The following is a 115343-nucleotide window of genomic DNA, read 5'->3' as shown; positions in this document are numbered from 1 at the left end:
TATTGAACAAGGGAAACGCTTAGTCACAAGCAGTATTCCTGTTGGCATTGTTTCTGGCATTACGGGCATTTACAGAGAGCTTGTAACTGTAACAGGTGATGCCAATCATGCGGGGACGACTGTCATGGCCGGACGTAAGGATGCACTCGCCGCTGCGGCGGAAGTGGTTGTAGCTGTCGAACAGGCGGCCGCGGAAATGCAGGCAGAAGAAGTAGTCGCAACAGTTGGCACACTTGACGTGCGCCCGAACGCCGCCAATATTATCCCTGGCCAAGTGGAAATGGTTGTCGAAATTCGTGGCAAAACAAGCGCAGAAATCGATGCTGTCCGCCATGCATTAAACAGCCAAATTGCAGAACTCGCAAGGAGACGTGGCGTTTCGATAAAGCAAGAAACGTTTTTATCGCAACGGCCTGTGCCAATGGACAAATTACTAATCGATACATTGGCGGAGCAAGCCGATTCACTTGGCTACAAGACGCTGACACTCGGGAGCATGGCTGGACATGATGCAGCCCATATGGCGGCAGTGACAAGAAGTGGCATGTTGTTTGTGCCTAGCATTGGCGGCAAAAGCCATTGCCCTGAAGAAGCAAGTGCACTCTGTGACATTGAGGCAGCTGCGAATGTGTTGTTCCATGCGCTGCTGAAACTTGACCAAAACCTTGACCAGAAAGGGACGGATACCAGATGAGGACGCTTTATTCAGCTGATTTGATATATACAGATGGCGCGTTTCAACAAAGCTATGCGATGTGTGTAAACAACGGGGAAATTGAAGCCATTGGCCCGCAAGAAAACATGTCACGCTTATATAGCCATGTGCCTCTTGTGGCCATGGATGGCAAAGCGATTGTGCCTGGCACAGTGAATGCCCATAACCATTCTTTCCAAAGCTTGCTAAGAGGCATTGCCGCCGATCAGCCGTTTTTAGAGTGGCGCGACAAGGCACTGTACCGGTACACGCCTTTCTTGGATGAGGATGCAATTTATACAGGGGCCCTCTTTGCTTTTGGTGAAATGTTGAAGTACGGCGCGACGACAGTCAGTGACTTTTTCTACGTCCATCGTGGAGGCGTGGAAACCGATGAAGCGGTGATCCAAGCAGCGAAAGATGTCGGGATACGCCTTGTTTTTGCACGGACAATGTATGATTGGGCTGGGGCGCCAGAAGCATACCAAGAATCAGTCGACGAAGCTGTTGCACGGACACGGAAATTGGCGGCCAAATACGAGAGTGATCCGATGGTGTCGATCCAGCCAGCCCCTCATAGCCCACATGCTGCCTCGCCAGAAATGATCAAGGCTGGCCACCGTCTTGCCCAAGAGCTAGGCACGCCGTTCCATATCCATGTAGCAGAAGAGCCGTTTGAAGTCGACGAAACGTTGAATGCATATGGCTTGCGGCCCGTTCATTATTTGGACTCATTAGGCGTCGTTGATGAAAGCATGATTGCGATCCACCTTGTCTGGCTTGACGATTCGGAAGTAACTCTGCTTGGCAACAAAGGGGCGGGATTGGCCTATTGCCCATCAAGCAACATGTTTCTTTCAGATGGCGTGACGCGCATTCCCGATCTCCAGCAAGCGGGCGTGCGCATTGGCCTCGGTTCAGATGGAGCTTGCAGCAATAACCGCATTAGCGTGTTTGAAGAAATGCGGATGTGCTCATTGCTGCAAAAAGTCACGCGTCTGGACGGCACATGCATCACTGGGAAGCAAGTATTTGAAATGGGCACACAAACAGGAGCTGCTTTGCTAAAGCTGCAAACTGGTGAATTGAAAAAAGGCTTCCGCGCGGATTTTATTGCACTCGATTTGAATGACTTCTCTTTATCGCCACGAACCGATTTGTTGGCAAATCTCGTGTATGCGATGCAGCCAACAGCGATTGCCGACGTATTTGTGGACGGCAAGCATGTAGTGGCGAACAAACAGCTCGTCACGCAATCTGAAAAAGCAATTGTCGAGAAAGTGGGACGTCTCCATCAAACATGGGCTCATGCCCTAGCTGCCCAGTAAGGGGGCGCCATGGAGCCCTTTAAGCAACAGCCACGATTAGAGGCTAAGCAAGGAAACGGTTCTTCCCCTCGAGCGCTGATCCGTTTCTTGCTTTATAGCAGCATTGGCGCGTTTATGTTTTTCGTGCCCGTGCCAATCAACGGTACATCTTCCATTATGCTTGACCATATCGTGACCGCAATGAGGCAGGCTTTCCCTGCAATTGTGCCGTATTATGCGTTGCTTGTGATTTTTCTTGGCGCGCTTTATCCGTTTTACAAGGGGACATGGCGGCAGACAAAGACCGATTTGCTTTTGGCTGTTTTTAAACTTGCTGGTTTAGCAATTACTGTCATGGTGCTATTCGGCATCGGCCCGCAATGGATGTTGGCAGAGGACATGGGCCCATTTCTTTTTGATCGCCTTGTTGTCGCTGTAGGTCTTCTTGTCCCAATTGGGGCTGTATTTTTGGCCATGTTAACAGGATATGGTTTGCTTGAGCTTGCCGGTGTATGGATGCAGCCCATTATGAGGAAAGGTTGGAACCTGCCAGGGCGTTCTGCGATTGATGTTGTTGCTTCGTTTGTCGGCAGTTATTCACTTGGATTGCTGATTACGAACAGGCTTTTTCGCGAGGGGCGCTATTCGGTAAAAGAAGCAACGATCATTGCCACTGGCTTTTCCACCGTTTCCGTTACTTTTATGGTGGTCGTTGCCAATACACTCGATTTAATGGCGAACTGGAACGTGTATTTTTGGTCTTGTTTAGTCGTTACATTTACAGTGACGGCGGTAACGGCTAGAGTCTGGCCATTAAAACAAACAACGGAAAGCTATTATAACGGGATGACAGGCAAGCCTGAAGCAGAGCAGCAAGGGCGCCGACTCCAACGTGGCTGGGCGCAGGCGATGGCACAAGCGCAAGGGAGCCTGAGCCTATCTGCCAATATTTGCGCAAACGTCCGTGATGGGTTCCGCATGACGATGAACATTTTGCCATCGATTATGTCCATTGGCCTTTTCGGGTTAGCGCTGGCTAAGTATACGCCTCTGTTTGCGTGGCTTGGAGTGTTATTTTTCCCAGTAACAGCACTCGTCCAATTGCCTGATCCTGCCTTTGCTGCAAGTGCTGCTGCAACTTCCATTGCTGAAATGTTTTTGCCAGCAGCTATTGCTGCCGACGCTGATCTCATCACCCGTTTTACGATTGGAGTTGTTTGTGTGTCTTCCGTGCTGTTTTTTTCCGCGGTCATTCCGACGATCTTGGCGACCGACATTCCTGTCAGTGTGCCGAAATTGCTTGTCATTTGGTTTGAACGGGTTGTGTTAAGCATCTTGTTGGCTGCGCCAATTGCTCATTTGTTTTTATAAGGAGTAAAAACTGGCGCACATGTCAAAACCCCTCTTCCAGTGCAACGAGTTGGAGAGAGGGGTTTTTCCTGTTAAGTGAAATAGCGGGCTTCCACAATTTGTGGCTCATATTTTTTAAAGGTCCGGTCAAGAAAGTTTAACACACGTTCCTCGTACTCAGCTTTGTAATGAAAATAGCTTCTTATATGGCCGCCTTTTTCAGGTAGCCAAAGCTCACTGCCAGCGGCGTGACTGTGTATCGCTTCTGACTCTGTGTAAGGAATGGCTCCATCTTTGCGGCTATGGATTAAAAACAAGCCTTTTTCTTGATTGTACTGGGTTGCTGCATAAATGGGCCTTACGTCTTCTAAGTTAAACGTTGGGACAATTGCTTCAACTGCCCGGGCTGTTCCTGCCGCAAGGGACTTCGGCAGCCCGGTCCAATAGTGGAAACTGTTTTTAGCGTATTCGTTTAGATCGGAAAATGGACTGTCGGCAACCACTGCTTTGACTTCATCGGCTTCTGCTCCTGCCATGATAGAAGTGGCCGCACCCATCGACCAACCTACCAAGGCAATGTTTTCAATCCCTTGTTGATCATGTACATAGCGGATCGCGCTAAGCAAATCGCTTTTTTCGTTTCCGCCAAATGTTGTAGGTGCTTTTTCAGACATGCCAGAATTGCGGAAGTCAAACATGAAAACATGATAGCCAGCTTCATGCATGGCCGCCGCCAATTCAAGACTGGAAAACGGCATTTCGGTACGGTTGTAGCCATAACCATGTGAAAATATAACCGCTTTTTCATTTTGAAAAAGCGATTGCTGGTCGGAAGGAATCCACCAGCCACTTAACGATATATTGTCAACGATGTTTGAGAATGAGACATCTTCATAGTCAAGGCCCACGTTATTTGGGTTTGTATGAAGCAAGCGGATCGTTGGGTTCGTTACTTTATAGCCAATAAATACAGTTAATGCAGCAAGGAGAACCACAATAGCCATAAGGGTGGTCAAAACAATCAAAAGCCATTTCTTAAAGCTGAATGTGTTTCCCATCACATCAACTCCTTCATAACAAGGTCCGGATCATAAGTTTGAAAATTTAGATACTTTTATTTAGTATATGAAAAAAATGAATCATTGTGTGTACAGTCAAGCAATTGCAGTTAATAAAGAACGAGGACGAGCTATTCTTATCATAACAAACGAGCATGTACTTGAATCGTTGTTCTTATCTTTTATTATATGAATAAATTGTTGCGAACGCAAGAGATTTGTCTGGTTTTCTCTCATAATAACACACATTTATACATAATGTCGAAAAGGCTCGTCTCTTTTACTACCTCTGCACGCAAATAGGCTACAGATTGAATCATCTACTTTTTTTCTAAATCAATGTTTAGGAAACTTTGCGTAAGAACTTGGGGAGCGAAGCCAAATAGAAGGAAACATAGAGGACGCGCCTAGCAGGAATTGAACCTGCAACCCTCAGCTTAGGAGGCTGATGCTCTATCCGATTGAGCTATAGGCGCATAAAAAGTTCCGACTTGATTAGATTATCGCAACAAAGCGTGAGAAGCAAGCCCTTGACGGGAAAATTTTTGCCAAAAACGTTGCGAATGATAAAATAATTGAAAGAAGCCTATTTCACGAGAAAACAACCTAAATCGGCTCCCAGTTTTCGCAACGTTTGCTGAAAGGAAACTGACGAAAATACGAGTAAATGGCAATGACGCGAATGTGATTCATACGTCCTGTTGTAAGTCAAAAAAAGAGGAGGCACTTATGGACCAACAAAAAATCGACGCCCTTTTTACGGTAGCAAGCAAGTTAAAAGCAAATCAGATTGCTTTTTCATTAGGGGGGAGCGGTCTGCTGTATGCATTAGGGTTGACGGAAACGGTAAACGATTGGGACATTATGACAAACGCTAACAAGAACGCTGTGACGCAAGCCCTTTTCCCAATAAAAGCGTTCGAAACAGGACAAACGGGTGACCATTTATTTACGAGTAGTTATAAGCTATTTGTCGAAAAAAACGGCCAAGAAGTTGAAATCATCGGCGGTTTTGCGCTTCGCTCAGAAGCAGGCATTTGCCACATTCCTGCGGATGCTGCTTTTCATTGGCAAGGCATACCAGTAGGAAGCCCTGAAGCTTGGCTTGTTGCCTACGTCTTAATGGGACGAGAGAAAAAGGCAGCGATGCTCGAGTCGTACTTGCAAATGCATGGGGCAAATCCGGCTATGCTTGAACGGTTAAAGCAACAACCGCTTGGCGATAAGCTCAAAGCAATAAAGTGGTTTGCTTAATGTTGCTAGACTGTTCCGAAAATGGAAATCACTCTATGCAAAAAGTGAAAACATTGGGCGTGAGGGTTTCAGTAATAAATTCCCTTTTTTGCGAGACAATCCGATATAATAATAAATAAGAGGAGGGGAGAGTGTGAATGCAGTACGCAATAGTGAAATCGGCAAAAAAGTCGCCCAGTTGTACCGTTGTATTGTCAAACGCCAAGTTCAACAAGCAGCCATCTTAAAAGAAGAGCTTGATGTGTGCTTCAAAGAACTGCTTCGCGATGACAAAATGGTTGCGTATTACAATCTCGTTTGTTTTCGCTATCAAATGATGCTTGAACAGTTGCAAGAACCCCATCAGCTAGAGGCACTCGTCAATTGTTTGCAGTCGGATTTTTTGTTGAATTATTACTATTATTTCTTCAGTGGCCAATATGCCTTCTACAAAGAACGGTTTACGGAAGCTGTCGATTTATATGAACAAGCGGAAAAAGAATTAGCGCATATTCAAGACGAAATGGAGCATGGAGAATTTTATAACCGTGCGGGCGTTTGTTATTATAAAATTGACCGATTTGACCGGGCTATGCCTTATTTAGACAAGGCAAGACGCTTTTTCGCCCTTGATCCAATGTACGTGGAAAAGGAATTGCAGGCGGAAATGATACTCGGCAACCTCTTATCGGAAACGGGCCAATACGAGAAGGCAGAAGCGCATTTTTTAAATTTGCTAGAACGGGCTGCAGGCCTTGAGGAAACGGAAGCGCTCATTTTACGCTCTCTTGGACAAAACGCTGTTCGCAATCATCATTTTTATAAAGCAGAAACGTATTATCAGCAAGCGTTGGCTCATTCAGGCCATCGCACTAGTCGCTATTCGACAAAAACGAAAGCAGAACTGGCAAATGCGTTATTTAGGCAACAGCCGCCAAATGTAGAAAAGGGGAGCAAGTTGTTAAAGGAAGCTTTAAGGGCAAGTGGAGGCGGTTTATCGACAAACTCACTAAAACGCTTTTCGGGCGAGGAGAGATTTCGAATACGAATAGGACAGGCGTGGTCGTTCCAGAGTATTTGGGCGGGGTAAACGACCCGCATGCAAGCATTAGGCACAGTCTGCTGCGGGCAAGTTTGGCTGCATTTTTTAATTGGAGTGATAAAAACGATGATGTTGGAAGACAAGCTTTATGGTTCAATGGAAGTTGAGCCGGTACTACGCGATTTAGTGAACAGCAGGCCGCTTCAGCGATTAAAAGGTGTCCATCAGGCTGGAGCGGCTTATCTTGTTTGTCCGGAGTGGAATGTAACTCGCTATGAGCACTCGATTGGAGTCATGTTGTTAATACGCCGATTAGGAGGTTCGTTAAAAGAGCAGGCCGCTGGCTTGCTACATGATGTTTCTCACACAGCTTTTTCCCATGTATCTGACTATGTGTTTAAGAATGAAAAGGAAGATTATCATGAACAACTGTTTCATAAACGAATTGCCGAATCGGACATTCCTGCCATTTTGAAAAAGCACCAAGTCGATGTAAACGAGATTATCAATGAGATCGAGAAATGGCCGTTGCTTGAACAGCCTGCTCCACATTTATGTGCGGACCGAATCGACTATACATTGCGGGATTTATATGCTTATCGATTTATTTCCCTTCAGGAAGCCCATCGTTTCTTAGAACAGCTTATTGTAAGAAAAGGGAAAATGGTTGTTCAATCGTTGGCTGCGGCAGAATGGTTTATCGAAGCCTACTATAAAGAAACAATCGAATTTTTCATGGAACCGCGAAATGTGTATGCCAACTGGAAAATCTCCGAGGCATTGCGATTAGCCCTTGAGCGCGGCGCAATAAACGAATCGGATCTATTAGCTGAGGATGAAGAACTCGTAAAAAAACTGAACGAAAGTGGGGATGAACAGGTCCGGCGCCTTCTGGCCGAGATTTATTCTGGCGTGTGTGTAAAGGAAGCAACAGGCGCATACGATCATTACCATAAAAACAAAGTCCGTATCGTTGACCCGTTGATAGATGTAGGTGGCGCGTTCGTGCCTGTGTCAAAATGCTCTAGAAAAGCGGCTGACCTAATCAGCAAAGCGAGAGAGAAGGCAGAAAAAGGCATTTATTTGAAAGTCATGCATAATTAATTCGTGGCACACCTGTATACTTGAAGGGTGAATATACGAACTAGAAAGTAGGAATATACGATGAAGACAGAAGACTTTTATTGTGAAGAAGTGTTAAGTGGCAAAACAGCAGTGAAAAAAGTAATGGAAACAGAAAATGTCCTTGCTTACCACCATACAAATCCTTATTACCCTGTACATATTGTCGCGATCCCCAAAAAGCATATTCCCTCATTATTGTCGTTAGAGGAAGAAGACGATGCCCTTTTGCTTGAACTGTTTTCTGTTATCAAAACAGTCGCTGCACAAGTTAAGGCTGAGCATGGCGCCTGCCGTGTGTTGACAAACCTTGGCACCTACCAAGATTCTAAACACTTGCATTGGCATATTGCATTTGGCAAGCCACTTAAATGAGTAATAGACAAGTCAGAAAACGCTAGAGAAGGAGATCTGTCTATGGTCATACAAACACTAGGAAGCAAGAGCATTTCATTAAAAGAAGCACATGAGTTTGATTGGCTTTCAGAACTAGGGGATATCTTTGCTGTTTTTGACCAACAAGACTCTGGAAATGTAAGTTTTGGGGTAGCGGATGGGGACAAGAAGTGGTTTGTCAAATATGCAGGTGCTAAGACGCTTTACTATGAGGGGGATATTCAACAGGCAGTTGAGCGTATAAAAGAAGCGGTTGCTGTTTATGAACATCTTGCTCATCCAAACTTGGTTACATTGCATAACCATTTCGCCACTAATGGGGGCTATGCCCTTGTGTTTCCTTGGGCAGAGGGCGAATGTTTGCATGCCCATTGGTTGTTTCCGCCGCCTGCCAAGTATACCGATCCAAACTCGCCGACCTATAAGCATAAACGGTTGCCTGTAGCGAAGCGGTTAGATACGCTTGATCGTATTTATTCCTTTCACGAACACGTCGAACGTAACGGTTACGTCGCGATTGACTTTTATGATGGCAGCATTTTGTATGACTTTTCAACAGGGGTAACGACGATATGCGACATCGATTTGTATCGGAAAAAACCTTATGTCAATACAATGGGAAGAATGTGGGGGTCAAAGCGATTTATGGCCCCGGAAGAATTCCAACTTGGCGCAGCGATTGATGCACAGACGAATGTCTACACAATGGGGGCCGTTGCTTTTGCTTTGTTAGGGAATGAAAACAAGCGGACGGAGGAAAACTGGGACGCTAGCAACGCTTTATTCGAAGTGGCAAAACAGGCAACAGCAGCAGAGCGAGAAGCGCGTTTTCCGACTGTTGCTGCTTTCGTTGCAGCATGGCAAGAGGCAAAAAAACGTTAAAGAGACAAAGGCGCAAACCACATCAACAGCGCTTAAATGAAAAATCTAGTATGTATCGAGGCATCGTTTGTCCAAACTAGGAATACACGTAAAACAAAAAGAGTTTTAGGAGGTTCCTAGATGGACAAGCGTGTGGTGCTAAGTGTTGCTGCTGCTTTGCTGCTTATTGGACAGCCAGCAGGCGATCAAAAGAAAGCAGAAACAAAAAAAGAGCAGCCAGCGATAACAGAAGTAGTCGATCAAAATGAAGAACCCCATTTGCACTATAAAATCCAGGAAGAGGGCATTTCTTATTCGGAGAGCACACTCATCTACGATCAACAACCGATTGCCCGCGTGTGGATGAAAGTGAATGGCGAAGCGGACAATTACAAGCAACAAGTCGCCGTCGCACAAGCGCTTCATGACGAATTGGAAGAGGCTTACCCAGGTTTAAGCAGAGGGGTTTTGGCTGATGTTGCTCAGGCAGCAACAGCGGATCCAAACTCAGTGTCTGTCTATGTAGGCGGGCAGGAAAATGGCAAGGAAGAAATAGACATGGCGATTGTCCTCGTTCAGGAAATGGCAGAAAAGCTTAAGATCAAACAAGTCCAGGAACGGAGCGGAAGAGTCGTCGATTTCGATTAGCGGGGAGGGGTTATGATCATTACGACAACGGCGTTTGTGGATCGTTTGGAAGAGGCCGAGACGAACATGCTCAGTTCACGCTTGAAAGCAATAGAAACGATAGACGGCAATTCGCTCGGAGTAGCGATTGAAACATTTGGACAGGCATACGCGTTTTCTGCAAAGCGTATGCCAGGACCCGCGTTTAATACAGTCCGAGGCTTGCACGAGGAAGAGGAAAGACAAATTGGCGAAATCATTTCGTTTTATGAAAAGAAAGAACTAGAACCACAAATTCAATTAGTGCCTGGCGCCGCTGGGAGCAAAGTGATGCAAGCTCTGTGGCGACAGGGCTTTTGCCAAACCGGTTTTCATTCTGTTCTTGCAGGACGTTGTAGCAGACAAGTAGAGGAGAGGCACGAAAGGATAGCGATTCGAACGCTAAAACTGGAAGACTATTATCTTTATGGCCATATTTATACAGAAAGTTTCGGTATGCCTGCTTTTTTTAAGGAAAGTGTAGCGACAAACAACGCCGTGTTGCATGAAGAACGAAATTGGACATTTTATTTGGCTGAAGTCGAGGAAGAACCAGTAGGGGTTGCCGCTTTATTCACTAGTGGCACCATTGCTGTACTTGCTGCTTGCGCCGTGCTTGCTCGATTTCGAACGCAAGGTGTACAGCAAGCGCTCATTGCTAGGCGACAGGCAGACGCCACAGCTGCTGGATGTACATACATTTGTGGCCAAGCCGGATTTGCGACAACAAGTCAGCGCAATATGGAGCGCTCAGGCTTGCAAACCATTTATACGAAAGCGCTTTGGCAGCGTGTTTCATAAGAGCTGTGCCGTAATGGGCAGCTCTTTTTTGCGCAGTGGCAGTGCATAAATATTCCTTTTCGTTAATTTACATAAATTTGTGCTTGCTTTTTAAGAGGAAGGGGACTAAACTGTTGCTAACTAATATTCGTTAGGTGAATGGCGATGACAAAAGAAAAAATCAAACAAGCGGCATTGGTTGCGTTTGCCAAAGGCGGCTACGAGGGAATGAGCCTGGCGGAAGTCGCCAGTGCAGTTGGGATCAAAACACCTTCGATTTACGCGTTTTTTAAAAGCAAGCAAGACTTGTTTATGACCATTTATCACGAACTGCTTGATGAGCATGCCGCTCAATTAGTTCAGCAAACTAATGTGATGGAGATCGAAGGAAGTGAACAGCGGCTTCGCAAAGTGGTGGAAGCCATGCTTGATTATCATCTCCGAGAGCAAACAAAAACGGAATTTTTAACACGTGTCAATTTGTTTCCTCCTGATTTTCTTAAGGATGAGATGCGCAGCCGGTTTGCTGCTAATGAACAACAGATCCGTTCCTCTTTAGTTGCTATTTTTTCGGAAGGGATTAAACAAGGGGATATTCAGAGCGAACCGTTGCATGAGCTGGTCGATTCTTTTCTTTGCTTATTGGATGGATTGTTTTTACAAACGTTTTACTATAACAAAGAAACGTTGGAAACCTCCTTTTTTCATGCGTGGAAATTTTATTGGCAAGGCATATCTAATCGTACGGCCAATTGTTAACAAGGAAGTGAGCGAGAGATGGAAGAAGCATATAAAACAATCAATGACTTTGAAAGGGAGCCTGTGCCAAAAGAAGTGCGAAAAGGCTGGCTGCCGATGGCGACTGTTTGGTTTGCCATCGGCATTGATTTATCAGGCATGTTGTTAGGCGCACAACTTGGAGCGGGGATCCCATTTGTTGAGGCGTTGCTGGCAGTTGCCGTCGGCTCTCTTTTTCTTGGCGTGCTAGGCGCAATTTGTGCCAATATTGGCGCTGCAACCGGCCTGTCCACAACGATGATTTCCAATTTTGTTTTTGGCGCGGCTGGAGCAAAAGTGATTTCAGTCGTTATATCAATTTCGATGATCGGATGGTTCGGCGTCCAAGCTGGATTTTTTGCCGAAAATACGGTATCTGTTGTTGAACATTTAACAGGCTGGGCTCTGCCCCTTCCGGTAGTTGCCTTTGTTGGCGGACTACTAATGATGACGACCGCATTTGCGTTTAGATGGTTCGAAAAGCTAACAAATTGGACAAGCCCGCTGCTTGTTGTCTTAATTTTAGCAGCGTTGGTATTAGCATTTACGCAAAGAGATGCTAGCGCCGTGTTGGCACCAGTAGAAGCGAAGTTTTCATTCGGAGTCGCTGTTTCTTTAGTGGTAGGCATTTATGTACTTGGCACGATTCTTTCTCCTGATATTTCTAGATGGGCAAAATCAAAGAAAGATGCGATGATTGCTGCTTTCTTAGGCTTTTTCTTTGGAAATAGCTTTATGGTCGTTATTGCCGTGCTGTTGTCGAAATTGTTAAACACAGAAGATTTGGCCCAAGTATTTATCCTGCTTGGTTTAAGTTTACCAGCGTTAATTGTCCTTACTTTTTCCCAGTGGACGACGAATACAAATAATCTCTATTCTGCTTCTTTAAGCATGTCGGTGCTAATTCCAAAAGCAAAGCGTCCCGTGTTGACGCTTGTAATGGGAATAGCCGCTTCGGCATTAGCGTTTATAGGCATATTTGACCACTTTATTACGTTTTTATCATTGATGACGATGTTGATCGCTCCAGTTGGAGGAGTGTATGCTGCTGAATATTATGTTGTCGACAAACAGAAATTCTCGTTTCAAGCCCTTCACAGCCGTAAGCTGATCGGCCGTTCGCTGGCCGTATGGCTAGTCACGTCATTGTTTTGTTGGCTGACAACGCCGGCGCCAGATGGGTTGGGCCTGCTCGTTTTCACAACCATTCCAGCACTTGATGGCTTTATCGTCGCATTTGTTTTGCAAGCGCTAATTGGAAAAGCTGTGTTCGCACGCAAGAACAGATAAACAGGAAAAGGAGAACAAAGTATGAGATGGCTAACGGAAGAATCGATTGAACATATCGCCTTGGGGGCGGCCGTTCTAGGTACTGGAGGAGGGGGAGATCCATACCTAGGTAAATTGATGGCGCTTGAGGCGATCAAAACATATGGACCGATTAAGTTGCTGTCGATTGAAGAATTGGCAGACGATGCCTTAATTGTGCCTCTATCGATGATGGGTTCACCGACGATAGGCGTTGAAAAAATTCCTTCGATTGAAGAATTGGTGGCTCCACTTGAAAAAATCGAGGAGACGCTTGGCCAAAAAGCAGCTGCCTTGATGCCAATTGAGGTCGGAGGCGTCAATTCACTTGTGCCTGTACTAGCTGCTGCGGCAAAAGGCTTGCCTCTTGTGGACGCAGACGCAATGGGGCGTGCTTTTCCAGAGAGTCAAATGGTCACTTTTTACTTGGATGGCCATTCGGCTGATCCGACCGTGTTAGCTGATGAAAAAGGCAATACGGTTGTGATTACGCCAAAGGACGGCCACTGGGGCGAAAAGCTTGCCCGGGCCATCACTGTGCAAATGGGTGGGTCTAGTACGGTGTGCGACTATGCACTTCCTGGTTCTGTTGTAAAAAAGAGCGCCATTCCAGGCACGTTGACAAAATCAGAAGAAATAGGGCGGCTGTTGCTTCATAAAAGCGGAGATGGCACACATCCGATTAAACGGCTGCTTGCCGTCCTTAACGGCTACGAGCTGTTAACTGGCAAACTTACTGATATCCAGCGCACACTAACGGGCGGTTTTACTCGGGGAATTTGTGAAGTCGAAGGGATCCATGACGATGCAGGACGGATGGTTACACTCCATTTTCAAAATGAACAATTGTTAGCGACAGAAGGGGAAAAACCACTGGCCATTACGCCTGATTTGATAGCGATCCTTGATGTTGAAACGGGGCAGCCCATTACGACTGAAGGATTGCGCTACGGCATGCGGGTGACGGTCATTGCATTTCCGTGCGACCCGAAATGGCGTACAAAGAAAGGTATTGAAACGGCAGGACCTCGTTATTTTGGCTATCCTGTGGAGTATGAGCCTGTAGAAAAGTTGCAGGAAGGTGGAGGCAAATGAGCTATCGGATTGGAATTGATGTAGGCGGCACAAACACAGATGCCGTCCTACTTGATCACACATTGCACGTAATAGCGAAAGCAAAACAGCCAACTACCGAGGATGTCATGACTGGTATTTGGAAAGTGTTAACTGCCATTCTAGAGGAATCAGCTATATCGCCTGGCGAAATTGGCTATGCAATGCTTGGCACTACCCATTGCACAAATGCCATTGTTGAGCGGAAACAGCTAAATAAAGTTGGCATCATTCGCCTTTGTAAACCGGCAGCAACGGCTGTGCCCCCTTTAGCGGCTTGGCCTGATGACTTAAAAGCGGCAGTGGGCGAGCACCACTATTTAGTAGCTGGCGGGTATGAGTACGATGGCGCGTTGATTTCAGAACTAGACGAAAATGAAATCCGTTCTGCACTGGAGGATATGAAAGAAAACGTTAAATCCATTGCGGTTACAGGCATATTTTCGCCAGCCCGAGCCGAGCAAGAACTGAAAGTAGCGCGCCTTGCCCATGATATCATGCCTGACGTGCCGATTTCGCTGTCCCATCAAATTGGCAGCATTGGTTTGTTGGAACGGGAGAATGCAACGATTTTAAATGCAGCACTGCAAACGACGATACGTACCGTCGTTTCCGGGTTCCGTGAAGCACTTAGCAAACTTGGCATCCCTGCGCAAATCTTTATTGGCCAAAATGACGGCACATTAATGGAAGCCGATTATGCAATCCGTTACCCGATTTTGACAATTGGCTGCGGGCCAACGAATTCGATTCGCGGGGCCTCGTTTTTGTCTGGTTTAAAAGACGCCCTTGTTCTAGACATCGGTGGAACGACTTCTGATATCGGTGTTCTATCAAATGGATTTCCGCGCCAGTCAGCCATTGCCGTTGATGTCGGCGGCATCCGCACCAACTTCCGCATGCCGGACATTCTCTCAGTTGGCTTAGGAGGCGGAACAATTATCCGTACAGACGAACAGGGCGCAATCACGGTTGGCCCTGATTCAGTCGGTTATCGTTTATTGCAAGAAGCGCGCTCTTTTGGAGGCGAGACATTGACAGCAACGGATGTGGTGTTAGCTGTGACAGACAAAACGATTGCTGGCGCTGATACAAGCGATTTAGACAGCGACGCCTGTCAACAGGCGTACAAACAAATAATCGAAAAGCTTGAGGTTGCGATTGACCAAATGAAAACGTCAAAAGAGCCTGTTCCTGTCATTTTAACAGGCGGTGGCAGCATTCTAGTCAACAGTCGATTAACGGGGGCTTCAGAAGTAATAAAGCCAGACCATCATGATGTCGCAAATGCAATTGGGGCTGCATTGGGGACTATTTCCGGCGAAGCGGAAAACATCTATGCGTTGGAAGGGCGGACGTATGAAGATGCAGTCGAAGAAGCAAAACAAAATGCAATTGGGAATGCGGTCGAGGCAGGAGCGGTTCCGGACACAGTCAAAATTGTCTCTGTTGAGGACGTCCCACTTGCATACATGCCAGGAAACTCCGTTTTTATTAAAGTAAAGGCAGTCGGAGAGCTGGATACAAAATAAAGCCCACTTGGTCACTAGCGAACGAAGCGAAATTCACATTAAACCGGTATATGAGCCAGTGCCATCGTGCACTGGCTCATGCCGCCTACTTGTCGTTATTGTTTCTCGTCATCTTGTTTTTCCAATCGGTCTAGTTTGGCCAACACTTGATCCAGTTTTTTGTCGATATCTTCAATTTCTGGGCCAAAGCCTTGGCGCATTTCAAGTTCTCGTAAACGAGAGCGGCTCTCAAGATAGTTGGTAATGACTGGTACCAAAATTGCGGCAAGGGGGATGAGTATCCACCATGGAATTGTCATTGTTTCGCCTCCTCATAAAACACAGTTGACTTAGTTACGGGTGGTAGCTAGTAAAAGATTCGGTTACTTGATAAAATAGGAAAAATTGTGCTACATCCATGAGGAGGCCATTATGGGGGAACAGGAAAAAAAGCAAACAGTTAAATCAACGGCTGATTGGGTGAGGGACCAATTATTAACAGAGTCAACGGGCCATGATTGGTACCATATTGAGCGCGTCACAGAAATGGCTAAAGCGATTGCCGCAGAAGAGGGCGCTGACCTGTTTGTGGTAGAAATGGCAGCACTGCTTCATGATTTAGCAGACGACAAACTTGTGGCGAGTGAAGAGGAAGGCATACAGGAAATCAATAACTGGCTTGTAGATAGGTCAGTGGAAAAAGCCGATTCAGCTCATATTATTGAAATCATTGAGACGATTTCTTTTAGCAAAGGCAAGCCGTTGCGTACGTTAGAAGCAAAAGTCGTCCAAGATGCAGACCGCCTTGATGCGATTGGTGCAATCGGCATTGCCCGCACGTTCCAATATGCAGGCGCAAAAGGGCATGTTCTATATGATCCAAAAGCAAACGTGCGGACAGAGATGACGAAAGCCGAATATCGGAGTGGACAGGGATCAGCCATTCACCATTTTTATGAAAAACTGCTTTTGTTGAAAGACCGAATGAATACACATACAGGTAAGAAATTGGCTGAATCACGGCATGCGTTTATGGAACAGTTTTTAAAACGCTTTTATGCAGAATGGGATGGAAACGGCTAAGAAAGGTCTTTTCAGCAACGTGTATTTATGTTAGTGTGTTTGTACTAGGAGAGATGCTGCATGTTTTCCGTTATCGCTAATCAAAACAAACAACATCATATGAATTAGCCTTGCTAGTTGATTTTTAAAAAATCATACATAGGAAGGCTATTTTGCATAACCGCATGGATTCGTTTTGAAAGGTGGATCCCATGCGGTTTTTTTGTTTTAAAAAAAGGAGGCAAATTAAATGAAGAAATGGGATTATCAAAATGTACGTGGCACACAGGATTATTTGCCTGAAGATGAAAGTGTCCGTGTTTGGCTGCGCAGAGAGCTGGAAGAAGTGTTTCAGCAGTATGGATGCAAGCCAATGGAAACGCCAATGATCAATTACACCGACTTGCTTGCTTCAAAATACGGCGGAGGGGCAGAAATTAAAAAAGAAATGTATACGTTGACAGATCGCGGCAAACGAGCATTGGCGCTCCGCTATGATTTAACAATTCCGTTTGCAAAAGTGATGGCGATGAATCCGGACATTCGCAAGCCGTTTAAACGCTATGAGATCGGCAAAGTGTTTCGAGATGGCCCGATTAAAGCAGGGCGTTTCCGTGAGTTTACCCAGTGCGATGTTGACGTAGCTGGTGTCGATTCTCCATTGGCAGAAGCAGAACTATTAGAGATGGCGACCGAAGTGTTCCGGCGGATCGGGCTAAACATGACCATCCAGTACAATAATCGCAAGCTGTTGACAGGGATGTTGGACATTTGCGGAGTTAGCAAAGATCAACATAGTGCTGTTATATTGATACTTGATAAACGAGAAAAAATCGGTGATAAACAAGTGGTAAACGAATTAAAGGAAATGGGCGTTGACGGGAAAGCGATTAGCAAAATTGCACAATGGTTAAAGCAAATGAGCCAAAGTGGAATTGTCGATTTTGCCACCGACCATCCCACTACACCGATAATGGCTGAAGGGATAGCAGAGCTGCAAGAATTAGAAGAAGCGCTTCGCTACTTAAACATTGATAGCCAATGTACGTTTAATCCTTTTTTAGCTAGAGGCCTTGAAATTTATACAGGCACTGTATATGAATTGTTTTTGACAGAGGGGGCGATCCAATCAAGTGTGGGCAGCGGCGGCCGTTATGACCAAGCGATCAGCGGTTTAACTGGCGAGGAACAGCCTATACCGACAGTCGGGATCTCGTTTGGCATTGATGTCATTTACACAGCTTTAAAGATGGAGGGGCGTATTAACCAAAAGCCGTTACTCGATTACTACGTTATTCCATTGCAGAAACAAAAAGAAGCGCTTGCTGTCGCTTCTTCATTGCGGAAACAAGGCTTTCGTGTAGACGTAGAGTTCAAAAACAAAAAACTTACTAAAGCGCTGGATAGAGCAAACAAAGAAAAGATTCCATTTGTGATTCTTATTGGAGAAGAGGAAGTGGCTTCGGGCCATTATAAGCTTAAAAACATGGAGACTGGCGCCGAACAACACGTTCCTTTCTCTTTTTAGAAACACTGGTTGCCGCTGCTTTTGTTCGACAACGCAATAAAAATCTTTGCTGGGGGATTGGCATCGGTGCTCGGCTTTACCCGGTCCCTTTCCCTTCTTTTGATCCCTTCCTGTTGCTTTGCTGTCTGTTCGTCTGCTCCCGTTCCTTTAAATAATCAGAGCGTTCACCATAATAGAGTAAATCGAAAATGGCACGCCCATTGGTCGGTTGCCCATCAGGCAAATAAACAGGGATCACATCGAAAAAGACAAAATAGAAAATGTAGAATAAAAATGTTTGGAAAAACATATTGTTTGGCAAAACCTCAGCAGCAATAAAGGCATTGATTGAAAAGCCAACTATCATACATGTCAGGATTGGCGACGCATACATAAAGCCATGCCAAAAACGTCTGTTTGTTTTTAGTTCGTCGTACTCCATCCAACTGTACATGAAAAAATAGCGGCGAACTTCAATCGTAGACAAGGAAAAAAGTTTAGGGCCGTTACCAATGACTAGTTTTTTCTTGGTAGCGCCAAGGAGAATGGCTACGAGGTAATAGCCTGATTCACGAATAATGGTCGCCAGAGGCAAAATGATCAGCACCGACATCAAAAGTTGCAGGAAGTCGGACAAGCCAAACATAGACAGTCCTCCTTTCATATAGATCCATACCCGTTTTCATTCAGATTGAACGTCCGACTTTCGCTAATTGAAAAAAACGCGGTGAACACACTTGGCGTTCACCGCGTTTGATCTTGTCTTTATTTTCTGAAGAGGCGAAGGATAAGACTAACAATCGCCACTAATATGATAGCGCCTAATAACGCTGGCAAAATCGCAAAGTTGCCAAGCGTAGGGCCCCAACTACCAAAAATGGCAGCTCCGATATTTGCGCCAATAAAGCCGGCAATAATGTTGCCGATAATACCGAATGGTATGTCTCTTCCTGTAATGGCTCCAGCTGCCCAGCCAATTAAACCACCGACAATTAAGTTCCAAATAATACTCATGCGATTCACTCCAATCATTAGCAGTACGGTTTTAGTATTCCCGGCTTTTTAAAAATAAAACCTATGCTATCATGAAAAGAAGCAAGGCTGGGCGGCATCGATAAAAAATGGACGACAACGAGGAAACATATATGGTAGTTGGAAACGCTTTCTCAAAAAGGCGAGACACGTCAGGGCTATCGTTTAGTCGCGTTGTGAAAGATAAACGGTGCAGAGGAAGGCGATAAAGCTGTCTTGCCTGCCACCATTGTGAAAACGCGTATACGATAACATGTTCAAGTGATGAATTCATGGGCAAAACTGGGAGGAATAAGGCATCTCTTTCTTTTCCTCTTTCGCCATCATTTCTTGGAGCAATATGCTTTCTTGTGCGGTTAATTCGCGGCATAAGCGTTTTTCAAAATCCTGTTTTAAGGCGAGAAAACGTGCTGCTAAATCTTCAGACATAATGGAACCCCTTTTCTCATAGCCGTGTTCCTCTCCTATTTTACCATTAACAAAGTGTTAAGACAATTAGTGAACGAAAGCTTTTAAGAAAGAGAAGGGTCTGATAAGGAGGACATGATGGCCAAACTAACCAAAAAAGCAAAAGCGGCCATACGGGCAAAATCAATCGAAACACTGTTTCAGTGTCCATATTGTCAATTAGACATGCATGTCGAGCATGAGGCAAGTTTCATTTGTAAGCAAAAACATACATTTGACTTTGCAAAGCAAGGGCACCTCTATTTGCTGACTGGACAAAAAAGAAAACCAAGCCAATATAACACATCCCTTTTTGAGGCGCGCCAACAAATCATTATGGAAAGCGGGCTGTTTGACCGTTTCCATGCCAAGATGAGGAAACTCCTGGCGGGAACGACGGGCACTGTCGTCGATCTTGGCTGTGGGGAGGGCTCTCATTTAAAGTCGATTGTCAACGAGGAGGCAACGGTAGCGATTGGGCTTGACATTGCGAAAGAAGGGATTGTACAAGCAGCAAAATCGTATGAAGGAATTCTTTGGCTTGTAGGCGATTTGGCGTATAGCCCTTTTAAAGCACACTCGATGGATGTAATTTTAACGATCCTGTCTCCTTCTAACTACAAGGAATACAAACGCCTGCTTGCGCCTGGAGGTAATGTGGTTAAAGTTGTACCACAAAGAGGGTATTTGCAGGAGTTACGGACATTTTTTTATGCAGGCCAGGAAAAAGAAACGTATTCAAACGAAGAGATGATTTCTTTGTTCAAACAGCATTTTCGTGAAACGACTATTAAGACGATCACATATTCTGCAATGATTAAAAAAAGTGATTTGCCTGCTTTATTGAAGATGACGCCTCTTACCTGGAAAGCACAGAATGAAAGAAAAATAGCCTTTCTTGACCAAGATGTGATGGACGTAACCATTGATTTTGCTGTTTTGATCGGCAAGGAGCCGAGGATACATTAAAGAGCTTGTTTTTTTATGGATGTCAGTGGAAGTGCCAGAGCTGTTGTTTTGGTGATGCATAGAAGAGGAGGAACCATGCAAATTCGTGCTGCTTGTAAAAACGATATAGAAGGAATCGCCAAAGTCCATGTAGACAGTTGGCAAGAAACGTATAATGGCATCATTCCAGATCAGTTCTTAGAAAGCCTTACGTACGAATCAAGGGAAAAAGGATGGAAAGAGCTTGTTGCCGATCCAAGGCAAGAAATTTTAGTGGTGGAAAATAACGAGGGTAAGATCGTTGGTTTTGTTAGTGGCGCGATACAGGAAGACAAACGCCCTCTTGTCGGGGAATTGAAGGCGATTTATTTGTTGAAAAAAGACTGCGGGAAAGGGATTGGTCGGCAGTTCGTTAGGATGCTTTTCAGCCGATTGAAGGCAAAAGGCTGTGAAACGATATATGTGGAAGTCCTTGCCGAAAATGATGCTTGCCGTTTTTATGAAAAACTCAACGCGAAATGGCATGCAACGACTTCGATTGCCATTGCCGGCAAACTTCTGCGCTTATATGTGTATAAATGGGAGAGCGTCGATTTGGAAATTTAGTGCCTTTTTTTATGGAGTGTTCATGCATATGCAACTAACCTGAAGCTGGCCAGATGATTGATGGCCAGCTTTTGGCGTTAAAGAAGGGAGTAAGAAATGAGAAAATGGAGCACAGCTGTCTCTTTTCCTAGATTGATGTAAGCATGAGGGCGGTCGCCTTTGAAATGGATCGAGTCATAGGCTGACAAATGGTGGCTTTCCCCCTCGACTTCAATCGTCAGTTGTCCAGCCATAACCGTTACCGTTTCGACTACGCCAAGGCGGTGCGCTTCTGATTCATAGCGACATTGAGGCTGCAAATAACCACGATAGCATTCCATCAGCCCTTGTGAGCGAAACAATGGCTCAACGATGAACTCGTCATCTGAGCTTGAGAGTTTCATCGCCTTGTTGGCCCGAGCGATAGCCACATCAGCTTCAAATGAGAGCAAGGCAGTAATCGGAATATGAAGACCGTTGGCGATTTTCCAAATGACAGATAGAGTCGGGTTGCCTTCCCCTTGTTCAATTTTTAGCAATGTCAGTTTGCTGACACCAATTTGTTGGGCAAGTGCCTCGATGCTCATTCCTTTGCTTGTCCGCAATTGCCGTAGGTTTTTCCCAATTTGTTTGCCGGCTTCTTGATTTTTGGAAAGCTCTTCTTTCTCCAATTGGATCACTCCTTTCTCAAACATGTAATAGATAACGAATGAATAATATGGTATATTATAATATACCATATTGTAATTTTAAATATACATGGGGGTGTGACAATGGTTGGCCGAAAACAAATAACGCAAGCAGCGATCACCGAAGCGTTTCCTCTTGCGCTTGCAATTGCTGCGTATGGCATTTCTTATGGAGTGCTTGCTACACAAGGTGGGTTTACATTCGGGCAAACAGTGACGATGTCGATGTTTGTTTTTTCCGGATCGGCGCAACTTGTAACAGCTGGTATGATGGCAGGCGGCGCAAGTGCGATCAGCATACTAGCTGCAGTGTTGCTATTAAATTTGCGCAATTTGTTATATGGCGCTGCCTTAGCCAACACGGTATCATTAGCAGGAAAATGGCGCTTTGCCCTTGCTTTTGGTGTGTCAGACGAACCGTTTGTGCTTGCAAGCGCCAGGGAACAAAAACATGGGCCGGACCCTTTTTATTTTGCGATCGTGTTTGTTTGCTTTTACTTGTCTTGGGTATTTGCTTCTTTGGCTGGCGCACTTCTCGGCGCCCAAGTCGATCCACTCACCTGGGGGCTCGATTTCGTTTTTCCTGTAACGTTTACAGCATTGCTTGTCCCTTCGTTAAAGGGCCGTCCAGCGATGGCCACAGCTCTTGCGGCGATTGGCATTTGCCTGCTGTTCCACTATTCTGGCTTCCGCGAAGAACTAATCGTGATTGCGGCGGGCATGCTCGCTCCCCTCGCAGGGCTAATGGCTGGGGGGAGGAAGAGCGATGGACAATAACTGGCCGTTAATTATAGGAATCGCTGTCATTACTTATCTGTCTCGCATTGCTGGCATCGAACTGATGGCCAAGCGTCCGTTGCCGCCAAAATTACAAACGTTTTTTCGTTATGTCCCTATTGCGATGATGGCAGCGTTAATTGCCAACCAAATCGTTTCCTCAGAAGCCGGACGGATGAGCCTGTCTTATCCAATGCTATTTGGTTGTATTGCTTGTGCCGTTGTTCTTCAATTGAGGAAGCGCTTTTTGCTTGCAGTCGTGGCTGGCGTCCTAGTCGGGATGGCTGCCCGTTATCTGCTACATCATTTATAGCATCCAAATTTTGCTTTTGCAAAGCATTAGGTAAGCGCCATCGCTTCAGGCACTGGAGGCTTCATAACGGATGCTTTATTCCTTTTTAAAAAAGGACAACATTTGACGGCAATAATTGAAAGCGTTATCATCGTGGTGCAACTTTCTTATTATTTACCAAAAAGGAGTGGACGCCATGCAGAGAATAGTCATGCTGCTAGGAATGGCTTTACTGATTGCTCTAGGAGGATGCAGTCAGGAGACAGACCAGGCGGTGGATAAGCCTTCAGAAGAAATCACTGTCTGGGCTTGGAATTTAGAAGCGGAATATTTAAAAGATATCGTCCCAGCTTTTGAAGAAAAGTATCCTGATATTAAGGTAAATGTGTTAAAGTTGAGCGCTGACCAAGTTTACCAACGGCTGACGACAGGGCTGGCTGCAGGAATAGAAAGCCAATTGCCTGACTTGGTCCAGGTCGAAAACCAGCGCATTGATTTGTATATGGACCGGTTTCGTGAAAGTTTTGTCGATTTATCAGAAATGGGCTTTGATGAACATCGCGATAAATTTGTTGAAGGAAAAATCGCGCCATTAATGAACGAGGATGGCGGCGTCATGGCGTTTCCCCGGGATATAGGACCGATGGCTGTCTTTTATCGCGCTGATTTGTTTGAAGAAGCAGGCATTGACCCAGCCGACATAAAAACATGGAATGATTACGTAGAAGCGGGCGTGACCATGCATGAACAAACTGGGACGCTGATGACAGGCATCCAGCTTAACCACGACACGTCGTTTTACCGTGCGATGCTCCAGCAGCATGAACTGTTCTATTTTGACTTAGAAGGCAATGTTGCTGCCAATACCGAGGCGGCGCACCGCTCAATGGAAATGCTCAAAAAAATGGACGACGCAGGCATTTTGCTTCATGCTGCTACAGCAGAAGAAATTAACGCAGCCATTAAAAACGACGCGGTCGCTTCGGTCATAAGCGGTTCTTGGCAAAAGGGAATCATTGAGGATCAAATGCCTGAGCAAGAAGGGTTATGGCGGGTCATGAAAATGCCTGCTTTTGTAGAAGATGGTTTGACCGCTGCTAATGACGGTGGTTCCAACTTGGCGATCACATCGGTATCAAGCAACAAAGAGGCGGCCTATTTATTTGGCGAATTTGCTTCTGTCGATGTCGAAAATCAGCTTTATGGCGCAATGGAATACGGAGCTTATCCTGCCTTAATAGATGCGATTGAGCGGCCTGAACTGGATGAGGGCATCCCGTTTTACGGTGGGCAAAAAATCTTTTCGATTTTTGCGGAAGAGGCGGTTGATTTGCCTGTTGTCAATTTTACAAGCGACTTTTTACGTGCCAGGGAAACGTATAACGATGCGATCGGGCGTGTCGTCCTCCAAGATGTGCCTGTTGAGGAAGCGCTTGAGACAGCAGCCAACAGGCTTGAAGCCAGCACAGGACGGGGGGCTAGCAATGAGTAATCCAGCATTGTCAAAAGGAACAAAGCACATAAAAGGGAAAAAGGCATCAACAGGACTAGCGCCTTATGTTTTCATTGCGCCCGCTGCGATTTTGTTTATCATCTTTACCGGCTACCCGGTTATTTACTCGTTTGTGCTCAGTTTTACGGTAAACGAGAACGGCGTTAACACGTTTGCTGGTCTTAGCAATTACATTCGCTTGTTCCAAGATAGTTTGTTTTATGAAGCGCTTTTTAATACGTTTATTATTTTGCTTGTACAAGTGCCTGTAATGATTTGTATGGCCGTTATACTGGCGAACGTGCTCCACAGTGGTATCCGCCGTTTTAAAGGGCCTCTCCGCGTAGCGTTTTTTACGCCGACAGTCACATCGTTAGTAGCGACAGCGGTTATTTTTCTGCTGATTTTAAACCAAGACTTCGGCATCATCAACTATGTGCTAACAAGTGTTGGTATAGAGCGGATCCCTTGGCTAAACGATCCGTTTTGGGCCAAAGTATCTGTCATTCTTACAATTCTTTGGCGGTGGACCGGTTATAATATGGTAATTATTCTTGCTGGGCTGCAAGTCATTCCGAAAGACCTGTATGAAGCCGCCGAAATAGATGGGGCAAGCACCATAAAAAAGTTTTTCTCGATTACCGTTCCCCAATTGAAACCGGTGCTTTTGTTTGCTTTTGTCATGTCGACGATCGGAACATTCCAACTGTTTGATGAAGTGTTTATTTTGACTGGAGGCGGTCCGATAAACGCAACGATGACGGTGACGATGTATTTATACGAAAATGGCTTTGAGTACTTTGACTTTGGCTATGCATCAGCAATTGCCTACGTCATTGTCATTATTATTGCCTTCTTGTCCTTCATCCAGTTTAAAGTGGCAGGTGATCGTGAATGAAATGGATCGGAAAACTAGGCAAATATGTAGTGCTGGCAGCTGGCTTGTTTATTACGCTTGGACCATTCTACTGGATGGTTGTAGGAGCGACCAATTCATCTGGGGCATTGCTATCCGTGCCACCGAACGTGATACCAGGGACACATTTGCTAGAAAATGCTCGCAATCTCTTAAACAACATCGATATTTTCCGAGCCTTGTGGAACTCGATTTTCATAACGGTCACATTTACAGTTATCGCTGGGCTGTTTAGTGCAGCGGCAGGGTATGCATTTGCCAAATATGAATTTAAAGGCAAGAATGCTATATTTTCGATGTTTCTTGTATCAATGATGATTCCGTATCAAGCATTGATCATCCCGCAATTCGAGCTGTTTGCGCGAATGGGTATCCTTAATTCCTATAGCGCCATCATCCTGCCCCAGCTTGCCTATCCGTTTGCGATCTTTTTAATGCGGCAAAGCATGAAGTCGATCCCTGATTCGGTACTGGAATCGGCACGAATCGACGGGTGCGGCGAGTACCGGATGTTTTTCCAAATCGCGTTGCCGACGATGTTGCCTGCCATTGGCGCTGTAGGTATTTTCTTGTTCACCCATCAATGGAACAACTTTCTGTGGCCTTTAGTCGTCATTGTCACTGAAGATATGTATACGCTACCAATCGTCTTGTCGATTTTAGGCGGACAAGACAACTTGGATTATGGCCAACTTATGCTCGCCGCTACTATTTCTGTTTTGCCAATTTTTATCATGTTCTTGTTTTTGCAACGGTACTTCATTGCAGGAATATCAAGTGGGGCTGTAAAAGAGTAACTTATAGAAGCAAGCGGGTATTCGGGGAACGGGTGCCCGCTTTTTTGAAGCGCTTTGCCGAAAAAGTCGATGGTGTATTCACGGAACGAACGTTCTATTTATGATATGCTGAACAGAACATAAGGAGATGGTAGCCAAAATGTCGAATTTAGTACAAGGCCCGTAGGAGCTTAATTCCCAGCTACGCAAAAAGGAGTGAGCAAAATGCCAATGAAGTTAAAAGCGCCGACTTTGCCGGTGCAGTTTGAGGAAAGTGACTTTGCAACACAACTTGAAGAAGAAGAACCGTTTTTAATGAATAGGGCCTTTAATGGGGAAGAAAAGGCTGCTTTGCACGTAGAGAAACTAACCGTTTCGAAATCGATCGTTAAGCAAAGCAAATTTTTACATAGTGCTTTCCCAAAAGCCGATTTTACAGATGTTGTGTTCGAACGGTGTGATTTTTCCAATTGTACGTTTCATGGGGCAATTTTTCATCGTGTCCAATTTATAGGCTGCAAATTGACTGGGACAGCCTTTTCTGAAGCGAATCTTGGCCATGTGGCGTTTCAAGATTGCTTAGTAAATTTAACCGATTTTGTTGAAGCCCGTTTAAAACATGTCGCTTTTCGCCAGTGTTCCCTGGAAGCTGCCAACTTTTCCGATTGCCTGTTAAAGCCAGTCGAACTGAATGAATGCAATATTGACGACATTCATTTTGGGCAAACACTGTTAGATGGGTTGGACATAAGTACGTGTACATACAACCGCATTCAAACGTCTCTGGCGCAACTGGATGGCCTTACCATCTCAAAAGCGCAAGCAGTTGGATTTGCGAAATTGCTTGGCTTAAAAATCAAAGACGAGTAGGTGGGAGAAATGCTCAGAAAAAGGAGCACAGCGCAAAAAAACGCCTAATTGGCTCTTTAGTTTGCTTACAATCACTGGTACACTAAAAAGGTCAAATGAATTTTAATGTTGGAGGGGTAGAATGGGGAAACGTATCCTTTTGTTTATCGGGACAAATATCTTGGTCTTGACGACAATTATGGTCGTTTGGACGTTGGTTACATCGTTTACAGGCATAGACGGTTCGTTTGTAAGCAGCAGTGGCGCAATTCAATTTGTTCCGATCCTAATCTTTAGTCTCATTGTCGGGTTCTCAGGCTCGTTTATTTCGCTAGCGATGTCGCGCTGGATTGCGAAAAAAATGATGAAAGTCCAGGTGCTTGATCCAGATGGGCCGCTCAATGCTGAACAGAAAGCGATTGTTGAAAAAGTGCACCGTTTGTCGAGGGCGGCAGGGCTGACACATATGCCGGAAGTCGGGATTTACCAATCGGCGGAAGTCAATGCTTTTGCAACAGGCCCATCTAAAAAACGTTCTCTTGTCGCCGTATCCACTGGCTTGTTAGACGTGATGGATGACGATGCAGTCGAAGGGGTCATCGCCCATGAAGTCGCCCACGTCGCCAATGGAGATATGGTGACGATGACGTTGCTGCAAGGGATTGTGAACACATTTGTTGTCTTTTTGTCCCGTGTTTTAGCGATCGTTGTCTCACGGTTTGTGAAGCCTGAACTTCAGTTTATTGTGCAATTCCTGGCCATTATTATATTGCAAATCTTGTTCTCTATCCTTGGCAGCCTTGTTGTCAACGCATACTCACGTTATCGTGAATATCACGCAGACAGAGGCGGCGCTGATTTGGCTGGGAAAGATAAAATGGTTCATGCCTTACATGCGCTAAAAAATTATGTGGACCGAGCGAAAGCCAATGACCACACAGATGATACAGCTGTACAGACGATGAAAATTAGTGGCGGTAACTCCATGCTAAAACTATTTTCAACACACCCTGATTTAAATGACCGAATCGCCCGTCTACAAGAGCGGTAGGTGAATAAAGCCCATTTGGGCTTTTTTATTTATCGGTAATCGATTATCGTATACAATTACCTAATATTAACCATAAACCGGATGACAGGATGAAAACCGATAGAAACCTCTCCTCATTCAAAACTTGTCTAAACCCCCTTTATATAGAAAAGCGTATAAAAATAATATGCGTTAACGATTGACGTTTACGTTGCGTAATGCTTTATAGTAGCAGTTGAAGGAGGTGCAAAAAAGGTGGATATGAAAAAACGATTAAACCTATGGTTTGAGGAGAAAGAGGTCGGCAACCGTTGAGGAGATCAACCTGTCAACAAAATGAAGTCTAAATTAGAGAGCATGACTAAAGATGAACATAAATTTTTATCTGAAAAGTGAGAAAAAACTTTCAATAAACTTGGGACTCCTTCGTAAATCTCCCAAGTCTAAAGAAGGACAAGCAACCATTCAAGAATGGCATGACTTTTTAAATGAAACCCTGATGCCTTTTGTGGATTGGGTCAACTCTATATGAACGATTTCACCAAAAACATTGATCAATATAGTTATCGATTAGCTCATTTTATGAGCGAGCAATGAACGTCTATTTAGATAATCAAAAATAACAAAGGTGGTAGCAATGAAAATAGTCATTGAAAATACAATCGAGCAATATGAAAAGTTGTTCTCTATGAAGGAAGAAAAAGAAAACTACTTTCGATACTCCATGATGGCGCCTTTCGAAAAAATGTGGAATGCCATTAATGTTCCTTTAAAAGCCAATCAACCAAATGGATATGACGTAATCATGGCTACAAAAATGCTTGGGTATCTTGATATAACGGAAACCGAAATGGGAAAGGGCGCGTTAGAGCAATTAAGGGAGGTTCAAGCTCTTCAAACGGCATATGATACCTTGAATCACTGTGTAGAGTTTATACAGGAGAATAAGTTAAAAATAACTACTGACGAATTGAAATTTGGAATGTATATAGCTGATCCGAAAAAGCTCGAATTACAAAAAGGTTATTGTGGCTTTGGGGGAATTCCAGGATTTATTCAAGTCTCAATTTTCCCTAGCTCCTATAATGTTCCTAAAATCCCTGCTGTGATTGCCCATGAATTTCATCATAATCTCCGTTTTTCTTATTTTGATTGGGATCATGGGAACGTTACAGTTGGAGATTACCTAATTATAGAGGGGTTAGCAGAGTCATTTGCAAAAGAGCTTTATGGAAAAGACCTTTTAGGTCCTTGGGTTACTTCTTTTGATAAAGAGGACTTAGAATACTCAACTGAAATAATAAAAGATGCATTAACTGTTAAAGGATTTGCAGAGGTCAGCAGTTATATGTTTGGCGACACCATTGCAAAAGAACAGGGGTATCAACCTGTTGGGTTATCACCATTTGCGGGATATGCAGTAGGATACCAAGCAGTACAGTCCTTCATGAAAGCCAATAATGTGGGGATAGGAGAAGCTACCTTACTAAGTGCAGAGGAAATACTAAACAATTGTGGACTGTTTTCCTAACTATGAATGGTTTAACAGCAATTCCTAAATTCTTATTGGAAAATAATTGATACCATAAAGGAAATGAAATAATGACTCCCAATATGCTCAACCTACCAAGTTTTAAGCTTGATAAATATGATGATATGAATATTTACTTCCTGGCCTATTGGGATACTTTTAACAATGTTAATAGGACGCATTTGTCTGGTGATGTCGACGACAACGATGACACACTGCACTGGGGAGTCCGTTGATTGTTATTGTCGCCGACACAGCAGTATACGGGTACTAGCCATCGATAACGCTGTTCGCAATCGCTTCTGCCACTGTTTGTCGATAATTGGCATCCGCAAGTTGGCTCGCGTCGTCAGCATTCGACACAAAACCTGTTTCCACTAGAATAGCTGGCATGGTTGTATGGCTAATGACATAAAAGCTTTCCTCAAAAATGCCACGGTCGGTTCGATCTGTGTGTTCAACTAATTGGTTTTGGACATTAGCGGCCATATGCTTGCCTGCTGCACTTCCCGGGAAATAATAAGTTTCGACACCATTTGCAGCTGGGTTAGAGAACCCATTTGCATGTATGCTAATAAACTGGTCAGCTCCCCAAGCGTTTGCCATTGCTGTTCTCTCTTCTAAGCTGACAAATACATCTTCGTCTCGTGTCATCAATACGGAAAAGCCAGCATTTTCTAAAATGTCACGTGTTCGTTTGCCGATATCCAATACAATTTCTTTTTCCATTAAGCCGTTCGCTACAGCTCCGCTATCTTTCCCCCCGTGCCCAGGGTCCAACACAATCCGTTCATTGTTTAACGGGACACTGTCATGTTTGGTGCTGCTCCGGTCGACAGGTTCTCCATCGTGATTGGTAATATAATGAAGGCTGATATAACCACTGCCGTCGACTAGCTCGCCCCAACCATCACCGTTGTCGGTATACGCCACTTGTTCGCCAGGTGTCAGCGATCCGACAACTTCGTGGCTCGTGCTCGGTCCGCTACGGACATTTAAAGAAGTTTGTGTATCGACTTCTCCTGTTTTTGCTGCTATGGCATGCACATCTTCAGAAATCACAACTGAAGAAAGCGCGAATACGATAAAAAAGAAAAGACAAAGTGTCATTTGATTGCATTTCATAAAAAATACCTCCTGTCTAAGTCACCCTGCCTTAGCAGTCTAGCCATCTAGCAGAAAAAATAAACAGATTCATAGAAAGAAAGCGCAGGAAGTTGGCTAAAAATACGCTTTTTATGGGTAAAACAGCGCGTATCGGGCAGAATGAAAAAATAAAGGAAAGGGAAGAGTGCCCATGGAACCATCATTGCGAATGATTACATTGCCTGTCTGCAACTTAAAACGGGCACTAAGTTTTTATGAAAAGGCATTGCCGTTTCAACCAGTAAAAAAGACAATTCAGCCAGATACTACGCATGTGGCGCTCAAAGTAAAAGATGGCCTAGGCCTTGTCCTCATGCTTAGATCGGAAGTTTCCCGAATTTACGGCATAACCGAAAAAGCGAACAATAGCACGATTTTAACGATGGCCTGCGAGTCAGATGAAGAAGTCGATGCTGCTTTTGCCAATGTAGCCGCAACCTCTGCACACTTCATTCACCCGCTCCAGCGCGATGAATGGTCTTACTCATTTGTTTTTTCAGATCCAGACGGAAACTTATGGGAAGTGATTCATATAGAGCACCTTTAGCCCGCTAAGCAAGCGGGCTTTTTTTGTGGAGTGAAGAAAAAAAACACGGCCAATGGCCGTGTATAATAATTAGTCAAGAAAGCGGAGTAGATCGCCAAGTAAAATTTCATCAGAGAGCGACAACTGCTCTCGGACAATTTCTTTATCTTTGGCACAGTATGTTTCCTCTACAGGCTGTTCAGTTTTACGGTCATAACAAGTATGGTCTGCATACAAATACTCCTCAGACACAAATCGGCCATCGCGAAAGATAATCGGCACGTCGCTAGGGCGGGTGAACAAGTCGTAGCTAAACGTTAAGTTTTCATTGGCAGAAAGGCCTAAGAGTTGAAGCAGTGTCGCATGAATATCGATTTGTCCACCTTCGGTTTCAATCGTTTGTCCAGTTTGCCCAGGAATATGGATAATGAGTGGTACTTTTTGCAAGTCCAAATGAGTTAGTGTGTTTTCTTCTTGGTCAAGCAATGTGTGAACGCCGCTTTCATATTGGCGGGAAATCCCGTAATGGTCGCCGTATAACAAGAAGATGGTATCTTCATAATGGCCTTCTTTTTTGAGATCGGCAAAAAATTGCTCAATCGCTTCATCTTGATAGCGAATGGTCGTCACATAGCGATTGACGACATCGACTCCTGTATCAGCAGGATCAATTGATTGGTCCTCTTGTTCAAGCAAGAACGGGAAATGGTTCGTCAAAGGGATAAATTTAGCCATATATGGCGATTCCAACGTGTTAAGATGGTCAATCGATTGGGCAAAAAAGGGTTTGTCTTTCAGCCCATAGTTGACACTCAACTCATCTGTTACCTCATAATCGTCTTTTGAGAAAAACTCGTCATATCCTAGCATTTCATACATCGCTTCACGGTTCCAAAAAGTCGCGTCATTGGCGTGGAAAGCGGCCGATGTATACCCTTGTTCTTTCAAGATCTGAGGAAGGGAGCGAAATGTATTTTCATAACGGCGCACAAAGGCCGAGCCACTGGAAAGCGGGTAAAAGCCGGTATCGAGCATAAACTCCATATCCGATGACTTGCCTTGTGCGGTTTGGTCATAAATGTTTGGAAAATAAAAGCTCTCTTCAATCAATTGGTTTAAGAACGGCGTCAGTTCTTCGCCATTTACCGTTTGCCCGATAACGAAATTTTGCGTGGACTCAAGGCTAATCATTACGATATTTTTTCCTTGGGCGAGCCCAAAAACATCCACGTCAGGAGAAGGTTTTTCCTGCATTTCCGCTTTTATGTCAGAAGCGGTTGCTTCGTTGGCCCACGATTCTTTCAGCGGCGCACTAATGCCTTGAGCGAGATTGACCAATTGATAATTATAAAGGCCAAGAGACGCGACAAGTTCATCTCTAGCGTAGTCGGTCTTAAGCAAATACGGATTTTGAATATGGCTGACACCTAGTGCCACCACGAGCGCCACCAAACCTGACCAGGCAAATCCTTTTCCGCGTGGGCGCTCGATTGAGCGTCGTTCTATTTTGGCACTAATGGTGAACCAAGCAACGACAAATAAGTCGATGAGCAATAACAAATCATAAGGTGAAACGAGCTCGGCTGTACTGGATCCGAGTCCACCCACATTGCTGAATTGCAGGAAGACGGACACGGTCAGAAAATCAATGTAAAACCGGTAGTATAAAAGCGTCCCAAACAACAACGCTGTGCATAAGAGATAAACAAGCAAAAACACGAGCGGGCGAACATGCTTGCTAAAGTAAAAACTAAAGCCAAGCAAGAGCATAAGCGAACCGAGAGGGCCGATCAGCAACAAAAAGACGTCGACGCCATTTTGGATAGGCAACGAAAAAGCCGTTGCCGACACAATCACGGTTTTCAACCAAAGTGCAACAACACCTAAAGGAATAAGATGTTTTGCTAAAAAATGTTTAAGTTCATTCATAACTGCGGACCGCCTGTTCTTGTTTCATTTTTGCATAAATAGTAGCAATGGTTTGAACTGCTTTTTTGGCAAGGCGAGCGTCGATATGGCCCATTAATGCTAGCTGGAACCAATTGCGTTCAAGTAAATAGGCGCTTTCATAACTGACATGAATGCCGTGTTGTTTGAGACGGTCGCCAAATGCCCTTGCAGACAAGTGGCCAGAAAGATCAACTGTAATGATAGCAGGAGAAAAAGACTCGCCGCGCACTACTGTAAAGCCATTCGCTTCTAGTATAGCCAATATGGACTCACATAAAGAAACATATGGCGGAGCCGGATGGTTTAGTGCTTCATTTAATGCATACAAGCCATTTGAACAATGGGTAAACGGTACACTTTCTGCTTGTTCATATGTGCCAATGTCAAGGTAGGCAGGCAACGAATCATTGGCGAAAGCTGGCTCGTCATGGAAGACAAGGGCAAGTCCGGGATAAGCTGCCAATCCTTTGCCGCTGACTGAACTAGCAAGCCAGACGCCAGATAAGTCAACTGGAACAGAGCCGATGCTGCTGCATGCGTCAAGGCATAAACGAACGCCATGTTTGCCGCAAATCTCTTTAAGGCGGTCAAGAGCATAAAGGCGGCCCGTCGACGTTTCACAATGGACAGTCCAAAGCCAGCCAATCTCAGAATCGGCCTCTAGCCATTTCTCAATGTTTTCGTAAGGTACCGGGCCAGTTTGGGAATGGGCCAATTGGTCAAATGATAATCCCCACCGCTCTGCTTGTTTGACTAACCGCTCGCCAAATTCACCGCTTGTGAGAATGACACCTTTTTGATGTAGCGTTGACAGTTGAGCTGCTACCATCTCATTGGCAAGTGTCCCTGTCCCGACCGCAAGTTCCACATAACGGCCATTTGTTAGCTGGAGCAACTTTTCTTTCGTTTGTGCCATCGCGTGATGGAATTCTTCGGCCCGGTGGGATACAGGAGCCTTTGCCCAAGCCTCTTGCACGGCTTGCAGTTGTGTGACGGGCCCCGGCAAAAACAACTGCTGGATAGGCGCTTGCTGCCGTTCCATTAACTTTTGAAACGCTTTGGTTGAAGCTTTAAAATTTTCTTCTGTTAAATACATCGGTTGGTAACGGGCTTCCCCAGACCCGACAATGGGTCCAAACGGCACAAAGCCAATCCGTTTATAAAGCTTTAATTGCCGTGTTGTTCCTGAGATAAGGGCCATCGTATATCCTTGTTTTAGACAATAAGAAACGAGTTGCTCGCAGAGGCGGTAAAAAACAACCCCTTTGCGGTATGCTTGTTTAATGGAAAGCAGCCTAATTTCGCATAGCTTTTCATCGCTGTTTATGTAAGAGTCAAGGTTCTCTAATTTACTGTCTAACGAAAATGGGCGCGTGTCGCGAACGGAAATCATGCCGATAATTTCTTGGCCGCGCTTGGCAATTATATATATGTTTTCGTCATTAAAGCGGTCAATGAGCCTCTTATCTGTATTTGGGCGATGCTGTGGGATCTCTTCGACAAATGTGTCGTAATTTAACGTATGAATTTGATCGAATTCTTCATCTAAATCAGCAATCTTGTATGTAATGGCAGATGTGTCCATCTCAATGCCCCTTTCTGTGAGCAACTAGCACAATCATGAGCAAAAGCGCAAACAAGCCAGCAAGGCTGTATGCAGTTTGGCAAAGCAATGTGAGTGGGATTGTACAAATGGCAATGAAGCCCGCCTCCGTAAACGATCGTTTGCAAGCGCGCAAAACAGCAAGTGCTAGGCCGCATACGACTAAAGCAAGGGGGGCAAGCACAAGCGCAGCCGCCAAATAAACGACGACTCCTTTTCCACCTGAGCGCTGCAACTGCAGCGGCCAAATATGGCCAATGAGTATGGCCAAAGCCATTGCACCAATAACGATCTCAGAAACGTCTAGCCATATTTGCCCTATGGCCAATGGAATGATTGTTTTGAACGCATCGATGACGACTGTGCCGATAAACGCTTTTTTTCCAAAAATACGTCCAGCATTTCGAGCCCCAGCGTTCGTGCTCCCCAAAGTGCGAATATCTTGTTTGTATTTCATATGTCCGATATAGTAAGCCCCGTTTATACAGCCACATGCATAAGATACGGCAACGAGTAGGAAAAATGACATGGAATCGCCCTTTTATAGAGAAGATAGTAATTTTTACCGTTTTATCATATCACACTCTATGAAAAGGATTAAGAACCTTTCTAAAAGATAGAAGGATTTTCAGAAGCAGAAAAGGAAGATGGTCCCCTTGCAAAAAGTTTCAAAAGAAATACCCAACGACGAAAATGGGTCCTTAATGGTTTGAAAGAATAGACAACCAATTAGCTCAACGGATATGTTACACTTGAGCAAAGGAGGGAGCTTTTAATGCTATACTTAAGCGTAAGACTGAAATGAACCTAACCCTAAATGATCACATTTGTTGACAACATCAATTAAGATCATTTAGGAGGACATGAATATGATGGAAACGATCAAACAAGTAGCGAAAGAAACGGCAAAAGCGGAAACGTTTGCTGGCACGTATTATGTAGTGACTCCAGAAGGTATCGTCACAGACAGTTTTGGCTTTGCCAACCGAGCCGAACGAATCCCAAACCAAACAAATACACGCTATGGCATTGCATCAGGCACAAAGTTGCTAACGGCGATGGCGATTTGCCAACTAGTGGACTCAGGAAAGTTATCGTTGCATGCGAAATTGGCTGATTGTTTAGAAATCGATTTTTTAGCGATAGACCCTGAAATAACGGTGCACCAGCTGTTAACTCATACTTCTGGCATTGCGGATTATTTTGATGAAGAGGTCATGGACGACTATGAGGAGCTTTGGCAGCAAACGGCTGTTTACCAGATGAGGAAGGGGAAAGACTTTTTGCCGCTTTTCCAACAACAAGAAATGAAAGAGAAGCCAGGAACGACATTCCGGTACAACAATTCTGGCTACATTGTTCTTGGCCTTGTCGTTGAACAGGCAAGCGGGCTTTCCTTTAGCGACTATGTGGAAAGGGCGATTTTTCAAAAAGCAGGCATGCCAAGATCCGGTTTTTTCGAAATGGATGCTTTGCCAGAAGGCGCTGCGCTTGGTTACATTGACGAAGAAAATGGCAAATGGCGCACAAATGTCTTTTCTGTTCCAGCTAAAGGAGGCGCCGACGGGGGCGCTTTTGTGACAGCACCAGAAATGGCGAGGCTGTGGCAAGAGTTAAGCGCAGGCAAGCTAATGTCTAAGGAAATGGTCGCGTCGCTATTAGCGCCCCATGTACAAGTCGAAGATGATCTTTTTTACGGCTATGGCGGATACATGAAGGGCGAAGCTGGCCGCGTATACAAACATATCTTTATGGGCTATGATCCAGGAGTCAATTTCCGAATGGCTTGTTACCCTGAAACAGGGCATGTACTCGTTGTATGTTCGAACAACTCTGACGGTGCATTCGAACTGCAAACGGCGATTGAAACCGCGCTCTTCACATAAGAGCCAATGAGGTTCTCTCCGTGTTCAGGCATTGTTTGAAAGCGACAAAAAACCAACGGCTGAAGCTCGCTTGCAATATGCAACAAACATAGATTTTCGAAAGAAACCCCTTCCCCCTAAATAGGGGGAGGGTTTCTTAGGTGTGGGAGGAAGAAAGATGAAACAGGTACAAGTATGGCATTATGAAGCATTCAGTAGACACAAAGGGAAAGGAAATCCAGCTGGCGTTGTTTTTGAAGGAGATGCGTTAGCAGAAAGAAACATGCAAGAAATTGCTAAGAAAGTTGGCTTTAACGAGACAGCTTTTGTTCTTCACTCTGATGTGGCAGATTTACGCTTGCGCTATTTCACGCCAGGACATGAAATGGATTTGTGCGGCCACGGTACGGTTGCCGCATTGCAAGCACTCGTCGAGGCGGGAACGATTGATAAGCAAACAAAACTTACGCTCGAAACAAAAGCGGGCATTTTGAACATTGAGCTGGAAACTAAGGAAGGGCAGTTAATCATTGCAATGGAACAGGCTGCCCCTCAATTTGAACGCTTCAATGGCTCAGCTGCTAAACTGGCGGAAGCACTTGGCTTGTCTTCATCTGATTTGGACGACCAACTGCCGATTATGTATGGCAGCACAGGCACTTGGACGCTTCTTGTGCCGATAAAAAGCATTCACGCTTTTTCGCAAATGAAGCCACAAAACCGTGAATTTCCAGCAATTTTAACAGAAAAGCCCCGTTGTTCAGTCCACCCCTTCTGCGTGGAAACGATAGACCCAGACGCCGATCTCCATGGCCGCCATTTTTCATCCCCATATTCAGGCACGATCGAAGACCCAGTCACGGGGACGGCATCTGGTGTAATGGGCGCTTACGCCACAATGTATATTGACAGCGGCAAACAAGAGTGGCTTGTCGAACAAGGGCAAGAAATCGGCAAAGATGGACGCGTTCTTGTCGTGGTTCAGACGGACAACAACGGCAAGCCTCATGTCTCGATTAAAGGAGAAGGCGTTTATGTCGGCAGCTTAATGGTGGAAATAGGCGAATAGCGCTAAACAAGGGAACTTCGCTCTATTCAACTAACGTTCTCGCTGACACTACCACGTTTTCTGCCCATCCTTTCATCTCGGCAGCGCTTGATCAAGCGACAGTCGTCCAAACCATTGGTGGCGGTGGCTGGAAATGAAGCGGTACGCTGCCGTTCCAACGATCTCTACCAAGGAAAAGGAAAGCAACGGAGTGAGCCAGGATAGTGCAGGCAGGCGGGAGAGGATTTGGCGTATAGCTTGGAAACCAATCCAGACTTGGCCTTCTTTTGACAGGACATAGATTTCGTCATACATGTCTACATAGCGTGCTGCTTTTTGTCGTGTTGTTTCGCTTACGGACTGGACAGGGAACCAGCGAAGTTCCCTGTTCCAGTCTAGTTTCATAACGACTTTTTTCATGGCTCGGCACAACGGGCATTGGGCGTCATAAAAGACAATATCGGTTTTCATGTCCACTCACCTCAACAACCGTATTGCCGAAAACTGTCCAAGTTAAACACATTAGACGGGTTGCGCGCTTTTTAAGAAAACACGGCGCCCTTCTGTGGCCGATTGCAGCGCAGCTTCATTGATTTGCGTTAAACGGAGCATATCCTCTCGTGTAATATGCGGCTTTTTGCCATCTTTGATTTCCGCAACCCATTGGACGATGGCGCTTGGTCCCGGCTCTGGTAGTGTAGGCGTTTGCCAAGATCCGTCGCCAAGTTGGCTGGAACGGATGCGGACTGAGCGGTCTTCAACGAGCAAACTGCCTTCTGTGCCATGCAACTCAAGCAAAAATGGGCTGGAACTGCCAATAAAGCCGGCTTCGATAATACCGCTTGCGCCAGAATCATAGCGGACGATGACTGAGGCATGGTCATCGACTTCACGCCCGGTGAACGAAACCATTTCGCACATGACAGACGCTGCTTCGCCAGCAAGGCGGTTTGTTAAATAAATCGGATGGGCGCCTAAGTCGATTAAGGCGCCGCCTCCGCATTGGTTTTTGTCATAGAAGTGAGGAGGCAGCCACCCGTCTGGATGCGTGTCTGTTGGCAAAGCGCCGCCATGTTCAAGCCGGCAACGGATCGATGTCAATTGGCCAAGCCAGCCGTTGTCAAGTGCTTGTTGCGCATAAATGTAAGACGGGTCATTTAAACGAGGCAATGACAGCATTAACGAGACATTGTTTTTATCTACAGCTTCAAAGATAGCAATACAGTCTTCCTCTGTAAGCGCTAACACTTTTTCAGAAAAAATATGCTTTTTTGCAGCGGCACAAGCAAGAATTACCTCTTTGTGCATGGAAGTAGGCGTGTCGACAATCACCCCGTCGATTTGATCTTGGGCAAGCAATTCATTTAAATCTTCGAAAAAATCAACCTCTAACTCCTTCGCCCACTGTTTACCCCGTTCTCGTTCTTCATCCCAGACAGCAACGACAGACAAATTAGGGTTCTCCAGTGCTTGGCTGGCATAATCATTGGCATGAACATGCCAGCGGCTTAATAATGCAACTTGAATCATTGTACTCCTCCTCAGCAGTTATTAAAGTCCATACTAGAGAGTGAGTGAATGGCTGTCAAGACAAAAAAGTTTCATTTTTATCAAACACGCTTTGTTGGAGACGTTTTTTAAAGCGTAAAGGTGAGAGATGCTTAGCTTGTTTAAAATGCTGGATAAAATAGCTTGTGCTCGAATAGCCGACGCTCACAGCTACCTCTGTAATGCTTAAATCGGTCGTCGTTAACAGCTTCTCCGCTTCTGTGATTCGAATGTAGTTTAGCAATTCAGTGAACGAACGCCCGGTAATGCTTTTGATTTTTCGAGAAAAATAGCTGTAGCTTAAATTGCAAGTAGCTGCTGCTTGTTTTGCTGTCAACGCTGTAGCGTAGTGGCTTTCTAACAACTGGAACACTTGCCGCATGAGCTGAAAATCGCTATCATTGATCGATTCCGTCCCAACAGAAATGCCTGATTGGCGCCAATGGCGTAAAACCGCTAAAAAAATCGTGCAGATGTGAATCCGGATCGCAAAGTCATAGCCGTAATCTTTGTGTGAAAATTCGTCATTGATTTTTGCAATCGTTGCTGGAATGACAGTGCTCGCCATTTCCCCGCTTTTTAGCAGTGTTTGTGGGCTAGACTTTGACATCGTAAAAGGAAACACGTACTTAGATTCAAAAATGGAGCGAGATGTAGAATACAAGACTTCGGGATCCAATTTAATTACAAGGTACTCGACCTTTTCGCCGCTCTCTCCCCATATTGCATGGACTTCGTTAGAGTTGATTATCACTAAGTCGCCTTTCTCCATCAGGAACGGTTGCCCGCTCACGAAAACACGGGCGCGCCCTGAAAACGAATAGAGCAGTTCAATTGCGTCATGGAAATGGGGACTAGCAATCCGTCGGTTTGGTTCGCTTGTTTGCATATGGCAGTGGATCGGCTCCCGAATGTCATTTCCACTTGGCAATTGTTCTTTGTAAGCATCTAATTGCGTGAACATGCTATCTCTCCTTATGTCAAACATTTAATATAATTGAATAGTTCTAGTATATAATCAATTGAGGGGAACATGGTACGATTTTTTCGAAAGAATTCAGAAAACGGTAAAGGTGGTGTGCGAACATGGCTCGAATTGGCTTGCAATTGTATTCCGTTAAAGAACGGTGTGCGGCTGATTTTTTTGGCACATTAGACGAAGTCGCGAGGTCAGGGTATGAAGGCGTTGAATTTGCCGGATATTTTGGCAAAAGCAGCAAGGAGTTAAAAAAGAGGTTAGCAGATAACCAACTCGTGGCGGCGGGGAGCCATATATCGATCGAACAACTAACAGGTCAGTTGGATGAAGTGATTGCTTATGCAAGCGAAATTGAAAGCCCTTACATTATTTGCCCTGGCTTGCCTGAGTCTTATCGGGACAGCGCCGATGCTTATAAACGTACAGGGGAGCTGTTGACGAAAATCGGCGAAAAGGCAGCAGCGGCCAATATTGCGTTCGGCTATCACAACCATGACATCGAACTTACCCAATTTGAAGGCGAATACGGACTTGATCTGTTATTTGCCGCTGCGGACCCGCGTTATCTGTTTATGGAGCTTGATACGTTTTGGTTGGAAGCAACGGGGCAGAAGTCGATTGACTGGATTCACCGTTACAAAGACCGGATTAAAATTTTGCATATGAAAGATATGAACAACCTACAGGAATTGCGCAATGTCGAAGTCGGCAGCGGCATCATGGATTTCCACGGGATTCATGCAGCCGCAAAGCAACACGGTGTTGACTGGTACACGGTTGAACAAGAGCAGTTTGATAAAGATGAGTTTGACTCGATTAAAGAAAGCGCCCAATTTTTGCATTCATTACGATAAAAGGAGCGATTGAAATGGAAGAGCGGACAGTAAGAATTGGCATTATAGGCTGCGGAGGCATTGCCAATGGCAAACAAATGCCGAGTTTGGCTAAAGTGAAAGGCGTTGAAATGGTGGCGTTTTGTGACATTGTTAAAGAAAGGGCAGAGAAAGCGGCGGAAACGTACGGCAGCGAAGGCGCGAATGTGTATACCGATTACACCGAGCTGTTGAAGGATTCATCGATTGAAGTCATCCATGTGTGTACCCCGAATAAGTCCCATGCGCCGATTAGCATTGCAGCGATGGAAGCAGGCAAGCATGTGCTGTGCGAGAAGCCAATGGCGAAAACGGCTGCTGAAGCACGGCAAATGGTGGAGACAGCAAAGCGCACAGGCAAAAAGCTGACAATCGGCTATGACAACCGTTACCGCAATGACTCCCTTTATTTAAAGGAGCTTGTGGAACAAGGCGAGCTAGGCGACATTTACTTTGCGAAAGCACATGCCGTGCGGCGCCGTGCGGTACCGACTTGGGGCGTTTTTTTAAACGAGGAGGAACAAGGGGGCGGCCCGTTAATTGACATCGGTACCCATGCCCTTGATTTGACGTTATGGACGATGAATAACTACAACGTTAAAAGTGTTGTCGGCAATGTTTACTACAAGCTGTCGAATACAGAAAATGCGGCCAATGCTTTTGGCCCGTGGGATCCAAAAGAGTTTACCGTTGAAGATTCGGCATTTGCCTTTATTACGATGGAAAATGGCGCAACGATTACATTAGAGGCAAGCTGGGCCCTCAATACGCTTGATGTCGATGAAGCGAAAACGACGTTGTGTGGCACGAAAGCAGGCGCAGATATGCGTGACGGCTTGCGGATTAACGGTGAAAAATTAAGCCGCCTATACGTAACGAAGCCTGACTTAAACGCTGGCGGAGTCGCCTATTATGAAGGCGGGGCGGAAAGCCAAGCAGACAAGGAAGCGCGCCTTTGGATTGAGGCGATTCGCAACGGCACGGAGCCACTCGTGAAAGCGGAACAAGCGCTTGTTGTCAGTGAAATTTTGGAAGCGATTTATCAATCAGCGAAAACAGGCAAAACCATTTATTTTGATGAGGCCAATGTACCTGCGACGACCAATTAATGGAGGTGCCAATCATGTCTATTCGTTTTCGTTCCTTGAAATGGGTCGGTCTTTTGGCGGCAGTCGCGACTGTTCAAACGGCATGCAGCAGCACAGACACGGGTACAGAAGAGCTTGAGGAAGAAGTGATTACCGTCGAAGGACGGACGACGGTCACTTATTGGCACAATTATACTGGAAAAGGACTGGAAGCCATCGAACAGGTGGCTTCTGACTTTAATGAAAGCCAGGACGACATTTTTGTGCAACCGATTTATAGCGCCTCTTCTGAAGGAGACGACCAGCGGCTTTTGACAGCAATTGCTGGCGGCAATCCACCTGATCTTGCCCATTTCGACCGTTTCAAAGTCGCTCAATATGCGGCAGAGAATTCCCTTGAACCGCTGACGCCTTTTATTGAAGCCGATCACTACGATATGGGGATTTATTATGACTATGCTGTTGAAGAATCGACTTACGAGGGCGACATTTATGCCATGCCGCTCACAACCGATTCAAGGCTGCTTTTTTACAATAAAGACCGCTTTATGGAAGTGGGGCTAGATCCTGATCATCCGCCATCAACGATTGATGAATTAGAAGAGGCGATTGAAAAGCTTTCAACGATTGAAGATGGGCGCGTCCAGGAGCTTGGTATGGTGCCATGGACGGCGCAAGGGTGGTTTTACACGTGGGCGTGGGCATTCGGCGGCGATTTTTACGAACCTGAGACAGGCGAGTTGACGATCAATCATCCGAAAAATGTCGAAGCGCTGGAATGGCTCGTTTCAATTGCCGACAAGTATGACGCAGCGACAGTCACAAGTTTTGACACGGCCCAAGGAAGCAATGAGATGGACCCCTTTATTCAAGAAATTTATAGCATGAAAGTCGATGGCCCGTTCTCGATCTCTACCATTAATCAATACAATCCTGATTTAAATTACGGGGTGACCCCTGTCCCTACGCCAACAGGCGACAATTTTGCGACCTGGTCAGGAGGGATGTCGCTGATCATTCCGAAAGGAGCCAAACACGCTGAAGAGGCGTGGGAATTTATGAAATATTTCGGCAGCGAACAAGGACAGCGTACGTTCAACGAAATGGATCACCAAATGTCGGTGATTGATACGGTCAATGAAGAACTGTATGGCGATGATCCGATTATGAAAGAATTTATTGATATTTTGCCGGATTCGAATTCGCGGCCTCCGATTGCAAGCGGGCAATTGCTATGGAACGAGCTCGACAGGGCAGTGGAGTATGCGATCCACGGCAGAGATGAGCCCCAGGCGTTGCTTGACAAAGTCGCTAAAAAAGTGGCCGAAGAGGAAAATTAGGAGGGTGGAAGATGGCAAAATTGGAAACGGGAAAGGCACCGAGCGTACGGGTAAGCCGCAAGCGTTCGAATGAAAGTTTAGCTGGTTGGCTGTTTGCGTTGCCTTGGATCATTGGGCTTTTGCTTTTTTTCGCATACCCTTTGATTTCTTCAATATATTACAGTTTTACGGATTACAGCATTTTGCAAAGCGGCAAATTTATTGGCTTGGCTAATTACCGCGAGTTGTTTCAAGACGAGTTGTTTTGGATTTCGATTTACAATACCATTTATTTTGCTGTTCTATTCGTGCCCCTGAGCATTATTTTTGGCGTAGCTTTGGCGATGGTGCTGAATATGCGGGTGCGTGGCATGGCTGTGTACCGGACGATTTTCTTTTTGCCGACTCTTGTTCCACATGTTGCATTGGCAATCTTATGGATTTGGCTGTTAAATCCACAATTCGGGTTGGTCAACGCTGTTCTAGACTGGTTCGGCATACAAGGGCCGCCTTGGCTTGGCAGCACATTTTGGTCAAAACCGGCATTGATCTTGATGTCGCTCTGGGGGATTGGACAAGCGGTTATCATTTACTTGGCTGGCCTAAGCGATATTTCGCAAGAGTACTATGAAGCAGCGGAAGTGGATGGCGCAAGCTTTCTGCAAAAGACGTTTTATATTACGCTGCCGTTGTTGACGCCTGTAATTTTCTTCAATTTGGTGATGGGCTTTATCGGCGCTTTCCAGCAATTTACACTGCCTTATACGATGACACAAGGTTCTGGAAGCCCTGCTGATTCATTGACATTTTACGTCATGTATTTGTATGACAACGCGTTTAGTTATTTCCGGATGGGCTATGCATCGGCAATGGCATGGATTTTATTTGTCATCATTATGGCATTGACGGCCATCGTTTTTTGGAGTTCAAAACGATGGGTCCATTACCAAGGCGATTAGGAGGTGCCGCATGAACACATTGGCAAAAAAACGATTAAAAAGCATCTACGCTCATACCATTTTAATTCTTGCATCGATTTTGTTTTTAGTTCCGTTTGTGTGGATGGTGTCTACTTCTTTTAAGCCGATTACGCAAGTCTTTACGTTTCCGCCAGAATTTTTGCCGCAGCCTTTCCAATGGGAGAATTATATTGAAGCAACGAAGTATATTCCGTTTTGGACATACACATGGAACACTGCCGTTATTACAGGACTTAGCACACTCGGAGTCGTTCTTTCCTGCCCGCTTGTAGCCTATAGTTTTGCAAAGCTCCGGTGGCGTGGCCGCAATACGTTGTTTGCGATTACGATTGGCGTCATGATGATTCCGACACAGGTGACGATGATTCCGCTTTTCTTGCTTTTTAACCAGTTAGGTTGGGTGGGAACAAACTTGCCATTGATTGTGCCAGCTTTTTTCGGTATCCCTTTTTCGATTTTTCTGTTGCGGCAATTTTTTAAAGGCCTTCCTGACACATTACGGGAAGCTGCAAAAATTGATGGGGCCAGCGAATGGCGCATTTATTGGCAAATCATGTTTCCATTAGCCAAGCCTGCTGTGTTAGCAGTCGCGCTGTTCCAATTTATGGCGGCGTGGACTGATTTTCTTGGACCGCTTATTTACTTGACTGATGAAGCGGCCTATACATTGTCGCTCGGGCTCCAGCAATTCCAAAACCAACAAGGTTCTCAGTGGCATATGATGATGGCCGTTTCGACGCTGATGACGTTGCCGATTATCGTGTTATTCTTCTTTATGCAAAAAACGTTTATTCGCGGGATCACGTTTACAGGCATCAAAGGCTAAACCACAATGAGGGAAAAACAAAACGCGGTTTTACACAACGAAGAACAAGCGCGTGTGGCTAGAATCGCCTATAGTAGAAGCATAGGGGGCGATACGGGTGAACGAAAAACTTGCAGTAACGGTATTTACTGTTCGTGAACAGTTAAAAACAGTCGGCATTGGCCCAGTTTTTAAAGAGCTTGCACAAATGGGCTATAAAGGGCTGCAATTGTCAGGGTTGCCAGCAGGCTATGACCAAGATGAAGTCGCTTACCATTTAAAGGCTAACAATGTGGTTGCTGCCGGAATGCATGTGCCGTTTGCTCGCTTGACGAATGAGCTTGACCTTGTACTGAAAGAGGCACAGAAATACGGGACAAACGCTTTGTTCTGCCCATATTTGCCTGAAGAGCTGCGGACGGAGGAAGGGTACCGGGCCGTTAAGGAAGGACTAAATAACGTGGCGCAACAGGCACCTGATTTTCAAATCGGTTTCCATAACCATGCTTTCGAGTTTGAGACAACGATCGATGGGCAAGATGCGCTTAGCTATTTGCTTGAACCGAGCCAAGATAACCGCATTCTAGCTGAAATTGACGTCTACTGGGTTAAAAAAGGCGGCCGCGATCCATATACATTTATTCAGACGTACAGCGGGCGAATGCCAATGATCCACTTGAAGGATATGACGAAAGATGAGGAAGAGACATTTGCCGAAGTCGGAGAAGGGTCGATTCCCTTTTTGCCGATCTTGCAATGGGGCGAACAAAATGGAGTAGAGTGGTATGTTGTCGAACAAGATGTATGCAAAAGGGACCCGATGGACAGCTTGCGCATAAGCCTCGCCAACTTACAGCAATTGGCGGCACAGCTTTAACGACGAGTGTATTCTGGCTAAGCCAATGCTTAGCCAGACATGCTTTGGCGCTTGTATTGAGCAGGCGTGATGCCTGTGAATTGTTTAAACACTTTTGTAAAATGGGATGGATAATGAAAGCCAACTTGGTAGCAAATATCAGTAATGCTGGCGTCGCTTACGAGAAGTTCAATTTTCGCTTGGTTGACTCGCCGCTGATACAAATATTTAAAAATCGTTACGCCTGTCATTTCTTTGAACACTTTCGACAGATGGTATTTGCTAACGTGAAGTGCCTCTTCTATCGTTTCAAGGCCGAGATGTTCATGATAATGGCTTTCGATAAAGGAGACGACCGCTTGGACGGTCTTTTCTTTTTGGCTCATTTCCCCCTTAGGGAGCTCGTTCTGTGACGTGCCCCAATAGGAGCAAAGATAAAGAAGCAGATCCATAAAAGCTAACTGGAAGCGGGGCGCAGCCATAGGGCCGCCCCGCTTTTGGCTATCATGTAACTGGGCTAGATGCTGTTCCAATTGCTGGCGGCTGCCCCCAGTAAAAGAGAGGCGCACTGGCTTCACTTGGGCGAATGGCAAAAGGGCGTGGTCGTCACCCAATGCTTGAAACACCTCCTGAAAAAAACGGTGGTCAAAGTGAATCGTTGAGCGGACATAAGGATGGCCGTGATACAGCTTTGGGCAATGAAGTGTCAAGCCATTCATTAAAATGATATCGCCAGGGGCAAGGGAAAAAATTTGATCGCCAATTAAGTACGTGCATTTGCCTTCATGAAAATAAAAGATTTCTGCTTGTTCGTGAGAGTGAAAGGAAAGCGTCCGTTCATTTTTATGGTCTTCTTTGTAGTTGAAATTCAATGTTGGCGTTTGCACAAGTGCGCCGCTCATGTTGTTTGCTCCGATGGCATCATACGCTCAGCTTGTGCTTGGGCGCGTAAGCACAGCTCCGCTGCTTTAAAAGCATGGGCTTGCGTCATCGCGTGTTCCGTCCGGTTTAGGCAATCCAAAATCAATTCGCCAAAAAACGGAAACCCGACTTTCCCCGATAAAGCAAAATGCTGTTCACCATCTTTGTTAACCAGATAGAGATGGTCGCCACCATTGTCACGAGCGACATCGACATACTTGCGCAGTTCGATTGTCCCCTCTGTCCCTGTAATAAACGTCCGCCCATCTCCCCATGTGCTTAACCCGTCTGGCGTGTGCCAATCTACTTTAAAAAAGTGCGTCGCGCCATTGTCACCGACGAGCGTCGCATCGCCGTAATCCTCAAGTTCAGGGTAATCAGGATTGGCATAATTGGCGACTTTGCTGTGAAGCACCGTCGCGTCGCGGGCCCCGGAAAAATACAGGAATTGCTCGATCTGATGGCTGCCGATGTCGCAAAGAATGCCGCCATACTTCTCTTTTTGGAAAAACCATTTTGGACGGCTTGGGGCGTTAAGCCGATGCGGTCCAAACCCGGTTACTTGCAAAACGCGGCCAATCGCTCCTTGCTGGATTAAATCGCCTGCAAATACTGCCGATTCGACATGCAAGCGCTCGCTGTAATAAACCATGTATTTTTGTTTAGTCCGCTCAACGGTTGCTTTTGCCTGTTCAAGCTGCTCAAGCGATGTAAACGGCGTTTTGTCTGTAAAATAGTCTTTACCGCTTTCCATTACTTGAATGCCAAGGGCGGCCCGCTCAGATGGGATCGCTGCCGCGGCAACTAAAGCGATTGTTTCATCGCTAAGAATATCGGCAACGCTACCAGCCACTTGCACATTTGGATAGGTGTCAACAAAAGCAGCGACTTTTTTAGGATCAGGGTCGTACACAGACACAAGCGTTGCCCCCGCCTCAAGCAAGCCATTGCACATACCGTATATATGTCCATGGTCAAGCCCGATTGCAGAAAAGCGAAATTCGTCTTTATTGACGACTTTGTTTGGTTTTCCTTTTGGCGCATAATTCATCCCATTTTGCTTGTTCATCGTTTTCCTCCTCAGTAGCTTTTTCGTACATCCAACGTTTGATTGGTTGTGACCGTTTTTCCTGGAGAGTTGCGGATTCGTTCGTTTAAGTTTTGCTCATAAAGGGCTTCATTTAATGGGAGTTCGACCCAATTGTCGATCCACGTTGATAAATGCATGGCATTGGATAACGTCAGGCCTTGAATGCCTTCCTCGCCTGGGGCGATTAGTGGAACGCCATGTAAAATCGCATCGACAAAATTTTGGGTAATGCCTTGGTGCCCCGTTTCGGCGCCAGCGACAGGGATATCAATTTTCCAATGTTCTGGAGCGCCAAAACCACCTTTATAGGATGCATTAAACACGGGCTCTGGCGTCCGCAACTGCCAAAAAGACAGCGTTTCGCCTTCAATAACCGCTTTTCCTTTTGTGCCAGTCACTTCAAGGCGGTTGGTCCCTGGAGCTTCTGCTGTTGTCGTAATAAACACACCGGTCGCACCGCTTTCGTACTCCATATAAGCGGTCACTTCATCCTCCACTTCAATATCGCGGTATTTTCCAAATGAGCAAAAAGCACGGATTCGGTTAGGTTCCATGCCAATCAGCCAGCCCCATAAATCTAATTGGTGTGGGCACTGGTTGATGAGGACGCCGCCGCCCTCGCCTGGCCAGGTGGCGCGCCAACTGCTTGAGTCATAATAGCTTTGGGAGCGGTACCAATCGGTAATGATCCAGTTCATTCGCCGAATCGTCCCTAGTTCGCCCGATTGGATCAAATCTTTAAGCTTTAGATAAATCGGCTTTGTCCGTTGATTGTACATTAAAGAATACACACGTCCGCTTTTTTGAGCCGCTTCATTCATTTCTCGTACTTGGCGCGTGTATACGCCGGCAGGCTTCTCGCACAGGACGTGCAGGCCTGCGGCAAAGGCTTGCTCAGCAAGGCGTGAGTGGCTGTAGTGTGGCGTGGCAATCAGGACGGCATCAACGACATTGGCGTGAAAGAAATCGCTTTCATTTGTAAATACAGGCACGTTGTCGCCAAAATGTTGTTGCACGGCACTGGCTCGCTCTCCATCTTCTTCCAATAATGCGCCAAGACATGCGCCTTTTATGCTTCCCTCTACTAAGTAAGCAGCGTGGGCGCTACCCATATTGCCAACGCCAATCACACCGATCCGCACTTGATCCATTAAACCCTCTCCTTTTGTTTGCGCTTACAAACAGTGTAGTCTTCATGGGTAGGTTTAGCTGATCTATTGTTGGGGATTTTCGATTCTTACTTATACGTGGTTGTTGTCTGTATTCATAGACAAGCGGTATTGGTGCGGCGTTGCATTGGTTTTGCGCTTGAACATTTGGATGAAATACGAGACATTCGTTAAACCGATACGCTGGCTAATTTCGTCGATAGGCAAGCTCGTCGTTTGCAAAAGGTGGCACGCTTCTTTCATGCGCCGCGCTGTTAAATAGTCGGTAATGCTACTTCCCGTCTCACGGCGAAACACTTTAGAAACATACGACTTGGACAAATACAAGTCCTGTGCCAGTAGCGACAGATTAAATGGTTCCGTTAAATGGTCTTCAATCCAGCCCATAATCCGTTCGGCGTAATGAATGTGGCGGAGCTTCTTTGTAGGAGGCCGTCCCTTTAGCTGATGCTGCATGTAACTGAGCAGTTGAATCAAGAGCAACTCTTCCCGTTCAGCCCGTTCGTTGATCGAAGCTGCTTCAGCCATTTTGTCATGCATGTCGCATAAAGAGCGAATGTAAAAGTAGTCTTCAGAAAAATCAATAAACGGATCTTGGTTGTAGCCGTTTTTCAATTGACGGAAAAATTGGGCCATCGCCGGATAAGCTGTTAGGCGCTTTTCGGCATGCAATGGATCGAAATGTAGCGTTGCCCGTTCATATGGAGCAGCCGAAGCAGGCGCAACATGGTGCAATTGAAAGGGCTGGAAGAAAAAAAGCATGCCTTTTTTGATTGGCGACATTTGCTGGTTCACAACGACGCTGCCGGCTCCGTCAAATACAATGAGCAATTCACAACCTTGGTGCCAATGGTAATAGCCATTGTAATCAGTCGGATAAAACAGCTTCTTATGATGCCAATCAAGCGCTTCGGAGCTTTGGGGACATTGCTGGAACAACGGCTTTTTTGTCATCGCTGCCGCACTCCTTTTGTGCAACAAAACAATATTTCTTTCCATTGTATCATGATTTTTTCATTGGTGGAAGCGCTATCATGTGTATCAAAAGGAGGGAGTCAAATGGAAACAGTACAACACATCATCGCCATCGATGAATTGGAACAACGCATCACAAGGATGGCCAAGCAAATGGAGAATCGTTCACCACATGCATCAGATAGCAGCGGGCGGTACGACGATATGCCTGTTAGCTGGTGGACTTCTGGCTTTTACCCTGGTTTGCTTTGGCTGATGCATGATGTGACAGGCAATGCTTTCTTTAAAAATCAAGCAGAAGGTTGGTCACGGAAAATCGAGGAAGCATTCCAAGAACATCCAATCATCTTGCACCACGATGTGGGCTTTCAATTTTTATTGACGGCGGTGATGGAGTACGAACAGACGGGAAGCGAAGACGGGCTCCGAATCGGCTTGAAGGCAGCAAATTATTTGGCAGGGCGGTTCAATCCAATTGGCGGTTTTATTAAAGCGTGGAATGGTGACGACAAAAAAGGCTGGGCCATTATTGACTGCATGATGAACATTTCTTTGCTTTATTGGGCCAGCCGCGTCACCAATGATCCGAGCTACGGACAGATCGCCTCAGCACACGCTAATACAACGTTGCAATGGGGCGTCCGCGACGATGGCAGCACAAGCCATATCCTTTCTTTTAACTCCCATACAGGGGAATTTATCGAGTCCATTGGCGGCCAAGGATACGGACCTGACTCAGCATGGAGCCGGGGGAACGCCTGGGCGTTGTATGGCTTTGCCAACGCCTGTCGCCACACAGGGAAGCGCGCCTATTTGCATGCAGCTAAACGAATTGCCCACTTTTTTCTTGCAGCACTGCCAGAAGACAATGTGCCGTACTGGGATTTTCGCTGTGGCGGGGAAGAAGAGGAGCCACGTGACAGTTCCGCCGCAGCCATCGCCGCTTCTGGCTTACTTGAAATCGAAGCACAAGTGCCACAGCGAGAAAAACGAATGTACCGGCGGGCGGCAGAAAAGATATTGCAATCGCTGAGCACCCACTATTTGGCGAGTGACGAGAGCGAGGCGATCTTGACGAAGGCAACAGGTAATGCCCCACAAGGCCGCGACATAAACGTCTCTCTCATTTATGGTGATTATTTCTTTGCTGAAGCGATTGCAAAACGAAACGGTTGGCAACGGCGGATTTTCTAATTCAAAGAAAAGGGGGCCAGAAATGGATGAAAGCGAAAATGGGGGAGAGTGTCCAACTACAGACACGCCGAAATAAAGCCGCAAAATCAACGCTCACATGGTATTTGTTTTTGTTGCCAACGTTATTGGGAATTGCTTGTTTTATTCTTTATCCCGTGTTTGAATCGTTCCGTTTGAGTTTTTACCGCTCAAACGGGACGATCGAGACATGGATCGGTTTAGGCAATTATCAACGTGTTTTAAGTTCAAGTGCATTTTGGAATGCGGTCTACAATACGTTTTATATTGCTTTTTTTCAGCTGCTGCTAGCGATTCCAGCCGGGTTTGTCCTCGCCTGCATGATCAATCGCATTAAACGATTTCAAAGCATGTTTAAAGTGTTGTTTTTCTTGCCCAATGTCACGTCAATCGTTGCTGCTGCGATGATTTTTATGTTTGTGCTCCAACCGGAAGTCGGCCTCATTAACCATTTCTTAGACATGTTCGGCTTGCCAACTTCCCCATGGCTATCTGATCCATCAACTTCAAAAGCAGGCGTCATTTTGCTGGCTGTTTGGCATTGGCTCGGCTTTGTCATTATTATTTGTTTGGCCAATTTGCAGGCGATTTCACCGGAATTGTATGAAGCTGCTGAAATCGACGGCGCCTCCAGTTTGCAACAATGGCTGTTTATCACGATTCCGAACATGGCAGGCACGTTCGCTTTTCTGTTTATTATGGGCTGGATTTCTGGGTTACAGCGGTTCCAAGAAGTGTTTGTCCTTGGCGGTCCAGGGGGCAGCCCCAGCCGTTCCTTGCAGACAATGGTCGCCCTCATTTATGAGCGGGGCTTTGGCGGGTTTGAATTTGGCATTGCCTCTGCCATCACGGTATTGCTGTTTCTCATCATTCTTGCATTTACAGTACTGAACCTCAAGCTGACGCGCTTGAAACTATAGGAGGGGATGAAATTGGCCCAAAGCCAACAAACAAACCGGCGTGTTGCTCAAATCGTGATCTATGTCTTTCTTTTTGTTTGCGCGCTGCTCGTCATCGCTCCTTTTGTATGGATGGTGAGCATTAGCTTTGACCGAATGGCCAATATTCAAGTTCCGTTCCCGCCAAGCTTCATTCCTGATTTGTTTTCGATCTTTAACTATGAATTGGTATTTGAAAATGGCCGCATTTTCCGTGCTTATCTTAATTCAGGATTGGTGACGTTTGGTTCTGTCGTTTTACAAGTGTCAGCCGCGTTATTAGGGGGCTATGCCTTTTCAAAAGGGCGCTTTAAAGGGAAAAAGCTGTTGTTTATTGTTGTGCTTGCGACGATGATGGTGCCCATTGAAGCGCGGCTTATCCCGCTGTATTCGATGTTTAATCATGTTGGCTTGCTCGATACATTTTGGCCAGTCATTTTGCCTTCAATTTTGTATGGCCTAGGCGTGTTTCTTACCAAACAATTTTTTGACCAAATTCCTGACAGTTTGCGGGAAGCCGCGTCGATTGACGGCGCTAGTGAATTCAGAACATTTTTTCAAATTTACGCGCCGCTGGCCGGCCCGATTACAGCGACACTCCTCATCTTGTCATTTATGGGCAACTGGAATGAATTTGTGTGGCCGCTCGTTGTCTTAAATTCGGAACAACTCCAGACGATTCCCCTCTTTCTCGCCAGCTTTTCGTTAGAGAACGGAACGGCATTGGCGGGGATGACGATGGCGCTGGCTACGATGAGCGTTGTGCCTATTATTATCGTATTTGTTTGCTTGCAGCGCTATATTATCCAAAGCATTGCCCTTAGTGGCTTAAAAGAATAGGGGGACTGCAAAAATGAAGCGATTGATTACACATGTGGCAGCCTGTTCGTTGGTGATGCTCGCCAGTTGTGCGCCGCAAACGGAAACAGAAAATGCCCCGAGTGAAAACGCAGACTTGACCGTCGCGATGATTGGCGATTTTAAGATGCAAGATACAACAGATCCGATTACAGGCCAAAAAGCGACCGGTTTCCATGCTGCAAAAGCAGAATTTGAACGGCTTCATCCAGGCGTTACGATTGAATTCATCATGATGCCATGGAGCAACTATGTCGCCAATACACAAGCAATGATTGCCGGGAGCCAGGCCGACGTCTACCAAATGCCAGGCGTCAACGATTTTGCCGCCCAAGGTTTGGTAGAACCACTCGAACCATTCATTGAAGAAGACGACGATTTTGATTTAGGCGTCTATAACGACAACTTGGTCGAAGGCTGGAAAGTATTCGGTCCAGACGATGACACACCACAAATTTACTCCCTGCCAGTACTTGGGGACGGCCGTTTCATCCAATACGACAAGCTATTGTTTGAACAATGGGGCGTCGAGCCACTCTCCGATTACCCGACAGTGGAAGAAGTGATCGACAAAGCGAAGCAAATGACAGGCGAAAATCCAGTCACAGGTGAACAAAACTACGGCATTTACTTTCCCGGCACAAACGACACTGCTTTAACGCTCGCCAATCTTATGGAAGGCTTTGGCGGCGAATGGGGCACAGGCCAACGCTGGGAAGACATTGAGCTGCACTTCGACTCGCCCGAAATGAAACAGGCGCTCAAAGCGATGGTTGAGCTCGCCGACTACATGCCAAAAAGCTTTATTAACGGCCAAGGCAATGAGCGGTGGCTGACGCCTAGCAACAATATCGCCATTGGCATCAACCAAGGAAACGGCAACTTAAAAACCATTTACGCTCAAAGTTTGCAAGACCGCTTCCCGATTGTGCAAAACTTTAAAAATGAAAACGGCGTCGGCGGCATGTTTTCCGGCAGCCCGCTCGCAATCGGAAAAACGAGCAAAAACAAAGACCTAGCTTGGGAATTTATTAAGTTCAGCGCAAGCGAATACTTCCAGCGCTTTCTATGGGAAGAATGGGGGGCTACCCCTGTCATCAAACAGGCAGCCGAATGGGAAAGCATCCAGGAGATGGAGCTAATGGAACCCGTCCTCGAAGCGATGACCAACGCCGTCACACCCCGCTATCCATGGGCCTCCTCCCAGCCACGCTACATTTTGCAAGCAAAAACCGAAGGCGCCTTAACCGGCACGATGTCGGTAGAACAAGCCTTGGAGGAAGCGCAACAGGAAAGCATGGAGTGGATTGAAGGGCGGTAGGAAGAGTAGGGATGTAAGGATACTAAGAGCGTCGGCTGGCGCTCTTTTTTGGGGGGTGTTGTTGATTCGTTCTAGGGTCTTTTCTTCAAAGTCTTTTACCATACGATGGAGAAGTATTATGGTATCAACACAGAATTAGACAGTTTCATAAGATGCCAACCCCCGGTGTTAAGTAGTTAAGAGACCAGTAAATTAACAAATGATTAAACCAATACATAAAATCAAATAAAGCTAACTTTGTACCCGTATGCTGTATTGCTGACAAACTTGAAAGCATGGCTGGACTGCACAATCATTCCCTGAGGCAGTAGACATTTTTTCATGATCGAAACTGTGATATCCATACTGATCCTTCCAATTGTTGTCGTTCTTCACTATTACCTTTGTTTGGCGAAGACTTGTTTATAAGATATCAATTACAAGTTCAACTTGGTTTAAAATCAATTCTATTATAATTGTCTGTTCTTGGGTTATATTAATTTAGCTCTTGTATCTGTCCTTATGGTGCACCTATAGCATCACTTGATTTTCTTGCTGATGGTTGGAACACGATGGCTAAATATTTTAATTATTGGTATATTATTATTGAGTTTATAATTTTTTAGTAAGAGCAAACGTAATCATAAAGAGGATGAGTAAAATAATAAGTCTATTAAAAAAGAATTTTAGTACTTTTGATTCTGCGATATAGGGAGGGTGATGGTATGTATAACAAGGAAGCAACTATATCAAAACATGATAATGGTCCCGGTATAACTGGATCTCTTCCTTTTACTGGGAAATGGATGGTGGGCAATACTCCGGCACAACGAATACCGAGTCATGGCACAGATATGTTTGGGGTAGGTTACGCAATTGACTTTATTGCAGTTGATGACCAGAATCGAACAAGTTCATCAAGAAGTTGGAATACACTTTTGGGATCCGAGTCTCCTGAAATCTTCTATGCATTTGGTAAGCCAGTTATCTCACCTGTTTCTGGAAAAGTAGTAAGCATTCATAATGGCGAACCTGATCATGAAGCACGGCGCTCACTACTTACATTGTTACCATATATGTTGACTCAAGCCGATAGAATTCGTAAAGGCCCGGAAGCAATAGCTGGAAATTACGTAATAATTGCTCCAGATAATTCTGATTTATATATTGCAATTGTTCATCTACAGTTAGATTCAATTGTAGTGGAAGAAGGGCAGAATATTTCAGAAGGGGAATATCTCGCTAATTGCGGGAATTCTGGAAATTCAACTCAACCTCATATCCATATACAAGCAATGGATAGTTTGGACTTTTCTAAAACTCAAGGTGTCCCATTATACTTTCGAGAATTTTTTCAATGGAACAAAGGAGAAAGTGAGCCAAAAACTCGTGTGAAAGCATTTCCGGATGCTAACACTGTTATTAGTCCCAAGTAATCCATCAGAATAATGAAATTTATTATCAGCTATTGGAGAAGGAGACATAGTTATGTCAAAACAATATTGACTTCTGTTTCCGCTAATCGAGCATCAGAGATAGTGGAGTGGGCAGCTGCACAGTTGGCATCTGGTCAAATTGAGCGATGAATAGAAGACCTTGATTGGGTATTTTCTCTTGGCCTTCGCCCGGTTCCGAATGCATGCCTGTTTGTTTTACGACGCCTGCTTAAGAACCTTGAATTTCTGAGATGATGGAGCTGAGAAACTTTTGCTGCTCGACACTAGCTTTTTCACATAGCCCCCATAGCAACTGATTCTCATGCTCAGTCAAATCCCGTTTGAGTGTTGAACTCATTCGTTGTTTCAAGTCGAAATAGACGCCCCTTTCTTCAACCGCGCGAATATAGTGCCCGTCCGGGTCATAAAAGGTGAAATAACCGAAATCATTAGTAAATATAGGTTCTTTATCAATAGGGGTTCCAGCTTGTTTAATCCGTTCATGCAACGCAAGCAAGTCATTCGTTAATATCTCAACCATCGTCACATGTCCGGTGCTGCTTGTGATAAAGAATGAATGAGGAAAGACAAACTTCAATTGTGTGACATCTTCAGGTTTAGTTTCCATCAAAAAAATACCTGGACCATTTCTGTTTTTCAATGCAATATGTGCTTCTCCAAACGAATAATCTGTTGAAACCAATTCATAGCCCAAGACAGTACAATAAAAGTGACTGATTTTTTCAAATTTGTAACTGGAACTCGCATGCTGCAGTACCCAATCACATCCGCATGATTCTTTTCTTTGTTCAATATATTCTACTCCTTTCTAGTTACTTCCAATTCTTTGTCGCTGATCGCCATTGCCGATTCTAAAATCAAATTGGGGTACTTATTCGTTAGAAAATTCTATAATCCTGCTTGTACCTTTAGGCGATTATTGAAATTTCCCACGCATTACTGTCCTACATAAAATTAAAAGGCTTGATGAGTGGATGATGAATCTAGCGCGTTAAATATACGAATAAAGGAGACGAAAATGATTATACAGGAACAACTAAACAATAAAAGTTTACCTTGTCCAAATATCATTCAAATGGTGTTATCAAATGTTCCACCAGCAACTCATTTAGTCACCGCAGTCCATTGTCTATTATTTTTTGAAGAACGGTTAGTACTAACGAGGTTAGAGAATAGAGGCTGGGAAATTCCAGGAGGACATATGGAAGAAGGTGAAACGATAGTCGAAGCTTTAAGAAGAGAGGTATTAGAAGAGGCGGGAGCTTATATAAGTTCGGAAACTTTAATAGGGTATGAAAAGATTACGTTATTAGGTAGTAGACAAGATGGTTACCCTTATCCTTACCCATCAAGTTATCAGTTATTTTTCGCAGCAATAGCGGAGCAGTTTGTTAAGATAAATGACCCAACAGGACAAGCGAAAGAAAGGTGCTTCTTCGATTTGAACAATGAGCATGACAAAAGGAGTCAATGGGTAGTTGACCATTATCCCCTTTGTCTAGCCGCTTATAATCGTTTATTTCCACATAAAGAAGGGTGATTAAATGAAATTCCTATTATTTCACTTCCAGGCCAGCACCAACGCCTGCTCGCTCCGTTGGTGTTGGCCATTACGATTCGTGGCACACGTATAGTTGGTGTGATTCTAGTTGGTGCATGAAGGAGCCATTGCAGGATTCTAGGCGTCTATCGGGTTGTTTTATAGTTTCTAAATTCAGTTCAAATCAGAATGCAAGTCATTCCCGGTCTCTGTTTGATAGACTGCGAAATCATCAAACTCTTCATCCTTCCATATCCAATACGCTTGATTTTTACTAATATAGTGATTAAAGTCGACGCTATTTCCTTCATTTTCGGTGAACTCGTTTGTGATCATTAGTCCGTCTTCATTTGCAGTGATGTTGTTGTTACGCAATTCATTGTTCCTAGTGTCGAAGGCTAGATTGATTTCACCATAACCAAGATGCTTCGCGTTATTTTCTGTTAACTCATTTTCTTTAATGATACAATTTTCCGTCCTTCCACGATCTTCGTCATAGCCGCCAAGCGTAATGCCTGCTCCATGATTGTTATAGATGCGGTTCGTTGATACCTCTACATTTGAAGTAGCACCGCCGGCATGCTCACTTGCCAGTTCAATGCCAAAATCATTGTGGTGAACGTCATTGTCAATAATTTTTACAGCTTTGCCGCCATCGACGTATATGCCGGCGGCTGAGTAATCTTCCCCATAGGCGGGATTGCCAAAAGAGGAACTATTGTATACATGATTTTCTTCAATTACACCATTTCTAGCCTGATCTTGCGAAGGATTCGGCGCGGTCCCTTCAAAGCCGATGACGTCGATGCCGATATTGTTGTTATCGTGCACGATATTCCGCGCAATTCGAAAGCCGGCTACATTTCCATTCACCGCCATCGCTTCGCTTGCCCCTAGTTTCAGGTTATATAACTCATTTTCGATAATAGCAAGCTGTTCCAATGAAGTTGCCGAGTTACCGTAAACGGCAATGCCATGTGCATTACCGCCTCCTATTCGCTGATCTGCGTTCGTTCCCATATCGTGGATGCGATTCCCTATCATTTCAATATTTCTGCCGCTACCGCTCACATAAATGCCAACGGGCGTGACATCGGCGGATGATGTATAAAAATGGCGTATTTTAATGCCTTCGACACGTACATAGCTGGCATTGTCAATACGAATGACGCCATCTTCAATTTGCTTTACGCCCTTGCCGTCTATTATTGCCGTTTGTCCCTGTACATTGCGCAATGATATATAACCTTGGTCAGGGGATCCTGATTTATTGATGCTCACCGTTTGGTGATAGACTCCTTCCAAAAGAAACACAGTGCCGCCTGGTTTGACTAATTCGATTGCTTTCTGGATACTGGCAAACGGGGCATTCATTGTTCCAGGATTCGTATCTTTGCCTTGCGGTGAGACATAGTAATCTCTTGTTTCCGTTTCGGCTGTTGCTGGCTGCCTCTCCTCCGAAGTTATTGTGTCACTAGGATATAGTTTGGTGCTGAAGTAAGCGGCACTGGCTAATAACAATACGAGGGAGCAAGTCCAAAGAATAATCGATTTCATTTTTTTGTTCATGATAACCACATCCGTGATTTTTGAATTTTTTTCCTTCTATTTCATACCTTTACGCGTTACTCGGTCTTTCTATTGAGCTGCTGTATATGTGTTTTTTCAAAAGCGTTCAGGTTCGGGAGCGAGTCATAATCTCTTGTTCCTGTTTTCACTAGCTGGTTCACGAGGAACAAAGGTGCAAGCTCTTTTTCTTTTGTATTAGAATAGACTAGTTCTCTGTCATTGTATAGAAAGGTGCTTTAAGCTATTGAAGGTGATTGCTTTTGCTACTTAAAGTGCAGGGAGAACACGTAGTTTGAGAAGTTCTCATAGGAAGCCAATTAGAATCCTGTCACTTATAGAACAAAAAGATTTGAACGATTTTATAGTCTGGAGTGAACTATATAGAAAAAGTAAGGAAAAAAATTAGATTTGTTCTTGTACTAAGGCACCTTAGAAGCGTAATAAATTTAGGACAGCCATTAATGGACTTTCCTATAATTAAAAAGTAAAAGGGGATGTTTATATGACCATTCAAATCATATTATTTCAAGGTTAAGCAGTAATTCAACAAAAAACCAAAGTGAACGTGCCAATGTAAGAGGTGCAACCCTCTCAAAGAACCAATCAAAAGAAGAAACAGCGGCAAGAAGAAAAAGGCCGAAGTCTAGTATACCTTGTGCTCTTCATAGGCTTAACTTCTTCCCCGTTTTGGGGACCAACTAAAGAGTACTTAAGTTTCTTTTCCAAAATTGCGACACTAAAGAAAGGCCCACCTATAAAGAAGGCGGACCTTACTATTATCCTATTCGATCTCCATTCTTTACAAGGCGTTGTGGTGAAATTAATACAATCCCTTGTTCAGAATAAGAACCCGTAACTAGGACTTCTAACTGAAAATCGAAAATCAGCAACTTTCATTGGAGGGAAATCGATGATACCTACTACTTGTTTGCCGACAAGCTCTTCCTAGGTATAGCAATTTGTAATTTGGGCACTATATTGTTTCACATCTATCTATTCTCCAAAATCAACCCAAAGCTTGTAAGCTGGTTTTCTTGCTTTAGAAATGATTCGGTCCGAATGATTTCTCTGACCCTCATGTCTAGTTATTGAAAATCATTAAATGTTGCCATATCTTTTCATCCTATGATTAAGCGCGTTTTGTTTCTTCCATTGTTTGTTTTTCTTGTTGGTTGTCTTTGATCACCAACAACACACCTATGATTATAAGAAGAGAACCAAGCCAAAAGGTTATGTTAATAGTCTCTCCTAATATGAGCCAGCCTAATAAGGCTCCAACCACGGGCTGAAAGAAAAAGAACACACCTCCACTAGAGGCATTAAGCATTTGTAGTCCACGATTCCATAATAAAAATGCTAGTGAAGTCGAAATAACTCCTAAATAGATTAATCCACCCCAAATCGTAGGATTCGTGAGTTGAGCTACATCCAATTGAAGCAATCTTGGTATCACGTAAGGTGTTAACACAACAACGGCTAATAAAGTCGCGTATGTTGTGACAACAATTTGTGAGTAGTCGCTAGGTAAACATTTGATAAGGACTGACATTAAAGCCCATGTTAACGCAGCGATGACTAACGAAATGCCACCAAGTGTGCTGGAGACATTGAGGTTATCAACGCCAACAATAATAATAACCCCTAACGTAGCCAAGCTTACAGACATCGCTTTTTTGAAAGTTAATCGCTCCTTTAGTATGACACTAGCAAACAACACCATAAAAGCGGGTGTCGTAGCTGTAATAATCGCTCCCATTTGTGCCGTTGAAAGCATCGTTCCTGTTTCTTGTGCAATAATGGAAACCACGTATCCTACAAGCGCGATAGCCACGATAATCCTAAAGTGTTTTTTTCGGATGGACCAATTTTGTTTGGTCACAAACCCTAAAATAACTAACGCTACAAGTGCAATGACATAGCGCATCCAAACAAGCTCAACCGGAGGAATAACCTCCACTAAAATTTTCACTACAACGTACATGCCACCCCAAATGCTTGAAGCTAACACCAAAAACAAAGACCCTAGTAATGTATGTTTCATTTTTTGTACCCTCCGTTTTTTTAGGCTTATTATGCCTCACGGAGAGAGTAGCTTTTCAGTATCTCTCCGCTAGCGGGAGATTGCTACTGGTACATCGTTCTCAAATAATGGTGCATAAAACATTCTGTTTCAACTCCTTACTTAGTTATGGTCCTTAACAGTTTAACAAATTTATCTGATAAGGACTAAAACAATACGAGAAAACAAGCACAAAGAGTAATCGATTTCATTTTTTTGTTCATGCCCACATCCAGGATTTGAATTTTTCCTTTTATTTCATACCTTTACGCTTTACTCGCTTTCTATTGAGCTGCTGTAAAATTAGTAATCAATTTACGTATTTTATAAGCGTCCAGGTTCGGGGAGCGAGTCAAAATCTCTTCACCAGCCGGTTCATGAGGAGCCGACCGCCCAAAGGTACAAGATCATTTTTCTTTTGTATTAGAATAGCCTAGTTCTTGGTCATTGTATAGAAAGCAGCTTTAAGCTATTGAAGGAGGAGATTGCTTTTGTTACTCAAAGTGTGGGCGAGGCACGTAACTTGAGAAGTTCTCTCCTGTTTCTGGCTATTTGAGTAATCCAGTAATGGTCGAATTTTCAAGTGGATGGAACTTCCTGGGCTACTCTCCTCATAATCCAATGAAGGATATCATTTTAAAAATCGCACATAAGAATTGACAATGTTCCAAGGATGCTCCTATACTATGAACGGAACAGAATAATTTACCTAAAACCTATTTGGGAAGTTGTGGACTTTTCTAGAGAGCAATTTCTATTTTCGCCACACAAAGGCCGTATGGTCATTGTGTGGTTTTTTGCGTTCAATAAAGGAGGAAACTGGCGCGATGAAATTATGGCACTATGCATTGATTGTTTTTTTAGGAGGCTGCAGTTACGGGGTATTGTCTACTTTTGTTAAATTGGCGTATGCAGCAGGTTTTACCGTGTCAGCAGTAACCGGAGGGCAATATCTCTCCGGGGTTGTGCTTATTTGGCTTGCAGTGTTCTTTACGAAAATGAAAAAACCGACACGTCTACAATTTTTCAAGCTTATCGTATCTGGTATTCCATTCGGGTTAACAGGAATATTTTATTACCAAGCCTTGCAAACTTTAAACGCTTCTCTAGCGATCGTGTTTTTGTTCCAATTTGTTTGGATCGGGGCCTTGTTAGAGTGGGGATTCCATAAGAAAAAGCCGACCAAGAGGAAACTTATTTCCATCGCGTTGCTTCTGGTTGGCTCCATGTTGGCAGCCAATATTCTATTTCAGGAGCACTTGGCGTTATCATGGCAAGGAAGCTTTTGGGGAATGCTTGCAGCATCATCCTTTTCCACATTCATTTTTTTGAGTGGTTCGGTTGAAAAGGACACGCCTCCCGTTTTAAAAAGCGCTCTTCTTTGCACAGGAGGCGTATTGACCGTATTTATTGTATTTCCACCAACGTTTTTATTTGACTTAGATGTATTAATGGGGATCCTTCCTTATGGATTCGCACTGGGCATATTCGGCGTTGTCCTTCCGCCGCTTCTCTTTTCAATTGGTATGCCGCATGTCGGTCCGGGATTAGGAACCATTCTAACGTCATCTGAATTGCCGGTTGTGATTATCATGTCTTCTTTAGTGCTGGGAGAAGCGATAAGCTGGGCTCAGTGGGTTGGAGTGCTCATTATTCTCGGTGGGATCGTTTACAGCAACGCTCGATTTGATAGTCGGAAAAAATTGTCTTTAAATAAGGCTGACAGCCATAACGTGAGCTAAAAGTGTGTGATAAAAGAGCCTGCTAAACCCAGAGGTTAGTAGGCTTTTCTATCGCTTTCCGGTTGTTGTGTTTAATCCTATCGAATCCATGCCAGTCAAGGCATCAACCGATTCATTTTTTAATTGTAGCTATCGTTGACACGGTAGCTGCCTACATATATCATTTAGTTAGTCATATAACTAACTAAATAGTGGTGGTGAACGAAAATGGCTGAACCTAATGTAATTACAAAGCAAGATTTAATTGAATCGGCTAAAACGTGCATTGTCGAGAATGGGATCAATCAGTTAACGCTTAAGGCTGTTGCAGAGGGAGCGGGAGTGACGCAAGGAACGGTTTACTACCATTTTAAAACGAAAGAGCAGCTTATGATTGAAGTGGTAGAGGATATGTGCAAAACCTCTTGGGAGAGGTTGGAACAGATGAAAGAGGATACGGGCCAGCAAGGGATTGAGTGGATGAAAGCAGGTCTTGAAGCTGCTTATGAAAGGAATTCAAGCGATGCTTCTTATCACTCGTTATTTTTTTCATTGGTTGCAGCAGGATTGCACAATCATAACATTCGTGAGCGAATTGGCGGATTACTGGCCTATGAGAATGACGTTCTCCAAAAACAAATTCAAGCATTAGCAGGAGACGAATGTTGTGGCATGCCGCCAGACGTCTGCAGTGTGTTCGTGAATGCGCTCATAGATGGTTTGGCGGTACAGTCTTTAATGAGATCAGATTTCGATGGCAAAAAAGTGTTCGACTATCTGGAAAGGTTGCTGGCTAAACAATTGGGAAGCCGTTAGTCTTTTCACATTCATTCGCTGCCAAAGGATGTGATATAGTTTGTTTTTTCTTGTATGGGGTTTTTTAGTATGGTTAGGAGCGACAGCGGTTTTTCGTTTTTTCGGACAGTTTTTCTTCTCTCTGGAACAGCCGCTGTTGTTGGTTGCTGCGTATGTAGTTGTGATTCCGTTGATTTTGAGTCTGACTTATCCTGTTTATCGCTATAAAAAATTGGAGCGGAGGGAACGCCAAAAAGCCGCTGTTTTCATTGCTTTGCCGGGGATGTTGTTCGATGTCGTCGTGTTGTTGTTTTTTGCTAATATCTTCGTAAACTTAGATCCGGAAATGAATCGCATGTTTGCCTCATGGCTGTTATGGGCCTACTCAGCGATACTCCTTACAGGGTTAGTGCCAAGGAAAAGGAATGTTACTAAAGGTTATTAAAGGGACGAGACGGGGAAGCGTCTTGTGGGCTAATTTTATAATAAAAAGCTGTTTAAAAAACTCATGCTGTAAACATCGATAAAACATGAAGGACCTAAAGCGAAGATCAATCAATCCTTGCCTTAGGTTTCTTTATATTAGCAGATATATTTTTAACACTATCCCTTATTATATTAAGGCAAGATGTTTACTAATTCCTTAAGAGAACTTATGGTAATAATCTCTGGATGGGATTGTTGGCTATTTTTACGCTTTAACCATATCCCTGTCATTCCAGCCAAATTGCTGCCTAGTGCATCCGTTTCCAATCGGTCTCCTATATAATAACTACTTTTAGGAGGGATATTCATCTGTGAGCATGCTTCAAGGAAGATCGATTTTTCAGGCTTGGCCGCGTCTACTTCGCTTGAAGTAATAACGCAATCAAAGTAAGTTTCTACTCCTATTTTTTGCAGCTTTTTTACTTGCTGTTGGTAATCGCCATTACTTATAACCCCTAATGGGAAATGTCTTTGTTTCAATTTATTTAAAACCTCTACAACGTCTGGGTACACCTTCCAGTTTTTTTGATATAAAGACAAATAAACTTCAAATTGATCATCCGCCTCTTGTGCAGTCAAATTCATTTCAACCTTTTTAAAAAGATCAATCATTCGCGCTCTTTTTTGTTCTTGAAATGACATTTCATTTGCTAAAAACTTATTAAAGTATTTTTCAGAAAGTTGTTTCCATGTTTCAATTGATTGCTGTGGAGTAAAAGAAAAACTACTGTTAGTGCGAAAAAAAGCTAGAATTCCTTCCCGTTCTGCATAATCATGATCAAGCAACGTCCCGTCAATATCAAAGAAAATCATTAAAATCACCAACCCGTTTGTAATGGCTAATCAATCTTATTTAGCGGGATTTCCCTATTTATAAACATAATCTTCACTGCATCTATCAAATATGACTTTTTCATGCTGTTGTTTATAGAATCAATGGTCGTTTAATCATTTAGTTCACTCAAGCGCCTCCTTGAATAAAGTCTCTACTTCTTCATGCCTGGGCATTCCGGCTTGCGCTCCAAGCTTCATAGTTGACAAAGCCGCAACAGCATTTCCATATCATAAGCTTCTGATAGAAGAAGGCCAATTCCAAGCGTATAAGCAAGACTACCGTTAAAAAAGCGAACGCGATAGAACCTGCCTGGCTCCATGGTTTAACAGAATCCGGCTGGTTAAGCGCTGAGCAAACCTCAGAAACGAGTTTTGTGATGGATCGGTAAATAAGACCCGTAGATCTCAATATCCATTACACAAATTCCTTTAAATAAAAACAGCTACAAGAGAGTGTAACTGTTTTTTTAACGCTTCCATTTTTTTGTGCTGCCTCGTCTGATCAACTCAGTCCCTTCAACGACCGTGCCTTTTTTGTGATTTCCATCAATAAGGGAGACTAGCTGCTTAACTGCGGTTTCCCCCATCTCGTAAAGAGGTAGTTTTACAGTCGTTAAAGCAGGTGTCATCATCGCTGCAATTTCGGCATCGTGCAAAGTGACAATGGACAAGTCATCTGGGACGCGAATGTTATGTTCGTTGCAAGCTTTTAATGCCCCAATTGCGACAAGGAGGTTTGAAGCAAATAAAGCTGTTGGCTGAACCGGAGCTTTGAAAAGCTCGTTCATGGCGTTATAGCCGCCAACCAGGCTGTACGGAGCCTCCACCATTAACGCAGGATGAAACGGGATATCCTTTTCATTTAAAGCCGCTCGGTACCCTTGAAAACGGTTAAGCCCCGTTCCCGTATAAAGAGGGCCACTAATATGGGCAATCTGTGTGTGGCCAAGCTCCAATAAGTGAGCCACAGCCTTCTTGGCGCCACCACTATCGTCGGCGACAACATATGAGTCAATGCCTTTTGAAAGACGGTTAACGAGGACGAGTGGAAGCTCATCCATCAAAGCGAGCACATCGGAATCGTCAATGTCAGAGCTGGCAATGAGGATGCCGTCAATTTGTTGTTTGATGCTCCTCGGCAAGTAATCGTCTTGCAGCTCTTTTTGCTTTAAGCTGTACACAAAAAGAGTGTACTCCAATTGGGCGGCCATATTTTCGGCACCATGGATAATTTCCGCATAAACTGTGTTGAAGAAGTCGGGAACTACCATACCAATCGCGCGGTTAGAGCCTTTTTTTAAATTTTGGGCGGCTTTATTTGGTTGGTAGTTTAGTTCTTTTAATAGCGCTAGAATTCTGTTTCGTGTGTCGTCTCGAATACTGACCGGCTTTCCATTGACAACCTTAGAAATTACAGAAGGGTGGACACCCGCTTTTTCAGCGATTTCTTTTAACGTCACCATTTTGCTGCACCTCAATTATTATTCTTGTTCCAGTATACCAATGCCTGTAGCTAATGGGAAACGCTTTAGTCGTGAGTTGTTTTTTGTAGATCAAGTATCGTATTCACTATTCAGAAAAAGAAACGCTTGACATTGAAAGCGTTTTTATAATAGGATCTTTTTAAGGAAAACGTTTGACTATGTTTATCCTTTTAATAAGCGATTATAAAAATAAAACGTTTGACTAGAAAGGATGATTGAAATGCCTTCCAATCCGATCGATTCTCATTTATTAAAGGACCAATTTGGTACAGAAGCGATGCGGGCCATTTTTTCGGATGAAAAGTTGTTGCAAAACTGGCTTGATGCTGAAGTCGCTTTAGCACGAGCAGAAGCGAACCTTAAGCTTATTCCAAAAGAAGCAGCTGATGAAATTAGTCAAAAAGCGGTTGTCGCCAATATGGATTTTGAAACAATTCGTAAAGGAATAAAAGAAACCTCACACCCGCTCATTACCGTTATTCGCGAGCTAGAAAAAGTATGTGAAGGGGATGCTGGTGGTTATGTGCACTGGGGGGCAACTACCCAAGACATCATCGACACCGGGTTGGCCTTGCAGGTCAAAGAAGCCCATCAATTACTGTTAGACCAAGCAAACGCATTGTTAAACGTTTGTCTAAAGTTGAGTGAAGAACATAAGAGCACAATGATGCCGGGACGTACACACGGCCAACATGCGCTTCCGATTACGTTTGGCTATAAAGTTTCTATTTGGGCAGATGAAATAGGGCGGCATATTGAGAGGATGGAACAAGCAGGCGAGCGTTATTTGGTTGGTCAGTTTGGCGGAGCAGCCGGTACATTGGCTTCTTTAGGGGATAAGGGATTGGACGTCCAAAAGGAGTACAATCGTCTTTTGGGGCTAAAGCAGCCTACCGTTACTTGGCACGCGGCAAGAGATCATTATGCCGAGTTTAGTATGATTGTCGCCATGCTGTCTGCGACCACGGCAAAAATAGCGAACGAAATCATTAATTTGCAACGGACGGAAATTGGCGAGCTAGAAGAAGGATTTGAAATGGGTAAAGTTGGAAGCAGCACCATGCCCCACAAACGAAACCCGATGATATGCGAATACATTGTTAGTTTATCCCACGTGGTACGTAGAAAGGCATCACTTGGTCTCGACTGTATGATTCAAGAACATGAACGGGATATGGCATTTTGGCAGACAGAATGGTCGTATTTGCCGGAAGTATGCATTCTTACAAGTGGCGGGTTGGAACAACTGCAAGGCGTGTTAGAGAATTTAATTGTCCATAAAAGCCGTATGGAAAAGAACGTCTATATAACAAAAGGGTTGATTGTTTCTGAAAATGTCATGCTTGGCCTTGGAAAGTATGTAGGAAGACAGAAAGCACATGATATTATTTACGAGGCTTCAATGAGAGCATATGAAGAAGATAGGCCGCTTGAAGCGATTTTGCTGGAAAACGAAGAGCTATTAGCCTATATGGATGAAAAAACAATTCAAACTTATACCAATCCAGCTACTTACCTTGGGTTATGTGAAACATTTGTGGAACGGGTACTGCAAAAGTGGCGTACCGTTTCTTGTTAATTGATGGACCATAAAAGCAGGCGGCAAAGCCGTCTGCGCAAGGAGGAATGCAAGAATGGCGTCTATATATGTCCGTAGAGTATGGGCTTGGCTTTGGGCCAAACATGATCAAGTAAAGGATCTATTTAATAGCCTTTTGAAACCGTTGTCATTTGTGTTAAAGCTTTCTGAAGGAAAAACAACCAATCCTTCTCCTGTGGCTTCCGTGCAGCCTCCTGAGCCTCGAAAGCGTGCTTATTCGACTAGGCAACGAATTGGCTTACTATTAGGACCAGCTTTATTTGCGGCGATACAGCTTTTCTTTCGTCCGGAAAACTTGGAGATGGCCGCCATTTCAACACTGGCGATAACGAGCTGGGTCGCGACCTGGTGGGTTACAGAAGCAGTTCCTATTCCATTGGCTTCCCTATTGCCAATTGTATTGTATCCGCTGACTGGTGCGTTGGAGACGGAAACGGCCTATGCTCCTTATGCAAATAATATTATTTTCCTCATAATGGGCGGGTTTGTGCTTGCGCTTGCAATGGAAAAATGGGGATTGCATAAGCGAGTTGCGCTTTACATTGTTGGGATATGCGGCACGAGCACCAACCAGATTATTTTAGGGTTTATGGCCGCGACAGGCTTTCTTGCCATGTGGATTTCCAACACTGCCGCAACGATGTTAATGGTTCCAATGGCGCTTGCCTTAATCCAACATGTGCAATCAAAAATGGCAAAGGATAAGTCAATAGATATAGACTCTAAAGATAATGTATTTGGCAAAGTTTTGTTGCTGGCTATCGCCTACGCTGCTTCTGTAGGAGGTATCAGTACAATGGTAGCCACGCCCAGCAACGCTATCTTTGTGGCGATTGCAGATCAGCTATACGGGGCACAGATCTCGTATGGTCAATGGATGTTGTTTGGTGTGCCGACAGCCATATTATTTTCGGCGATTATTTGGTTGTTTCTAACCCGGGTCGCTTTTAAGTTGCCATTTAAAGAACTTCCTGGGGGACAAGAGCTGTTGACAAGTGAACGAAAAGCATTGGGCCGTATGTCGCCCGAAGAGAAGATTGTCCTTGTAGTTTTTATTTTGACTGCTTTTCTGTGGGTTACGCGCTCATTTATTTGGGTGCAATTTATTCCTACGTTGACTGATGCCATCATTGCCATTGCTGCAGCGCTTGCGCTTTGTTTACTGCCAGCGCCAAGCAAGCCGGGCGAAAGGATGTTTGACTGGGAGACGGGCAAAAACTTGCCTTGGGGTATCTTTTTATTATACGGGTGTGGATTATCGCTCGCTGCAGGTTTCACCCAAACTGGGTTATCAGACTATTTAGGCAGTCAATTAACTGGTTTAAACGTATTGCCAACATTTGTCGTTCTAGTTGTTGTCGTTGCGATTACTGTCTTTATGACAGAGCTTATGTCGAACGGTGCTTCTGCCACCATGTTGTATCCAATTATGGGTTCCCTTGCTTTTGCTCTTGACGCTGACCCATTTGTCTTCATGATGGCAGCTTGTCTAGCAACTTCAGCTGCATTTATGTTGCCTGTTAGCACACCGCCAAATGCGGTTGTATTCGGAACTGGCTACATCCGAATGGGGGATATGGTTCGTACAGGCTTTTTCTTAAACGTCTTTATCATTGCGTTTGTGCCGTTATTGGTTTATTTTATTTTGCCGATTTTATGGGGATTGAATGTTCATTCCTTTCCTTTCTAATTGCTGAAAGAAAGAGTGGGCCATATGGTAAAAAAAGAAAGCAGTGCACTATGAATGAACTGCTTTCTTTACCCTACTGTCAGCTTTTTTCAGCCCGTGTAAATAAGTGATGATTTCGGAGGCGAAGATAAAGAAGAGCCTAATCTTTGATCAGTTGCTATCCCCGCTGTTCCAATCAAATACAATTGCGGGAATATGCTTTATGAATTTATCCAGTTTGATAGGAAAATACGCTTCAATCTCTCGCTTTAAGTCTTTCTCTAATGTTAAAAACGCTCGAATCAAGTAGTCTAGGTCAAATACATGATAAAGCGCTTGTTCTGCCCAAATCGATTTCAGTCTAGCGCTATCGCCAAAAGGAATGATAGAGAGAATCGCCCCGTCTTCGTATTCATCAAACTCCAACGTATAGTAATGAAACTCCTGCGCTCTTTTAGACTGATCGATTGCCTGCTTCCAATTATACAAGTATGTATAAAACTCGAGAATCGGGAACTCTGCTTGATCAAAGTAAAGGTCGTCATTGATAAAAATTTTAAATCGGGCACTGACATCTAAAATCGCAGAAACGTCTTTTCTCTGTTTATCAGAAATCGCGTTTCTGTCACTAGTGAACTGATATTCAATTTTTATTTGAGTGGATTGGCTGTCCATAGCATTCATAAATTTCCACCACTCCTTTATATAGATAAAATGATGATGCGAAAAGGAAGAAGACGAATAAGAATTATTATAATCGGATATTGAATGACTTGCATCACTTTCTCATGCATGAAACCGTTCTTACTGAAACAACTAGAATAATCTCAACAACAAAAGGCACGATCCTCAGCCCATAGCAGCCAGCTGTCCTAAGCAGGCTGCTATGGCTATTCAATAGCTTTTTTCACACACTACCGTTTAAACGCCTTGGCTTCCCCTTTGCCATCCGTTTTTCAACCGGTATAAACAAAGCAATGATGCCAATCGCGACGAAAAGGATAAAGGCAAACGGATAGGAAGTTAGTTCGATTGTTTTACCTGCGAAAAAAGAGCCGATCGATTGTCCGATGCCTAAAGCAAGAAACGATAAACTAACCCCAAGTGAGGGAAAGCTTTGGAAAATACGGGTTGCCAACACAATAAACAACCCAGTTAAAAAAATATAGGAGCTGCCAAACATACTGGCAGAAGCATAAATAGCAATCCGGCTCGGCAAGAGAAGAATGATGAGGGAGGCGAGCATAATCAGTAAGGCTAATCGGTGAGACCAAGTTAAACCGATTTTTTGAATAACCCCTCCGGCAATCCCCCCTAAAATGCCGGCAATTCCCATGACCATCCAAAAGACAATGCTTTCGTTTGCGGTTGTAAACGAAACCGATACTAGGTAGCTTTTTGAAAAGGTCCAATAAATCGAGGAGCTTGCGCCAATGATGAAAGATGAAACTAGCAAATACTTGGCACTAGCAAGTACAGAACCCCAATTTGAAATTTGCGTTGCTTGGTTCATTTTGTTTTGGTCAGAGGAAATCGAACGGGCTGCCCATATTAAGACAATGATTCCAATAACCGTGAAGATAAGATACGACAACCGCCAATGTTCGGAAAACAATAATACAACAGGCCCGGTTATGATGAGACCAATACTTGTGCCGCTATTGATCCAAGTGTTGGCTTGATCTAATTGGTTGGAGGGCAGTTTGGCGTATGCAACTTGACTTAACACAGGCGAAGCGAGACCGCACCTAACCCAGCGATAAATACGGCGATGGCCAAATAAGGGAAGCTTGGCGAAAACGCAATGCCAAGCATGCCGACGATAGCGCTTGTGCCAGCAGCCAACATAATGTTGTATTGCCCGAAATAACGGATTAAACGATAAGATGCAAATAATGCAAGTGTGTAGGAAGCAAACGCAAGTGCGCCAATAAATCCGCCATTTGCTGCGCTTAGATCGAGAGAAGCAGCAATGTCTGGCAAGAATAACCCGAAGCTGAAACGAGCCAGTGCGTACGTCACTGCAATCATCGCGAGACTTGGCAAAACAATGGACCACATGTTCTCAACTCCTTTTAGATAGAACGATCATTACATTTATAGGCAAGTAAGCAATCCGCTTACTTTTCAAACAAACGCTCGGCAGAATAATGAAGCTCTTGGGCAACGTCCTCCATATTTAGTACCTCTGCAAGTGCGGTTGCTCCTTCAAACAATAAGACAAGGCGTATTGCTTCTTGCTTTGTAAGTCCTTGCTCGACCATAAATAACATTAACTGTTTTTTATGTTTGTCGGCATAATCAATAATGTCGCTTTGATCAGGATGCAATGAATATTCTTCCTTTGCCCGAAGAAACATACAGCCATTTGCATCATTGGCCCGCAGCCAATCCATATGGGCAGTGGCCAAGGCAACGGCAATGGAAGAGCTGTTTTTCATGTGTTTTTTTAAAGAAGCCATATACCTTTCTTCCCGCCTTTTCAACACTTCGACAATTAAATGCTCTTTTGATTGAAAGTGATTGTAGACAGTCATTAAAGCTACGTCAGCCTCTTCAATGATTTGTTTCATTCCTACAGCATGAAATCCATGTTTATCAAATAAACGCTCTGCTGTTTCTAAAATCGCCTTCTTCTTTTCGCTCATTTTCGCACCTCATTTATATAGAACGATCATTATATTTTTACCATATCATAAGCAATGATTCAAATCATTTTGGGACACTTTTTGTTGGAATGAAAAAAATGAGCAACAAGGCCTGATCTTTCCTGTTTAACTACCCAAAATAAGAAATATTCTGTATGATATAGCTAAATGAAAGGGGGATTCATCAGATGGGACAGGTGTTGCAAGCACCGCAAAGCTATAATGTAGCGGCTACAATTGAACGGGAAGCGATCAGAACACAAAAAGCGATTATTTGGCAAAACGAGGCCGGTGACAAACTAGAATGGACGTACGACGAGTTAATCCAAAAGATGAACCAGCTCGCAAATGCCTTAAGCCGAAGCGGCCTGAAAAAAGGCGACCCAGTGTTGTTGCTTTTCCCACGCGTGCCGGAGGCGTATGCGGCTTACCTTGCTTGTTTGAAAGGCGGCTTTGTCATCATTCCGTGTTCAGGGATGTTGCGAGCGAAGGATCTGGCTTACCGGCTTAGCCATTCGCAGGCGAAAGGCGTCCTTGCTTACAAAGGATTTACAGCTGAAATCGACCAAATTTCTGATGGCAGCACCGACGGCCTAATTGCAAAATGGGTGTTTGGCGAAGCGCCGAGCGGCTGGGAAAATGCGGATGATCGAATGAAAAATGAAAGCGCTTCCTTTGAACGAGAAATGGATAAAGAGGAAATCGCGTTTTTGCCCTATACGTCTGGCACGACTGGAAATCCAAAAGCCGTTGTCCATACGCAAGCTTGGGCCTTTGCCCATTTGCAAACTGCTGCAACCGAATGGCTCGGTGTAGAAACAGGAGACCTTGTTTGGGCGACTGCGGCCCCAGGCTGGCAAAAGTGGGTGTGGAGTCCCTTTTTATCTGTAGTCGGCAAGCAGGCGACTGCCTTTGTTTACGATGGCCCTTTTCAGGCAAAAACGTATCTGCAATTAATCGATGAATATGGCATTGATGTGTTTTGCGCGACGCCGACTGAATACCGAATGTTGGCGAAAGAAGAGGCGCTTTCCTCTTTTAAACTTAGCAGCATCAAACATGCTGTTTCAGCAGGAGAACCCCTTAATCGAGCAGTGATTGCCACATTTCAAGAACAATTTGATATTACGGTGCGCGATGGCTACGGGCAAACGGAGAACACGTTGTTAATTGGCACGATGATTGGCATGGAAGCGCGACCTGGTTCAATGGGCAAACCAACGTCTGGAAACGGTGTTGTTATATTGAATGAAGCTGGAGAGGAGGCAGGCATTGGCGAGGTTGGCGATATTGTCGTCCATAAAGATGCGCCTGCATTGTTCCGTGAATATTACAGAGATCCCGAAAGGACAAAAGCAGCTTATCGCGGTTCGTATTATTTAACAGGCGACCGTGCTTATCGGGACGAAGAAGGCTATTTTTGGTTTGAAGGACGAAGTGACGATATCATCATTTCATCAGGGTATACGATTGGGCCGTTCGAAGTCGAAGATGCATTAACGAAACATCCAGCCGTCAAAGAATGTGCAGTTGTCGCCAGCCCAGATGAAATCCGTGGCCACATTGTCAAAGCGTTTGTCGTGCTAAATCGACCAACCGACGATCAAAACAAGCTGACACAAGATCTGCAAGAATTTGTCAAACGTGAAACGGCCCCATACAAATACCCACGGGCAATTGAATATGTAGCCGGACTGCCAAAAACGATTTCTGGAAAAATAAGAAGGATCGAGCTCCGGCAGTTAAGCGAATCTTAAGTGGTTTTGCATTTTGATAACGGGAACAGGCTTCCGGCTAACATTGTTGGCTGGAAGTTTGTTCGTTGTAAGCTAAATGAAAAACATTTATACAAATCCAAAGGAGTACTAAAGCATAGGAGTGGGAACGATGAAACCAATATCAATCGCTGTGTTTGCAACTGCTTAAAAGTGAACAAATATCAGATAAGCAGGAGATGAGCGCTTATCGAAGAGGTTCAGGGATTTTGTTTGTTTCAATTAAAAAAGAAGAGGATGAGTATGTTTGGGAGAGCAGTGACAGCGATTGGGATTTTGCTGGTGATGGCGACTTCTCTTATGAGCTGCTTGCTATCGATGGCGTTCATGTGCTGTTTGGAAAAGTGCTAAGCGAACACGAGATTAAGTCAATTTCGTTAGATGGGCAGCCGCTTCAATATGATCCAGATTCCAATTTCTTTTTTGCCTTTCGTGAAGAACCGTTTGTGATTGAAGAAGAAAATGTGGACATAACCGTTGCAATGGAATAAATCTCTTCCGCCGTTCAATGTCAGCAACCATTTCTTCATGGGTGCTGGCTTTTTGTGTGGCTATCGTTTCAATTAAAAATAGCGCTAATCGACAAGGACTTATCTTCGCTACAAAGATGTTTTATACTAGAGGGGCGATACATAACATCAAGGCGGAAAAGGGGAAAATGTATGGAACATGCCAAAACGGAACCGATTTTTTTAGAGCCTGTTTTGCAAGAACGGATTTGGGGCGGACAGAAGCTAGCGGCGTACGGCTATCATCTGCCCTATGAGCGGACTGGGGAATGTTGGGGGATTTCCGCCCACCCTCATGGACAAAGCAAAGTGGCAAGAGGGCCGCTAAAAGGCAAGACGTTGGCAGAGCTATGGGATCAGCAAGGCGACTTGTTTGGCGGCAAAACGAGCGAAACGTTTCCGTTGCTCGTGAAACTATTAGATGCAAGAGAAGATTTATCTGTGCAAGTCCATCCAAATGACGAGCAAGCGAAGCGATTGGAGGACCATGAAGCGTACGGAAAGACTGAGTGCTGGTATGTAGTCGAAGCGGAACAAGGGGCGGAATTGATTTTAGGCCATACGGCAAAATCAAAAGCCGAGTTTGCAGAAATGGTTGAAACAGGAAGATGGGACGAGCTCCTTCGCCGCATCCCTATTCAAACAGGCGACTTTTTCCATGTGCCGAGTGGAACGATCCATGCCCTTGGCGCTGGAAGTGTGATTTTGGAAACGCAGCAAAGTTCAGATACGACTTATCGCGTATATGACTTTGACCGGGTAGGGGCAGATGGGAAAAAGCGGGAGCTGCATTTAGACAAGGCGCAGGAAGTTGCGATGATTCCACACGCGCCATACCAAGCAAATACTGAAACACTTGAAAAAAGCAATAGCCACACACTCACTCGCCTCGTCGCAACGGAATTTTTTACGGTGTATAAAGCAGTTGTGCAGGGAAAATGGGAGGCAGCGTTTCAAGCCCCTTATGTACTCGTAAGCGTCATCAGTGGCGAGGGAGAGCTAGTCGTTAACGGAAAAAAATATCCGCTTGGCAAAGGAGACCATTTCATTTTGCCTGTGCAAGCGATGTCATTTAAAATCAATGGCCAGATTGAAGCGATTTTAAGCCACACATAAAAAAACGAAGGCTTGTGCATATGAGTTTGTTAAAAGTGTATAAGAAACGATAAGTAGACGATCTTCCGACTGGCCATGCTTGGCCAGTTTTTTTGTTGGGAAAATCGCAGAAAAGGTTTCTTTTATTTTCCTTTTTTGTAACAATGGATAATAATGCCTTTGGAAGGATGATGTCCCTATGTCAACTGACATTGCTCCTGAAATGCTTGGTGCAAAAATCGTTGAATGGTATCGCTGTATTGTTGCTCGTGATATGGAACAAGTCATTACCCTCAAAAACGAAGTGGAACGCTTTGTCGAAACAACTGAAATACATGATGAAAAAGTGTTATCATTTTACTCTTTGGGCATGTTCCGATACCAGCTTCTAATGGAAGATTTTCAAAAAAGAAAGGTAGCATTTCCTGACTTGGAAATTATCCGCGATAAAGACTTTTATAATGATAAACTGTTAAAATTCCTCTACTATTTTGTCCATGGACAAGCAGAGTTTTACCAAGGCCGTTACAAATCAGCCATTCGTCTCTATCATATTGCCGAAGGTCTTGTTAATCACATACAAGATAAAGCCGAAAAAGCCGAGTTTTTCTATCGTTTAGGAGAAAGTTACTATCGTATTGATCAATATACTTTTGCGGTCGCCTATATTGAGCAAGCGATTGATTTGTTTGAACAGCAACAGTTTAATAAGGAAAAATTTTTAAACTGCAAATTGTTGTTAGCCGCAATCAATACCGAGCTTTCTTTATTTGACAAGGCTGAATTTGTTTACCAATCAGTGCTTTCTGAAGCAAAAGCTTTTCCTACTACACATGCTCTTGTTCTCCGTAGCTTAGGGATGAATCGTACACGCCAACACAAGCTTGAAGAAGCGAGGCAGTACTTTATTCAAGCACTTAATACGGGCGATCATCGGGAAAGCGTTGCCGGAATGAAGTCAAGCTGGGATCTAGCAAATATCCTTTTTAGATTACAACGAGATTATAAATATGCTCTATCTTTATTACAAGAAGCAAAAGCGAAAGCAGAGTCCTTAAATAATGAAGAGTATATAGTACGGTGTTCAATTACCGAAACCTTATTTGTAAAGGGTGGCGTAGATGAGACACTACTTCAACTAATGAAAACATTGGAGGAACATGAACTTTATTTTGAGTATGATGAGATGATAGAAGAAATTATATTATACTATCAGGAAAGAGATGATCTGCATAAAGCCATCTCTTTTACTATACTTAAAAAGTTACAAACACTAAAACGATCCTATCTTCAAACCTTTTCAGATGAACTGTAAAACCGCCTTTTAACCAGACAAGCGTCGGAAAGGTCGTTATCTCGTATAGTGAATCGATTTTCGGCAAAACAAAGCAAGCGAATGCCTAAACGCATTCGCTTGCTTATGACTTCTACGAAAACAAAAACAACAGCAGCAATCCAAGGGCAATCCGGTACAGCGCGAACGGGACAAGCTTGATTTTGTTAATCAGCTTTAAAAAGAACCGCACTACCACAAGGGAAACGAGAAAGGCACTAATAAAGCCGGTGGCGTAAAAGGGCAGCAAGCTTATCTCAAGGGCGTCCCAATTCTTGATCAGTGACAGCGCACTAGCGCCAACCATAATTGGGATCGCCATAATAAAGGTGAAGTTTGCTGCTGCTCGGTGCGTTAAGCCAAGCATAACACCGCCTGATATCGTTGAGCCAGAACGGGAAAAGCCTGGCCAAAGGGCAAGGCATTGGAATAGCCCAATTGCCAGTGCTTGTTTGTAAGAAATGTCGTCTACTTGCTGTTTCTTCTTATTGTTCCGTTTGTTTATAAAATCGGCGGCAATCATGAGAAAAGCACCAGCAATTAAAGCAAATGCGACCGTGCGAACATGGAAAATCGACTCCATTTTGTCCTCAAATAATAAACCGAGCACTGCAGCTGGCAATAAGCCGACGGCAACTTTTCCTAACGTCAAACCCCGTCCTTCGCTCTGTGTTGCTGCTTGTTTTTTAAAGCCTGCTAATTGCAAGAGGCGGTCCTTGAACAAAAGCGCCACTGCTAAGATCGATCCTAGCTGGATCACAATTTTAAACACGTAGGCATTTTGTGACCCGACCAACTCGCTTGATTTGAGCCATAAATCATCCACTATGATCATATGCCCTGTTGATGACACTGGCGCATATTCCGTCAATCCTTCGACTAGGCCAAGGATAGCGGCAACAACCCATTCCCAAACATCCATCGCAAGTCTCCATTCTATCGATTCTGTTCAAGCTAAATCATACACGTTTTATAAGAAGAAGGCGTGTTTATTCTTGTCGATTTCTGATGGGAGATTGTCAAATTGCTTCATCTTTTTAAACGTAGTTAACTAGCGTATGAATGGCGCTGTTCGTCTTTCGGTTCAGGCACTTTTGCTAGCAAAGCAAAGCCGATTAAAAACAATGCGATCAGGCTAAAGACACCTGCATTGGTATTGCCTGTCAATTGCGTCGTGAGTCCGAGCAAGAGGGGGCCCATCACGGCGGCGAATTTGCCGAACACGTTATAAAAGCCAAAAAACTCATTTGCTTTCTGTTTAGGAACGAGCTTCGCAAAATACGATCGGCTTAATGCTTGGATGCCCCCTTGTGAAGTGGCAACTAGCATCGCCAAAATCCAAAAATCAAGTGTGGTCCGTAAGAAAAACGCATACACGCAAACAACAATATAGACGCAAATGCCGGCATAAAGCATTTTTTTGCCTGTAAAGCGCTGTGACAGCCTGCCGTAAAGAATCGAACAAGGGGCAGCGACGATTTGCGTGACAAATAAGACAATTAACAAATCGGTTGCGCTAATTCCGAGATCACTGCCATAAGCAGTAGACATGCGAATAATCGTGCCTACCCCGTCAATGTAAAAGAAATAGGCCAATAAAAATAAAAACAACGGTTTGTATTGGCGCACTTCTTTGAATGTTTGCCCAAGCTGTTTAAAACTATTGGCAATCGGTCTCGCTTCCCGTTTTTTGTAGTAACGTTGCGTCACATGCTTAAGCATCGGAATCGTGAAAGCAGCCCACCACAAGGCCGTAATCAAAAATGCAATTTTGCTTGCGGCATAAAAAGAGAGTGGGATGATTTCCAACTGTGCCAATACAATCAAAGCAATGCTAATGAGAAAGGGGATGCAGCTGCCGATATAGCCGAGCCCGTAGCCCCGTGCAGAGATATCATGCATCCGTTTTTCTTCGGTTACATCGACTAAAAAAGCATCGTAGAATACATTGGCGCCAGCAAAGCCAACTGCCGTCACTGTATAGAGGATCAGGAGAATGATCCAATGATCGCCAGGCACAAACGCGAGCAAAGCGGTAGAACCAGCGCCGAGTGAAAAAAAGAAAACAAAAAAGCGTTTTTTCAAGCCTTCGTAGTCAGCAATCGTCCCTAAAATCGGGCTTAGCATCGCCAAAATGAATGTGGCAATCGCAATCGTGTAGCCGAGATACGCCGTTGACGTAGCGTCACTCAAGCCTGAGTCTGTTGCAACCGCTTTAAAAAAGAGTGGAAACACTGCTGTCGTAACAATAATCGAATAGGCCGAGTTCGCCCAGTCGTAAAGCATCCAGCTTTTTTCTTGTTTACTAAACCGTCTTGTTTTCATTGGTTATCCTCCTGGCATAGTCGTTTATCGTTTAGTTGTGGCGGCAAAGAAAAATATGTTTTTGCGTACATGCTATAAGTATATACAGTGATTGTAAAGACATGTTGGCTTCTATTTAAAAAGTTTGACCAAGCAGACGAGCTGTAGGGTTTGCAAAATAGGCCAAACATCGTTGGGCATGATAAACTGTAAGGATAACTATGACAAAAGGGGGCGGCGATTTTTGCTGACTGATGTGCTTGCACAAAAAATTATAGCTGAAGCGTCGCAATTGATAAAAGAAGATCTCATCATTGTCAATAGAGACGGCTACATTATTGCCAGCACCGACCCGAACCGAGTCGGCACTTTTCATGAAGGCGCCAGCCTATGCATGGCCGAACGGCGTAAACGTCTTATTACAGCCAATGACGCAACCCATTTAAAAGGAGTCAAACCAGGGCTTAATTTGCCGATTGTCGTGTTTCAGCAAGTAGCAGGGGTGATTGGCATAACGGGAGAACCTGAGCAAATGGAGCCGTACGGCGAATTGTTAAGGCGGATGACAGAATTGCTCATTCAGGAAGCCCATATGATGGAACAAATGCAATGGCAAACTCGTGCTCTGCAAGGGTTTGTGCAAGAGTGGCTTGAAGCAGGGGCGCTGACCGAACCTTTAAAACGGCAAGCGGCGGCCCATTCCCTTGATGTGCAAACCGAAAAACAAATTGTCCTGATTGAGACAGGATTGGAGGAATCGATCCACTGGCGCGGTTTGGCGCAGTGGCGTGAACAGAGAAAAGGGATGATTGCCATCCCGTGGGAAAGAAAGAAGGTTCTGCTTGTATGCTCGCCGCAGACAGAAACTGCGCTTAAAGCGACTGTCCATACATTGGCGGAAACGCTGGCCATTGGCGGGAGCTGGTGGGGAGGAGCCGGAAGGGCGTTGCCGCCTGATGAGATTAAGAAGAGTTACGCGGAAGCGCAAGCGGCCTTAGCGGCAGCAAGAAAAACAAACCGTTTCGTGTTTGAACATGAGTTGAAGTTGGAACTTTGTGTAGAGGCAATTCCTGCTGACACAAAAGCACGCTTTGTTGAACGGGTTTTAAAAAAAGTCGGCGATGAACAAGAGCTTTTAGGGACATTGGCTGCTTTTTTAGAGAACGACCAATCGTTGAAACGGACAGCAGAAGCCCTTCATGTTCATATCAACACACTCCATTACCGTTTTCAAAAGCTTAAACAGCATACAGGTTTAGATGTACGAAAGAGTGAGGATTTTGTTCTTTTTTATTTGGCCCATTTGTTTTTGGAGGATTCTACAAAGAAAGCGGATTCGAACGGCGATAATTTTGCATGAGCTCCTATAGAAAAGTGATTTCCGATTTTGTAAGCTTAAGAGATTAAGAACAAAAGAGGAAGAGGGATGAGAGCATGCTGTCTCAAGCAATAACAGAAGAATTGGAGAACATTGTCGGCAATGGCAATGTGCAAACGTCTCAGGCGAGTCGCCTTGTCTATTCCTATGATGCTACCCCAAATTTTCAAGCCCTTCCTGACGCCGTGGTCGCGCCGCGCTCGACCGAGGAAGTTGCTGAGGTGGTCAAAGTGTGCAACCGGGAAAAGATCCCGATTGTGCCAAGAGGGTCAGGTACAAATTTATGCGCAGGGACAGTGCCGACAGAAGGCGGCATTGTTCTGCTGTTCAAACATATGAACAAAATCCTTGAAATTGATGAGGACAATTTGACAGTAACCGTACAACCAGGTGTTATCACATTGGATATGATTGAGGCTGTTGAAAAAAAGCAGCTTTTCTACCCGCCTGACCCAAGTTCGATGAAAATTTCTACAATTGGCGGCAACATTAATGAAAACTCCGGTGGTTTGCGTGGGTTAAAATACGGCGTGACCCGCGATTATGTGTTGGCGCTTGAAGCGGTGTTGCCTAATGGTGATATTATCCGGACCGGCGGGAAATTGGCGAAGGACGTTGCTGGCTACGACTTAACGCGCTTGCTTGTTGGAGCGGAAGGAACGCTTGGCGTTATTACGGAAGCGACATTAAAACTTGTGCCGATGCCGGAGACGAAACAGACGATGCTTGCTTTGTTTTCTGATATGGAAGCAGCAGCACGGTCCGTTTCTTCCATTATTGCCAACCGTATTATTCCCGTTACGCTTGAGTTTCTGGACCAGCCAACATTAAAAGCGGTGGAAGATTTTGCGGAAATCGGGCTCCCGACTGATGCTGAGGCCGTATTGCTCATTGAGCAAGATGGAGCAAAAGAAGTGGTGGAACGGGACATTCAGCGTATAGCTGAGATTTGTTTGAATGAAGGAGCGCTTTCGGCTGAAGTCGCATCGTCAAAAGAAGAAGCGCTCGAACTGACGGCAGCCCGCCGTGCAGCATTGTCTGCGCTGGCAAGGCTCCGGCCGACAACAATTTTAGAGGATGCAACAGTGCCACGCTCAGAAGTAGCGAATATGGTCCGGGCAATTAACGAGATTGCGAAAGAATACAACGTAACAATTTGTACGTTTGGGCATGCTGGAGATGGCAACTTGCACCCGACGTGCTTAACGGATGTCCGTGATGAAGAGGAGATGCACCGAGTCGAGGAAGCATTTGCTGCTATTTTTGCAAAGGCGATCGAACTTGGCGGCACGATTACGGGCGAGCATGGCGTCGGCATGATGAAAGCCCCTTATTTGGAATGGAAGCTAGGAGAGGAAGGGATTGCGTTAATGCGCGCGATCAAACAAGCGATTGATCCAAACCATATTATGAACCCGGCAAAACTGTTTGCGAAGGAAACAAGAAAACGGGTGGTGGTGAGCCAATGAGCCAAGTGGAGATGACGGCACGGGAGCAGGCGATTCAAGCTGATTTTGCAAAACGGATGGATGAAACCGAACTCCTTAACTGCATGCAATGTGGGTTTTGTTTGCCACACTGCCCAACGTATTTGGAGACTGGTTATCAAGAAGCACACTCGCCTCGGGGCCGCATTGCCCTGATGAAAGCGGTCCATGACGGTTTGATCGCCCCAGATGAGGAAGTCAAACGTTCCTTAGACTTATGCTTGGGCTGTCGCGCGTGCGAACCTGTTTGTCCTGCAGGCGTGAACTATGGCCATATGCTTGAAGAAGCCCGTGACATTTTTGAAGACCATTCCACCCATTCTGCTGGTGTCAAAACGGTGCGCAAAACCGTGTTTGAAGGGTTGTTTCCCCACCAAAACCGAATGGAAAAAGCGATGAGCCTTGTTGGCTTTTACCAGCGTAGCGGACTGCAACACATTACCCGGAAAATAGGGTTTATGAAGTTGTTTCCAGAGAGCATGCAGGCAATGGAAAGGGCGATGCCAAACGTCCTTCCTCAAAAAGAGCGGAAGGCACACAAACGTGTATATGAAGCAGAGCAAGCGCCTGTTGCTACAGTTGCTTTTTTCAAAGGCTGTTTAATGGATACGATGTTTTATGAAACCAACAAAAACACGATTATGCTATTGCAAAAGGCTGGTTGCCGTATTGTCGTCCCAGATAGCCAAGGATGCTGCGGCGCCCTCCATGGCCATAGCGGCGAGAAGGCAAAGGCGCAAGAAATGGCGCGCAAAAACATTGATGCCTTTGAGGATAGCGGCGCCGATTTTATTATTTCAAATGCTGGCGGTTGTGGCGCTTTTCTCCAAGACTATAGTCATTTGCTTAGCAAAGACCGTGATTACGCTGAGCGTGCCGCTGATTTTACAGCCAAGATGAAAGACATCTCGCAAATTTTAGTAGAAGTCGGCTTTCATGAGCGCGTGCCGCTGAAATTGGCTTCCAAGCGGATCACATACCAAGACTCGTGCCATTTACGCAATGTCATGAAAACAGCCTCTGCTCCCCGGCAGTTGCTCCAGGCAATTGAAGGGGTCGAAGTGATCGAAATGGAAAAAGCCGATAGTTGTTGCGGGTCAGCAGGTATTTACAACATCATTGAGTCAGAAATGTCGATGCAAATTCTTGACCGGAAAATGGAATATACAAAAGCGACGGACGCAACGACAGTTGTCACAGCGAACCCTGGCTGCCTTTTGCAAATGAAGCTTGGCATTGAACGCGAAGGCTTACAACAAAAAATGGAGGCTGTCCATATCGTCGACTTACTTGCAGAAGCGGTTCAATAAAAAAGCCTTGCTAGGTTGTCCTAGCAAGGTTTTTTTGCGTTTACGGCGATAATGAGGGGAATGAAACCGTTGACGGTGAAAGCGCGCTCGATTAAAATGAATAAATGTTACTATCCTTATTAATAATGTTGGTTTTATAGGTTAAAGGGGGGATCGCGATGCAAGTGAAAATTAGCCATGTGGAAAAGACATTTGCCAAAGGCAAAAACGATACGCTCCACGTTTTAAACGATATTGACATGACGATTAACGAAGGCGACTTTGTTTCGCTTCTCGGCCCTTCAGGCTGCGGAAAATCGACGATTCTCAACTTAATTGCTGGGCTTGACTCGCCGACAAGCGGTGGCGTGTTCGTTAATGGGAAGCAAGTAAACAAACCTGGCAACGATCGTGTAGTTGTTTTCCAAGAAGCAGGTTTGTTTCCATGGATGAATGTGCTCGAAAATGTCGCGTATGGACTAAAATTAAAAGGTTTTTCCAATCAAAAAAGTGCGGAAAAGGCACGTGAAGGTTTGAAAATGGTGCATCTTGGCAACTTTTCCACTGCTTATCCCCATGAGCTATCAGGAGGGATGAAGCAACGTGTCGCGATTGCACGGGCACTTGTGATGGATCCTGATATTTTGCTCATGGATGAACCTTTTGCCGCTCTTGATGAGCAAACGAGAATGGTCCTCCATAAAGAACTGTTGGAAATATGGGCAGAGACAGGCAAAACGATTTTATTCATTACTCATAATATCCGTGAAGCGGTCATGCTTTCCAATCGAATTGTGTTAATGGGGACAAGACCTGGGCGTATAAAAAAAGAGTTTATCGTTCAAGCGGCGCTGCCTCGTGATCCAGCAGATAGTTACCTAGTTGATTTGGAAAGAAGGATCATGAAAGAACTTGAAGACGAGATGGAAAAAGTGTTAAAGGAGGAGTTTGGAGATGGTTACAGCTATAAGACGGACCGTATTCGTCGCGGCGATCATAGCTATATGGGAGATCATATCTAAAAGCGGCTTCTTTCCAACCTTCCTTTTTCCTCCGTTGATTTTGCCGAATGATCCAGGCGGCGTTACCGTAGTTGGAACGCTTATCAATGGCATTGCGGACGGACGCATGTTAACAGCAACGGGCCTCACGCTCGGACGGTTGTTGATCGGTTTTGCCATTGCGATTTCTCTTGGCCTTTTGTTCGGTTATTTGATTGCCCGCTACAAATGGGTAGATGATACACTCGGCTTTTTGGTAACGGCGTTGCAGTCGATTCCAAGCATTGTCTGGTTCCCGCTAGCGATTGTGTGGTTTGGCTTAGGCAATGCATCGATTTTATTTATTGTAACGATCGGGGCGACCTGGACAATGACGGTAAGTGCCAGCACTGGTTTTAAAAACGTGCCTAGCTTGTATTTGAATGTAGCACGGACGCTTGGCTCATCAGGCACTCATCTCGTGCGGACTGTTGTGTTGCCCGCTTCTGTCCCACACTTGATTTCCGGTTTGCGGATGGCCTGGGCTTTCGCTTGGCGGGCCATTATGGCTGGTGAGCTGCTAGGTGGTTCAGGCGGGTTAGGGTATTTGCTTAATATGGGGCGTTCGCTCCAGCAAATGGATCTTGTCTTGTCTGTCATGATCATCATCGGCATTATTGGCACGTTAATGGATAATCTCGTGTTCTTGCGTGCTGAACGATCTGTCCAGAAAAAGTGGGGCTTAAAGCCAAGCCTATAAACAAAGTATATACGATAAAGAAGGGGAGAGTGGAATGAAAGGAATCATAAAAGCAGGCGCGTTTGCCTGTGTGGCAACGCTTGCCTTAGCAGGATGCGGCCAAGGCGCAACAGAAGGGGAAGTTCGGATTGGTTACTTTCCGAATCTCACCCATATTGCCACCATTATTGCGTTGGAGAATGGCTATTTTGATGAAGAATTTGGCGAAGAGACGACGATTGAAACGATGACTGTTCCAGACGGCAGCGCTTTTATGGAGGCAATGTCGACAAATGAGATTGACATCGGCACAGTCGGGCCAGGTCCAGCAATGAATACGTATACGTCCAATCCGGCCCATTCGATTATTGCTGGTGCAGTCAATGGCGGTGCTGTATTAATGGTTCGTGAGGATGCTGAAGTCGAGACAGTTGCCGATTTAGCTGGGGAACGGGTAGCAGTGCCGACACTAGGTTCGACGCAGGATGTCATGCTCCGTAAAGCCTTAGCGGATGCAGGCGTTGATGCCGAGGAGGTAGAACTCATTCCACAAGCGCCAGCGGATACGTCGACGTTGTTTAACCAAGGGGACGTATCAGCGGCAGCGACCCAGGAACCGTGGGGCAGCTATTTGGAGGAACAAACAGGGGCTCGTTTTTTGTTGGACGCTGATGCGTTTGCTTGGGGAGAGGAATCTACCAACACGGTTGTTGTAGCGACGCATGATTTTCTTGATGTCAATGAGGAGTTAGCACGGGCCTATTTGCGCGCACATAAAAAAGCGGTTGAGTTTGTCCAAGAGCAACCTGAAGAAGCAGCCGGCATTTTTGTCAGCCATATCAAGGAAGAAACAGGGAACGAGCTGAACATAGCAGAAATAGAGCAATCAATGGAGCGGTTGTTCCCAACCGTTGACGTTAATGAACAAGTATTGCAAGAGATGGCCGAAATTGCCCATGAGGCAGGTAATATGAGCTCAACGGATATTGACGGCTTGGTTGATTTAAGCTTCCTAGAAAAATAAAAACAATTGCTGGAAAGGAAAGTTTTCTTATTTGAGGCAGCCAAGCGAAACGGACTGAATCGTGAAATCTATTTTTTTAGGATTCAGTCCGTTTTGAAACAGCGGCCATATTAGAGCGAGAGAGCACTTGACGCCTGCGCTTAGCTCCGCTATTTCCTATAGATGGTTTTGTCCTTCCATCGTTGATTCAAACGTGTACATGACCATATTCAGTGACGTACTGTCCTCATTAAGAAAGCGATCGTCTTATGTTTAACGGGGATCGATCACAGGGCCAGTGTCTTGCTCATGATGAAATCGATTTGTTCGTCATCTCCCATATAAAATGAGTGTGCTCCTGTTTGCACAAACCCCATTTTCTTATAAAAAGAAAGAGCATTGTCATTCTTTTCCCATACGCCGAGCCAGATGTTCTTCTTCTTCTGTTCGATTGCCATTTCGATCGCTTGATTTAACAAATATTTACCAAGCCCAAGCTTTTGGTAGTTGGTCTTTATATAGATCCTTTGGATTTCAAGTGATTCAGCCCCCATATCTTCAGACTGGGCATCATTCATATTAACTTTTAAATATCCAGCAACGTCATTGTTAAAGTAAACAAAAAAGAAATGCGAGGAACGGTTGGCTAACTCTTTTTCTAACTGTTTTTCGTTAAATGCTTTTTTCAAATAGGCATTCATATTTTCAGGTGTATTATGATCCTTAAATGTCTCATTATATGTTTCATAACTAATGTCTTGAAGTAATCGCAAGTCAGCTAATGTGCACTTTTTAATCGTGATAGTCAATTATTTGTCCACCCTTTACGAATCAATAATGTCTCTTGTTGCCCTTTTTGACAAATTCCCAATCCTTCTCTACATTTTTACTGACTCTTTGTAGCAGTTGAAATAGGGTATCTGCTTCATTTTCAGAAAATCCTGTTAAGGCAACGGTATTGGAATAGTCATTTTCTTTCCTGATAAAAGGATACACACGCTCCCCTTTTTGTGTAGGGAAGAGTTTTTTAATTTTTTTGTTATGTGCATCTTCCTTCTTTTCAATAAAACCGTTCTTTTCCAGTTTCTTTATCGCACGAGCTGCCGTTGTACGATCTACTTTTATCATCTCGGCTAGTTTTTCTTGAATGATGCCTGGGTGTTCACAGATCCTCACAAGGTATAAATACTGTCCTTTTGTAAGGTCATATTCTTTAAACTCGATATTGCTAATAGAATCTAATGCCCTTGCTATCATTCCAATCTCACGGAGAATGTCCTTCATTATTGAAACTCCTTAGTATTATTTTGTTGTAAATGCAACAAAAACAATGTGTTTATTTTACTCGAATTTTATTGTATTTGCAATAAAAAATGATCATAAAGTAGTCAAGGGTACGAGCAAAGCTTCCGAGTCACACACGGGCATTAAGTTAAGCGGGATGATTCATCACCAAAACAAAATGAACATCATTAGACAGTTTCCCGATATTTTTCACGCCATTGCCTCGTGATTTTAGGCTATAATGGGGCAACGACATTAGATCGGTTGTTTGCCTAGAGAGAAAGGAACGTCCAGCAAACGTGAAAGGAGAGGCCATGTCGCGTTTTGTTAAAATTGCCGTTGTTGTTATGCTGCTAGCCGCAGCTATTGGCATTATTGCGTATTCAAGCTCCACCCCATACGCCAACCAAGACATGAGAGGCATCCTTAGCAGGCTGCCGCTGTCGTGGCTGGAACAGACATTTATCGGCCAGATTTCTTTTGTCTATGGCGGAAGGCCAGTTGGCATTGCTCATACAGGCGTAGAAGCGTTTGTTGAATTTTTCTTGCGCAAAGGGGCCCATTTTGTTTCTTTCTTCGTGATTGGCGCTTTGGCTTGCCGGTTGTTTGCGTACATCTTCCGTCTGCGCTTTGCAAGTTTTTTCGCACTCCTATTCGTTATGGGTTATGCTTCCTTCGATGAGTACAGACAATCGCTTGTACCAGATCGAACGCCATTAGTGGAAGATGTTTTATTGGATACAGTAGGTGGAATAACAGGCATTTTCCTTGTAGTCGTATGGGTGTCTGTTCGAAAAATGAGGCAAAGCCGAACGCTTCCTCCAGTAAGCCAAGAGCCGCGCACGAGAATGGAACGCAGGCAACGGCAACGCGCTTAGCAAAGAGACAGAAAGAAGCGGCAGCCCAGCGATATCGCAGGCTGCCGCTTTGTTTTATGGTGCCGTTGGATTTGCTGATTCGTTCGTGTGTGCTGCCGTATAAAGCCGTTCATGAGAGTGATTGTTGTCTTTATCTTTTAATCAATGGTTGTTCTTCAGGTTTTGCACAAGCGCAGCAGTTTTTTTGTGCTTTTCAAAGTGGAGCGCTTTTTCAAAAACACGGTATGCTTTTTTCTCGCCATGAAACCGGAACATGGCGTATTGATGGAGTTCAAATGTCTTTTCTATTTCAAATAGGTTAATGGCTTCTTTCAGGTTGTCTGCCCGCTGGTAAAGGAAATACGTTTTAAATTTTTGGATAGCATAGGGCTTTAAATAGTAAGGTGGAATATCGGTTTCGGAAAGAAGCTGTTGAAGTGTTTCTCTGGCAGCCGCTTTGGCCGAATCGAACTGTTGCTTTGCGTGTTCTAGTTTTTGCTTATACAAACGGCTGTGTTTAATGAGTCGGTTCATACCATACATTCCTGCAAAGTAAAGGAAAAGAGGCGTTAAAATGAAAAGGGACAAAAACAGCAACGCCTTGTATAAAAAGAAAGGCAAAGAAAGGAGTTGGAATACAGCGATCAGCCTATTGCCAAATAACGTGTGAAAGAAAAAAAGGAATAGAATGATCGCACAAGCAAACCAAGTGTTCAGATAGCGTGGGAGAAAAAAGTGACGCAGCGGCCCGCTTGTCAGTTGCTGAATCTGTTCCAGGCACTGCCCCTCATCTCCTTGTGCTCGTTCGTTTTGTTCAACGAGCACTTCCAGAGACTGAATATGGGCAAGCCATTGCTTTTGGTTCATACGATCCCGCCTTTCCTTGTTCTTGTCCAGTTGTTTTATTTTTATGATGTCCGTTTGGCAACAATGACTGTTTTCGCAAGAAGTTCTTGTTCCTCGGTATTTTCATGTGAAGCCTGCATATAGATGATTCCAGAAGAAAGGAGAGAGGTAAAGATGGAAAAAACGGTTACGGTCGGACTCGAACATGGCCTCCATGCGAATGCTGCTTCGGCATTTGTCCATGAAGCAGGGCAGTACAAAGCGGATGTCTACCTTAAGAAAGGAAATTCAACGATTAACGCCAAAAGCATTCTTGGCTTAATGAGCATCGTTGTCCAAAAGGGAGATGACGTGTTGTTGACTGCCGAAGGTGCAGATGAGGAAGCTGCGATTGAAGGATTAAGCAGATTTTTAGAAGGAAAATAACGGAGAAGCCGATGCCGCGTGCATCGGCTTTTTTTTATTTAAAGAACGATTCCCTTCCTTGTAGTAAGCAAAAGTCTTGGGTCCACTTTGCCACAGCTAGAGAAAAGAGCATCATGTCCTTTTTCTGAAAAAAGATTTGACAACGCTTTCTCGAGAGAATACAATAACAAATAAGTTTATATCATATGATATAACTTGTAACATATGTTACGTAATTTAAACTAATACCATGATGTGTAACATATGTAAAAGGAGATTCGTTCTAAAAACGAGGAGGAAGATGTATGTCCATTTATCGGGAATTACAAGAGCGTGATAAACAACAACAGCCAATCAAAGTGGGAGTAATCGGTGCCGGTCAAATGGGATTCGGTTTAATTTCTCAAATCTCTCGGATCCCAGGAATGGTCGTTGGTGGGATTTGCGATGTCCATATTGAAAATGCAGAAAAAGCCCGTGATTTTTACCGTTCTCAAGAAAATAGAAAAGTGGAGACGGTTGTTTCTTCTGATTACCGGGCAGTTATCCAATCAAATACAGTAGAGGTGGTCGTCGATGCAACGGGCGTCCCCGAAGTCGGTGCCAATATTGCCTTGGAGGCGCTTCGTTCAAGAAAGCATCTTGTGCTGCTAAATGTTGAAGTAGACATTACGATCGGATCATATATGCATAGCATGTTCGATGCGGCTGGTCTTGTCTATTCTGGTTCAGCAGGGGACGAGCCGGCAGCAATTGTAGAACTTTATGAATTCGCGAAAACAATGGGACTAGAAGTAGTCGTAGCAGGAAAAGGTAAAAACAACCCACTTAAGCCAACAGCCAATCCTGACACATGTGCAGAGGAAGCCAAACAGAAACATATGAGCGCACATATGCTGGCAGCATTCCAGGATGGCACGAAGACAATGGCTGAGATGAATTTATTGAGCAATGCGATTGGGCTTGTGCCAGATAAAGTCGGGATGCATGGAGTCGACGCTAACTTAGATAATGTCGCTAAGAAGCTAGATTTGAAAGAACACGGCGGCGTCCTTGATTCACTTGGTGTTGTAGAATATGTAAACGGTTTAGCACCTGGGGTGTTCGTCATTGTCAAAAGTGAGTTGGAACCTGTAGATGAAGAACTGCGCTACTTGTTAAAAGTCAACGCCAACCATGGACCGCATTACACGTTATACCGTCCGTACCATCTGGCAAGCTTAGAAACACCCATTACGATTGCTAAGGCAGTGCTTCATCATGATACGTCGATTCATCCCCTTGGTGCACCGGTTTCTGAAACCGTAGCAGTTGCAAAACGCGCGATTCAGCCAGGTGAGAGACTAGATGGAATTGGCGGCTATAGCGTAAGAGGCATGTTGGAAACACATCAGGATATGAAGCGGAATGGCCATATACCGATTGGCCTAATTAGTGGCAATGTGGTCGCAAAACGAGCCATTGAAGAAGGGCAGTTTTTAACGATGGATGATGTCGAACTCGACACAATGACGACCGTTTGGAAACTGCGTGCATTGCAAGACCATTTATTTGCTGAATAACAAGGAGAAGGTGGATATGAAGCTTGTACTAATTGCTTGCTGTCTGTTGCTCATTCAATCAGCGTTGACTGCAATCCAAGTTCGCTATTACCAAAAATCGATGAAAGCACTAGTTGGAAAATATAAAGGGGAAAAGGGGTACCACCTTTTCTCAGGACAATCCCGCCGTCGAATCGGGCCTGGTTCTATCGTTCTCTTAGTAGTAGATGAGTCTTACATCATCCAAGAGTGCCAGTGTATGCGAGGGGTAAGCATTCTGTCTACGTTTAAAGAGATGGAAGAATACGAAGGAATGCACTTGGGCGAGCTGTTGGACAGGCTTCACACTTCAGAAAAAAAACGCAAGTCTCCTGCATTGCAAACGGCCTTACAGGCGGCTGGCGAGCAAGCACTCACAGCGATTTCAAAGACGAGGAGAACGACCTCGATTTCTTAAAAAGGAGTGAAAAAGATGGACTGGATTGAATGGTTCGGCGAGCACTTTATCGGCATGTTTAATGCAGGTGGAGAACAATTCATGAATCTCCTTACTGGCATTGTCCCAACGCTAGTCGTTTTACTAACTTTCACTTACGCACTCATTAAATTTATCGGGGAGGAACGGGTCACGAAAGCGATTCGTTTCACTTCAAAATATGCACTACTACGTTACACCCTTATGCCAATTCTATCGATTCTATTGCTTACCAATCCAATGGCTTACACGTTTGGGCGTTTTGTCGAAGAGCGCCAAAAACCTGCTTTCTTTGATTCGCTCGTGTCATTTTTGCATCCGGTTACAGCCTTATTTCCATACGCAAACGCTGGGGAGCTGTTTGTCTATCTCGGCATAGCGAATGGATTGACACAAGCAGGGTACTCGACGTCAGAGTTAGCAGTGCGGTTTTTCCTGGTCGGTATTCTGGTTATGCTGATCAGAGGGTTACTGACGGAGCAAATCACAAAATACCTGATGAAGAGAATGTGACAGGAGGGGAAACGGCATGGCATATAAAGCCGTATTTATCAGCAAAGGCTCAGGCGGGTGGGGGACTGGCCTCCGCATTGAACCGAAAGGGAAAAAGACGAAAGTCGTGTCAATCACAGGCGGGGGAATTCACCCTGTCGCCCAACGCATTGCTGAATTGACTGGGGCAGAAGCAGTCGATGGCTTCAAAAATTCAGTCCCAGAAGATGAAATGATGTGTGTCGTGATTGACTGCGGCGGAACCGCTAGAATTGGACTATACCCAATGAAACGAATTCCTACAGTTGATATTCTCGCTTCTTCTCCATCAGGCCCATTGGCAAAACATATCAAAGAAGACATTTTCGTCTCTGGTGTTACACCGAAAGAAGTGTCTTTGGCAGAAGCAACAGAGGAGAAGCACGATTTAGCCCCTGCAGAGGAAGAGAATCGTTTCAATCCAGCAAATAAAGAAGAATTTAAGGAAGAGTACGAAAAAGTCAAAAATGAGCATCGTTCCCAAAATGATAACTGGCTCATGCGTTTTTCAAAGGGGATCGGAAAAGTCACTGGTGTATTTTATCAGGCCGGACGTGATTCAATTGACATGCTTATTAAAAATATCATCCCGTTCATGGCTTTTGTAAGCATGTTGATTGGCATTATCAATTACACGGGTATCGGTGATTTGATTGCCAATACGATGTCGCCGCTTGCTAGCTCGATTTGGGGCTTAATCATCATTGTGATGATCTGCACGCTGCCGTTTTTATCGCCAGTGCTAGGTCCAGGGGCGGTCATTGCCCAGGTAATCGGTGTCTTGATCGGTAGCCAAATTGCGCTTGGGAATATTCCGCCGCAATTTGCGTTACCAGCCTTATTTGCGATTAATGGCCAAGTGGGAGCTGATTTCGTACCAGTTGGGTTATCATTAGGAGAAGCGAAGCCGGAAACAGTGCAGTATGGCGTGCCTGCCGTCCTGTATAGCCGCTTGATTACAGGCGTGTTGGCTGTTGTCATTGCCTACGTAGCTAGTTTTGGCATGTATTAAGGAGGAAAAAGAATGTATCAAACAATCGTAAAAGAAATTGGACAGATGGCCCCCTCTTTTGCAGACGACAAAATCGTCATTCTTTTTGGGATGGAAGCGCCAGCAGAACTTAAGGAAATTTCATTCCTCCACCAAGTAGACGGGGAATTTGAAGACAACCCCATTAAAGAAGGCGGTACACTCGTTATTGATGAACAGGAATTTGTAATCGAAAAAGTCGGTTCGGCTGCAAATGAAAATTTACGGACATTGGGCCACATCTCGATTTACTTTACAGAACCGCAAGAAGAAGTATTGCCTGGTGCCGTGTTTGCCAGTCCGCATACATTTCCTGTTATAGAAAAGGGTAGCAAAATCACATTTAAGTAGTACAATAATAGTTGGAAATCTTGTAATGTAAAACCACAGGATAGGGTGGTCAAATGTCACTTTTGGGAGATCGAAGACTTTTAGTAAAAATCGCCCAAATGTATTACGAGGAAGGGGCGACACAATCGGAAATTGCCCAGGCCATCGGTGTAAGTCGGCCGCTTATTTCAAAGTATTTAGCGAAAGCAAGGGAGTTGGGTGTGGTAGAGATTATTATTCATGATCACGACACACATCCATTTACCGGATTGGAATCGAAAGTAGAGAAACGCTATGGATTACGGGAAGTTGTTTGTGTAGAATCCAACGAAAATGATGCTTCTAAAGCGCGGATGGGACAAGCAGCAAGCCATTATTTGTTGCGGATGATTCGCGATGGCCAAACAATTGGCATGAGCTCTGGGACGACTTTGTATGAAGTGGCGATGGCATTGTCATCTAGCCAGCACTTTCCAAACGTGCAATTCATCCCTCTCGTCGGTGGAATGGGCCATGAAAGAGTCGACATTCATGCCAACCAAATTGTTGCCAAGCTGGCTGATGTCCTTAAAGCGAAGTGCAAGTTGTTGCATGCTCCCGTACTAGTCGATTCAAAGGAAGCAAAGGAGATCATAGTCAATCAGTCTTCGATTAGAGAGATTTTTGAGATTGGCGCAAAAGCGGATATTGCCATGGTCGGCATAGGGGGAACACCAGAGCACTCGACAATGGTGAAGTCTTATCTCCAGCAGACAAAAGGCGTAATCGAGTATGAGAACATCGTAGGCGATATTTGTTACAATTTTATCGGAGAAGACGGTTGTACGATTGATAATGATTGGAATGCCAGAGTCATTTCGATGGATTTAGACCATGTAAAACAAATTCCTCTTGTGATTGGTGTAGCAAGTGGGAAGGAAAAGGTCAAAGCGATTAAAGCCGCACTTCGTGCAAAGTTAATACACGTGCTTATAACGGATGATCTGACTGCACGAATGCTATTGGATCATTAAAACGGATGAAGGCTGTTGAGAAATGAATTTCAACAGCCTTTTTTCTTTTTTGTCGATGTTCAGCTAGCTACTGTGAGATGGAACAGAAACATGTCTGCTTTGGCCATCAGATTTAGCGAGAAACGCTGTCCGCAAACGATTGGTTAATCGTTTTACGGGTACAAAAGTAAAGAACGAGGTTGATACACCCTAAAACGATAAAGCCAGCAACGCCGGTAATCCCGTTGATTAGTTCTGGGTTTCCGCCTGCGACAAGAATGAGTCCAATTCCAGCTGTCGCATTCATGACACCATGAAAGAAAGCGGCGGGGTAGATCGTTTTTGCTTTTATCGTTATAAAACACAAAAGCGGGGACAATAGCATACAAAAAACCGTCATCATCAAAATCCCCAATAAAGGCGTACTTGGGTAATTGTGTCCAGCCAGTGTTAATGGAGCATGCCATGGCCCCCACAGCAAGCCAATCGCAAAAGACGCTTTCCAAAAGCCAAGGCTTTTTAATTCAGTCAACAACAAGCCGCGCCAAGCTGTTTCTTCGCCAAAAGCAAAGAGTGCATTGAGTGTGATACCGGCAAGCACGGCATTAATGGCCATCATCCATAGTGGATGAAATGGCAACGCTTCAAAAGCAGCTTCAGTGGCATTCCTCGTGGACTCATCCATTGCGGCATAATAGGCTTCCATCGTTAAGGAAAGGCTCGTTCCTGGGAAAACGAGTGCGACTAAAAGTGTTGCCGAAACGAGGAAGAATGGCAAAAAGGCGGCGAGAACCCACCAAAGAGAAAAGCGCCCTTTTAATAGCAAAGCAGGTGCAAGTGGTTGTTTGAAGATGGCTTTTTGCGTTATCACGGCACTGACAAACGGGAAGAGCATATAAACCATCGCAAATAATTGAAAAACTAGAGGGTTTTTATAGGCACCGCTCAGCAAAAATACCGCCCCTGTCCCAAAGCTGATTCCAAAAAGAATACAAATAAACACAATCAGTTTCTTTTTATTCATGACTTTCACGTCCTTGTTTTTTTCTGTCTATATGATGTACGTATAGAAGAAAGAAAAGATTCATTTCTCTTGATATACCCCTATAGGGTATGTTATCGTTTAGACAGATACTTCATTTTAGCCGAGAAGGTGAAATAGATGAGTGAGAAAAAAGCAGCGATTTCGATTACCGGAATGACGTGTGCCGCCTGTGCAACGAGAATTGAAAAAGGACTCAACAAGATCGAAGGCGTCTCACAGGCGACAGTTAATTTAGCGAATGAGAAAGCAACCATTACCTATGACAGCAACAAAACCGAGCGGAGCGCCTTTACCGAGAAAATCGACAAGCTTGGCTACGGCGTTCGTCTTGAAAAAGCGGTTTTCAATGTAAAAGGGATGACGTGTGCTGCTTGTGCAACGAGAATTGAAAAACGGCTCAAAAAAATGCCCGGTGTCAAAGAGGCAAACGTCAACTTAGCGATAGAACGGGCAACGGTTGTTTACAATGAGGCAGAAACAAACGAACAGGAAATGATTCGCGTTGTTGACAAGCTTGGCTACCAACTTGAGCGCGAAGCGGCTAGTTCAGGAAACACTAAAGAAGAAGAAAGCCAAAAGCGTTTCGGATTGTTTCTTTTTTCAGCGATCTTGTCCTTGCCACTTCTTTGGACGATGGTGACCCATTTCGAATTTACATCGTTTTTATATGTGCCTGATATGTTCATGAATCCGTGGGTGCAATTAGCGCTGGCGACACCCGTACAACTAATTGTCGGAGCCCCCTTTTATAAAGGTGCGTACAAGGCGTTGGCAAATAAAAGCGCCAATATGGACGTCCTTGTTGCCCTTGGAACGTCGGTCGCCTACGTTTACAGCATTTTTCTTGGTTGGGAATGGTACCAGAATGGGCAAGTTGGCATGCCTGAATTGTACTTTGAAGCAGCCGCTGTCATTCTTACATTAATTGTGCTAGGCAAATGGTTTGAAGCAAGAGCCAAAGGAAGAACAAGCAAAGCGATTTCTACTTTATTAGGATTGCAGGCGAAAACGGCTCGAGTGATCCGTAATGGCAATGAAGTCGAGTTGCCGATTGAAGAAGTAAAGGCAGGCGATGAACTCATCATTCGCCCGGGAGAAAAAATTCCCGTCGACGGCTACGTAAAAAGCGGAACCTCTTCCGTCGATGAATCGATGATTACAGGAGAAGCGCTCCCAGTCAGCAAGAAAGCAGACGATTCGCTAATCGGAGCAACGCTGAACAAGCAAGGGTCGCTGCGAATGATTGCCACAAAAGTCGGCAAAGATACAGCCCTTGCGCAAATTGTCAAAGTGGTCGAAGAGGCGCAAGGGTCGAAAGCGGATATTCAACGTATCGCCGATAGGGTGTCTGGCGTTTTTGTCCCTGTTGTCGTTCTCCTAGCGGCAGCTACTTTTCTGATTTGGTATACACTCATTGATCCAGGCAATATTCGCGCAGCGATTGTTCCTTTTATCACGATTTTAGTGATTGCCTGCCCATGTGCGCTAGGTTTGGCGACGCCGACTTCGATCATGGCTGGATCCGGCCGAGCGGCTGAACTAGGGCTGTTGTTTAGAGGCGGCGAACATTTGGAAAATACACGATCCATTACAACGGTTGTCCTCGACAAAACGGGCACGGTGACGAAAGGGACGCCGCAATTAACGGACATTGTGCCTGCAGAAGGAATAGACGAGAATGAGCTACTTGCTATCGTGGCAAGTGCTGAATTTGAATCGGAACATCCATTAGCGAATGCCATTGTGCAAGGTGCTGCTGATCGTGCCATATCCTTAAGGGAGGCTGAGGCGTTTGAAGCATTAACGGGCTATGGCATACGCGCAAAAGTAGACGGTGTTGTTATTCATATTGGCACACGAAAGTTGATGGAACAGGCAACAATCGAATACGCTATATTAGAAGAGCGCATGGAAGAATTAGAGCAGCAAGGGAAAACAGCGATGTTGGTAAGCATCGGTACAGACATTGCTGGATTGGTTGCAGTAGCCGATACAGTGAAGGAAACCTCTAAGGAAGCGGTGGAACGCCTCCACGAACTTGGGCTTGAAGTGATTATGCTCACTGGTGATAATGAGCGAACGGCAAAAGCAATTGCAGCCGAAGTTGGGATCAACCATGTGATAGCTGGTGTGTTGCCAGAGGAAAAAAGCAATGAAGTGAAACGTCTCCAAGAAGACGGCAAACGAGTAGCAATGGTGGGCGACGGCATTAACGATGCCCCTGCTCTTGCAGTAGCGGATGTAGGAATGGCGATGGGAACGGGCGCTGATGTAGCAATTGAAACAGCCGATGTCACGCTCATGCGTGGCGATGTAAACAGTGTCGCTGATGCGTTTCTCATGAGCAAAAAAACGATGCGCAACATTAAACAAAATTTGTTTTTTGCCTTTTTCTACAATTCGGCGGCAATACCAATTGCAGCAGCTGGACTCCTCGCCCCATGGGTAGCAGGAGCAGCGATGGCCTTTTCTTCTGTCTCCGTTGTCGCAAATGCCCTGCGGTTGCAACGAATCCGTATGCCACAGAGAGGAGCTGCCAGTCAATGACGACTAAACGCTGGATACTAGCAGCTGTATGCTACTTGATCCTTGTAGTAGGAGGCTACGGTTTGCTAACTGGAACCAATCCGTTCGAAAGCACGGACGTTCATGAGAGCGAGCATCACGAGTGATAAATTCAATGAGCAAAGCTCAAGCCCCTGGCCATTCGCCAGGGGCTTGTTGTGCAAGTTTTTAGTTGAGAGCGGCACGGAAGTAAAGCAGTCTCGTGATCAAAAAGTAAATCAATTGCAAGGCAGCATAAATGGAAATGACCAAGATCGCGTTTAGTACGAGATTGACATCGAGCATGTTGCTGAGCATCACATAGGCAAAGCTGGCATGGACGCTGCCGACAAGCACAGGTACAAAGAAAAGGAAACCCATTTGTTTATCCAAGATCCTGCGCTTTTCTTTGTCTGTTAAGCCAATCCGGCTTAAGGCAAACAATTGTTTTTTCGTATCGGCCAAATCGGTAAACAATTTCAAATAGAGCATGCTTCCTTGGACAATGAAGAATAGCAAGCTGACAAACAAGCCAATAAACAGAACTAAGGAGTACATTTGCAGCAGCATATGGTATTGATATGGCTTAGCTTGCAATATATAACCATGTTCTCCTGTTGCTTCCATAATTGCCTCGGATACGTCCGTTTCATTTTGCCAATCGTCGAGTTCATAGGCAATGAAACGTTCGGTTTGAATGCCGGGGGCCTGCTCCGCTTTGGCAAACGCTTCGTCTGAAAGGATAAAGGTGCTATTGCTACTAAACAGAACCTCATTGTGTACTTCAAGATCCGTAAAGGTTTGCTCAGACTCGCCAAACGTAATTGTCAGTTCATCAAATTGAGCGGGGGCAAATAGATCTTCTTGACTAAAAGCAATAATGTCATTGCCTGCTAATGAAACAGGTTCTAAACCGATGTCTTCGCTGAGACGGTTAAAGGTGCTTTCCGAGATGACTGAACCAGACAATACCGTCTCCTCGTTCAAATAGCTCGGCGTGCCTGTAAACTCAACGTCAAGCATTTGCTCATCAATTTTAAACAGGACTTCAGAGCCGTATTCTGCCAGCAATGATTCAACCTTTTCGGTCGTAATAATATCGGCCTCATCGTCCGTTTCTTCAACCGTCCAGAAAATCGAGTACGGCATATTCCCCATTCCTTCGTTGAGGATCGCATTAAAAAACATATAAACGGTTCCCGAGGCTGTCAGGACGACGGCGCTAATGACAGATGTCAAAAACAACATGCGTGCGTAATCTTTTAAGCGAAACAAAATGTTTGTCCGCGTAATTAAAGTCGTGCCTGAGTATAAAGAGCGTTTGTTGCGGTAAAGGCGATTGTAAAGCGCTACTGTGCCTTGGGTAAAGAGAAAATAAGTGCCGACTACAACAAGCCCTAATACTGGAAACATGGTTAGCATGACGGTCATCATGTTGGTGGTGACAGCTAGCCCATAGCCAGCTGCAAGGCAAATCACCGTAAGCACGGTGAGCCAAATGGATGTCTTTGGCATCATCTTTGGCTTGCTTGCTTCTTTCAGCATTTGAATCACTTCTTGGTTGCGAAGTTTCCAAAATGAAAGGAGCGAGAGAACCTGGAATAATAAGAAAAAGCCAACGCCTGTTACAAGATAAGCTACAGGCACGAACTTGAACGTAATCGGCGCGTCGACAGCAAGCAACATGGTCATGAACATCAAAAATAATTTCGAGAAAAGCGTGCCAAGCAGAAGTCCGCAGATGATGGCAACAATCGAGATAATCGTTTGCTCATAATAGACAAGAGAGCGCAACTGGCTTCTATTCATGCCAAAAAGCGTTAAAAGCCCAAATTCCTGTGAGCGAACTTGCAAAAAGACATTGTTCGAATAGGCGATAAAAAAGATCGAAAATAAGACAATGATTACTTGTGCTGCCACCATGCCGTTTTTGACGACCTGGTGCATGCTTTCCTCGGCGACGTCTGGGTGAAAAATAAACTGAGCATAGATAAAAAAGATCATGACGGTGAACACGCAACTTAGAAAATAAGCAGCATAGCGTTGGGCGTGGCCAGTAATGTTTCTACGGGCGAGTGTGCGTAGATTCATGGAAATCGCCCCCTAAAACGCTAAGCGTGTCTAAGATGTTTTGGTAAAATGTTTGTTGGCGGTCACCTTTGCGAATTTCGGAGAAAAAGGCGCCATCTTTGATAAAAATGATCCTGTCGCAATAGCTGGCCGCTGTAGGGTCGTGTGTAACCATTAAAATGGTCGCATCCCGTTCTTTATTCATTGCCGTAAGCGTATCGAGCACTTGCCTTGCTGCTTTTGAGTCAAGGTTTCCTGTCGGCTCGTCGGCTAACACCATTGCCGGTTGGTGGATAAAGGCCCGTGCACATGCCGTACGTTGTTTCTGGCCTCCTGAAATTTCAGACGTACGCTTATCCAAAATGGAAGCAATGCTAAGCAATTCTGCAATATTGGCAAGGCGTTTTTCCATTTCTTTGTATGGCACTTTGTCCAATGCCAATGGGAGCAAAATATTTTCACGAACCGTTAAAGTGTCGAGCAAGTTAAAATCCTGGAACACAAAGCCGAGTTCTTTGCGGCGAAAAAGTGCTAATTTGTTGTTTGACAGCGTTGCCGGATTGGTGCCGTTAATGATGATTTCGCCCGCTGTCGGTTTGTCAATCGTTGCTAACATATTGAGCAAAGTCGTTTTTCCGCTGCCAGACGGACCCATGACACCAACAAATTCGCCTTTATCTACTTGAAGTTGGAAAGGGAGCAATGCCTTATAGGCGAGCCCTTCCTTTTTCGGATAATAGGTTTTCGTTAAATTTTTGACTTGAAGAATGGACATCGTGCGTTCCTCCTATCACAACGTTTGTGTAATCAGTATAGAAAAGAACGACTGCGTTTCCCATTGAATCAGCTTTCAAAATTCTATGTTTAGCTTACATTTTTGTCATGTTTGATGAAGTGTCTTTGAAGAAAAAACAAGTGTAGCCGTCGTGCCTTTGCCAGGATCAGAATGTAAATAGAGCCTGTGGCCGAGCTCCCGGGCGATCGTTTGCGCCAAATAGAGTCCCATTCCTGTAGACTCTTGGTAGCGTCTGCCATTTTCGCCAGTGAAAAACGGGTCAAACACACGGGGCAAATCTTTTGCTGGGATGCCTACACCTGAATCGGCTATTGAAAATTCAAGTTGATGATGCTGTTTTTTAAATGAAAAACGGATGCGTGCTTGTTGCTTTTGCGGTGAATATTTTAAGGCGTTATGCAAAAGTTGGGCGATGACAACGCGCAGCCACTTGCTGTCGCTAGCGACGGGTTCAGCTTCCTCAGCATCAAGTTCTGGAAAAATGCCACGACGAATGAACTGGCGCTTTTCCTCATTAATGAGCTCCCGAGCAATTGCTGCAGGATCGACGAGCTCCGCCTTTAAGTCGAGAGAAAAGTGGTCGAGCCGAGCAAGGTGGAGCATCAGTTCAAGACCATGGCGGAAGCGGTCATTTTCGGCACTTATGTCGTCAAGCCATTCTTTGTCAGTTAGTGTTTGTTTTCCCTCTTGAATGAGCAAAGATATGACGGAAACAGGCGTTTTCATATGGTGAACCCACTGATTAATAAACATTTGGTGCCGCTTTTGCGCTTGTTCAAGCCTCTCCACTTCTCGTTGAATGTCCTCTTGTGCTCGCTTATGAAGACGAAGCCATGCTTGCGCTTCACGAGAAGGAGGATTGGCGGCCTCCAATTCATAGCTTGAATCAAGAGCTATCGTTTTTTGATGAGCGAGCCGATGCAATTTCTTTAAATACGTTTTTTGGTGGAGATAATCGACCGCCAGCCATACAATTAAGAAAAAGCTAGTCAACAACAACAAATAAAAGGCAATTGGCGCGTTGATCTGTTCATTGCTTATATGCATATACAACGATGCCGCCAAGATGAGCAACCCTGTGTTCATGTAAAAAAACAAAATCATCGCTAGACGGTCTTTTAAAAACGTACGAATCATGAGGATCGCCCACCCCAATTGACGTCCAGCCGATATCCTTGCCCGCGGATCGTTTGGATCGCATTAGTGATGCCAAGTTCTTGCAGGCGCTTTCGCAGTCGTGTCACATTTACAGATAACGTATTGTCATCGACAAAATCAACTTCATCCCACAGCGTTTCCAAGAGCTCGTCCCGACTAACAATCACATTTGGCGATTCCGCTAAACGTTGGAACAATAAAAACTCTTTCTTCGTTAATTCCAATTTGGCATCGTTATAGACGAGTTCATTTCGGTCAGGGTAAAAATAAAGGTTGTCTAGTTCTCTTACCGTTTGCTGGATGTCACGGGCATGGGCGTACTCCCCGTAGGATCGGCGCAAGGCGCTTTTTACTTTAGCCAGTAGCACTTCTAAATGAAATGGTTTCGTAATGTAATCATCGCCGCCATTCTCAATCGCCATCACTTGGTTCATGTCGTCAGTCCGGGCAGAGATAAACAACACCGGCGCATTGGAAACAGTACGGATTTGCCTACACCAATAAAAGCCATCATAAAGGGGCAAATTAATATCGAGTAAGACAAGATCAGGCTGAATCGCCACAAATTCCTGTTTGATCGTTTCGAAATTCTCCGCCCATGTAACTCGATAGCCGTACCGTTCTAAATGGTCAGCCATAATCCGGCGAATTTGCTGGTCATCCTCGACTATATAAATATGGTACATATAAACCATCCTTTTCTTACACTTTTCACTCTCTAGCATAGCATGTCCACCTGCAAAAGGGGGCAATCATCTGTAGGTGTTTAAAATCTAGGAAACCGAGAATCATAAAGTCGCGAAAAACGTGATAAGGGTTCTTAGCGTCGAGCCAATAGCCATGGATGAACCCATCCGTGTGGAAAGAAGTCGTTTGTCCTCCTTTTTCAATTGACGTGTGGCTGGTACACTGTAAGTGGAGGTAGGATAAATGATGAACTCAGTTGCAGAAACACTCATTAGCCAGATCCAAGCACAGGGGAAGGAATTTATTAGCGAGTGGCAGTTTGAAGGCTACATTCCGATGGACGAAGGCGTGCTTTTGTATGTAAAAACCCGTCAAGGCCAGCCGGTTGTCATTAGCCTCAAACAAGAGAGTGAAGACCGCTATCATGTGGAAATGGTGCGAAATAATGATAAGTTTGACCGCATCGTTCTAGGCGGCGACTACGACGTGCCGGAATCTGAGTTGGCTATGCGTATTGATATGTTGCTTGGCGCTGCGAAACATTAAAAGCAGCGCCTTTTTCGTTTCTACTGTATGGATTGGGTAGCATCGGTTCGTTTCACTTGCGTCTTTTGTTAGGGGAAAGCACCGTTCGTTTTTCTGAGATGCAATCTTTTCACTGCGAGTCTGGCAAGGGAATGGTATACTAACAGAAAAAGCTCTAGTGCAGGGGGAACGAAAGTGGAACAAGTACGATATGGTGGTTTAGAAGCAGGGGGAACAAAAATGGTGTGTGGCGTCGCCAACGAAAAAGGCGAGTGGTTGGCGAAGCTGACGATTCCTACCAAACATCCACAAGAAACAATGCCGGAGATTATCGCGTTTTTTGAAGAACAACAAATTGATAGTTTAGGGATTGGCAGTTTTGGGCCACTTGATCTTGTAAAAGGATCTTCTACATACGGCTCATTGGCAAGTACGCCTAAAAAAGGATGGCCAGGTTATTCGCTTCTTGGTGCTTTTGCTCATTTGAACATCCCTATCTCAATTACAACTGATGTAAATGGAGCTGCGCTTGCTGAAGCGGCAGTCGGTGCTGCCAAAGGGCTCGACAGTTGCGTCTATATTACAGTCGGTACTGGTATTGGCGCTGGCGCAGTCGTAAATGGGACGATTTTGGAAGGGCTTAGCCATCCAGAAATGGGGCATATCCCTGTTGTGCGCCATAAAGATGACCGCTATGAAGGCAATTGCCCGTACCACGGTGATTGTCTTGAGGGGCTTGCTGCGGGTCCCGCTATTCAAGGACGATGGGGCAAAGCCGGTGTAGAGCTTGCCGAAGTGAGCGAAGTATGGGAAATGGAAGCATACTATTTAGCCCAAGCAATCGCTACCTACACATACGTACTGTCGCCAAAGCGAGTTATTTTAGGAGGAGGCGTCATGAAACAACGCCACTTGTATCCGCTAATTCGCCAAGCGTTGGCTACGCAAATCAATGGCTATGTAAAAATAGGCGATCTTGAGGAATATGTGGTGCCTCCAGGACTCGGCGATGACGCGGGCCTTACAGGAGCTGTTTTACTTGCTAAGCAAGCATTGGTACAAAAGGGGCTTAAGTCGACAAACCTATAGCCAAGCAAGGCAAATCGACAGAGAAAAACGCTTAGCGGAAGACCGCTTTGCGTTTTTTCTACAAACTAAAATAGAGGAAGCGGGGATGGCGATGTCAGAACGGTACCCACATGCAAAGCGTGTCTATCAATTGACGCTGGAGCTAATGAAGCAGCCTAGCATTTCTGGAACGACACAAGAACGGGAAATGGCTGACCGCATTGTTGCGGTGCTAGAGCGGATTCCTTATTTTCAAGCCTACCCGCAGCACATTAAACGCGTTCCTTTAAGAGGCGACTCTCTTGGCCGGGAGGCGGTTGTCGCGCTATTGGCGAAAGCGCCTACGACAAAAAAAGCGACGATGTTGTTAAGCCATTTTGACGTTGTTGGCGTCGATGATTTTGGGATGTATAAAGAGGATGCGTTTACCCCTGATTTGTTAAGAGAAAAGCTTTTGGCCGAGCAAGAGGGCTATCTTGACAAGGACGCCCGCCATGATTTGGAATCTGGCCATTACTTGTTTGGGCGCGGCAGTATGGACATGAAGGCAGGACTTGCGATGCAGCTGTCCGTTTTGCAAGATATCGCTGATGATAAAGACGCTAAAGCCAATGTGTGCCTTGTCGCCGTGCCCGATGAAGAAAAGCTGTCGATGGGCATGTTTGCCGCTATCCATGAATTGAGAGCGATGCAGGAAGACGGCTGGAACTTCCACGCATGCATTTGTTCGGAGCCGAATTTTTCTGCTTATCCGAATGATTGGAACAAATACATTTATACGGGATCAACAGGAAAGCTGCTCCCCTTCATTTACTGTATCGGCAAGGAAACGCATGTTGGCCAACCGTTGGAAGGCATTAACGCTGCTGTCATGGCTGCCCAACTCGCCGTTGAAATGGAATGGTCAGAGCGTTTTTCGAATCAAGTCGATGGGGAAGTTTCTCCGTCGCCAACATGTTTGCGCATTCGAGACCTAAAGGAAACGTACGATGTGCAAACGCCAAACGAATCTTATTTATTTTACAATGTGTTGACGCTAGACTCAGGGCCCCAGGAAGTTATGGAGCGCGTAAAAGAGGCTTGCAACCTGGCTAGCACGCTCATTTATGAACGTCTTCTCCGCCATCGCCAAGCATTTGGCGATGAATCACTGACAGCACTAGTGAAACAGCCGCAAGTCTATACGTTAACTGATCTTTATCAGCTCGGAGTCCAAAAGTATGGAAAAGATGCATTTAAGGACGTTTACGAAGAAGCGTTATCAGAAAGTGTAGCGGAAAAGGCTGATTATACGACACAAACACTTGCCTTTGCACGGCGAATGTCAGCCCATTTTTTAGACAGGGCGCCTTTTTATCTTTTGTTGCTTGCTCCGCCTTATTATCCACATGTGCGCCTAGACCAGAAACAAGATCAACGTTTGTTGGCACTTGTAGATGAGCTTAAGCAAATTTGCGCCGATCAGTTTGGCGAGCGCCTTGTGCAAAAAACTTTTTTCCCAGGCCTCTCTGATGTAAGTTATTGCCGGGTAACGAAAGAGGCAGCTGCTCCAGATACAGGCTTGAAAGAACATATGCCATTATACGAACGAAGTTATCACATTCCTTTAAGGGAAATCGCTGGGCTTGATATTCCAACAATAAACTTAGGGCCTTTTGGCAAAGACGCCCATAAGCGGACTGAACGGTTAGAATTGACATACTCAACGGAAGTCGCCCCAGCGTTGCTCCTTCACGCTGTGAAGCGGCTAGCGGAGCAAACAGAATAGCAAAAAAGAGCGATGTCCTCTGTTAAAGAGGGACACGAGAGGGCGCCACTTATTCAGGCGCCTTTTACAGGCTGTAGGAAGGAAGTAGAAGAACCCGGCTATTTGTCGTAAATTGTGATAAGCTAGGCGTAGTGTACTGGTTTTATTGAGGAGATTATACATATGAAGAAAACAAATTCGACTTCCTTTGTAACAGCGGGTTTGCTACTAGGCATTTTTATGGCCGCGATCGACAACACGATTGTAGCAACAGCAATGGGTACGATTGTTGGTGACCTTGGCAATTACGAACAATTTGTATGGGTAACGGCTGGCTATATGGTCGCAATGATGGCTGGTATGCCGATATACGGGAAATTATCTGACATGTATGGTCGAAAACGTTTTTTCGTATTTGGCTTGTTGATGTTTTTGCTTGGCTCTGTTTTATGTGGCCTGTCGCAAACAATGAATCAATTAATTGCCTTTCGCATTATTCAAGGGATTGGCGGCGGAGCTCTAATGCCTATTGCCTTTACGATTATTTTCGACCTCTTTCCGCCAGAAAAACGGGGAAAGATGACTGGGCTTATTGGCGCGGTGTTTGGCCTTTCCAGTGTCCTAGGGCCTCTATTAGGTGCGTTTATAACGGAAGCGTTAAGCTGGCATTGGATTTTTTATATTAATGTGCCGATCGGGGCCGTTGCGCTTTTTTTAATTGCCCGGTATTACAAAGAAACGATGGAAGCGTCGAAACAAAAAATAGACTGGCTTGGTGCGGGATCCCTTGTTCTTGCAGTGAGTTGCTTAATGTTTGCCTTAGAACTTGGGGGCGGTACGTACAGCTGGGGTTCTCCAACAATTCTTTTGCTGTTTGCGGCTGCAGCGGTTCTGTTTACCTTGTTTACGTTCGCAGAACGGAAAGCAGAGGAACCGATTATTTCGTTTTGGATGTTTAAAAAACGTCTGTTTGCCACGTCTCAGCTAATTGCCTTTGCTTACGGCGGCACATTTGTGCTTTTGGCTGTGTTTATTCCGATCTTTGTCCAGGCCGTATTCGGCGGTACTGCATCTGATGCTGGGACAACGTTAATGCCGATGATGCTTGGCTCTGTGGTTGGAAGCATGATTGGTGGAGCGCTGCAGACGAAAATTTCGTTTCGGGCCATGATGGTATTTTCAGGCGTCTGCTTTTTTACAGGTATGGCACTGCTAGCGACAATGGGGACGGATGTCACAAGAATTGCATTGGCGTTTTATATCGCTTTAGCCGGGCTAGGCGTTGGCTTTTCGTTTTCGCTATTGCCTGCTGCTTCCATTAATCAATTATCGCCACGGTTCAGAGGTTCAGCCAACTCAACCAATTCGTTTTTGCGCTCATTTGGTATGACGGTCGGTCTCGCCGTTTTCGGTACGGTTCAAACGCTTTCCTTTACCAACCGATTAAACGGAGCATTTAAGGAAGCGCCAATTCAAGTGGAAAATCAAAACTTACAAGAATTGTTTACCCCAGAAGGCAGAGCGCAAATACCGCCTGACGTGCTTAGTACGATTACAGAAGCGATGTCCGATTCGATTACGTTTATCTTTTCCCTTGCTCTCATCCCGATCGCGATTGCACTAGTAGCGGCCTTCTTTATGGGCAATGACAAGGTGGAGACAAGCAAAAGCATGAAACGGAACCCGTCCTCGTCGGAAACATAGCATAAGGAGAATGAAGCAAGGAGACTGCACGAATGTATGGTGTTGTCTTCTTGTCTATTTATTAGGGAAGTCATTGTTAGCTGCCGGCACCTCGGCAAATCCAAAAGTTATAACTTGACAAAAAAATTTGTTCATGCTATAATTGATTATTATTGTTTTTGTTGTATAATGGGATTCTCCTGGCCAGGGGAATCCTATTTTTTTTGAAAACGAAGGAGCGTGTATGGCTTGCAAAAGGGGAGTCCTAGTTTAACTTCTATTATTTCAGCATTTGGAAGGGCCTATCATAGTCGCTTTGATCAACCGAAGATTTTTGATGATTATTTAGCGGAACGTTTGATCTCCGAAGACGAATATGAGGAGATCAAGGCCAACATGATTCAGGGGATTGGTTTTTTTAACGAAGAATTAGCCCAAAAATGGAAAGGGCATTCGGAACAGATATTAAAATGGATTACCCAAGTACAACTATCTCCGACGCCTTTAGCGCGTGCCGCCTATTGTGAAGGTGTGCTCCTGAATGAAGTGCGGCTAGGGGCCAAACAGTACGTCATCCTTGGTGCTGGCTTGGACACATTTTGTTTTAGGCATCCTGAGCTGCAGGATACGTTAGACATTTTTGAAGTTGATTCTCCTATGACGCAGGAATTTAAGAAGAAAAAGCTAGAGCAAGCTGGTTTTGAGATTCCGAGCCACCTTCATTTCGTTCCTATGGACTTCAGCAAGGCATTTTCTGGGCAACCATTAATCGAGGCGGGATTTACTGGCAAGAAGACGTTTTTTAGCCTTTTAGGCGTTTCCTACTATTTGACGAAGGACGAGCTTTCAAGCTTGCTAGCACATTTGTTTGCCCTTGTGCCAACGGGGAGTTCGATTGTGTTTGATTATGCAGATGAGACGCTTTTTGAAGCAAAAGGGGTTTCAAATCGCGTCGAAAACATGGTGAAAATGGCTGCTGCTAGTGGAGAGCCGATGAAGTCCTGTTATTCCTATAGTGAAATGGAAAGGCTATTGGAACAATGCGGTTTGCTTATCTATGAGACGCTGACGCCTGAGAAAATCAACGAACGGTACTTTTCCAACAGGCAAGATCATTTGTCGGCATTTGAAACGATTCATTATGTTCATGCCGTTAAAAAATAAAAGTGAATGGCTTATAAAAGTAGCGAATGAGAGAAAACCCATGGCGATTGCCATGGGTTTTTTATATCAAATCTGATTTTTTGAGAAAACGGATGAAACCAGCCTCTCCTGAGTCGGTATCTTTAAAGACGCCAGCATGGGAGAGGACAGTTGTAAACAACCGACCCACTTCTTGCTTAAGGAGCGCTTCCACATTCGCTGTTGTAAGGTTCGGCTTTTGCTCTTTTAGCGAAAGCGCCCACTCTTTGTGTTTTGCAATGGCTTCATTTTGCGCAATTTGTTCTGCCGCGTTAGCACTCGGTAGGACAGTCGCTAGCTCAGCTAGTTCTTGTTTTAAGCGCCCAGGCAATACGGCTAAGCCCATTACTTCAATCAAGCCAATATTTTCTTTTTTGATAGCGTGCACATCTGCATGTGGATGAAATAACCCAAGCGGATGGGCTTTTGTCGTCCGGTTATTGCGAAGGACGAGATCCAGTTCAAACATGCCGCTCTTGTTGCGGGCAATTGGCGTAATCGTATTATGAGGAGTTCCGTCACTATTTGCATAAATGTCGAGCGATGGGTCGCTGTACGTTTTCCAAGCCGAAAGGATAGCAGTAGCCGCTGCTTTCAATGATGCTGGGTCTGCGCTAGCGAGACGAATGACAGACATAGGCCATTTGACAATGCCAGCTTTTATGGTTGGATATCCTTTTAAAGTAAAAGCCTTTTTCAACGGCGCTTTCGCCATTGGAAATGTATGTTTTCCGCCTTGGTAATGGTCGTGGCTTAAAATTGAACCGCCAACTATTGGCAAATCGGCATTGGAGCCAATAAAATAATGAGTGTATTGTTGGACAAATTCGAGCAGCCTTGTAAACGTGTCGGCGGTAATCTGCATAGGCCGCTGTTTTTCGAAAAGCACAATGGCGTGTTCTTCATAATAGACGTAAGGAGAAAACTGCATATACCACTGTTCGTTGCCAAGTGTTACCGGAATTAAGCGCAAGTTTTGCCGGGCCGGATGGGTAGCCCGACCGGCAAAGCCAACATTTTCTTTGGCAAGAAGCCCTTTGGGATAGTCGGACGGAGCTACCTTTTTGGCAGCGGCAATGGCAACAGGGTCTTTTTCCGGCTTGGATAGATTGATCGTGATTTCAAGGTCGCCATAAGGGGTAGGTGCAAGCCAACTTTCATTTAAGGCGATCCTGTCTGTGCGAATGTAATGGGCATCTTTGCAAAACTGATAAAACGCGGCAGTAGCCGCTTGTGGGCCTTGTTGTTCGCACATACGAAAAAAATGATCAATGACCGTACTGGGACGCGGCAAAAGCGCATCGATCAATTTTGTGTCAAATAAGTCCCGGTATGTGACCGTATTTGCTTCAAGGAGACCATTGTCTGCCGCCCAATCAAGAATCGGGGCAAGGATGTCGTAAATGGGCTCATTGGTCTCAGGGAGCGTTTCCCCGATCATTGGCGCATCGAGGCCAAGGCGGTCTAGTAGCTGGTTTCGGCTATAGTCCACATCAGCAAGAGGGAGCAGTTTTTTTTGAACGCCGTAAGCAAGCAATTTTTCAATTTGTGTGTAAATCTGTTTTTTCATCTGGTTGAACCTCAATCTGCCGCAGTGGCCAAAGGCAGTTCGGTTACGCCATCACCGGCGCGGCTAATATAGAAGCTTGGTTGAAAGCCAAATTCGCTTTCGTAGCCTTTTTTAACGTGTGCTTGAAACGCTTCCATTTTGTCTGTTTGTACAAGGCTGACAGTACAGCCGCCAAATCCTGCTCCAGTCATTCGTGTGCCGATGCAGCCAGGGGCTCTGTGTTGCAACTGATATAACGCATCAAGCTCTAAGCCAGTCACTTCGTAATCGTTTGCCAGCGATTGATGAGATTCATTCATCAGTTGCCCGAAGTCACGGAGGTTTCCTGCTTTTAGCGCCGTTACGGCTTCAAGCACACGTTGGTTTTCGCTGACAACATGGCTAGCTCGTTTGGCAACTGTCGCCGTCGAGAAAGCGTGGTGGTGTTTTGCGAGCAACGCTGGTGTGACATCACTTAATGTACGAATGTCAAGACCAGCTGCTTGAAGGTCAGCGAGCGCTTGTTCACACTCGGCCCGTCGTTCATTGTATTTGGAGTCAGCTAGCCCTCTGCGTATATTTGAATTGGTAATCACGATATCGTAATTGCCCAATGTTAATGGCACAAGTTCGTACTGCAACGAGTCCGTTTGCAAAAAAAGCGCATGGTCAGCTTTGCCCATGCCCACAGCAAATTGGTCCATAATGCCGCTGTTCACACCGATAAAGTTGTTTTCAACATGCTGGCATGCTTTTACAAGGTCGAGGCGATCCCAATTGGCGCCTGTAAGGGAAGAGATCATATAGGCTGTCACCATCTCGATCGAGGCTGAAGAAGACAATCCTGCCCCATTGGGGATGTTTCCAAAAAAATAAAGATCGGCGCCGCCTAAATCAAAACCATGATGTTGAAAATAAGCGATCACGCCTTTAGGATAATTGCCCCAATCATCTTCTTTATTGTACGAAAGTTCTTTGTTTGGGAAAGCAACCCGTTGGCTGAAATTTTGGCTCGCTAAACGAAATTCATTGGTGTTTGTGCGGCGGACTGCTAAGTAAGTTCCCATTGTTAAAGCGGCGGGAAAGACAAAACCACCATTGTAATCGGTATGTTCGCCAATCAAGTTCACACGTCCTGGCGCGAAAAAAAGCTGGTCTGGCAAAGTGCCAAAAATCGTTTCAAATTCAGCGGCAAGCTCATTCGTATTCATAGAGTCACTCCTTTTAACGTAAAAAGACAGATAAGCAAGTGTGATTTGACAGCGGTTGCAAAACTTTCTATGATTATATCAACAAAAACGAACAATAACAAACACTTTTTAACATAATAGAGGTGCAAGCAATGTTAAAAGAAGAAAGACTGCAACGGATAGTAAAAATGCTTGAACAGAGTGACATGATTAAAGTGGCAGATATAATGAAAGAGCTGCAAGTGGCAGATATGACAGTGCGTCGTGATTTGCAGGCGCTTGAAGAAGCAGGATTGCTTGTACGTTTACATGGGGGAGCGACAAAAGCAGGCTACAAAGAGCGATCTAATACAGAAAAGCAGAGTTTAAACCAAAAAGAAAAAAAGGCGATTGCGAAACAAGCAGCTTCACTCATTCATGACCATGACACAGTCTTTCTCGGGCCTGGTACAACAAATGAATCGATGCATGGATATATTCAGGCTAGGGACGTAAAAATTGTGACGACTTCGTTGCCGATTTTTATGAAATTTAAAGGCGATCCTCGATTTGAGCTATTGTTGGCGGGAGGAGAATACCGTGAACGGACTGGCTCATTCATTGGCGCTCTAGCAAGGCAGTTGTTAGGGGCACTGCGGTTCAATAAAGCATTTATTGGCACGAATGGCATTCATGGAAGTGAAGTAACGGCGGCTAATGAAGAAGAGGGGGAAGGCCATCGGATCATTTGCCATCGGACTGAACAGTTATATATTACAGCAGACCATAGCAAATTTGGAGTAAGCGCGTTTTATACATTTTGCCATCTGCAAGAGACGACGGCGGTTATTACCGATAGCATGCTTGATAAAAACACGTTGAACCAGCTGAAAAATCACACACAAGTGTTTACAGCTCAAATGCGAGAGTAAGCAAAAAAGGATAGGGACAAGGATTTTGGCAATCTTACACAATGCTTTAAAAAGTGGCTAACCCCCTTTGTTAGCTGCTTTAAAGACAAAAGGTGCTGTTATTATAATCCAATTTATTTCCAATTTCCGTTGCTAGAAAACGATTTTCCGAATATAATAGTTGACTAGTTATGAGTGTTTTATGCGATCGAAATAAGGAAATTCTATTGGAAAGAAGAGATGCCCAATGTCAAATTTAAAAAGATTGGCTTCCAAGAAGCTGATGTTTTTTTGGCTTGCTCTATTTTTATATTGGCTCAAAACATATGTGACGTATAAAACAGAATTTAATTTAGGGGTCAAAGGGCCATACCAGGAATTGTTGCTCGCCTTGAACCCATTAAGCATGGGTGTTTTATTGTTTGGGTTGGCCTTGTTTGCAAAAGGACGACGTTCCAACGTATGGATCATTATTTTTGCTTCCTTGCTTGGCGCCATTCTTTATGCAAATGTGTTGTTCTACCGCTTTTTCGATGACTTTATTACGCTGCCTAACGTGATGCAGGCATCCAATTTAAGCACGATGTCTGGAAATGTGTTTGCTGCCATGCGTTGGTATGATCTATGGTTCTTTTTCGATGTAGCGGTTTTAATTGCCCTCTATTTATGGAAAAGGGAAGTTCCTGAGATACGCTTTCGCAAAAGCGTGGCCACAACTGCGATTGTGACAGCAATTGCCCTATTCGTCGCCAATTTGGCTATGGCAGAAATCGATCGTCCACAGTTGCTTGCACGGACGTTTGACCGCAACTATATTGTGAAGTATTTAGGTTTGTATAATTACACCATTTATGATGGAATACAAACCGTGCAAGCGGAATCGCAACGTGCATATGCAAGCAGCGATGATTTAACGGAAATTGAAAATTACACGGTTTCCCGTTTCGCCAAGCCGAATGAGGACTACTTTGGCATCGCTGAGGGCAAAAATATTATTAAAATCCACTTAGAGAGCTTTCAGTCGTTTCTAATTGATTATGAGCTGAACGGCGAGGAAGTTACGCCATTTTTGAATTCATTAGCCGCCGGGGCTGAGGATATGACGTATTTTGATAACTTTTTCCATCAAACAGGACAAGGGAAGACAGCGGACGCGGAGTTGATGCTAGATACTGGTTTATTTGGTTTGCCGCAAGGTTCTGCCTTTGTAACGAAAGCGCAAAATACGTACCAGTCGCTTCCTGCCATTTTAAACCAGGAGTGCGGCCACGAGAGTGCGGTTTTACACGGTGACTACAAATCGTTTTGGAATCGCGATACGATGTATAAACAGCTTGGTATCGATCAATTTTTTGATGCAAGCTATTATGATATGAGCGAAGAAAATACTGTGAACTTAGGCTTAAAAGACAAGCCATTTTTCGAAGAATCGATTCCAATGCTTCAGTCATTGGAAACGCCGTTTTACGCTCATTTGATTTCGCTCACGAATCACTATCCGTTTAACTTGGGTCCAGAAGACGCAACAATTGAACGGGCCACTACCGGAGACAATACAGTCGATAACTATTTTCAGACGGCCCGTTATTTGGATGAAGCCCTTGAGCAATTTTTTGCTGACTTAAAAGCGTCAGGCTTGTATGAGGACTCAGTCATCATGATTTACGGAGATCATAACGGCATTTCCGAAAACCATAACCGGGCGATGACTGAAATTCTAGGCACAGAAATCACGCCTCACCAAAATGCTCAAAACCAACGAGTGCCGTTATTGATTCGTGTTCCTGGCATGGAAGGCGGTGTGAACCACACATATGGCGGGGAAATTGATGTGATGGCGACACTCCTCCATTTACAAGGCATTAACGCCAAACCATATGTGCAATTTGGGACAGACTTGTTTTCTGAAGAGCATGATGATATCGTTTCGTTTCGCAGTGGCGACTATATAACGCCAGCATATACGTCCGTCAATGGCGTTCTTTACGATACAGAGACAGGCGAAATTCTAGAACCGACAGAAAAAACAACTGAAATTCAGGAAAAAGTCGACCAGCAATTAGATTACTCAGACCGCGTGCTTTACGAAGATTTGCTTCGTTTCCATGCGATCGATGGCTTTGAGCCAATTGAACCGACTGATTATCATTATGGCAATCCAAATAAAGAACCGGCAAACGAAGATCAATAAAAGAACCAGCGGAAGCTGGTTCTTTTCATCGTTTGACAAGCGTTTTCTACCAGTCTGAGGGCGGTTTCGACTTTGTCGACATACCTGCTCTTTTTTAGAACAACAACGATAAACAGTAAAATGAGCGTTTTCTGTCTAAATAAACTTTGACAACGGTTCCGCGATCATGTATATTACCCTATGGGCGAATGATTTTTGTTCTTTTATTCTATAACATTCGTTTTTAGGGGTGTAAATGATGGAAAACGTTTTTGACTATGAAGATATTCAACTCATTCCAGCAAAATGCATTGTAGGAAGTCGGGCTGAATGCGATACAAGTGTAGAACTTGGAGGCCGTACGTTCAAGCTTCCAGTTGTTCCAGCAAATATGCAAACGATTATCGATGAAAACATTGCTCGTTACCTTGCCGAAAATGATTATTTTTATATTATGCATCGGTTCCAGCCAGAAACACGTCTTGCGTTTGTCAAAGACATGCATGAACGGGGATTGTACGCATCCATTAGTGTTGGCGTAAAAGAAGAAGAATACACCTTTGTGCAACAATTGGCTGACCAACATGTAGTGCCCGAATATGTGACGATTGATATAGCCCATGGCCATTCTGAAGCGGTTATCAACATGATCCGCCATATTAAAACACACTTGCCGGATAGTTTCGTTATTGCTGGCAATGTTGGCACGCCAGAAGCTGTGCGCGAACTTGAACATGCCGGTGCAGACGCGACAAAAGTCGGCATTGGGCCTGGAAAGGTGTGCATTACTAAAAT

The 115343-nt window shown here is 44.7% G+C and carries 112 protein-coding genes and 1 tRNA gene (2 of these 113 only partly in view); 74 read left to right on the top strand and 39 right to left on the bottom strand.

All coding sequences use genetic code 11. The annotated features are described in order from the left end of the window. The 3 genes in view from BUC05_RS15295 to BUC05_RS15285 are tightly spaced (at most 9 nt apart) and all read left to right on the top strand, a layout consistent with a single transcriptional unit that may run on beyond the window. Window positions 1–694: the 3' portion of a Zn-dependent hydrolase gene (locus BUC05_RS15295; protein WP_094978802.1), read on the top strand. It extends 587 nt beyond the left edge of the window; 694 of the gene's 1281 nt are visible here — the last part of the coding sequence; the start codon falls outside the window, past its left edge; its stop codon occupies window positions 692–694. After that, window positions 691–2022 (top strand): amidohydrolase family protein, encoded by a 1332-nt coding sequence (locus tag BUC05_RS15290; RefSeq protein WP_035203042.1) that lies wholly within the window; start codon window positions 691–693, stop codon window positions 2020–2022. The genes BUC05_RS15295 and BUC05_RS15290 overlap by 4 nt, the downstream gene beginning before the upstream one ends. 9 nt (window positions 2023–2031) lie before the next feature. Next, a complete protein-coding gene (locus BUC05_RS15285; RefSeq protein ID WP_035203040.1) occupies window positions 2032–3372 on the top strand; it encodes a YjiH family protein in 1341 nt (446 codons plus the stop codon). A gap of 71 nt (window positions 3373–3443) precedes the next feature. Here the strand turns inward: BUC05_RS15285 and BUC05_RS15280 are convergent, their stop codons facing one another. Together BUC05_RS15280 and BUC05_RS15275 are read right to left on the bottom strand one after the other, a co-directional pair. Continuing rightward, window positions 3444–4409, bottom strand: a complete 966-nt coding sequence (locus tag BUC05_RS15280; protein WP_041824079.1) for an alpha/beta hydrolase — start codon at window positions 4407–4409, stop codon at window positions 3444–3446. A gap of 402 nt (window positions 4410–4811) precedes the next feature. Then, window positions 4812–4885, bottom strand: a tRNA-Arg gene (locus BUC05_RS15275). A gap of 253 nt (window positions 4886–5138) precedes the next feature. On the opposite strand from BUC05_RS15275, the gene BUC05_RS15270 reads away from it, so the two are divergent. The 11 genes from BUC05_RS15270 to BUC05_RS15220 all read left to right on the top strand — a co-directional run bounded on the left by BUC05_RS15270 (window position 5139) and on the right by BUC05_RS15220 (window position 15239). After that, the gene (locus BUC05_RS15270; protein ID WP_035203037.1) at window positions 5139–5663 is read left to right on the top strand and encodes a hypothetical protein; all 525 of its coding nucleotides are present in this window, start codon (window positions 5139–5141) and stop codon (window positions 5661–5663) included. Window positions 5664–5796: 133 nt separating this feature from the next. Then, window positions 5797–6732: a Rap family tetratricopeptide repeat protein gene (locus BUC05_RS15265; RefSeq protein ID WP_073305280.1), complete on the top strand. Its 936-nt coding sequence runs from the start codon at window positions 5797–5799 to the stop codon at window positions 6730–6732. A gap of 78 nt (window positions 6733–6810) precedes the next feature. Further along, complete coding sequence (locus BUC05_RS15260) at window positions 6811–7788, top strand: HD domain-containing protein (RefSeq protein ID WP_073305384.1); 978 nt, start codon at window positions 6811–6813, stop codon at window positions 7786–7788. Window positions 7789–7848: 60 nt separating this feature from the next. Next, a complete protein-coding gene (locus BUC05_RS15255; protein WP_011248159.1) occupies window positions 7849–8181 on the top strand; it encodes an HIT domain-containing protein in 333 nt (110 codons plus the stop codon). 42 nt (window positions 8182–8223) lie between these two features. Next, window positions 8224–9084, top strand: coding sequence for a protein kinase domain-containing protein (locus BUC05_RS15250; RefSeq protein WP_035203033.1), 861 nt, complete (start codon window positions 8224–8226; stop codon window positions 9082–9084). A gap of 120 nt (window positions 9085–9204) precedes the next feature. Further along, window positions 9205–9711, top strand: a complete 507-nt coding sequence (locus BUC05_RS15245; protein WP_073305278.1) for a stage II sporulation protein P — start codon at window positions 9205–9207, stop codon at window positions 9709–9711. Window positions 9712–9723: 12 nt separating this feature from the next. After that, a complete protein-coding gene (locus tag BUC05_RS15240) occupies window positions 9724–10530 on the top strand; it encodes a GNAT family N-acetyltransferase (protein ID WP_073305276.1) in 807 nt (268 codons plus the stop codon). Window positions 10531–10674: 144 nt separating this feature from the next. After that, a complete protein-coding gene (locus tag BUC05_RS15235; protein WP_035203025.1) occupies window positions 10675–11268 on the top strand; it encodes a TetR/AcrR family transcriptional regulator in 594 nt (197 codons plus the stop codon). An 18-nt stretch (window positions 11269–11286) separates the two neighbouring features. Continuing rightward, a complete protein-coding gene (locus BUC05_RS15230; RefSeq protein WP_035203023.1) occupies window positions 11287–12576 on the top strand; it encodes a cytosine permease in 1290 nt (429 codons plus the stop codon). 21 nt (window positions 12577–12597) lie between these two features. Beyond that, entirely contained in the window at window positions 12598–13689 is a 1092-nt protein-coding gene (locus BUC05_RS15225; RefSeq protein ID WP_011248153.1) for an S-methyl thiohydantoin desulfurase family protein, read from the top strand. Further along, window positions 13686–15239 carry a hydantoinase/oxoprolinase N-terminal domain-containing protein gene (locus BUC05_RS15220; RefSeq protein WP_035203020.1) on the top strand — a complete coding sequence of 518 codons (1554 nt, stop codon included), beginning with the start codon at window positions 13686–13688 and terminating at the stop codon, window positions 15237–15239. The genes BUC05_RS15225 and BUC05_RS15220 overlap by 4 nt, the downstream gene beginning before the upstream one ends. Window positions 15240–15334: 95 nt before the next feature. On the opposite strand, the gene BUC05_RS15215 is transcribed toward BUC05_RS15220, so the two are convergent. Then, on the bottom strand, window positions 15335–15538 hold the full coding sequence (locus tag BUC05_RS15215) for a hypothetical protein (protein ID WP_035203017.1): 204 nt from the start codon (window positions 15536–15538) through the stop codon (window positions 15335–15337). Window positions 15539–15650: 112 nt separating this feature from the next. Between BUC05_RS15215 and BUC05_RS15210 the strand changes: the two genes are divergently transcribed. Further along, window positions 15651–16301 carry an HD domain-containing protein gene (locus BUC05_RS15210; RefSeq protein ID WP_011248150.1) on the top strand — a complete coding sequence of 217 codons (651 nt, stop codon included), beginning with the start codon at window positions 15651–15653 and terminating at the stop codon, window positions 16299–16301. Window positions 16302–16530: 229 nt separating this feature from the next. Continuing rightward, window positions 16531–17808, top strand: a complete 1278-nt coding sequence (locus BUC05_RS15205; protein ID WP_035203015.1) for a histidine--tRNA ligase — start codon at window positions 16531–16533, stop codon at window positions 17806–17808. Between the two features lie 76 nt (window positions 17809–17884). Here BUC05_RS15205 and BUC05_RS15200 read toward each other — a convergent pair whose 3' ends face one another. From BUC05_RS15200 to BUC05_RS21540, 3 genes are all read right to left on the bottom strand, one after another. Continuing rightward, on the bottom strand, window positions 17885–18433 hold the full coding sequence (locus tag BUC05_RS15200; RefSeq protein ID WP_035203013.1) for a hypothetical protein: 549 nt from the start codon (window positions 18431–18433) through the stop codon (window positions 17885–17887). A 119-nt stretch (window positions 18434–18552) separates the two neighbouring features. Then, window positions 18553–18801, bottom strand: coding sequence for a GlsB/YeaQ/YmgE family stress response membrane protein (locus BUC05_RS15195; RefSeq protein ID WP_011248147.1), 249 nt, complete (start codon window positions 18799–18801; stop codon window positions 18553–18555). Window positions 18802–19089: 288 nt separating this feature from the next. Further along, window positions 19090–19248, bottom strand: coding sequence for a hypothetical protein (locus BUC05_RS21540; protein WP_011248146.1), 159 nt, complete (start codon window positions 19246–19248; stop codon window positions 19090–19092). A gap of 117 nt (window positions 19249–19365) precedes the next feature. On the opposite strand from BUC05_RS21540, the gene BUC05_RS15190 reads away from it, so the two are divergent. Both BUC05_RS15190 and BUC05_RS15185 read left to right on the top strand, forming a co-directional pair. Then, window positions 19366–20235, top strand: coding sequence for a putative RNA methyltransferase (locus BUC05_RS15190; protein WP_035203010.1), 870 nt, complete (start codon window positions 19366–19368; stop codon window positions 20233–20235). A 75-nt stretch (window positions 20236–20310) separates the two neighbouring features. Next, a complete protein-coding gene (locus BUC05_RS15185; protein ID WP_073305274.1) occupies window positions 20311–20820 on the top strand; it encodes a GNAT family N-acetyltransferase in 510 nt (169 codons plus the stop codon). A gap of 77 nt (window positions 20821–20897) precedes the next feature. Here BUC05_RS15185 and BUC05_RS15180 read toward each other — a convergent pair whose 3' ends face one another. Then, window positions 20898–21479 (bottom strand): helix-turn-helix domain-containing protein, encoded by a 582-nt coding sequence (locus BUC05_RS15180; protein WP_084140074.1) that lies wholly within the window; start codon window positions 21477–21479, stop codon window positions 20898–20900. A gap of 93 nt (window positions 21480–21572) precedes the next feature. On the opposite strand from BUC05_RS15180, the gene BUC05_RS15175 reads away from it, so the two are divergent. From BUC05_RS15175 to BUC05_RS15140, 8 genes are all read left to right on the top strand, one after another. Beyond that, the gene (locus BUC05_RS15175; RefSeq protein ID WP_073305270.1) at window positions 21573–22265 is read left to right on the top strand and encodes an AzlC family ABC transporter permease; all 693 of its coding nucleotides are present in this window, start codon (window positions 21573–21575) and stop codon (window positions 22263–22265) included. Next, window positions 22255–22578, top strand: coding sequence for an AzlD domain-containing protein (locus tag BUC05_RS15170; protein ID WP_073305268.1), 324 nt, complete (start codon window positions 22255–22257; stop codon window positions 22576–22578). Before BUC05_RS15175 ends, BUC05_RS15170 begins: the two co-directional genes overlap by 11 nt. Before the next feature lie 175 nt (window positions 22579–22753). Further along, on the top strand, window positions 22754–24049 hold the full coding sequence (locus BUC05_RS15165; protein WP_063608717.1) for an ABC transporter substrate-binding protein: 1296 nt from the start codon (window positions 22754–22756) through the stop codon (window positions 24047–24049). Next, on the top strand, window positions 24042–24947 hold the full coding sequence (locus BUC05_RS15160) for a carbohydrate ABC transporter permease (RefSeq protein ID WP_035203001.1): 906 nt from the start codon (window positions 24042–24044) through the stop codon (window positions 24945–24947). The genes BUC05_RS15165 and BUC05_RS15160 overlap by 8 nt, the downstream gene beginning before the upstream one ends. After that, window positions 24944–25762 carry a carbohydrate ABC transporter permease gene (locus BUC05_RS15155; RefSeq protein ID WP_011248138.1) on the top strand — a complete coding sequence of 273 codons (819 nt, stop codon included), beginning with the start codon at window positions 24944–24946 and terminating at the stop codon, window positions 25760–25762. The genes BUC05_RS15160 and BUC05_RS15155 overlap by 4 nt, the downstream gene beginning before the upstream one ends. A gap of 204 nt (window positions 25763–25966) precedes the next feature. After that, a complete protein-coding gene (locus tag BUC05_RS15150) occupies window positions 25967–26611 on the top strand; it encodes a pentapeptide repeat-containing protein (protein ID WP_063608716.1) in 645 nt (214 codons plus the stop codon). A 121-nt stretch (window positions 26612–26732) separates the two neighbouring features. After that, window positions 26733–27641 (top strand): protease HtpX, encoded by a 909-nt coding sequence (gene htpX, locus BUC05_RS15145; protein ID WP_063608715.1) that lies wholly within the window; start codon window positions 26733–26735, stop codon window positions 27639–27641. A 616-nt stretch (window positions 27642–28257) separates the two neighbouring features. Next, entirely contained in the window at window positions 28258–29151 is an 894-nt protein-coding gene (locus BUC05_RS15140) for a DUF2268 domain-containing putative Zn-dependent protease (protein WP_073305266.1), read from the top strand. 270 nt (window positions 29152–29421) lie between these two features. On the opposite strand, the gene BUC05_RS15135 is transcribed toward BUC05_RS15140, so the two are convergent. Then, a complete protein-coding gene (locus tag BUC05_RS15135) occupies window positions 29422–30276 on the bottom strand; it encodes an N-acetylmuramoyl-L-alanine amidase family protein (protein ID WP_073305264.1) in 855 nt (284 codons plus the stop codon). A gap of 172 nt (window positions 30277–30448) precedes the next feature. On the opposite strand from BUC05_RS15135, the gene BUC05_RS15130 reads away from it, so the two are divergent. Then, on the top strand, window positions 30449–30844 hold the full coding sequence (locus tag BUC05_RS15130) for a VOC family protein (RefSeq protein WP_011248133.1): 396 nt from the start codon (window positions 30449–30451) through the stop codon (window positions 30842–30844). Between the two features lie 69 nt (window positions 30845–30913). Here BUC05_RS15130 and BUC05_RS15125 read toward each other — a convergent pair whose 3' ends face one another. The 3 genes from BUC05_RS15125 to BUC05_RS15115 are packed head-to-tail and all read right to left on the bottom strand — an operon-like array spanning window position 30914 to window position 34905. Then, complete coding sequence (locus tag BUC05_RS15125) at window positions 30914–32752, bottom strand: LTA synthase family protein (protein ID WP_073305262.1); 1839 nt, start codon at window positions 32750–32752, stop codon at window positions 30914–30916. Further along, the gene (locus tag BUC05_RS15120) at window positions 32745–34358 is read right to left on the bottom strand and encodes an aminotransferase class V-fold PLP-dependent enzyme (protein ID WP_073305260.1); all 1614 of its coding nucleotides are present in this window, start codon (window positions 34356–34358) and stop codon (window positions 32745–32747) included. Before BUC05_RS15120 ends, BUC05_RS15125 begins: the two co-directional genes overlap by 8 nt. 1 nt (window position 34359) lies before the next feature. Continuing rightward, window positions 34360–34905 (bottom strand): glycerol-3-phosphate acyltransferase, encoded by a 546-nt coding sequence (locus BUC05_RS15115; RefSeq protein ID WP_073305258.1) that lies wholly within the window; start codon window positions 34903–34905, stop codon window positions 34360–34362. Window positions 34906–35245: 340 nt separating this feature from the next. Between BUC05_RS15115 and BUC05_RS15110 the strand changes: the two genes are divergently transcribed. Next, on the top strand, window positions 35246–36262 hold the full coding sequence (locus BUC05_RS15110) for a serine hydrolase domain-containing protein (RefSeq protein ID WP_073305256.1): 1017 nt from the start codon (window positions 35246–35248) through the stop codon (window positions 36260–36262). 157 nt (window positions 36263–36419) lie between these two features. Further along, complete coding sequence (locus BUC05_RS15105) at window positions 36420–37310, top strand: PhzF family phenazine biosynthesis isomerase (protein ID WP_073305254.1); 891 nt, start codon at window positions 36420–36422, stop codon at window positions 37308–37310. Window positions 37311–37382: 72 nt separating this feature from the next. Here BUC05_RS15105 and BUC05_RS15100 read toward each other — a convergent pair whose 3' ends face one another. Genes BUC05_RS15100 through BUC05_RS15090 form a run of 3 tightly spaced genes read right to left on the bottom strand, consistent with a single transcriptional unit; the run spans window position 37383 to window position 39801 of the window. Continuing rightward, the gene (locus BUC05_RS15100; protein ID WP_073305252.1) at window positions 37383–37760 is read right to left on the bottom strand and encodes a thiol-disulfide oxidoreductase DCC family protein; all 378 of its coding nucleotides are present in this window, start codon (window positions 37758–37760) and stop codon (window positions 37383–37385) included. 51 nt (window positions 37761–37811) lie between these two features. Then, a complete protein-coding gene (locus tag BUC05_RS15095) occupies window positions 37812–38819 on the bottom strand; it encodes a Gfo/Idh/MocA family protein (protein ID WP_073305250.1) in 1008 nt (335 codons plus the stop codon). A gap of 55 nt (window positions 38820–38874) precedes the next feature. Beyond that, window positions 38875–39801, bottom strand: a complete 927-nt coding sequence (locus tag BUC05_RS15090; RefSeq protein ID WP_011248126.1) for a helix-turn-helix domain-containing protein — start codon at window positions 39799–39801, stop codon at window positions 38875–38877. Window positions 39802–39923: 122 nt separating this feature from the next. Between BUC05_RS15090 and BUC05_RS15085 the strand changes: the two genes are divergently transcribed. The 6 genes from BUC05_RS15085 to BUC05_RS15060 all read left to right on the top strand — a co-directional run bounded on the left by BUC05_RS15085 (window position 39924) and on the right by BUC05_RS15060 (window position 45757). Next, a complete protein-coding gene (locus tag BUC05_RS15085; protein ID WP_011248125.1) occupies window positions 39924–40670 on the top strand; it encodes a sugar phosphate isomerase/epimerase family protein in 747 nt (248 codons plus the stop codon). Window positions 40671–40684: 14 nt separating this feature from the next. Further along, entirely contained in the window at window positions 40685–41797 is a 1113-nt protein-coding gene (locus BUC05_RS15080) for a Gfo/Idh/MocA family protein (RefSeq protein WP_011248124.1), read from the top strand. Between the two features lie 14 nt (window positions 41798–41811). Next, a complete protein-coding gene (locus BUC05_RS15075; RefSeq protein WP_011248123.1) occupies window positions 41812–43116 on the top strand; it encodes an ABC transporter substrate-binding protein in 1305 nt (434 codons plus the stop codon). Window positions 43117–43127: 11 nt separating this feature from the next. Next, window positions 43128–44054: a carbohydrate ABC transporter permease gene (locus BUC05_RS15070; protein ID WP_011248122.1), complete on the top strand. Its 927-nt coding sequence runs from the start codon at window positions 43128–43130 to the stop codon at window positions 44052–44054. Window positions 44055–44064: 10 nt separating this feature from the next. Continuing rightward, window positions 44065–44901: a carbohydrate ABC transporter permease gene (locus BUC05_RS15065; RefSeq protein WP_063608712.1), complete on the top strand. Its 837-nt coding sequence runs from the start codon at window positions 44065–44067 to the stop codon at window positions 44899–44901. 97 nt (window positions 44902–44998) lie between these two features. Further along, complete coding sequence (locus BUC05_RS15060; RefSeq protein WP_035202969.1) at window positions 44999–45757, top strand: sugar phosphate isomerase/epimerase family protein; 759 nt, start codon at window positions 44999–45001, stop codon at window positions 45755–45757. A gap of 29 nt (window positions 45758–45786) precedes the next feature. On the opposite strand, the gene BUC05_RS15055 is transcribed toward BUC05_RS15060, so the two are convergent. The 4 genes from BUC05_RS15055 to BUC05_RS15040 all read right to left on the bottom strand — a co-directional run bounded on the left by BUC05_RS15055 (window position 45787) and on the right by BUC05_RS15040 (window position 49870). Continuing rightward, window positions 45787–46638 carry a helix-turn-helix domain-containing protein gene (locus BUC05_RS15055; RefSeq protein ID WP_035202968.1) on the bottom strand — a complete coding sequence of 284 codons (852 nt, stop codon included), beginning with the start codon at window positions 46636–46638 and terminating at the stop codon, window positions 45787–45789. After that, entirely contained in the window at window positions 46635–47726 is a 1092-nt protein-coding gene (locus BUC05_RS15050; RefSeq protein ID WP_011248118.1) for a Gfo/Idh/MocA family protein, read from the bottom strand. Before BUC05_RS15050 ends, BUC05_RS15055 begins: the two co-directional genes overlap by 4 nt. Before the next feature lie 11 nt (window positions 47727–47737). Continuing rightward, window positions 47738–48898, bottom strand: a complete 1161-nt coding sequence (locus BUC05_RS15045; protein WP_011248117.1) for a Gfo/Idh/MocA family protein — start codon at window positions 48896–48898, stop codon at window positions 47738–47740. A 90-nt stretch (window positions 48899–48988) separates the two neighbouring features. After that, window positions 48989–49870 (bottom strand): AraC family transcriptional regulator, encoded by an 882-nt coding sequence (locus tag BUC05_RS15040; RefSeq protein WP_011248116.1) that lies wholly within the window; start codon window positions 49868–49870, stop codon window positions 48989–48991. A gap of 105 nt (window positions 49871–49975) precedes the next feature. Between BUC05_RS15040 and BUC05_RS15035 the strand changes: the two genes are divergently transcribed. From BUC05_RS15035 to BUC05_RS15015, 5 genes are all read left to right on the top strand, one after another. After that, window positions 49976–51085, top strand: a complete 1110-nt coding sequence (locus BUC05_RS15035) for a glycoside hydrolase family 88 protein (protein WP_063608709.1) — start codon at window positions 49976–49978, stop codon at window positions 51083–51085. 26 nt (window positions 51086–51111) lie between these two features. After that, window positions 51112–52023, top strand: coding sequence for a carbohydrate ABC transporter permease (locus tag BUC05_RS15030; protein ID WP_035202964.1), 912 nt, complete (start codon window positions 51112–51114; stop codon window positions 52021–52023). A gap of 12 nt (window positions 52024–52035) precedes the next feature. Beyond that, window positions 52036–52881, top strand: a complete 846-nt coding sequence (locus tag BUC05_RS15025; RefSeq protein ID WP_082111861.1) for a carbohydrate ABC transporter permease — start codon at window positions 52036–52038, stop codon at window positions 52879–52881. A 13-nt stretch (window positions 52882–52894) separates the two neighbouring features. Then, the gene (locus BUC05_RS15020) at window positions 52895–54220 is read left to right on the top strand and encodes an ABC transporter substrate-binding protein (RefSeq protein ID WP_073305248.1); all 1326 of its coding nucleotides are present in this window, start codon (window positions 52895–52897) and stop codon (window positions 54218–54220) included. 704 nt (window positions 54221–54924) lie between these two features. After that, the gene (locus BUC05_RS15015; RefSeq protein ID WP_051881165.1) at window positions 54925–55635 is read left to right on the top strand and encodes a M23 family metallopeptidase; all 711 of its coding nucleotides are present in this window, start codon (window positions 54925–54927) and stop codon (window positions 55633–55635) included. A gap of 229 nt (window positions 55636–55864) precedes the next feature. Here BUC05_RS15015 and BUC05_RS15010 read toward each other — a convergent pair whose 3' ends face one another. Then, window positions 55865–56374, bottom strand: coding sequence for a VOC family protein (locus tag BUC05_RS15010; protein WP_279626606.1), 510 nt, complete (start codon window positions 56372–56374; stop codon window positions 55865–55867). Between the two features lie 300 nt (window positions 56375–56674). On the opposite strand from BUC05_RS15010, the gene BUC05_RS15005 reads away from it, so the two are divergent. Beyond that, entirely contained in the window at window positions 56675–57196 is a 522-nt protein-coding gene (locus BUC05_RS15005) for an NUDIX hydrolase (protein WP_073305244.1), read from the top strand. Between the two features lie 174 nt (window positions 57197–57370). Here the strand turns inward: BUC05_RS15005 and BUC05_RS15000 are convergent, their stop codons facing one another. Together BUC05_RS15000 and BUC05_RS14990 are read right to left on the bottom strand one after the other, a co-directional pair. Further along, a complete protein-coding gene (locus tag BUC05_RS15000) occupies window positions 57371–58765 on the bottom strand; it encodes a DUF1565 domain-containing protein (protein WP_244153318.1) in 1395 nt (464 codons plus the stop codon). Window positions 58766–59894: 1129 nt separating this feature from the next. Next, window positions 59895–60806: a DMT family transporter gene (locus BUC05_RS14990; RefSeq protein ID WP_073305240.1), complete on the bottom strand. Its 912-nt coding sequence runs from the start codon at window positions 60804–60806 to the stop codon at window positions 59895–59897. 845 nt (window positions 60807–61651) lie between these two features. Here BUC05_RS14990 and BUC05_RS14985 point away from each other — a divergent pair. From BUC05_RS14985 to BUC05_RS14975, 3 genes are all read left to right on the top strand, one after another. Then, the gene (locus BUC05_RS14985; RefSeq protein ID WP_073305238.1) at window positions 61652–62566 is read left to right on the top strand and encodes an EamA family transporter; all 915 of its coding nucleotides are present in this window, start codon (window positions 61652–61654) and stop codon (window positions 62564–62566) included. 207 nt (window positions 62567–62773) lie between these two features. Then, complete coding sequence (locus BUC05_RS14980) at window positions 62774–63361, top strand: TetR/AcrR family transcriptional regulator (protein WP_073305236.1); 588 nt, start codon at window positions 62774–62776, stop codon at window positions 63359–63361. Between the two features lie 40 nt (window positions 63362–63401). Beyond that, window positions 63402–63785 carry a DUF5367 domain-containing protein gene (locus BUC05_RS14975; protein WP_073305234.1) on the top strand — a complete coding sequence of 128 codons (384 nt, stop codon included), beginning with the start codon at window positions 63402–63404 and terminating at the stop codon, window positions 63783–63785. A 173-nt stretch (window positions 63786–63958) separates the two neighbouring features. On the opposite strand, the gene BUC05_RS14970 is transcribed toward BUC05_RS14975, so the two are convergent. Together BUC05_RS14970 and BUC05_RS14965 are read right to left on the bottom strand one after the other, a co-directional pair. Further along, window positions 63959–64639 carry an HAD family hydrolase gene (locus tag BUC05_RS14970; RefSeq protein WP_073305232.1) on the bottom strand — a complete coding sequence of 227 codons (681 nt, stop codon included), beginning with the start codon at window positions 64637–64639 and terminating at the stop codon, window positions 63959–63961. Window positions 64640–65127: 488 nt separating this feature from the next. Beyond that, entirely contained in the window at window positions 65128–66138 is a 1011-nt protein-coding gene (locus BUC05_RS14965; protein WP_302466545.1) for a LacI family DNA-binding transcriptional regulator, read from the bottom strand. Window positions 66139–66364: 226 nt separating this feature from the next. Here BUC05_RS14965 and purB point away from each other — a divergent pair, with 226 nt between their 5' ends. Beyond that, window positions 66365–67723, top strand: a complete 1359-nt coding sequence (purB, locus tag BUC05_RS14960; RefSeq protein ID WP_073305228.1) for an adenylosuccinate lyase — start codon at window positions 66365–66367, stop codon at window positions 67721–67723. Window positions 67724–67778: 55 nt separating this feature from the next. Continuing rightward, a complete protein-coding gene (locus BUC05_RS14955) occupies window positions 67779–69434 on the top strand; it encodes an SLC13 family permease (protein WP_073305226.1) in 1656 nt (551 codons plus the stop codon). Between the two features lie 150 nt (window positions 69435–69584). On the opposite strand, the gene BUC05_RS14950 is transcribed toward BUC05_RS14955, so the two are convergent. From BUC05_RS14950 to BUC05_RS14940, 4 genes are all read right to left on the bottom strand, one after another. Next, the gene (locus tag BUC05_RS14950; RefSeq protein WP_084140071.1) at window positions 69585–70097 is read right to left on the bottom strand and encodes a DUF7878 domain-containing protein; all 513 of its coding nucleotides are present in this window, start codon (window positions 70095–70097) and stop codon (window positions 69585–69587) included. A 223-nt stretch (window positions 70098–70320) separates the two neighbouring features. Next, on the bottom strand, window positions 70321–71142 hold the full coding sequence (locus BUC05_RS14945) for an MFS transporter (protein WP_167369581.1): 822 nt from the start codon (window positions 71140–71142) through the stop codon (window positions 70321–70323). Continuing rightward, window positions 71136–71474: a hypothetical protein gene (locus BUC05_RS21535; RefSeq protein WP_167369580.1), complete on the bottom strand. Its 339-nt coding sequence runs from the start codon at window positions 71472–71474 to the stop codon at window positions 71136–71138. The genes BUC05_RS14945 and BUC05_RS21535 overlap by 7 nt, the downstream gene beginning before the upstream one ends. Window positions 71475–71533: 59 nt before the next feature. Next, window positions 71534–72061, bottom strand: coding sequence for a TetR/AcrR family transcriptional regulator (locus BUC05_RS14940; protein WP_073305224.1), 528 nt, complete (start codon window positions 72059–72061; stop codon window positions 71534–71536). Window positions 72062–72249: 188 nt separating this feature from the next. On the opposite strand from BUC05_RS14940, the gene BUC05_RS14935 reads away from it, so the two are divergent. The 4 genes from BUC05_RS14935 to BUC05_RS14920 all read left to right on the top strand — a co-directional run bounded on the left by BUC05_RS14935 (window position 72250) and on the right by BUC05_RS14920 (window position 76755). Further along, window positions 72250–73818 carry an acetate--CoA ligase gene (locus BUC05_RS14935; protein ID WP_073305222.1) on the top strand — a complete coding sequence of 523 codons (1569 nt, stop codon included), beginning with the start codon at window positions 72250–72252 and terminating at the stop codon, window positions 73816–73818. Window positions 73819–74045: 227 nt separating this feature from the next. Continuing rightward, complete coding sequence (locus BUC05_RS14930) at window positions 74046–74327, top strand: hypothetical protein (protein ID WP_142237570.1); 282 nt, start codon at window positions 74046–74048, stop codon at window positions 74325–74327. Window positions 74328–74498: 171 nt separating this feature from the next. After that, the gene (gene manA / locus BUC05_RS14925) at window positions 74499–75461 is read left to right on the top strand and encodes a mannose-6-phosphate isomerase, class I (RefSeq protein ID WP_073305218.1); all 963 of its coding nucleotides are present in this window, start codon (window positions 74499–74501) and stop codon (window positions 75459–75461) included. Window positions 75462–75639: 178 nt separating this feature from the next. Further along, window positions 75640–76755, top strand: a complete 1116-nt coding sequence (locus BUC05_RS14920; protein ID WP_167369579.1) for a response regulator aspartate phosphatase — start codon at window positions 75640–75642, stop codon at window positions 76753–76755. A gap of 112 nt (window positions 76756–76867) precedes the next feature. Here the strand turns inward: BUC05_RS14920 and BUC05_RS14915 are convergent, their stop codons facing one another. After that, window positions 76868–77695 (bottom strand): undecaprenyl-diphosphate phosphatase, encoded by an 828-nt coding sequence (locus BUC05_RS14915; protein WP_073305216.1) that lies wholly within the window; start codon window positions 77693–77695, stop codon window positions 76868–76870. Window positions 77696–77820: 125 nt separating this feature from the next. After that, window positions 77821–79098: an MFS transporter gene (locus tag BUC05_RS14910; RefSeq protein ID WP_073305214.1), complete on the bottom strand. Its 1278-nt coding sequence runs from the start codon at window positions 79096–79098 to the stop codon at window positions 77821–77823. A gap of 223 nt (window positions 79099–79321) precedes the next feature. On the opposite strand from BUC05_RS14910, the gene BUC05_RS14905 reads away from it, so the two are divergent. The 6 genes from BUC05_RS14905 to BUC05_RS14880 all read left to right on the top strand — a co-directional run bounded on the left by BUC05_RS14905 (window position 79322) and on the right by BUC05_RS14880 (window position 85974). Beyond that, window positions 79322–80437 (top strand): CdaR family transcriptional regulator, encoded by a 1116-nt coding sequence (locus tag BUC05_RS14905; RefSeq protein WP_073305212.1) that lies wholly within the window; start codon window positions 79322–79324, stop codon window positions 80435–80437. Window positions 80438–80511: 74 nt separating this feature from the next. Beyond that, entirely contained in the window at window positions 80512–81924 is a 1413-nt protein-coding gene (gene glcD, locus BUC05_RS14900; RefSeq protein WP_073305210.1) for a glycolate oxidase subunit GlcD, read from the top strand. After that, window positions 81921–83252, top strand: a complete 1332-nt coding sequence (locus tag BUC05_RS14895; RefSeq protein WP_244153317.1) for a (Fe-S)-binding protein — start codon at window positions 81921–81923, stop codon at window positions 83250–83252. Before glcD ends, BUC05_RS14895 begins: the two co-directional genes overlap by 4 nt. Window positions 83253–83410: 158 nt before the next feature. Next, the gene (locus BUC05_RS14890; RefSeq protein WP_073305208.1) at window positions 83411–84253 is read left to right on the top strand and encodes an ABC transporter ATP-binding protein; all 843 of its coding nucleotides are present in this window, start codon (window positions 83411–83413) and stop codon (window positions 84251–84253) included. Further along, entirely contained in the window at window positions 84186–84971 is a 786-nt protein-coding gene (locus BUC05_RS14885; protein ID WP_011248087.1) for an ABC transporter permease, read from the top strand. The genes BUC05_RS14890 and BUC05_RS14885 overlap by 68 nt, the downstream gene beginning before the upstream one ends. Before the next feature lie 34 nt (window positions 84972–85005). Continuing rightward, entirely contained in the window at window positions 85006–85974 is a 969-nt protein-coding gene (locus BUC05_RS14880) for an ABC transporter substrate-binding protein (RefSeq protein ID WP_073305206.1), read from the top strand. A 266-nt stretch (window positions 85975–86240) separates the two neighbouring features. Here BUC05_RS14880 and BUC05_RS14875 read toward each other — a convergent pair whose 3' ends face one another. Continuing rightward, window positions 86241–86762: a spermidine/spermine N(1)-acetyltransferase gene (locus BUC05_RS14875; protein ID WP_073305204.1), complete on the bottom strand. Its 522-nt coding sequence runs from the start codon at window positions 86760–86762 to the stop codon at window positions 86241–86243. 22 nt (window positions 86763–86784) lie between these two features. Continuing rightward, window positions 86785–87237 (bottom strand): MarR family winged helix-turn-helix transcriptional regulator, encoded by a 453-nt coding sequence (locus BUC05_RS14870; protein ID WP_073305202.1) that lies wholly within the window; start codon window positions 87235–87237, stop codon window positions 86785–86787. Between the two features lie 314 nt (window positions 87238–87551). Here BUC05_RS14870 and BUC05_RS14865 point away from each other — a divergent pair, with 314 nt between their 5' ends. After that, on the top strand, window positions 87552–88115 hold the full coding sequence (locus BUC05_RS14865; protein WP_011248083.1) for a VanZ family protein: 564 nt from the start codon (window positions 87552–87554) through the stop codon (window positions 88113–88115). Between the two features lie 141 nt (window positions 88116–88256). Here the strand turns inward: BUC05_RS14865 and BUC05_RS14860 are convergent, their stop codons facing one another. Then, complete coding sequence (locus tag BUC05_RS14860; RefSeq protein WP_011248082.1) at window positions 88257–88961, bottom strand: hypothetical protein; 705 nt, start codon at window positions 88959–88961, stop codon at window positions 88257–88259. A gap of 153 nt (window positions 88962–89114) precedes the next feature. Between BUC05_RS14860 and BUC05_RS14855 the strand changes: the two genes are divergently transcribed. From BUC05_RS14855 to BUC05_RS14825, 7 genes are all read left to right on the top strand, one after another. Next, window positions 89115–89366, top strand: coding sequence for an HPr family phosphocarrier protein (locus BUC05_RS14855; RefSeq protein WP_011248081.1), 252 nt, complete (start codon window positions 89115–89117; stop codon window positions 89364–89366). A gap of 284 nt (window positions 89367–89650) precedes the next feature. Further along, window positions 89651–90907, top strand: coding sequence for an NAD(P)H-dependent oxidoreductase (locus tag BUC05_RS14850; protein WP_011248080.1), 1257 nt, complete (start codon window positions 89651–89653; stop codon window positions 90905–90907). A gap of 16 nt (window positions 90908–90923) precedes the next feature. Continuing rightward, window positions 90924–91343 carry a transcriptional regulator GutM gene (locus tag BUC05_RS14845; protein WP_011248079.1) on the top strand — a complete coding sequence of 140 codons (420 nt, stop codon included), beginning with the start codon at window positions 90924–90926 and terminating at the stop codon, window positions 91341–91343. A gap of 15 nt (window positions 91344–91358) precedes the next feature. Beyond that, window positions 91359–91874, top strand: a complete 516-nt coding sequence (gene srlA / locus BUC05_RS14840) for a PTS glucitol/sorbitol transporter subunit IIC (protein WP_011248078.1) — start codon at window positions 91359–91361, stop codon at window positions 91872–91874. A 16-nt stretch (window positions 91875–91890) separates the two neighbouring features. Continuing rightward, the gene (gene srlE, locus BUC05_RS14835; protein ID WP_035202927.1) at window positions 91891–92904 is read left to right on the top strand and encodes a PTS glucitol/sorbitol transporter subunit IIB; all 1014 of its coding nucleotides are present in this window, start codon (window positions 91891–91893) and stop codon (window positions 92902–92904) included. Window positions 92905–92916: 12 nt separating this feature from the next. Then, window positions 92917–93273 carry a PTS glucitol/sorbitol transporter subunit IIA gene (locus tag BUC05_RS14830; RefSeq protein WP_011248076.1) on the top strand — a complete coding sequence of 119 codons (357 nt, stop codon included), beginning with the start codon at window positions 92917–92919 and terminating at the stop codon, window positions 93271–93273. 53 nt (window positions 93274–93326) lie between these two features. Further along, window positions 93327–94265, top strand: coding sequence for a sugar-binding transcriptional regulator (locus BUC05_RS14825; RefSeq protein ID WP_011248075.1), 939 nt, complete (start codon window positions 93327–93329; stop codon window positions 94263–94265). Between the two features lie 112 nt (window positions 94266–94377). On the opposite strand, the gene BUC05_RS14820 is transcribed toward BUC05_RS14825, so the two are convergent. After that, on the bottom strand, window positions 94378–95268 hold the full coding sequence (locus BUC05_RS14820) for a CPBP family intramembrane glutamic endopeptidase (protein WP_073305200.1): 891 nt from the start codon (window positions 95266–95268) through the stop codon (window positions 94378–94380). Window positions 95269–95406: 138 nt separating this feature from the next. Between BUC05_RS14820 and BUC05_RS14815 the strand changes: the two genes are divergently transcribed. Together BUC05_RS14815 and BUC05_RS21945 are read left to right on the top strand one after the other, a co-directional pair. Further along, on the top strand, window positions 95407–97836 hold the full coding sequence (locus tag BUC05_RS14815; protein ID WP_073305198.1) for a heavy metal translocating P-type ATPase: 2430 nt from the start codon (window positions 95407–95409) through the stop codon (window positions 97834–97836). Then, complete coding sequence (locus BUC05_RS21945) at window positions 97833–97961, top strand: hypothetical protein (protein WP_257006172.1); 129 nt, start codon at window positions 97833–97835, stop codon at window positions 97959–97961. Before BUC05_RS14815 ends, BUC05_RS21945 begins: the two co-directional genes overlap by 4 nt. A 61-nt stretch (window positions 97962–98022) precedes the next feature. Here BUC05_RS21945 and BUC05_RS14810 read toward each other — a convergent pair whose 3' ends face one another. The 4 genes from BUC05_RS14810 to BUC05_RS14795 form a co-directional block, all read right to left on the bottom strand. Then, window positions 98023–99924, bottom strand: coding sequence for an FtsX-like permease family protein (locus BUC05_RS14810; RefSeq protein WP_011248072.1), 1902 nt, complete (start codon window positions 99922–99924; stop codon window positions 98023–98025). Further along, window positions 99899–100678, bottom strand: a complete 780-nt coding sequence (locus tag BUC05_RS14805) for an ABC transporter ATP-binding protein (protein ID WP_011248071.1) — start codon at window positions 100676–100678, stop codon at window positions 99899–99901. Before BUC05_RS14805 ends, BUC05_RS14810 begins: the two co-directional genes overlap by 26 nt. Window positions 100679–100783: 105 nt before the next feature. After that, window positions 100784–101836 carry a sensor histidine kinase gene (locus BUC05_RS14800; RefSeq protein WP_011248070.1) on the bottom strand — a complete coding sequence of 351 codons (1053 nt, stop codon included), beginning with the start codon at window positions 101834–101836 and terminating at the stop codon, window positions 100784–100786. After that, window positions 101833–102543 (bottom strand): response regulator transcription factor, encoded by a 711-nt coding sequence (locus BUC05_RS14795; protein ID WP_011248069.1) that lies wholly within the window; start codon window positions 102541–102543, stop codon window positions 101833–101835. Before BUC05_RS14795 ends, BUC05_RS14800 begins: the two co-directional genes overlap by 4 nt. A gap of 244 nt (window positions 102544–102787) precedes the next feature. On the opposite strand from BUC05_RS14795, the gene BUC05_RS14790 reads away from it, so the two are divergent. The 5 genes from BUC05_RS14790 to BUC05_RS14770 all read left to right on the top strand — a co-directional run bounded on the left by BUC05_RS14790 (window position 102788) and on the right by BUC05_RS14770 (window position 108731). Then, complete coding sequence (locus BUC05_RS14790; RefSeq protein WP_035202924.1) at window positions 102788–103090, top strand: hypothetical protein; 303 nt, start codon at window positions 102788–102790, stop codon at window positions 103088–103090. A gap of 219 nt (window positions 103091–103309) precedes the next feature. Then, window positions 103310–104158: an ROK family protein gene (locus BUC05_RS14785; protein ID WP_142237578.1), complete on the top strand. Its 849-nt coding sequence runs from the start codon at window positions 103310–103312 to the stop codon at window positions 104156–104158. Continuing rightward, the gene (locus BUC05_RS14780; RefSeq protein WP_035202923.1) at window positions 104109–105905 is read left to right on the top strand and encodes a M20/M25/M40 family metallo-hydrolase; all 1797 of its coding nucleotides are present in this window, start codon (window positions 104109–104111) and stop codon (window positions 105903–105905) included. The genes BUC05_RS14785 and BUC05_RS14780 overlap by 50 nt, the downstream gene beginning before the upstream one ends. Window positions 105906–106067: 162 nt before the next feature. Beyond that, entirely contained in the window at window positions 106068–107588 is a 1521-nt protein-coding gene (locus tag BUC05_RS14775; protein ID WP_035202920.1) for an MDR family MFS transporter, read from the top strand. Between the two features lie 228 nt (window positions 107589–107816). Continuing rightward, window positions 107817–108731, top strand: a complete 915-nt coding sequence (locus tag BUC05_RS14770) for a class I SAM-dependent methyltransferase (protein WP_035202918.1) — start codon at window positions 107817–107819, stop codon at window positions 108729–108731. A gap of 61 nt (window positions 108732–108792) precedes the next feature. On the opposite strand, the gene galT is transcribed toward BUC05_RS14770, so the two are convergent. Together galT and BUC05_RS14760 are read right to left on the bottom strand one after the other, a co-directional pair. After that, a complete protein-coding gene (galT, locus tag BUC05_RS14765) occupies window positions 108793–110319 on the bottom strand; it encodes a UDP-glucose--hexose-1-phosphate uridylyltransferase (protein WP_035202916.1) in 1527 nt (508 codons plus the stop codon). A gap of 11 nt (window positions 110320–110330) precedes the next feature. Further along, window positions 110331–111509 (bottom strand): galactokinase, encoded by a 1179-nt coding sequence (locus tag BUC05_RS14760; RefSeq protein WP_035202914.1) that lies wholly within the window; start codon window positions 111507–111509, stop codon window positions 110331–110333. Window positions 111510–111640: 131 nt separating this feature from the next. On the opposite strand from BUC05_RS14760, the gene BUC05_RS14755 reads away from it, so the two are divergent. The 3 genes from BUC05_RS14755 to guaC all read left to right on the top strand — a co-directional run. After that, window positions 111641–112399 carry a DeoR/GlpR family DNA-binding transcription regulator gene (locus BUC05_RS14755; RefSeq protein WP_011248060.1) on the top strand — a complete coding sequence of 253 codons (759 nt, stop codon included), beginning with the start codon at window positions 111641–111643 and terminating at the stop codon, window positions 112397–112399. Window positions 112400–112625: 226 nt separating this feature from the next. Next, window positions 112626–114569: a lipoteichoic acid synthase gene (locus tag BUC05_RS14750; protein ID WP_073305196.1), complete on the top strand. Its 1944-nt coding sequence runs from the start codon at window positions 112626–112628 to the stop codon at window positions 114567–114569. 238 nt (window positions 114570–114807) lie between these two features. Further along, on the top strand, window positions 114808–115343 hold the 5' portion of the coding sequence (gene guaC, locus BUC05_RS14745) for a GMP reductase (RefSeq protein ID WP_035202909.1). It continues 448 nt past the right edge of the window; the window shows 536 of its 984 coding nt (coding positions 1–536); the start codon lies at window positions 114808–114810; the stop codon falls past the right edge of the window.

The organism is Shouchella rhizosphaerae (assembly GCF_900142675.1).
GTDB classification, from domain to species: Bacteria; Bacillota; Bacilli; order Bacillales; family Bacillaceae_D; genus Shouchella; species Shouchella rhizosphaerae.
The sequence above is the reverse complement of the archived record's forward strand: the minus strand, read 5'-3'. Positions and strand labels throughout refer to the sequence as shown.

Excerpts from the sequence above, each read along its gene's own strand:
- BUC05_RS15290 (WP_035203042.1), top strand. The coding sequence starts at position 691 with ATGAGGACGCTTTATTCAGCTGATTTGATATATACAGATGGCGCGTTT.
- BUC05_RS15285 (WP_035203040.1), top strand. The coding sequence starts at position 2,032 with ATGGAGCCCTTTAAGCAACAGCCACGATTAGAGGCTAAGCAAGGAAAC.
- BUC05_RS15280 (WP_041824079.1), bottom strand. The coding sequence starts at position 4,409 with ATGGGAAACACATTCAGCTTTAAGAAATGGCTTTTGATTGTTTTGACC.
- BUC05_RS15270 (WP_035203037.1), top strand. The coding sequence starts at position 5,139 with ATGGACCAACAAAAAATCGACGCCCTTTTTACGGTAGCAAGCAAGTTA.
- BUC05_RS15260 (WP_073305384.1), top strand. The coding sequence starts at position 6,811 with ATGATGTTGGAAGACAAGCTTTATGGTTCAATGGAAGTTGAGCCGGTA.
- BUC05_RS15255 (WP_011248159.1), top strand. The coding sequence starts at position 7,849 with ATGAAGACAGAAGACTTTTATTGTGAAGAAGTGTTAAGTGGCAAAACA.
- BUC05_RS15250 (WP_035203033.1), top strand. The coding sequence starts at position 8,224 with ATGGTCATACAAACACTAGGAAGCAAGAGCATTTCATTAAAAGAAGCA.
- BUC05_RS15245 (WP_073305278.1), top strand. The coding sequence starts at position 9,205 with ATGGACAAGCGTGTGGTGCTAAGTGTTGCTGCTGCTTTGCTGCTTATT.
- BUC05_RS15240 (WP_073305276.1), top strand. The coding sequence starts at position 9,724 with ATGATCATTACGACAACGGCGTTTGTGGATCGTTTGGAAGAGGCCGAG.
- BUC05_RS15235 (WP_035203025.1), top strand. The coding sequence starts at position 10,675 with ATGACAAAAGAAAAAATCAAACAAGCGGCATTGGTTGCGTTTGCCAAA.
- BUC05_RS15230 (WP_035203023.1), top strand. The coding sequence starts at position 11,287 with ATGGAAGAAGCATATAAAACAATCAATGACTTTGAAAGGGAGCCTGTG.
- BUC05_RS15225 (WP_011248153.1), top strand. The coding sequence starts at position 12,598 with ATGAGATGGCTAACGGAAGAATCGATTGAACATATCGCCTTGGGGGCG.
- BUC05_RS15220 (WP_035203020.1), top strand. The coding sequence starts at position 13,686 with ATGAGCTATCGGATTGGAATTGATGTAGGCGGCACAAACACAGATGCC.
- BUC05_RS15215 (WP_035203017.1), bottom strand. The coding sequence starts at position 15,538 with ATGACAATTCCATGGTGGATACTCATCCCCCTTGCCGCAATTTTGGTA.
- BUC05_RS15210 (WP_011248150.1), top strand. The coding sequence starts at position 15,651 with ATGGGGGAACAGGAAAAAAAGCAAACAGTTAAATCAACGGCTGATTGG.
- BUC05_RS15205 (WP_035203015.1), top strand. The coding sequence starts at position 16,531 with ATGAAGAAATGGGATTATCAAAATGTACGTGGCACACAGGATTATTTG.
- BUC05_RS15200 (WP_035203013.1), bottom strand. The coding sequence starts at position 18,433 with ATGTTTGGCTTGTCCGACTTCCTGCAACTTTTGATGTCGGTGCTGATC.
- BUC05_RS15195 (WP_011248147.1), bottom strand. The coding sequence starts at position 18,801 with ATGAGTATTATTTGGAACTTAATTGTCGGTGGTTTAATTGGCTGGGCA.
- BUC05_RS21540 (WP_011248146.1), bottom strand. The coding sequence starts at position 19,248 with ATGTCTGAAGATTTAGCAGCACGTTTTCTCGCCTTAAAACAGGATTTT.
- BUC05_RS15190 (WP_035203010.1), top strand. The coding sequence starts at position 19,366 with ATGGCCAAACTAACCAAAAAAGCAAAAGCGGCCATACGGGCAAAATCA.
- BUC05_RS15185 (WP_073305274.1), top strand. The coding sequence starts at position 20,311 with ATGCAAATTCGTGCTGCTTGTAAAAACGATATAGAAGGAATCGCCAAA.
- BUC05_RS15175 (WP_073305270.1), top strand. The coding sequence starts at position 21,573 with ATGGTTGGCCGAAAACAAATAACGCAAGCAGCGATCACCGAAGCGTTT.
- BUC05_RS15170 (WP_073305268.1), top strand. The coding sequence starts at position 22,255 with ATGGACAATAACTGGCCGTTAATTATAGGAATCGCTGTCATTACTTAT.
- BUC05_RS15165 (WP_063608717.1), top strand. The coding sequence starts at position 22,754 with ATGCAGAGAATAGTCATGCTGCTAGGAATGGCTTTACTGATTGCTCTA.
- BUC05_RS15160 (WP_035203001.1), top strand. The coding sequence starts at position 24,042 with ATGAGTAATCCAGCATTGTCAAAAGGAACAAAGCACATAAAAGGGAAA.
- BUC05_RS15155 (WP_011248138.1), top strand. The coding sequence starts at position 24,944 with ATGAAATGGATCGGAAAACTAGGCAAATATGTAGTGCTGGCAGCTGGC.
- BUC05_RS15150 (WP_063608716.1), top strand. The coding sequence starts at position 25,967 with ATGCCAATGAAGTTAAAAGCGCCGACTTTGCCGGTGCAGTTTGAGGAA.
- htpX (WP_063608715.1), top strand. The coding sequence starts at position 26,733 with ATGGGGAAACGTATCCTTTTGTTTATCGGGACAAATATCTTGGTCTTG.
- BUC05_RS15140 (WP_073305266.1), top strand. The coding sequence starts at position 28,258 with ATGAAAATAGTCATTGAAAATACAATCGAGCAATATGAAAAGTTGTTC.
- BUC05_RS15135 (WP_073305264.1), bottom strand. The coding sequence starts at position 30,276 with ATGAAATGCAATCAAATGACACTTTGTCTTTTCTTTTTTATCGTATTC.
- BUC05_RS15130 (WP_011248133.1), top strand. The coding sequence starts at position 30,449 with ATGGAACCATCATTGCGAATGATTACATTGCCTGTCTGCAACTTAAAA.
- BUC05_RS15125 (WP_073305262.1), bottom strand. The coding sequence starts at position 32,752 with ATGAATGAACTTAAACATTTTTTAGCAAAACATCTTATTCCTTTAGGT.
- BUC05_RS15120 (WP_073305260.1), bottom strand. The coding sequence starts at position 34,358 with ATGGACACATCTGCCATTACATACAAGATTGCTGATTTAGATGAAGAA.
- BUC05_RS15115 (WP_073305258.1), bottom strand. The coding sequence starts at position 34,905 with ATGTCATTTTTCCTACTCGTTGCCGTATCTTATGCATGTGGCTGTATA.
- BUC05_RS15110 (WP_073305256.1), top strand. The coding sequence starts at position 35,246 with ATGATGGAAACGATCAAACAAGTAGCGAAAGAAACGGCAAAAGCGGAA.
- BUC05_RS15105 (WP_073305254.1), top strand. The coding sequence starts at position 36,420 with ATGAAACAGGTACAAGTATGGCATTATGAAGCATTCAGTAGACACAAA.
- BUC05_RS15100 (WP_073305252.1), bottom strand. The coding sequence starts at position 37,760 with ATGAAAACCGATATTGTCTTTTATGACGCCCAATGCCCGTTGTGCCGA.
- BUC05_RS15095 (WP_073305250.1), bottom strand. The coding sequence starts at position 38,819 with ATGATTCAAGTTGCATTATTAAGCCGCTGGCATGTTCATGCCAATGAT.
- BUC05_RS15090 (WP_011248126.1), bottom strand. The coding sequence starts at position 39,801 with ATGTTCACGCAATTAGATGCTTACAAAGAACAATTGCCAAGTGGAAAT.
- BUC05_RS15085 (WP_011248125.1), top strand. The coding sequence starts at position 39,924 with ATGGCTCGAATTGGCTTGCAATTGTATTCCGTTAAAGAACGGTGTGCG.
- BUC05_RS15080 (WP_011248124.1), top strand. The coding sequence starts at position 40,685 with ATGGAAGAGCGGACAGTAAGAATTGGCATTATAGGCTGCGGAGGCATT.
- BUC05_RS15075 (WP_011248123.1), top strand. The coding sequence starts at position 41,812 with ATGTCTATTCGTTTTCGTTCCTTGAAATGGGTCGGTCTTTTGGCGGCA.
- BUC05_RS15070 (WP_011248122.1), top strand. The coding sequence starts at position 43,128 with ATGGCAAAATTGGAAACGGGAAAGGCACCGAGCGTACGGGTAAGCCGC.
- BUC05_RS15065 (WP_063608712.1), top strand. The coding sequence starts at position 44,065 with ATGAACACATTGGCAAAAAAACGATTAAAAAGCATCTACGCTCATACC.
- BUC05_RS15055 (WP_035202968.1), bottom strand. The coding sequence starts at position 46,638 with ATGAGCGGCGCACTTGTGCAAACGCCAACATTGAATTTCAACTACAAA.
- BUC05_RS15050 (WP_011248118.1), bottom strand. The coding sequence starts at position 47,726 with ATGAACAAGCAAAATGGGATGAATTATGCGCCAAAAGGAAAACCAAAC.
- BUC05_RS15045 (WP_011248117.1), bottom strand. The coding sequence starts at position 48,898 with ATGGATCAAGTGCGGATCGGTGTGATTGGCGTTGGCAATATGGGTAGC.
- BUC05_RS15040 (WP_011248116.1), bottom strand. The coding sequence starts at position 49,870 with ATGACAAAAAAGCCGTTGTTCCAGCAATGTCCCCAAAGCTCCGAAGCG.
- BUC05_RS15035 (WP_063608709.1), top strand. The coding sequence starts at position 49,976 with ATGGAAACAGTACAACACATCATCGCCATCGATGAATTGGAACAACGC.
- BUC05_RS15030 (WP_035202964.1), top strand. The coding sequence starts at position 51,112 with ATGAAAGCGAAAATGGGGGAGAGTGTCCAACTACAGACACGCCGAAAT.
- BUC05_RS15020 (WP_073305248.1), top strand. The coding sequence starts at position 52,895 with ATGAAGCGATTGATTACACATGTGGCAGCCTGTTCGTTGGTGATGCTC.
- BUC05_RS15015 (WP_051881165.1), top strand. The coding sequence starts at position 54,925 with ATGTATAACAAGGAAGCAACTATATCAAAACATGATAATGGTCCCGGT.
- BUC05_RS15005 (WP_073305244.1), top strand. The coding sequence starts at position 56,675 with ATGATTATACAGGAACAACTAAACAATAAAAGTTTACCTTGTCCAAAT.
- BUC05_RS15000 (WP_244153318.1), bottom strand. The coding sequence starts at position 58,765 with ATGAACAAAAAAATGAAATCGATTATTCTTTGGACTTGCTCCCTCGTA.
- BUC05_RS14990 (WP_073305240.1), bottom strand. The coding sequence starts at position 60,806 with ATGAAACATACATTACTAGGGTCTTTGTTTTTGGTGTTAGCTTCAAGC.
- BUC05_RS14985 (WP_073305238.1), top strand. The coding sequence starts at position 61,652 with ATGAAATTATGGCACTATGCATTGATTGTTTTTTTAGGAGGCTGCAGT.
- BUC05_RS14980 (WP_073305236.1), top strand. The coding sequence starts at position 62,774 with ATGGCTGAACCTAATGTAATTACAAAGCAAGATTTAATTGAATCGGCT.
- BUC05_RS14970 (WP_073305232.1), bottom strand. The coding sequence starts at position 64,639 with ATGATTTTCTTTGATATTGACGGGACGTTGCTTGATCATGATTATGCA.
- purB (WP_073305228.1), top strand. The coding sequence starts at position 66,365 with ATGCCTTCCAATCCGATCGATTCTCATTTATTAAAGGACCAATTTGGT.
- BUC05_RS14955 (WP_073305226.1), top strand. The coding sequence starts at position 67,779 with ATGGCGTCTATATATGTCCGTAGAGTATGGGCTTGGCTTTGGGCCAAA.
- BUC05_RS14950 (WP_084140071.1), bottom strand. The coding sequence starts at position 70,097 with ATGAATGCTATGGACAGCCAATCCACTCAAATAAAAATTGAATATCAG.
- BUC05_RS21535 (WP_167369580.1), bottom strand. The coding sequence starts at position 71,474 with ATGTGGTCCATTGTTTTGCCAAGTCTCGCGATGATTGCAGTGACGTAC.
- BUC05_RS14940 (WP_073305224.1), bottom strand. The coding sequence starts at position 72,061 with ATGAGCGAAAAGAAGAAGGCGATTTTAGAAACAGCAGAGCGTTTATTT.
- BUC05_RS14935 (WP_073305222.1), top strand. The coding sequence starts at position 72,250 with ATGGGACAGGTGTTGCAAGCACCGCAAAGCTATAATGTAGCGGCTACA.
- manA (WP_073305218.1), top strand. The coding sequence starts at position 74,499 with ATGGAACATGCCAAAACGGAACCGATTTTTTTAGAGCCTGTTTTGCAA.
- BUC05_RS14920 (WP_167369579.1), top strand. The coding sequence starts at position 75,640 with ATGTCAACTGACATTGCTCCTGAAATGCTTGGTGCAAAAATCGTTGAA.
- BUC05_RS14915 (WP_073305216.1), bottom strand. The coding sequence starts at position 77,695 with ATGGATGTTTGGGAATGGGTTGTTGCCGCTATCCTTGGCCTAGTCGAA.
- BUC05_RS14910 (WP_073305214.1), bottom strand. The coding sequence starts at position 79,098 with ATGAAAACAAGACGGTTTAGTAAACAAGAAAAAAGCTGGATGCTTTAC.
- glcD (WP_073305210.1), top strand. The coding sequence starts at position 80,512 with ATGCTGTCTCAAGCAATAACAGAAGAATTGGAGAACATTGTCGGCAAT.
- BUC05_RS14895 (WP_244153317.1), top strand. The coding sequence starts at position 81,921 with ATGAGCCAAGTGGAGATGACGGCACGGGAGCAGGCGATTCAAGCTGAT.
- BUC05_RS14890 (WP_073305208.1), top strand. The coding sequence starts at position 83,411 with ATGCAAGTGAAAATTAGCCATGTGGAAAAGACATTTGCCAAAGGCAAA.
- BUC05_RS14885 (WP_011248087.1), top strand. The coding sequence starts at position 84,186 with ATGGTTACAGCTATAAGACGGACCGTATTCGTCGCGGCGATCATAGCT.
- BUC05_RS14880 (WP_073305206.1), top strand. The coding sequence starts at position 85,006 with ATGAAAGGAATCATAAAAGCAGGCGCGTTTGCCTGTGTGGCAACGCTT.
- BUC05_RS14870 (WP_073305202.1), bottom strand. The coding sequence starts at position 87,237 with ATGAAGGACATTCTCCGTGAGATTGGAATGATAGCAAGGGCATTAGAT.
- BUC05_RS14865 (WP_011248083.1), top strand. The coding sequence starts at position 87,552 with ATGTCGCGTTTTGTTAAAATTGCCGTTGTTGTTATGCTGCTAGCCGCA.
- BUC05_RS14860 (WP_011248082.1), bottom strand. The coding sequence starts at position 88,961 with ATGAACCAAAAGCAATGGCTTGCCCATATTCAGTCTCTGGAAGTGCTC.
- BUC05_RS14855 (WP_011248081.1), top strand. The coding sequence starts at position 89,115 with ATGGAAAAAACGGTTACGGTCGGACTCGAACATGGCCTCCATGCGAAT.
- BUC05_RS14850 (WP_011248080.1), top strand. The coding sequence starts at position 89,651 with ATGTCCATTTATCGGGAATTACAAGAGCGTGATAAACAACAACAGCCA.
- BUC05_RS14845 (WP_011248079.1), top strand. The coding sequence starts at position 90,924 with ATGAAGCTTGTACTAATTGCTTGCTGTCTGTTGCTCATTCAATCAGCG.
- srlA (WP_011248078.1), top strand. The coding sequence starts at position 91,359 with ATGGACTGGATTGAATGGTTCGGCGAGCACTTTATCGGCATGTTTAAT.
- srlE (WP_035202927.1), top strand. The coding sequence starts at position 91,891 with ATGGCATATAAAGCCGTATTTATCAGCAAAGGCTCAGGCGGGTGGGGG.
- BUC05_RS14830 (WP_011248076.1), top strand. The coding sequence starts at position 92,917 with ATGTATCAAACAATCGTAAAAGAAATTGGACAGATGGCCCCCTCTTTT.
- BUC05_RS14825 (WP_011248075.1), top strand. The coding sequence starts at position 93,327 with ATGTCACTTTTGGGAGATCGAAGACTTTTAGTAAAAATCGCCCAAATG.
- BUC05_RS14820 (WP_073305200.1), bottom strand. The coding sequence starts at position 95,268 with ATGAATAAAAAGAAACTGATTGTGTTTATTTGTATTCTTTTTGGAATC.
- BUC05_RS14815 (WP_073305198.1), top strand. The coding sequence starts at position 95,407 with ATGAGTGAGAAAAAAGCAGCGATTTCGATTACCGGAATGACGTGTGCC.
- BUC05_RS21945 (WP_257006172.1), top strand. The coding sequence starts at position 97,833 with ATGACGACTAAACGCTGGATACTAGCAGCTGTATGCTACTTGATCCTT.
- BUC05_RS14810 (WP_011248072.1), bottom strand. The coding sequence starts at position 99,924 with ATGAATCTACGCACACTCGCCCGTAGAAACATTACTGGCCACGCCCAA.
- BUC05_RS14805 (WP_011248071.1), bottom strand. The coding sequence starts at position 100,678 with ATGTCCATTCTTCAAGTCAAAAATTTAACGAAAACCTATTATCCGAAA.
- BUC05_RS14800 (WP_011248070.1), bottom strand. The coding sequence starts at position 101,836 with ATGATTCGTACGTTTTTAAAAGACCGTCTAGCGATGATTTTGTTTTTT.
- BUC05_RS14795 (WP_011248069.1), bottom strand. The coding sequence starts at position 102,543 with ATGTACCATATTTATATAGTCGAGGATGACCAGCAAATTCGCCGGATT.
- BUC05_RS14790 (WP_035202924.1), top strand. The coding sequence starts at position 102,788 with ATGATGAACTCAGTTGCAGAAACACTCATTAGCCAGATCCAAGCACAG.
- BUC05_RS14785 (WP_142237578.1), top strand. The coding sequence starts at position 103,310 with ATGGTGTGTGGCGTCGCCAACGAAAAAGGCGAGTGGTTGGCGAAGCTG.
- BUC05_RS14775 (WP_035202920.1), top strand. The coding sequence starts at position 106,068 with ATGAAGAAAACAAATTCGACTTCCTTTGTAACAGCGGGTTTGCTACTA.
- galT (WP_035202916.1), bottom strand. The coding sequence starts at position 110,319 with ATGAAAAAACAGATTTACACACAAATTGAAAAATTGCTTGCTTACGGC.
- BUC05_RS14760 (WP_035202914.1), bottom strand. The coding sequence starts at position 111,509 with ATGAATACGAATGAGCTTGCCGCTGAATTTGAAACGATTTTTGGCACT.
- BUC05_RS14755 (WP_011248060.1), top strand. The coding sequence starts at position 111,641 with ATGTTAAAAGAAGAAAGACTGCAACGGATAGTAAAAATGCTTGAACAG.
- BUC05_RS14750 (WP_073305196.1), top strand. The coding sequence starts at position 112,626 with ATGTCAAATTTAAAAAGATTGGCTTCCAAGAAGCTGATGTTTTTTTGG.